Source organism: Rhizobium sp. Root708 (genome assembly GCF_001429725.1).
GTDB lineage: Bacteria > Pseudomonadota > Alphaproteobacteria > Rhizobiales > Rhizobiaceae > Rhizobium.
Genome location: NZ_LMHV01000041.1, coordinates 1 through 115,343, shown reverse-complemented (window position 1 = coordinate 115,343; position 115,343 = coordinate 1). Strand labels below are relative to the sequence as shown.

Genomic DNA, 115,343 nt, shown 5'->3' with positions numbered 1-115,343 from the left:
ATGAGATGTCGTTCAATAAGGGCGGGCTTCGCCGCAGGAGTTGCCGTATTCGGGAAGGCGCCTGGCGCAAGGAGATACGACGAGGAAAAGGCAACTGCCAGAACCAAACACTTTTGAAGCGATTTCATCGTTCGTCCCCCGCGAAGCGCCGTTTCGCGCTTTATCACCCTGTCCATGGACTATGCGGCTGAAGCTCCTCGCTGCGGAAGTACGTTACAGTTAACCCCGTGGCAAAATAGGTAACAAAAGTCCTGCTCTCGGTTCGGTCTAGCTCGCAGACATGACCGAAGGAACGGGCGCCGCCTAAGAAAAAACCCCGCGCTCTGGCGGGGTTGTAAAGGAAGACGATATTGAACATCGGATATCAAACGCGGGAAACGCATTTAGGTTCCGAGTTCTCTAGCGGATCGGCAGCTCTCAGGTCCCATCGCCGAGCACATCGCCTTGGTTCAGTTGGCAAAGGCGGCAATGCCGGTAACGGCGCGGCCGAGGATCAACGCGTGAACGTCATGCGTCCCCTCATAGGTGTTGACCACCTCGAGGTTGACGAGATGGCGGGCGATGCCGAATTCGTCGGAAATGCCGTTGCCGCCGAGCATGTCGCGGGCAAGCCTGGCGATATCGAGGGCCTTGCCGCAGGAATTGCGCTTGACGATCGAGGTCAGCTCGACCGGCGGATGCCCGTCTTCCTTCATGCGGCCGAGCCGGAGGCAGCCCTGCAGGCCGAGCGAGATTTCGGTGATCATGTCCGCAAGCTTCTTCTGGACCAGCTGGTTGGCCGCCAGCGGACGGCCGAACTGCTTGCGGTCGAGCACATATTGGCGGGCCTTGGCATAGCAGTCTTCGGCAGCGCCCAGCGCTCCCCAGGCAATACCGAAGCGGGCCGAGTTGAGGCAGGTAAACGGTCCCTTGAGACCGGTGACATCAGGCAAAAGGTTCTCTTCCGGCACGAAGACCTCGTCCATGACCACCTCACCGGTGATCGAGGCGCGCAGGCCGACCTTGCCATGGATCGCCGGCGCCGACAGGCCCTTCCAACCCTTCTCCAGGATGAAGCCGCGGATAACGCCGTCCTCGGTCTTAGCCCAGACGACGAAGACATCGGCGATCGGGGCATTGGAGATCCAGGTCTTGGCGCCGGAGAGGCTGTAGCCGCCATCGACCTTCCGTGCCCGCGTCACCATCGAACCTGGATCCGAACCGTGGTTCGGTTCGGTCAGGCCGAAGCAGCCGATCCATTCGCCGGTCGCAAGTTTCGGCAGGTATTTCTGCTTCTGCGCCTCGGAGCCGAAGGCATCGATCGGCACCATGACGAGGGAGGACTGTACGCTCATCATCGAGCGGTAGCCGCTGTCGACGCGCTCGACCTCGCGGGCGATCAGGCCATAGGCGACATAGCCGAGACCGGCGCCGCCATATTCCGGGGCAATCGTCGGTCCAAGCAGTCCAAGCTCGCCCATTTCGCGGAAAATCTCAGGATCGGTCTTTTCATGACGGAAGGCTTCGAGGACGCGGGGCACCAGCTTGTCCTGGGCATAGGCGTGGGCGGTTTCCTGCACCATGCGCTCTTCGTCGGTCAACTGCTCCACAAGCCGGAACGGATCGGCCCAGTCGAAGATCTCGCGGGTATGCTGCATGGTCGTTCCTCCTCGTTCACCTGCCGGTGCGAACACTCTTCGGGCATAGACCCGCAGGTTGGAAGGGTCAACTCGCCAGGGGATTTCGGCCCCCGATCTAACGCTTGACCCAGGGTGGGACGAACCTGACATCCTCGCCGGTCACCGCTTCCCGCAGGAAATCGATGACCGCCCGAACCCGCGGCGACTGGCGAAGGTCACGATGACAGGTGATCCAGTAATGTCGCTTGAGATCGACTTCGTCGGGAAGAACCCGCTCAAGTTCCGGGTAGCGGCTCGCGAAGAAATAGGGAAGCACGCACAGCCCAAGGCCATTTCTGGTCGCCGTCAACTGCGCGAAGATACTGGAACTCTGGAACTGCGGCTTGATGCGGGGATGCACGTCGCCGAGGTAATCGAGGCCGGGGGCGAAGATCATCTCCTCGATGTAGCTGATGAAGGGATGCTCCAAAAGATCGTCGCGGCAGGTGATCGGCGCGCTTCGCTGCAGATAGTCCCGCGAGCTGTAGACCTGAAGATGGTAGTCGGTGAGCTTGTCGGAAAAATAGGGTCCGCCCTTCGGCTCGTCGAGAATGACGGAGATGTCGGCCTCCTTGCGCGACAGCGACATGATCTGTTGGATCGTGACCAACTCGAGCGACAGATGGGGATGGCGCGCGACGAACTGCGGCAGCACGCGTGCGAAGAAGAAGTTCGAGAAGCCCTCGGGTGCGCTGAGGCGAACGACACCACGCTGCGTGGTCGCGCCATCGGTCAGATCGGCGCGCAGCCGTTCGGTCTCCTGTTCCATCTTCTCGGCAGTCTCGACGAAGCGCGCACCCATCGCCGTCATCACGTAGCCGCGCGGGTTGCGCTCGAAGAGCTTGACCTTCAGCGCGAACTCCAGCCTGTCGATGCGCCGCGAGACGGTCGCATGGCTGGTGCGCAATTGCCGGGCTGCGGTCGACAACTGGCCGGTGCGGGCAACCGCCAGAAAGAACTGAAGATCGTCCCAGGTAAATTGCGGCGGATTGTTCATCTGTGTCTTCCGCCCGCTCGATATTGGTCTTTCGTCTAATGCGATGCAGCCTGCACGTCGCCGTGGTCCGCCCTAGGTTCCAACGAAAGCGCCCTAACGATCTGCATTCCCTGGGTTGGAGCGGTGCCGAACGATAGTTCTGTTCAAAAACGAACAGATACTGTTTGGAATTAGTTGTAAAGCGGCCTTGCCTGATTGGTGCAATTCCGTGATCGTGAGGCACGGGTTGGCAGCTTTGAGGAGAGCGGCTGGCCAAATTTGAACAGATCCGCATTCTGGCCAATCTCTGGGAGGAGAGACTTATGCGAAAGAATCTCATTGCGTCGCTGGCATTTCTACTTGCAAGCAGTACCGCTGTGCTCGCCGACGGTGCATCCGACGGTAAGGTGAAGATCGGCATCCTGAACGACCAATCCGGTGTTTACGCCGACTTCGGCGGCAAGTCTTCCGTCGAGGCCGCAAAGATGGCCGTGGAGGATTTCGGCGGCAAGGTGCTCGGCGTTCCGGTCGAGATCGTCGATGCCGACCACCAGAACAAGCCCGACATCGCCTCCAACATTGCCCGCCAGTGGTATGATACCGAGCAGGTCGACGCGATCATGGAGTTGACCACCTCGTCGGTGGCGCTCGCGGTTCAGGCCGTGGCGAAGGAAAAGAAGAAGATCGATATCGTCACCGGCGCGGCGACGACCGACCTGACCGGCAAGGCTTGCTCGCCCTACGGTTTCCACTGGGCTTACGACACGCACGCTCTTGCGGTCGGTACCGGCGGCGCGCTCGTCAAGCAGGGCGGTGACAGCTGGTTCTTCCTGACGGCGGACTATGCCTTCGGCTACTCCCTGGAGCAGCAGACGAGTGACTTCGTGAAGGCCAACGGCGGAAAGGTCGTCGGATCCGTTCGTCACCCGCTGTCGACGCAGGACTTCTCGTCCTTCCTGCTGCAGGCGCAGTCGTCAGGGGCAAAGGTTATCGGCCTTGCCAATGCAGGTCTCGATACCGCAAACGCCATCAAGCAGGCGGCTGAATTCGGAATTACGCAAGGTGGCCAGCATCTGGCGGCGCTGCTCTTCACACTGGCCGAGGTTCACGGCCTTGGCCTCGAAGCAGCGCAGGGGTTGACGCTGACCGAAGGCTACTACTGGAACCTCGACGACAAGAGCCGCGAGTTCGGCAAGAAGTTCTTTGCCCGCACGGGCAAGATGCCGAACATGATCCACGCGGGTACCTACTCGGCGGTTCTGCAGTACCTCAAGGCCGTCGACAAAGCCGGTACCGACGATACCGAGGCTGTCGCCAAGCAGTTGCACGAACTGCCTGTCGACGATGTCTTCGGTCGCGGCGGCACTGTTGGTCCGAACGGCCGCATGATCCACGACATGTACCTGCTGCAGGTCAAGAAGCCTGCCGACAGCAAGGAGCCGTGGGATTATTTCAACGTTCTCGCAACCATCCCCGGCAAGGAGGCCTATATCGATCCCGCCAAGAGCGGCTGCACCCTGGCGAACTGAACCGATGGCGGTCTCCGCAACCCAATCGAGCGCAACGCCGCGGGTGGTTCTCTCCGCCCGCGGTCTGCGCCGTGACTTCGGTGGCTTCACTGCTGTCAAGAATGTCGATCTCGACGTGCACGACGCGTGCGTTCACGCCCTCATTGGCCCTAACGGCGCCGGCAAGACGACGGTCTTCAATCTACTGACGAAGTTCCTGCAGCCAACGTCAGGCACGATCACGCTGATGGGAACTGACATCACTAGGACCGCGCCGGACAAGGTGGCGCGCATGGGGCTGGTCCGATCGTTCCAGATTTCGGCGGTGTTTCCGCACCTCAGCGTGCTCGACAATGTGCGCGTTGCTCTGCAGCGGCCCAACAATCTGTCGACGCAGTTCTGGCGTCCGCTGTCGGCGCTGGACGCCCTGAACGATCGCGCGGAACAATTGTTGGCGAAGGTCGGCTTGTCCAAGGAGCGCGACGCGATCGCGGCCGATCTTTCCTACGGCCGCAAGCGCGTGCTCGAAATCGCAACGACGCTTGCCCTTGATCCCCGCGTACTGCTGCTCGACGAGCCAATGGCCGGCATGGGGCAGGAGGACGTCGGCGTCATCTCTGCCTTGATCCGCGAGGTGGCGCGCGACCGCGCCGTTCTCATGGTTGAGCACAATCTGTCGGTTGTCGCCACCATCTGCCAGCATGTGACGGTCCTGCAGCGTGGAGAAATTCTGGCCGAAGGCGATTATGCGACGGTCAGTGCCGATACGCGGGTGCGTCAGGCCTATATGGGCGCGGAGGAGGCGTGATGGCGGCACTTCTGGAGGTCCAGGGGCTGAATGCCTGGTATGGCGAAAGCCATATCCTGCATGGTGTCGACATGCGGGTCGGAGAAGGCGAGACGGTCACCATCCTTGGCCGCAACGGCGTCGGCAAGACGACGACCCTGCGCACCATCACCGGCATTGTCCGCTCCAGAAAGGGCAAGCTGACCTTCGCCGGCGAGGACATGATGCAGGTGCCGCTGCACAAGACCGCGCATCGCGGCATCGGCTTCGTACCGGAGGAAAGAGGCATATTCTCGACGTTGACGGTGTCCGAAAACCTGCTGCTCCCGCCCGTAGTGGCCTCGGGCGGGATGGCCACCGACGAGATATACGAGCTGTTCCCGAACCTCTACGAACGTCGCAACAGTCCGGGCACGAAACTGTCGGGTGGCGAGCAGCAGATGCTGGCGATCGCCCGCATCCTGCGCACCGGTGTTCGCATGCTTCTGCTCGACGAGCCGACCGAGGGACTGGCGCCCGTTATCGTCCAACGCATCGGCGAGGTGCTGAAGCAATTGAAGCAACGCGGCATGACGATCCTGCTCGTCGAACAGAATTTCCGCTTCGCTAGCCGGATCGCCGATCGGTTCTATCTTATGGATCACGGGCAGATGGTGTCGGAATTCCCGGTTGGCGAATTGCCGGAGCGGATGGGTACGCTGCACAAGGTTCTGGGAGTGTGACCTGATGACGATGATCTTCGGCATTCCCCTGCAGGCATTCATGGGTCAGCTGCTGATCGGCCTGATCAACGGCTCCTTCTATGCCCTCTTGAGTCTCGGACTTGCCATCATCTTCGGCCTCTTGCGGGTGATCAACTTCGCGCATGGCGCGCAATACATGCTCGGTGCTTTTGCTGCCTATCTACTGCTTGCCTATGCCGGCATCGGCTATTGGCCGTCGCTGATCCTGGCACCGATCATTGTCGGACTGGCGGGTGCCGTGATCGAACGGCTTTTCCTGCGCCGGCTTTATGACCTCGATCCGCTCTATGGCCTGCTCTTCACCTTCGGTCTGGCGCTCGCCGTCGAAGGCACCTTCCGCTATCTCTACGGTTCTTCAGGCCAACCCTATGCGCCGCCCGCGGCCCTCACCGGTGCCGTGAACGTCGGCTTCATGTTCCTGCCGATCTATCGCGGCTGGGTGGTCGTCGTCTCATTGGTGGTCTGCCTCGGTACCTGGCTTCTGATCGAGAAGACGAAGCTCGGCGCTTATCTCAGGGCCGCCACCGAAAACGCGACGCTCGTCCAGGCTTTCGGCGTCAACGTGCCGGTTCTGCTGACGTTGACCTACGCGCTTGGGGCCGGCCTTGCGGCCTTCGCCGGTGTGCTGGCGGCGCCGATCTATCAGGTATCGCCGCTGATGGGCTCCAGTATGATCATCGTTGTGTTCGCCGTCGTCGTGGTCGGCGGGATGGGCTCGATCATGGGAGCAATCATCACCGGTTATTTCCTTGGCATTGCCGAAGGCCTGACCAAGGTCTTTTATCCGGAGGCGTCCAACATCGTGATCTTTGTCATCATGGCGATTGTTCTCCTCATCAGGCCCGCGGGCCTCTTCGGCCGGGATGCGTGACGATGACTGAGATCAGCGAAACCATCAGGGCCGAGAAGAGCCGGACCGCGCTGTCGGTGCAGGCGGCCTTCCTGATCATCGGCCTGCTGCTCCTGTTGCTGGCGCCATTCTTTTTCTATCCGATCTTCCTGATGAAGCTCCTGTGCTTCGCGCTGTTTGCCTGTGCCTTCAACCTGCTGCTTGGCTATACCGGCCTTCTCTCGTTCGGCCATGCGACGTTCTTCGGCGGCGCCGCCTACTTTACGGCGCATGCCGTGAAGGAATGGGGGCTCTCGCCGGAGCTTGGCATTCTCGTCGGCGTGGCCGGTGCCGCCGTTCTCGGTCTCGTGATGGGTTTTTTCGCGATCCGCCGCCAGGGCATCTATTTCGCGATGATCACATTGGCTCTGTCGCAGATGTTCTTCTTCTTCTGCCTGCAGTCGAAGTTCACGCATGGCGAGGACGGTATCCAGTCCGTGCCACGCGGCCACCTGTTCGGCTTCATCGACCTCAACAGTTCGACCAACATGTATTACTTCGTGCTGGCCGTCTTCGTCGTCGGCATCGTGATTATCTGGCGCTTCATAAACTCGCCGTTCGGAATGATCCTGAAATCGATCCGCGAGAACGAGCAGCGAGCAATATCGCTTGGCTACTCCGTCGCGCGCTACAAGCTCGGCGCCTTCGTGATGTCCGCAGCCCTGGCGGGGCTGGCGGGTGCCGTGAAGTCGCTAGTCTTCCAGTTCGCGACCTTGACCGATGTCGCCTGGCAGATGTCGGGCGAGGTGATCCTCATGACGCTGCTTGGCGGTATCGGCACGCTGATCGGCCCGCTGTTTGGCGCGGGCCTGGTCGTCACGCTGGAAAACTACCTCGCAACGTCGGAATTCCCGGTGACGATCATCACGGGCATCGTGTTCATGGTTTGCGTGCTGATCTTCCGCCGCGGCATCATCGGTGAATTCTACGCGTCGCGCCTCGGACGGAAACTCGGCTTTGTCTACCGTCGTTGATCGGCAGGAGATATAGGCACGACGATCTTTCACCCGGTCGGCACATGCCGGATGGGCGCGGATCGCGACAGTGTGGTCGATCCTCGTCTTAAATAGGAGAATGGCATGGCACGGATCGCATTTATCGGACTTGGCAATATGGGCGGGCCGATGGCCGCCAATCTCGTCAAGGCTGGCCACGAGGTGACCGGGTTCGATCTGGCCGCAACTGTTCTGCAGGCCGCGGAAGGAAATGGCGTGACGCCCGCGAGCCACATCAGCCAAGCCGTCTCGGGGGCGGAGATCGTCGTGACGATGCTACCCCAGGGAAAGCACGTCTTGACCGCTTGGCCTGATATCCTGGCCTCAGTCGCGAGCGGCACCCTGGTAATCGATTGCTCGACCATTGATGTCGACAGCGCGCGAAAAGCTCATGAGCTGGCCAGGACAGCCGGATGTTTGTCTCTCGACGCTCCGGTTTCCGGCGGCACCGGCGGAGCGTCGGCGGGGACGTTGACATTCATGGCCGGCGGTTCCGATGAGGCATTCGAAAAGGCACGACCGGTGCTCGAAGCCATGGGAAAGAAGATCATCCATTGCGGTGAGGCGGGCGCAGGGCAGGCGGCGAAGATCTGCAACAACATGATCCTAGGCATATCGATGATCGGGGTGTGCGAAGCATTCGCGCTCGGTGAAAGGCTTGGTCTGTCGCATCAGGCGCTCTTCGACGTCGCGTCGACATCCTCGGGGCAGTGCTGGTCTGTCAGCACCTATTGCCCGGTGCCGGGGCCGGTACCCGCCTCGCCGGCCAACAATGACTACAAGCCGGGTTTTGCCGCCGCTCTCATGCTGAAGGATCTCCGTCTCTCCCAGGAAGCAGCGCTCTCCACGGGTGCCTCGACGCCGCTCGGGGCGGAGGCGGCGCAGCTCTATGCTCTCTTCGAGAAGCAGGGTAACGGAGGGCGGGATTTTTCGGCCATCATCGAAATGTTGCGTGGCAAGGGCATATAGCGTTCGCGTGACTTGACACGCTGAGCGATATCAGCGACGGCCCGGCAGCCGCAGCGCCGCGGCGGCCGACAAAAGGAATCCGACATGCAGCTTCAACCCACGGCATCAGGCGTCAAAAACGCCGTTCTGGTCGGGGTCGTCCTGATGCTGCTTGGAGACCTTCTCTTCGCGCTGAACGATGCCATGGGCAAATGGTTGGTCACGAATTTTTCGCTCGGGCAGGTGCTGCTTATCCGTTCGCTCGGCTGCTTCATCGTACTCGGGCCGCTGCTGGTGAAGCAGGGGCCGGAAAAGCTGTTTCGGGTCGAGCGAAAGGGCCTGCAGGTCCTGCGCGTCCTGTTCGCCACGCTTGATGTTGTCCTCTTCTACGCTGCCGTTGCCTACCTCCCGCTCGCTGACGTCATGACGTTCTACATGGCTGGACCGATCTATGTCGCCGCGCTGTCGCACTTCTTCCTGAACGAGCGTATCGGCTGGCGCCGCTGGCTCGCTGTCCTCTTCGGCTTCTGCGGTGTGGTCATCGCGCTTCGCCCATCTTCGGCGATGCTGTCGTTACCATCGCTTTTCGGCATTATCGGCAGCCTGTCCTTCTCGATGTCCCTGGTGCTCAACCGGCATCTGCGCAACACCAGCGACACGACGCTGGTAACCTGGCAGATGCTGGCCGCGCTTGTCGTCGGCGTCGTCCTGTCGATCGGATCATGGCAGCAGACCACGCCGCTCGAGCTCGGCAGCATGCTGGCGCTCGGCGTCGTCGCATCCTGCGCGCATCTGCTGATCACGCGCTCACTGAAGCTTGCGCCCGCTTCATTGCTGGCGCCGCTGCAATACACCCTGTTGATATGGGCGATTGCATTCGGGTACGCTTTCTTCGGCGACATTCCTGATATGTACGTGATTGTGGGAGGAACGATCATCGTCGTGGCGGGATTGTTCATCTTCCATCGCAAGAACCTGTTGGGGACTGTCCCGACCGAGGCCGTGCCGGTCGATGGTCACTGAGCAGGCTGCCGGTCTGGTAAATTCTTGAAGTCGAACTCCATTGAAGAAGAGGACAGCGATATGCCAACGCAAAAAGTAGCGCTCGTAACAGCTGGTGGGAGCGGAATGGGAGCAGCGGCGGCACGCCGGCTTGCTGCTGATGGTTTCAAGGTTGCCATTCTGTCGTCGTCGGGCAAGGGCGAGGCATTGGCCGCGGAACTTCAGGGCGTCGGTGTCACCGGTTCGAATCAATCGAATGACGACATGCGGCGCCTCGTCGATCTTGCCATGTCGAACTGGGGGCGGATCGATGTCCTCGTCAACAGCGCCGGCCACGGACCGCGGGCGCAGATCATCGAGATCACCGACGAGGATTGGCACAAGGGGCTCGACGTCTACCTGATGAACGTGATCCGGCCGACGCGGCTGGTCACGCCAATCATGCAGGCGCAGAAGTCGGGCGCGATCGTCAATATTTCCACGGCATGGGCGTTCGAGCCCGCCGCGATGTTTCCGACATCCGCCGTCTTCCGGGCGGGCCTTGCTTCCTACACGAAGATATATGCCGACACCTATGCGGCCGATAATATCCGCATGAACAACGTGCTGCCGGGCTGGATCGACAGCCTGCCGGGCACCGAGGAGCGACGCGATTCGGTTCCGATGAGGCGCTATGGAACGAGCGAGGAGATTGCCGCCACCATCGCTTTCCTTGCATCTGAAGGCGCTGGCTACATTACCGGCCAGAACATCCGCGTCGACGGCGGCTTGGGGCGTTCGGTCTAAAGGACCGCTGGCGCCGCATCGTGCTTTTCCGATAGGGATCGATTGATGTTCTCTATCGGAATTTTATAGCTTATCTATTTCATTTATGGCGGACGCCTGTTTATGTTGCGCCGCGAAAGCGATATCTCGCTTCGCAGCAATTCACAGGAGTCCGCATGTCCCTCATCAATACCGCTATCAAGCCCTTCAAGGCCCAGGCTTACAAGCAGGGCAAGTTCGTCGAAGTGACCGACGTCGACACGAAGGGAAAGTGGGCGGTTTTCTTCTTCTATCCCGCTGACTTCACGTTCGTATGCCCGACCGAGCTCGGTGATGTCGCCGACCACTACGCCGAACTTCAGCGTCTCGATGTCGAGGTTTATTCCGTTTCGACGGATACCCATTTCACGCACAAGGCGTGGCACGACAGCTCCGAGACGATCGGCAAGATCCAGTACACCATGATCGGCGACCCGACCGGCACCGTCACGCGCAACTTCAACGTCATGCGCGAAGCCGAAGGCCTTGCTGACCGTGGCACCTTCGTCGTCGATCCCGATGGCGTGATCCAGGCCATGGAAGTGACGGCAGAAGGCGTGGGACGCAACGCCGCCGATCTGCTGCGCAGGATCAAGGCAGCCCAGTATGTCCGCGCGCATCCGGGCGAAGTATGCCCTGCAAAGTGGGAAGAGGGCGAAAAGACGCTCGCTCCCTCGCTACACCTCGTTGGCAAGATCTGATTGATCGGTGAGCCGCTCCCTCGATTGGGGGCGGCTCACGACCGGCCGTGCCGCTTGCGCGGCAGATGAATCTATTTAGCGGAGTGCGCAATGCTCGACGAAAGCCTGAAATCCCAGCTCAAAAGCTATCTGGAACGTGTTGTCCGCCCGATCGAGATCGTGGCATCGCTGGACGACAGCGCAAAATCTCGCGAGTTGTCGGAGCTGCTGAATGCGCTGGTATCACTCTGCGACAAGATCTCGTTGACGGAATTACAAGGCCAGGAAGAGCGTGCGCCATCGTTTGCGCTGACGAGCCCCGGACATGACATAAACCTGCGTTTTGCAGGCATCCCGATGGGACACGAATTCACGTCGCTCGTTCTGGCGCTGCTTCAGGTTGGCGGCCATCCGCCGCGCATCGAACAGGCGATCGCCAATCAGATCAAGGATCTGGACGCCGACCTGACGTTCGAAACCTATTTCTCGCTGTCTTGCCAGAACTGCCCGGATGTCGTTCAAGCTTTGAACCTGATGGCCGTGTTGAACCCGCGGATCAAGCATGTCGCCATCGACGGAGCGCTCTTCCCGAAAGAGGTCGAGAGCCGCCAGATCATGTCGGTACCCACGGTCTATCTCAATGGTCAGGTCTTCGGGCAGGGCCGCATGGAGATCGAGGAAATCGTTTCCAAGCTGGACACGAATGCCGCCGCACGCGCCGCCGAGCGCCTCAACGATCGCGCACCCTATGACGTTCTCGTGGTCGGCGGTGGCCCTGCCGGCGCGGCTGCTGCAATCTACGCGGCCCGAAAGGGAATCCGGACAGGCGTGGCTGCGGAGCGCTTCGGCGGACAGGTGCTGGATACCATGTCCATCGAGAACTTCATTTCGGTTCGCCATACAGAGGGACCGCACTTCGCCGCGGCCCTGGAAGAACACGTTCGGGACTATGACGTCGACATCATGAACCTGCAGCGCGCGCGCAAGCTGGTTACAGGTAAGGGTCTTGTGTCGGTGGAGCTCGAGAACGGCGCTGCTCTCCGATCGAAGACCGTCATCATCGCGACGGGCGCGCGCTGGCGGCAGATGGGTGTGCCGGGCGAGGACAACTATCGCAACAAGGGCGTTGCTTACTGCCCGCATTGCGACGGCCCGCTTTTCAAGGGCAAGCGCGTTGCAGTCATCGGGGGCGGTAATTCCGGCGTTGAGGCTGCGATCGATCTCGCCAATATCGTTCAGCATGTGACTTTGATCGAATTCGATTCCAAGCTGCGGGCCGACGAGGTGCTGCAGCGCAAGCTTGAAAGCCTGCCCAATGTCGACGTTCTGCTCTCGGCCAAGACAACCGAAGTGCTGGGCGATGGCCAGAAGGTGACCGGTCTCGCCTATGACAACCGCATCGCGGGGCAGCGGCACACGCTCGCTCTCGAAGGCATCTTCGTTCAGATCGGCCTCCTGCCCAATACCGAGTGGCTGAAGGGCACTATCGACCTCTCTCCCCGGGGCGAGATTGTCGTCGATCATCACGGCCAGACATCGGCCCCCGGCGTCTTTGCCGCCGGTGACTGCACGACGGTGCCTTACAAGCAGATCGTGATTGCCTTGGGTGAAGGCGCGAAAGCGTCTCTCGGTGCCTTCGACTATCTGATCCGTCATGCCGATACGGCAGCGGATGCGGTCAAGGCCGCGTAACGTCAGCGATAGCGAATGACACTTCGAGAGCTTGAATATCTGATCGCCCTGGCGGAGCACCGGCACTTTGGCAAGGCGGCGGAAGCTTGCCTTGTTACGCAGCCGACGCTCTCGACGCAGATACGCAAGCTCGAGGAGGCGCTGGGGGCGCCGTTGATCGAACGCACACCCCGTGCGGTGATGCTGACGCCCTTCGGGCAGGATGCGGTCGAACGGGCTCGCCGCATCATGGCCGAGATCGGCGAGATGAAGGCCGCGGCCCTACGCAGCCAGAATCCGGGCTCTGGAACTTTGAGGCTCGGGATTTTCCCGACGCTTGGGCCGTATCTCCTGCCGCATGTCGTTCCGAGATTGCGAGCGGCTTTCCCGTATCTTGAAACTCTGCTGACGGAGGAGAAGAGCGACAGCCTGTTGATGCGGCTGCGTGACGGAACACTGGATGCCGCAATTCTTGCTCTTCCCGTCAATGACGAGCGGCTGAAGTCCGAGCCGCTTTTCGCGGAACGGTTTCTGCTGGCCGTGCCGGCCGGACACCATCTTGCAAACCGTGCCCACCTGTCCCTGGACGAGCTTCGAGGGCTTGACCTGATGCTGCTGGAAGATGGCCACTGCCTGCGCGATCAGGCACTTGATGTCTGCCGGCTGTCAGGCGCAACCGAACGTGCATCCTTCCGCGCCACCAGCCTGGAAACCTTGCGCCAGATGGTCAGCGCCGACGTCGGAATTACCCTGCTGCCCGAACTGGCCACGCTTTATCCGGTTCGCGGGAACATTCGTCTTCTGCATTTCGACGATGTTTCGCCGAGCCGCCAGCTGGCGCTTTTCTGGCGAAGCGGCTCGGCAATGGGAAGCTTCCTTAAGGATATCGCGGCGCTTGTGCGCGAGGTGGCGCAGCACCAGCTCGCGGAAGCGCCCGATGGCCAGACCATGACGCTGCTTCGTGCGGGCGGCGCCGGCTGAAATCTATCGGTTACTTCCACTCCCAAAGGACGGCCGACGAATAGGGGCGTTGCTGCACGAGAAGCGTTGGATCCTCCATGCTGTCCTCGTAAGCGGTGGAATCGGCCTCGCCGTTGAGCCCAATGAACAGCATCTTCATCGACGCTGACCACTCACTTCCTTTTTTCCGATAGGAAAGATGCACCGCACAGCTCGGATACTGCCACTTGCGCGTCAGTCGCTCGGCGAAGGCCTCCTCGTTCAGCCCGTCGGTTCGACCGGTCGCGGCGAAAAATTCGCCAAGGCCGAGGAAGCCGGAGAAAAGCTTGTATGCCGTTTCCTGCTGCATCTGGACGCCCTGACCCGTTGAGGTGTCCCGGCGATAGAAGAGACTGTCGGTTACGCCGCGCTGCTTCTTCAGCGAGTAGCTGATCAGGTTCTGCTTGGCGAGAAGCTCCATCGACAACTCGTAAGTCTGAAACCGCTCCGGTTCGGCATGAAGCGCCTCGATGCGTGATTTCAGATCCATAACATATTCACGATAACGCGCCGCAGCCATGCTCGATGTCCTTTTTGATTGGCGCCTCCTAGCAGAAAAGGATCCGTTTTCCAAAGCCGCCGTCAGGATCCGCACGATCATTCTCCTATTTCGCCTGTGGAAGGTCGTTCACTGCGGAAAATAGGGCGAAGTCGACATCCAGCTACGCGCTACGCGCATAACGCATAGCTGCCTTGCAGGTTCGTGCCTATCATTTGGGCGAAAATCCTGTATTCTCCTTTTCATCGAAGCGCTGCACCTCTTCCCGCAGCCCTTCGTATTCGCAAGCGCTCTACTCCTCCTCCCAAGGGCGCCTGTGGGAACAGCAGCACTCCTCCTCCCAGCTGCTGTTCGATTATTTTTCGAAAGCCTGCCGCACCTCCTCCCGCGGCAGGCTTTTTCGTTTCTGGCGATAGCCTTCAAACGGGTTGAGCGCCCCTTCCGGGCGTAGCCCGGCTCCTCGAATGATGCTTTTCTAAAAATTCGGTGTCTTCGGAAGAGTCGTTGTTGGTCGATCCGGTCGTGCGATTTGGCGCTGCACTTTCGTCGCCGCCTAGATCGAAAGGTGTATTTTTCATCCCAATTGCCGCCTAGCGGCACCATTTACAAGATTCACGATTTTGCCACAATCTCGATGCGCCAGTGGAGGGAACGATGGCAAATCCAGCATATCCAATGAATGCCGAGACTTTGTTGATCGATACGGACGCCGCGCGTGCCGCGGCGAAATCCTATTCGGAGGCCTACCAGCACAACGAGCCCTATCCGCATGTCTGCATCGACAACTTCCTGCCGCCGGATATTCTCGAAAAGGTGCTTAGCGATCTTTCCTCGCTGCCGGCTGCCGAGAGCAGCTTCGCGCGTGCGCAGGAGAACAAGAAGACATCGTACCTGCCGGAGCGGCTTCCGAGCTATACCAGGAACCTGTTTTACGCCCTCAACTCGCGACCGTTCCTGCTTTTCCTCGAAGACCTCACCGGCATCGAAGGGTTGATCCCGGATCCGTTCTTCTTCGGCGCCGGCATCCACGAGGTCGCGAATGGTGGCCATCTCGATATCCACGCGGACTTCAACCTTCATTCGAAAATGAAGCTCGAGCGCCGGATCAACGTGCTGATCTATCTCAACAAGGATTGGCGCGAAGAGTGGGGCGGCTCGTTCGAAGTCTGGGACAAGGAGATGAAGGGGAAGGTGAAGGGTTTCGTGCCGCTCTTCAACCGCATGGTGGCTTTCTCGACGACATCGGAGTCCTTCCACGGCAACCCAACCGTCGTTGCCCAGCCGGATGAGCGCTCAAGATTCTCCATCGCGCTGTACTACTACACGGCGACCTGGGATGACACGCGGAAATCGCATTCGACGCTGTTCAAGCCGCGCCCGAACTCCAAGGACAAGCGGGACTATGCCGAGCAGCGGCGTGAGTTGCTGAAAGAATTCACACCACCGATGCTATTCCGCAAGATCATCGGCCCGTTGAGCCGGCTGGGCTTCTGACGCCGTCTCGCGGGTATTGAGCCGAAACTATGGAATGCCAGCGCGGCCCTCGGCAGTGCTGGCATTGCGTTTTTCTGCCGGGGCGTTGAGCGTGGCCGCGAGACGTCTATGTGAGCGCGCCTGCGTCGTATTCCCAGGCATCCGTCATCTCGGCATCCACCTCGCACAAGACGCCATCCGGATCGTAGATTATCGAGACCTTGCCGCCCAGTTCGGCTGCCAAAAGGCTTTCAATCAGGCGCGAGCCGAAGCCGCGCTTCGAGGGAGGTTCCACCTTCGGACCGCCTGACTCCTGCCAGCGCAGACGAAGCCTCGCTGCGTCGCCGGGTTCTATCCACCACGACAGCACGACGCGGCCGGTCGGGACCGAAAGCGCTCCGTACTTGGCCGCATTCGTCGCCAGTTCGTGAAGCGCGAGCGAGATCGAAACGACGGCGCGCGGAGCGACCTGCAAATGCGGTCCGGATATTTGGAAGCGCTCGGCCGAATAGGGTGACACTGATTGCTCGACGACGGCTGCAAGCGCCGTGCGCTCCCAGCTACCGTGGGTCAACAGATCATGGGCGCGAGACATCGATGCCAGGCGCGCTTCGAATGCATCGACGCCGGTGCGATAGGCTTCGTCCCTTCCGAAAGTCTGGCGGGCGATTGCCATCACAGTCGCAAGCACGTTCTTGACGCGATGATTGAGCTCGCCCACGAGCACGGCCTGAAGCCGATCGGCTTCCTTGCGTGCACTGATATCGTGGGCAATCTTCGAGGCGCCGACGATCCGCCCGTAGACATCATAGATTGGGGATACGCTGAGCAGGACATCAACCTGGCTGCCGCCCCGCCGCCGCCGCTTGGTTTCGTATGCCTCGACCTTCCGCCCGGCGCTGACCTCCCGGATGATCGCAGGCTCTTCGTCGAGACGGTCGTCCGGCACAAGCATCAGGACCGAGCGGCCGATCATCTCATCGGCTCGATAGCCATAGAGTTTCTCGGCGCCGATGTTCCAACTGGTGACGTTCATATTGAGATCGGTACCGAGGATGGCGTCGTCCGAGGACGCGATGATGGCTGCCAGCCGGCGCTCCACTTCCTGGGCGCGCTTTCGCTCGGTGATATCGATGATAACAGCCGTCGCCTGACGTATCTCTCCGCCACTGTCGCGCAGGGCCGACACGGAGTTGGACACCCAAACAAGGCTCCCGTCCTTGCGGACGTAGCGCTTCTCGATTTCGAAGCTCTGTCCGGTTGTCACCATCTGCTCCAGCAGGCGAGCGTTTTCCTCCAAATCCTCCGCCAGCGTGAGATCCTGTATGTGCATCGTCAGCAGTTCGGCCTCGGTGTAACCGACGATCTCGGAGAGGCGGCGATTGGCAAGAAGAATGCGTCCGTCGAGATCCAGTTGGCCGATTCCGGCCGCCGTCTGCGAGAAGATCGCGCGAAGCTGCTCTTCGCTCTCTCGCAAAGCCTTCTCTGAGCGGATTCGCTCGCTGGTTTCGTTGACGATGCAGAAGACGCCGAGTGGTTTTCCTGTGTCATCGCGCACGGGAGAATAGGATATGTCGAAATAGACGGTCTCGGGATATCCATGCCGTTCGATGTAGAAAGGGCGATCCTTGGCCGCGACGGTTTCGCCCTCATCGAGGACGCGCCGCAGCAATGGCTCCAGATCGCTCCACAACTCGCCCCAGTTTTCCCTTGCCGGGCGGCCGAGCGCCTGCGGATGCTTGCCGCCGATCGTCGGCTTGTAGGCGTCATTGTAAAGAGCAGTGAAGTCCTCGCCCCAGAACATCACGATCTGGGCATCGGCCGACAGCATGATGTCGACCGCCACCTTCAGGCAGTCCGGCCAATTCTCTTTCGGGCCTAGGCTGGTGTCAGCCCAGTCGCGGTCGCGGAACGCATCTGCCATCTCGCTCGACCCGTCACTATTCGGCAAAGAGTCCGCCCTCCCGTAATTGTCCTTGGCAATTCAACGGTCTGCAGGCTTTTCGTCAATAGTAATCTTCAAGGAAAACGGCGCACGCTTGTTCGGCCGGCCGAGTTGTCTCCGACATGATGAATCCCGAAACAACCATGGGTCATCCAATAAGAGGCCTGCGCCGTTTCAGCCAACGGCGCAGGCTATCGCGTGAATTGCGCCTAGTGTGGCGCCACGACGGCGCTCGCCAGGCGTTGCAGGTTGAGAAGACCGATCGGTTTGCCACTCTGGTCGATGACGGCGACGTCGACTGCCGGTGTCTTGGCCAAGACGCGGATCGCATCTTCGATGGTCGTTCCGCACGCAACGGTTGTTCCGTTCACCTGGAACCCGGGCGTCATCGGCGCCATGACGGCATCTACCTGGATGACGCGACCGCGGTTCACCTCGCGAACGAAATTCGCGATGTACTCGTCCGCTGGGCGAAGCACGATGTCCTGGCTCGTGCCTTGCTGGATGATCTCGCCGTCTCGGAGGATGGCGATCTGGTCTCCCAACCGAAGCGCCTCATCGAGGTCGTGGGTGATGAAGACGATGGTTTTCTTGATCTCCTTCTGGAGGTCGAGAAGAACCGTCTGCATGTCCATGCGGATCAATGGATCGAGCGCTGAGTAGGCCTCGTCCATCAGAAGCACGGGAGCGTCGTTGGAGAGAGCGCGAGCCAGACCGACGCGCTGCTGCATGCCTCCGGACAACTGGTTCGGATACTTCTTTTCAAAGCCCTTGAGGCCGACGCGTTCGATCCAGTTCATCGCGATGTCGACGCTCTTCGACCTCGGAACGCCCTGGACCTCGAGGCCGTAGACGGTGTTGTCGAGGACGTTGCGATGCGGCAATAGCGCGAACTTCTGGAACACCATGGCGGTCTGGTGACGACGGAAGGTGCGAAGTTCCGTCGGGTTCATCTTGACGACATCCTCACCGCCCATCAGCACCTCGCCGGCGGTCGGGTCGATCAGCCTGTTGATGTGGCGAATCAGCGTCGACTTGCCGGAACCCGAAAGGCCCATGATGACCTGGATGCAGCCGGCGGGCATGTCGATGTTGATGTTCTTGAGGCCAAGGATAAGCCCGGCCTTGGCGTTCAGTTCAGCCTTCGTCATGCCGTTCTTCACAGCCTCGACGTAGGCCTGGGCGTTGGGCCCAAAGATCTTGTAGAGATTGCGAACTCTGATGCCATCGAATGCCGGATTAGCCATGAACGATCTCCCGATGCTTCTGGAGTCGCTGTCCGTATGCCTGGCTGACCCGATCGAAAATGATGGCAATGCCGACGATGGCAAGACCGTTGAAGATACCAAGTGTGAAATACTGGTTGGCGATCGCCTTGAGGACGGGTTGGCCGAGGCCCTGGACGCCGATCATCGAGGCCACGACGACCATCGCCAGCGCCATCATGATCGTCTGGTTTATGCCGGCCATGATCGTCGGCAGTGCCAGCGGTAGCTGCACATTCTTCAGCTTCTGCCAGTTCGAGGAGCCGAACGCATCGGCGGCTTCGAGAACGTCCTTGTCGACCAGTCGGATTCCCAGGTTGGTCAGGCGGATCATCGGCGGGATGGCGTAGATGACGACGGCGATCAAGCCCGGGACCTTGCCGATACCGAGCAGCATGACGACCGGAATCAGGTAGACGAAGCTCGGCATGGTCTGCATCACGTCGAGGAGCGGATTGACGACGCGCTGAAAGCGATCCGAGCGGGACATCAGGATGCCGATCGGGATGCCGATGGCAATCGACAGGAGGGTACAGACGAAGATCATGGAGATCGTCCGCATGGTGTCGTCCCACATGTCGAAATAGCCGATCGCCAGCAGCGTGAAAAGACAGCCCAGAACGACCTTGATGCTCCGGCTCGCAGCCCAGGCGATGGCCATAATGATCAGCGTGATGATCGGCCAGGGCGTCTGCGTCATGAAACGCTCCGAGGCGATCAGAAATTTCTGCAGCGGCGAAAAAAAGGCTTCGATGCCATCGCCGTACGTGCGCGTGAAAGCGCGAAAGCCATCGTCAATGGCCTTCTTGAGATTCCGAAGGGAATCGTCGTCCATGTGCGGGAATTTGTATAGCCATTCCATCCGGTTCCCCTTTATTTTTATAAGAAGCCGAGATCGTGCGATTATATATCTTTTCGGCGATCAGTGCGGCGCGTTTTCACGCGCCGCAACCGCTTCGATCAAAGCGAAGCCTTGATCTTTTCTGCCGCTTGCGGGGAGACCCACTTCGACCATACGTCGGCGCTATCCTTGAGGAAGTGCTTCGCACCTTCCTCGCCGCTTGCCTGGTTTTCCGTCATCCACGCCATCAGCTTGTTGACAGTCTCGTTGCTCCAGGAGCGGTTGTTGAGGTAGCCCATGACGTCGGGGCCGGCTTTCTCGGAAAACGGCTTCGCGACCAGGGTCACGACGTGGTCGACCGGCCAAGCATTCGGTTTCGGATCAGGGCAATCGGCGACGGTGTTGCAGCGCTTCCATTCGGCAGCGTCCGCCGGAACGCCGGCTTCGAGCTTCACCATCTCGTACTTGCCGAGCAATGCGGTCGGAGACCAGTAGTAGCCCACCCATCCCTTCTTGCGTTCATAGGCCTTGGCAACAGAGCCATCGAGGCCAGCGGCCGAACCCGTATCGACGAGCGTGAAGCCTGCCTTCTCAGCATCGAATGCCTTATAGAGCTGCGCCGTCACGACGGTGCCGCCCCAGCCCTGCGGGCCGTTGTAGATCGCGCCCTTGCTGGAATCTTCCGCATCGGGGAACAGTTCCGGATGCTTCAGGACATCACCGATCGACTTGATGTCGGGATGCTCGTCTGCAACGTATTTAGGAATCCACCAACCCTGAACGCCGCCGTCGGGAAGGGCGGTGGCAGCCTGGACGAGTTTGCCCTCATCGACGCCGCGCTTGACCACATCCGGAAGAAGATCAATCCAGGCTTCGGGAGCAATGTCGGGCTGGCCCTTTTCCGCCATGGAGGTGATCGTCGGAACGGTATCGCCGACCGTGATCTCTGCCTGGCAACCATAGCCTTCGTTGAGGATGATCTTGTCGATGTTGGAGAGAACTTCCGCACTCTGCCAGTTCATGCTGGCGATGGTGACGGTGCCGCACTCGGCGGCGTTGGCAACGGAGATGCCTCCCAGTAGACTGAACATGAGGCATGTGGATGCAAGCAACTTATTCATTCTGGTTCCCTTTTTCTTAGCGGCGAGATGTCCGAGAGCCCACATGCCGCGTGCGCGGGCTCCAGTATCTGCATCAGGTTCTCCCACTCATCCTGATTGATTTCTCCCATGCGATCGTCAGCCAATGGCAAACTGCGCCGCGGTTTTTCGTCATTTTCTACTGCCTCGATAGCAGCTGCTACAGAGCCCGGGTATTCAAGTAACGACTTAACCATGCCTATGGGGGACTGTCTCGCTTTTTCCGGCATTTGAGAGCAAACGGCAGCCGCTGACCCGTCCAGGACGTGGACGTCGTCATGCATCCTGCGCATAGGTGGCGTGATTACTTGCGTCTGTTAGACGGTCGGGATTGCGCCTATATGAGCGTCATCGAAGCAAACAAAGCGCCACGGACTGGCAGCTGAGCTTCGAAAGCCCACGGAAAGGGGATTTAACATGAACGTAGCACGCTCTTTCAACAATTGGCGCAAGTACCGTCAGACGGTCTCCGAGCTGGGCCGCATGACCACACGCGAACTTCACGATCTTGGTATCGCCCGCGCTGATATCGCTAGCGTCGCACGGGCAGCTATCGCCCGCTAAGTTCAGCCGAACGGTATCGGCTCTGTTGTCGGCGTCCGCAAAGCGGGCGCCTTTTTTGTTTCGTACGAGCGTCCCGGCAATCGCATAGCGCATGGCTGCCTTGCAAATTTCTGCCTACGAATTGAGCGCCGATCGTGTTTTGTAACAAACATCGAAGCGATGCACCTCCTCCCGTGTCGCTTCGCAGCGCAAGAGACCTACTCCTCCTCCCAAGGTCTTTTGCTGAACAGCAACACTCCTCCTCCCGTTGCTGTTCGACCATTCAAAGAAAGCCTGCCGCACCTCCTCCCGCGGCAGGCTTTTTTGCTTTTAACGTCTGACCTGCATCATCAACCGGTAGGGTAGCGGTATCAGGTTAGTGCGGATCGCGGATGGAGCCTCGGCAGATCAATCGGTTGTGAACATAAGCGGGCCCAACGACAGCGGCCGCGACGTCCACCGCTAGCCCGTCGTCGCCGCGGCAACGCACAAAGCCTTCAAGAACAACGAAATCGCCAAGAATCGAGACGATGATCTGGGTGCTGTCAAAAGCAGCCGCCGCCTCCAGGGCACTGCGTACCGCGGCTTTGGTCGCCGCCGAGCAATGGCCCGCTTCGGCGCTGTTTCTGGATTGTTCGTAACCATCGAAACGCATTACCATCTTCGCCTCCTCGTTGCGTATGGCGTTGCCGGATGGTGCTGTCGGCGCCTTCGGGCTTCGCGACTGTCTGATATACCAATGCGCAGGCAGCGCTTTCGATCCATCCGACCATCGTCATCAGAGAGATCCCGCTCGCGTTTTTCGGCGGACGGCCTGCATCGGGGCCACTTCTTGGCCCAAGAGGCTGATCTTAGACGTGTTGGCAAGGTGCCGAAATTAACTTTGACATGGCGTGTTCGTTCCCATGTGGCCATGAACGAAACAGTGGCGCGGATCGGGGAAGCGGCCCGCCGAAACGGCGAGCCAAGCGAGCGGCCGGTCGCTGCGGCGGGGGTTATCGCCAGCCGAGCGCTGGAGCGACATGCGTCAGGATGGATTCCATGACATGGGCGTTGTAGGCGACGCCGAGCTGATTGGGCACGGTCAGGAGCAGGGTGTCTGCTTCCGCAATCGCCTCGTCCTCGGCAAGCTGACGGATAAGAGCATCGGGCTCCGCCGCGTAACTGCGGCCAAAAATCGCCCGGGTGTTCTCGTCGATGAAGCCGATCGTATCGGCCTCCTTGTTGCCATGGCCGAAGTAGGCGCGGTCTCGATCGCTGACGAGCGCGAAGATGCTGCGGCTGACAGACACGCGCGGCGCTCGCTGATGGCCGGCAGCCTTCCACGCTTCCCGATAGGCGCGGATCTGCTCGGCCTGCTGAACATGGAAGGGAAGTCCGTTCTCATCGTCCTTCAAGGTGGAGCTCTGCAGGTTCATGCCGTGCTCGGCTGCCCACACGGCCGTCGCGTTGGAACTCGAACCCCACCAGATGCGCTCGCGCAGCCCTTCCGAATGCGGCTCCAGACGAAGAGCTCCGGGCGGATTGGGAAACATCGGCCGCGGATTCGGCTGTGCGAATCCTTCGCCTTTCAGGACGTCGAGAAAGACCTCGGTATGGTGCCGCGCCATGTCGGACGCATCCGTTCCCTCGGCGGGCTGGTAGCCGAAGTAGCGCCAGCCGTCGATCACCTGTTCGGGCGAGCCGCGGCTGATGCCGAGCTGAAGCCGTCCACCCGCGATAAGGTCCGCGGAACCGGCGTCCTCGGCCATGTAGACCGGGTTTTCGTAGCGCATGTCGATGACCGCAGTGCCGATCTCGATCCTGCTGGTCTTGGCGCCGACAGCCGCAAGGAGAGGGAAGGGCGAAGCCAACTGGCGCGCAAAATGGTGGACCCGGAAATAGGCGCCATCCGCGCCAAGCTCTTCGGCGGCGACGGCAAGATCGATGGACTGGAGGAGAGCATCAGAAGCGGAGCGTGTCTCGGACTGGGGCGAAGGCGTCCAATGCCCGAAGGAGAGAAAGCCGATCTTTTTCATCAATGATTACCTTGCCAAGAGATGCTCGAACACAGTCCAGCGGGATGGAGCGTGCTACAGATGGCGAGACCCTATAGCGCGGTGAACATCGACGCGAGGAGTTTCTGGCTGCGGCTACCACCTCACGGAAATGACCGGCTTTGCTAGCACTTGCAGCCTCTGATATGCATGTCTCCCGAACAGGGGCACGCAAGACCGGAAAGGGCTGTTGGAAATGTTCCTCAGCGATCGCCAAACCGAAATCGTCGATATGGCCAAGGCAAGCGGACGCGTTTTCGTCGAAGACTTGGCGGCTCATTTTTCGGTCACGCCGCAAACCATCCGAAAGGATCTGAACGACCTCTGCGACGCGCAGGTGCTGACGCGTGTTCACGGCGGGGCGCTGTTTCCGAGCGGTACCGAGAATGTGAAGTACGAGGCACGCCGGCAGATCGCCGCTGACGAGAAGCAGTCGATCGGCCTGGCTGCCGCGGCTCTCATCCCGAACAACGCTTCGCTGTTCATCAACATCGGCACCACGACGGAGGCGGTCGGCGAGGCGCTGATCAATCACCGCGAACTGATGGTCATCACCAACAATATCAACGTCGCCAACCGGCTGCGGCTTCTCCCCTCGATGGAGGTGGTGATCGCGGGCGGCGTGGTTCGTGCGTCCGATGGCGGTATCGTTGGCGAGGCCGCCGTCGATTTCATTCGTCAGTTCAAGGTCGACTATGCCGTGATCGGTGCGTCAGCGATCGACCAGGACGGCGCGCTGCTCGACTATGACTTTCGCGAGGTGAAGGTGGCTCAGGCCATCATCGCCAATGCACGCCATGTCATCCTCGTCGCGGACTCGACCAAATTCGAGCGCACCGCCCCGGTCAGGATCGCGCAACTGTCGCAGGTGAATACCTTCATCACCGATCATTGCGAGATCGATTCCATCCAGGATCTCTGTCGGGAAAACGGTGTGCGGCTGATCGAGACTGACAGGCGCTTGCAATCCATGCAATCGGCCGAATAAGATTTCCCTTCAACGATTTTGCGATCCTTTGCCATGAGCCTTGAAACAGTCCGCGCTTTCTTCAGCGCAAACGCCCCCGATATCGAGATCATCGAAACCTTCGAAAGTTCGTCGACCGTAGCGCTTGCCGCTGAGGCGCACGGGGTTGATCCCTCGCAGATCGCCAAGACCATTTGCCTGAGGGTCGGCGATGAACCGATCCTCGTCGTTGCGGGCGGTCTTGCGCGGCTCGATAACCGGAAGTTCAAGGACGCCTTTGGCGCGAAAGGACGCATGCTCCAGGCCGAGGAAGTCGTCGCGGTGACCAGCCATCCGGTGGGCGGCGTTTGCCCCTTCGGGCTGCCGACGCCTTTACCTGTTTATTGCGATGTGTCGTTGCGCCGTTTCGATGTCGTCGTACCCGCGGCAGGATCCACCAATTCGGCGGTGCGTATCGCGACCGAACGGCTGGCCGAACTCACCAACGCAACCTGGGTGGACGTCTGCCAATAAGCAAAACTCGCTTTCTGCTTCAAACGGCAAAAATCCTACCTATATAGGGCGGGACTGCTGTTTCCACCGGAAGGAGAATTTGAGATGCCTGCTGTTGTTTCGCGTTTTGCCAAGATTGCGGCGATCGCCGTCTTGACGGGCGCTACGGTGTTCGCCTCGATTGGAGAGGCTGACGCGCGACGTGCTGGCGGTTCCGGGTTTGGAAGCCGCGGAACGCGCACATTTCAGGCGCCTCCCGTGACCCGAACGGCACCGTCTCCCGCTGCCCCGATCGAGCGTTCGATGACGCCCGGGCAGCAGACGAACGCACCTTACGGCACGCAACAGCCGGCAACCGCCCAGCGTCCCGGCGGCTTTTTCGGCGGCGGTTTCGGGCGCTCGATGATTGGCGGTCTGGTCGCCGGCGGCCTGCTCGGTATGCTGCTGGGACACGGTTTCGGCGGCGGCTTCGGCTTCCTCGGGATGCTGCTTCAGATCGCACTGATCGCGATCGCGGGTTCCTTCGCGATGCGCTATTTCGCCAATCGACGCCAGCCGTCCTACGGTTCGGCCGCCTCCGCGCCGTCCTATAACACAAAGCCGAGTGCCGGATCGTCGTTCACCATCCCATCCATCGGTTCAGGAGCGGGCTATGGTCAGACCCAGGCGAACTCGGGCCCGAGTGACGAGATCGGAATCAAGCAGAACGATCTTGATCGCTTCGAGGGCCTGTTGACCGAAGTGCAGACAGCTTATGGTTCGGAGGACTATCCGACGCTGCGGCGCCTCACGACGCCGGAAGCGATGTCCTACCTCGCGGAAGAACTGGGAGAGAATGCCACCAACGGCGTTCGCAATCAGGTCACCGACGTCAAGCTTCTGCAGGGCGATATTGCCGAAGCCTGGCGCGAAGACGGGTCCGACTACGCCACGCTTGCGATGCGATATTCATCGGTGGACGCGCTCGTCGAGCGCACAAGCGGTCGCGTCGTCAGCGGCGACAACCGGACGCCGACGGAGACGACCGAGGTATGGACGTTCGTGCGCAAGCCCGGCAATGAATGGAAACTCGCGGCGATCCAGGGAACTGAGCAGCGCGCGGCTTGACCGGCCGGGCGCCTAGCCTTCCTGCGCGGCGGCTGCCGGCACCACCCAGAGCGGGCGCTCTTCCCGCTTGGGTGCAAGTGTAGCCACCGCTTCCTCGCCTGCAACCAAAGGATCCTCGCCTTCGTGGGCGTCGATCTCATAACTGTAGTCGTAAAGCATTTCACAGGCCCGTTCGCTGGCCTTGATCTTGGCTTCGGTCTCGCTGACGGCTGTTGTGATCGCCTTGATCCGCGCTCTCAGCATCGAGCCGAGAATATCGGTCGTCGGCCTCTTGTCGAGACGCTCGAGATGGTGCTCGATACGGGCGGCATGACGTTCGAGTTCGCGCTTGCTGAATCTCGCCTTGCGCATTTCTTCCGACAGATCGGAACGCATCCTGGCCAATGGGTCGAACGAGCCGGGCTCACGCTCGTCCAGAGTGAGTTCGTTGACCAGCTTTTCGATGACGATCAGTGCTTGGAGGTCAACCGGATCTGCCAGCTCGACATCATAGCCTGTGTCGTCGAACACCTTCCGGCGCACCGGATCCAGCAGAAGTTCGTATGCTTTTTGCACCCTGCCAAACGCGGCCGGATCGCCGCCGGAATCGGGGTGCGTCGCCTTGGCGCGCCGCCGATAAGCGGCCTTGATCTGATCATCGCTTGCGTCGCGCCGAACGCCGAGAATCTCGTAGGGATTGGTCACTATCTCTCCGCTTTTGCCGGATATCGCGCCGGCGCCCGTGAGGCGCGCCGTGGTATGATTTCCCTTCTTCTACCATCACTGGGGCAGAGTTTGGACAAAAGAATGCATTGCGGAATGCTGTCTCCACCGAAGTTGATCGAGGTGACGAGTGTTTGGTTGTATCTGTTTGATGATGCAATTTTTAGTGTTGCTTTGTCGCGGCTCTGGTGGTAATTATGATGTATAAATTATCCGATCCTAGGCGTAATTGATGTATGTGTCGGGAAACCGATAGATGTATTAAGTAGTATTTTGGATTATAGCAATTTAGCGAATCGAATGGCGAGATAATCCGTCGATTATCATGTTGTAATTTTGAATGACCCACCATGAATTATCTTATTGTTCTGCAAAGCAGCTGGCTCGGAGGGGGTATTGCTATGCCAACATTGCGCTTGGTGAGGCCGCGTAAGCATATTGTCCTGACGATCGCTGGCGGCACGCTCGTCACAAAGGGCGATTGGAAGGTCTTGGAAGCCGATCCGACCTCAGCCTTGCTGGAGAGCAGCGGACAGTGGGAAAACTGGATACTCGGCAGTCCCGGAAACTCCAACAACATGAGGCTCTACGACAAGAGTGACACCAAGGTCATGCTTCTCAAGGGTTATGTTGAGGGCAACAGCACTGGTGACGGCGAAATCCTGCTCCCAGGGTTCGGGAAGACCTTTGGTGACGAGCCGTTTCAATGGTTCCTCGGTTCCTGACGCGGGTTCGTTCAGGCGAGAGCTTGCTCCGTACTGATTTCTGAAACGGCCTCGCGAGGCGAGGTGTTCCACTCCATCGATGAGGGTATCGATATGGCAGGCGTCATCGCGCGGCTGGCAGGCCACCTATATGCCATCGGCGCAGATGGTCAGCGCAGCCGGATGCAATTCGGGCTGGATGCCAAAAACAAACTGGTGTTCGACAATGTCCTCGGTGCCGACAGCACCTTTCACTACATCGAACTCTTCGACGGCGACGAAACGAAGTTGCGGTTCAGTCTTCGCACGCCCGGCGGTCGATTTCACTATTATGCCGACAAGCAGCAGATCGCCCTCGCGATGCTGAGGTCGTTTCAGACGGCCAGGTTACCCAGTGGTCCCGGCCTTTCGTGTGTGTTGAGATGGACACTGTCGCAGACTGGCATGTTCAATGCGGATGGCTCGCTCAACGTCTTCACAAATTACGCGTCTGCCTATGCAGGGGACGCCTTCCCCGGCGATGACGCCGATATCAGCGGCTATTTTTCGCTGAAGCAGCTTTCCAATCCTTCACCCTCCGACAGGTTCGAACGCGCCGTATTCGCAACAAATGCGCCGGTTGCGATTTCGCCCGATGCCTACCCGTTGCTGGCGCGAATGCTTGGTCGGACCGCGGGCGTCGCCTTCAAGGATGTGAAGCAGATTCCTTTCAAGACGGACGGCAAATACAAGCAACCGCGCGCCATTGGTCTCAGGCCCGTCGGAATACGCCGGAAAGGCCCCGACGGCGACAACGACTTTTTGACATTCGGCGGTCGGGTGCAGGTCGAGCCGACAGGCGCCGGACCTGGTTCGGTGAATATCGTTGTCGACAGCCGCAATGCTTCCCGCGTTGCGGTCGAGATCGCAAAACCGGTCGATTTCCACCTGATACCCGACGTATTCAATCAGCCGGACCTCGACGATCCCAAGAAGGTAGATAGCGCTCTCCATTCCTACGTCGCGATGACATCGCTGTCACCGCACCTGTTTGCCGATCTCTGGAACGAGCGCGTCGCACAACCCTATCTTTCGGCACTCAGAACAGTCGACGATGCTCGTGAAACGTCTTTCGTCCCCTTGCTGCAGAATATCGGCAACTCCAAGGGAGAGAGCGGAGAGTTCGATGCGCTGTTCGACATGGTGCAGCCCGACGCTCGTAGCGATGATGTCGGCGATATCGTCCTGGCTGCCGTTCGCCCCACGCAGGCGGCTGCTGTTTTCATTGCCGATGCGGTCTTTCCAGGCCTGGTCACGCATGATGGTCTGCCCGTTCGCCGCCGGGTAAAGGTCCGCATCGAGCGTGAAGCGATAAAAGACACCTTCTGCTGGTTCGACACTTCGCCTGCATCGTCGAGCATACCGGAAATCAAGGTCGAGATCGTTGCTGAAGCCGATGCGGGCAAGGAACCGTCCTCCTCCCTCCGATTCGGAGCGCTGGATTTGGACGTGCCAGGCCATGCCGAAGCGCAGGCCGGTCCCCTGGAGATGGCTCTTGCGGTGACGTTTGATCCCGCGGACCCGGCGCTGCCGCATTATGCGACCGCTAAGCGCGATCCAAAAGGGAAGGCGGGACGTGCGCGGCTTCCTTATCCCGGCGAAGCAATCCCGAGAATTGTCGCTCGTATCGACCGGTTCGATCTGGCTGACGTCCGCCCGGGCGCGCAGGATGCGCCGCCGGATAGCGGGCGCGCGTTCGACGCGGTGCTCGAGCCGCTCAGGCGCCGTGATGCGGACACCTCGGATCCGGAGTTTTCAAAGGTCGCGCGCGAAAAGCGGATAGCGAACAACTTGTCACGCGATGTGCCGCTGGTGCTGGTCGATCGACAGAAGGCAGCCTCAGAAAAGGAATCGCTACGGACGCCCTTTTTCCTGACCGGAGAGGAAGTGACGGCAACCGGCAGCAATCGTCGCCTGGCGCTTGCGCTGCGTCGAAAGCCACTCAGCAAGGACACTTCGACGGGTGAGGTGAAATCTGGAGATCGGACGATCGTCATCGACGCCGAGCCATTGACCGTAGCAATGGCCAACGTCCCCACATTCGGGCTCGATCTCGCGCAATCCGAAGACAGCGACGGTGAGATCGCGAACTGGGAAACCTCGGAGTTCGGCGGCGGCAAATGGGAGATCGCCGGCGTAACGGCTGGCTTCAACCTGTCCTTCCCGCCCCAGGCGACAGGGGAAGCCTTCGAGAAGGGCGTTCCGTGGCCACCGATCTCGCCCACGGGCGCTGAGATTACCGTCGATTACCGTCTGGGGACGCTTTCGCGCCTGTCGCTGCAGTCCTCGTATTTCAAGCAGCAATATGCGGAGGCGCCGTGGAACCTGCGCCGGGTTCTCGGTTCTGCCGGCGACCGGGCTCCAGGCGCGGGGATGGCGACCGCCAGGTTCGAGTTCCTCTATGGTCTTGCGAGCCGGTTGACATCGTCAGGCCTGCGGCTAGCGGAGATCGGCGCGCGCATCGGGGGGCTGCGCACGCCGCTTCCGGCGCGGCCGAAGGGGATAGTCCGTTCTCCGACCGGTACGAACCGGCAGCCGCTCGTGGAAGCGGAGCTTTATGATCGCCAGCGTGACCTCGCGGCCGGCTTTTCGAAGGTCTACGAAACGCGCCTCGCTCAGTTCGGGATCTATCGTGAAGGAACCGAGGGCCCGTTGTCGGTGGATGACAAGGTCGCCTTCGAACTCCGGGCCAATGCCGAAGTCGATCCCGATCCTTGGGATCCGCAAAGCCAATCCAACAATCTGGGGGGCGGAGCCACGCGCGGCTTCGAGTCGAAGACCATCTTTCAGGAGGTGATGAGAAAGCCGGCGAGCACACGCGGGCAGATCATCGAGCCGAGTTTCACCGCGCTTGGCGGCTCGGGCTTCATGCGCGCCTTCTTTGCGAATGGGAAGACGCGGATCGTCTCCAACACCGTTGTTGGACGAACTGATACCTACACGCTGGAGCGGATCGGTCGCATCGGTGTGTTCTGGAATATCGCAAAGCACGTCATCGTCTACGAGCGGACGGTCTTGCCGCCGGATCAGTTTGCCGAGGAGCAGGACGGGCAGCATCTTGGTCGTCCCGTCGTACGCAAAGTTCAGGAGTATGTGGAGCTTCTGGAGCCGGATCGCGCTTATCCCGAAAAGAGCGGCGGACAGAAGGCACGGGGTTTCGTCGAAGCCTGTCTGTTTCGCACCCGCCGTATCCCAGTGAAAAGCAGCTGGGGCCGCGATATCGAGGCCGGCTGGATTGTGCCCCTCTGGAGGAGCGATGCGGACCGGAATCTCTTTCCCAAGCCGGATATCCGGCTTCGGCTGTCGAGCGCGAATACGGGCGCGTCAGCGGCCGTTCTTTCGCGCCTTAGCGATCCGAGCCAACTCGTCTTCTTTACCTCGGTACGAGAGGAGGATGGCGATCTTCCCGATCAGTGGCTGCCGGTCGCGGATGTGGATTTTGTCAACGCGCCAGCGCCTTCACCGACAGGGCGGCCGGTCATCGACCGGGCAGATCCCGACGGGCGGCAGCCGGATGAGCGTATGCGCGATCCGATGTTCGATCGCGGCACGTTCGACGTCGATAGCGGCAGCGCGCCGACGAATCTGATCGCCGCAAGAGCCTCGGGTGAGCCGATTGGTGCCGTGGTCGAAACCGTCTCGATGATGCGATCGAAGCCGACCGGAGCCGGTGGCGGGCCTGCTCAGGCGATCGCGTTGAGAGCGCATCTACAGACGATGGCCGATGATGCGCGGGTCCTGGAAGCGCGGCTCAACGAGGCCATCTCGACTGCCCGAGGTATCGTCGCCGGCTTGTGGAGCGCGTCGGCGGCGGGCGATCCGGTTGAGGCTGCCATCGCCCGGCTTGACGCGTTGAAAGGCGAGGTCCGCCAGCGGGCCGCTGCCGCACGACAGACGATCGGCGAGGCGGCTTCCGAGGCGAAGGCAGCCTTGGATGCCGCTCGATCGAAATGGACCGACGAGGCCGTGAGCTTTCAAAGCAAGGAGACGAAAGCCATCGAGGAAACGGTAAGCCTCCGGCTGGATGCATTGATCAAGGCGCTGGGCGAACTGCAGGCGGATCCATATCTTTTCGAGGGCACGACGCCGAACAATGCCGAGAATGTCGCCCGACAGATCGAACAGGCGCTTGCTTTGCCACGGTCGCAACTGCTGACCGGGATCAATCGACTTTCGGCCGGCTTCGAGCAACTCGATCGCGGCGTGGCCGAGTTGCTTCGGGGGATGTCGGATGCGGCGCGCACCGTTGCGGATGCGGCCGCCGACGTTGAAGGAACCGTCGCATCGCTGCCGGATGCCGGGCAGGTTCTGTCTGCGTATGATGCATTTCATCGCCGCACGATGGGCATCATCGAAGGCGTTCTGGACAACGCGCGGCGCGGTCTTCCGCCGGTCTTGATGAACGAGAAGATCTTCCCGGTTGGACCGGACCATGTTTCGTTGAGCGTGTTGCTGGGCGCGTTGCGAGCAGCCCTCGACGAGGTCCATTCCACTGCTTTCTCCGAGGTGCAGAAGGCTGAGGCGAACCTGAGCGGTGTGCGCGCCGCGGTCGGGGAGGCGCTCCGTCAAGCTGTCCATGTCATCGAGGCCGCCGGGAGCGCCATGACGGCGCTGAATACTCCCGTGGACGGTTATCGACAGCAAGCCGCCGCGAGTCTCGGGGCATTCACGACCGGCCTCGATGATGTTTGTCGAGACTGGCTGGTGGTGCTTTACGAAATATGCCGGAAGCCGGCGGATGATCTTCGCAGCCATGTCCAGAGCGAGCTTCGGAAGCTGACGGACCAAGCCGTTGCGTTGAAGCCTGCGATCTCGGCAGCAACGAAGAGCACAATGAACGACCTCGGCGGTTTGCTCGATGGCGTCGGCCGGTCGATGGCCGACGAAGAGAAGGCCATCGGCGATGTGATCGACGGGGCTGCTGTCGCTGCGACGACGACGATCACCGGGCTGGAGGTCGGCCTCATTCAGGCGATCGATGCCGGGATCTCCGTGATTCGGCGGGACGGCGGGGCGATCAAGGAGGCGGCGGAGAAACTTGAAGACGGGGCGAAGGCTATCGCCAACGGCTTGCGACAGCAAATCCCGCCATCCGTCGCAGAGAATATCCGCGCGTTGGAGGAAGGATATAAGCGGCTCTCGAATGCGCCTTCCTTCCAGAACCCCAGCGACACGCTGGCGCTTGTGCGGGCCGCAGGGGCTTCCCCGATCCTTCCAAATCTGAGTTTCAATCGGGATCGCATTGCCTATTTCTTCGATGACGCGCGTGATGCGATCCGCACGTCGCCTGTCGTCGCGCTGATGAACCGGCTCGACGACGACCTGAAGGCGTTGGGCATTCGCTTGCCGACTGACGAAATTCTCGACCGTTTCACGCCGAAGGGATTGGAGAACTTCGATTTCAGCCAGATCTTTCCCGATCTCGCGGGCCTCAAGCTGGACGGCTTGTTCAAGAACTTCCACCTGCCGGCGTTCGCCAGTGACAAGATCAAGGTCAGCCACGGTTTCGACAAGGCCAGTCTGAGCGGTTGGGCGAAAGCCGAGGCTAGCACATCGCTTGGGGATCGATCCGAAATATTCGAATTCGGTCCACTCAATTTGTCGATGGTCTCAGGCACGTTCGCGGCACTTGCCGATTTCGCAATCGACCCGCAGGGACTTTCCAAGCGGACCACGAAGGCAGAGATTACGGGCGATTGGGAGCTGGCCTTCAGCGGCCATCCGCTCGTCACGCTTGAAGAGACGCGTATCTTCTTTGAGGACGGCAAAGGCCTCGATGTCGACATCGATCCGCGCCGGGTGCGGCTCGATAATTCGATCAAGTTTCTGTCTGACCTCATCAAGTCATTCAGCGACCCAAACTCGGGATTCTTCCTCGAAATGCTGGAGGAGAACGGAGTTCCGGCCGGTATTTCGGCGCGTATCGAACTGCCGCTACCCCCGCTGTCGTTTGGCGCCTTCTCGGCAACCGGCATGCGCTTCGCCACCTCATTTGAATTGGTGACATCGAAGAAAGACGGGGGCAGGGCGGGTGAATTCGCCCTGGCGACCAGCATGGCGCTTGGGCGCAAGAGCGAACCCTTCGTGTTGCGCGTTTGGGTCTTCCTCGGCGGGGGATGGTTCGAGGCGCGGGCACGGTATTTTCCGACCAGCGGAAAGCTCTCGAGCGCCGTGTCGATCGGTCTCACCGCCGGCGTCGGCATGGATTTCGCCTTCGGACCGTGCAGCGGCTTCGTCTATGCGATGCTCGGCGCCTATGCGGAGTTCGAGACGGACGGATCCGGCGGCAAGAACTTTTCGATTGCCGTCATCTTCCTGGTTCGCGGCGGTGTCGTGATCCTCGGGCGCTTCAATATCGGCCTCTCCATGCTTCTGGAACTGGTGTACCGCGACGATGGCAGCGCGGTGGCTCGGGGCACCCTGGAGGTCAGCTTCAAAATCTGCTGGTGCTGCGAGATCAAGGTTCGCCAAGCGATCACCTACTACCTCTCCGGCGCTCAGAAAAACGCCGCGGCCGCCTCCGGCGACCATCTCGACAACTTCGCGTGAGGGTTCCATGAAAATCGTTCTTCTATGTGATCTCGTCGCAGCGCCGGGCGGCGGCCAGAATATCTTCGGGGTCCGCCTGTCCGGCGCCGGCCTTCGCCTGTCTCCCGGGGACGATCCAGCAAAAATCGACCTTTTCAAGCGCGCGGGTGCTACGCCGCTTCCCTCATCGCCGGACCAAGGGCTCGATGACTACCTCGATATCCTGGGAGAGGATGCCGGCCCGCTTTTCCCGTGGATTGGTGGTGAACTCGGCTTTTCGTCCTTCTGCGCGACCGCCACATCGGTCGGCCTTCCGAGCGGAAACGTCGTCGCCTCGGACGAGCAGGAATTGTTGCTCCCCGCGAGCAACGAGACCGGAAAATCGAATTTCGAGCTCGGCGATCAAAGCTGGCGCTGGCTTCTCTACACAGCCCTGCGCGATCTCGCCGGACCGGATCGCACGAATAGCTTTTCAGATCCGCTTCCCTTCGTGCTCGCGGGGTTGGACGATAGCAACCATCGCAAGCGGCTCGACGAGATTGACGACGGCAAGACGCTGTTTCGATACGAGGCCTTTTTGGCTGGCCTCGCCTCGATGGCGGCCCCGATTCCCCACGGGCGCCTTAATCTGGTCCGGTTCACCCGCCTGCGCAGCCTGCCTAACGTTCAGCCGGGCGAGCGCACTTTGCTGGTTGCCGCTCCTCGCCTGAAGCCGCGCAAAAGCAGCACGGTCTTCGAGCCAGATGTCAGTGATCCCTCGAAGATTGTCTGGGAGACCACGCCGGCTGGTGTCGTCGCGACGATACCCTACGCGACGACCTTCAACGGCTTGCCAATCGAGGCGATCTGCCGTGCCGCGGATCCACGGTCATCCGGGAGCAGCGATACCAGCTTTCTGGATCGCGATACGTTCTGGGTGCGCAGAACCCATACCGGCGACGCGTCGGATCCGAGAAAAGGCGTGGCTTTCGATGATGCCATGGCGAGACTGCGCGCAAAATTGTCGGAGGCATTTAGCCTGGCGGAGTTGCTCGTCGGCGCGATCGAAAGCGACGCGGCCACGCAGGATGCGCCGATCGCCCACGCCATTTCCGGCGGCGACAAGCGAAAAGGTGCCGCGCTTCTGTCGGAGGCCGTCCTGATAGCGCTTCGCGATATCATAGGCCCGGGCTGCATCGCATTGGATCCACCGCATGTGGGGGATACGAAGCTGGTGACCGGGCCGAACGGGTCGCCTGCGCATGCGGCAATCATCGGGCAGGTCAATGAGGAGGTGCCGCATAATGTGCGCCTGAAGGATACGGAGGCACTTGCGACCGCGGTGGCCAATGCGGATCGTATCTTCCGCAACGCTTTTCGTCTGAAGACGCCCGATCAGGCGGCTCAGCTTGGCCGGTGGTTCGATATTCTCGCTTCGGTGTTGGGACCGGCTTTGGGCATGCCGAAGGATGGGGTCGAGTTTGCAAGGGCGCTGGCCGGCGCCACGGTTGACAACGTCAATCAACCGGGGGCGTTTGACCCGGCGTTGCTGCGCAAGGTCGTCGACGGAGCAATCACGGCGGCCAACGCGGCGGCGATCCAGATTGCCCTCTGGCGAGATGCTGTTTCCGCGCAGGAGAGTTTGCGACCGTGGCTCTCTGCCACAGAGAAGGCCTTTGGTTCTCTTTTTGAACAGGGTTTCAACGTTGTCAGGATATTGAAGGCTTCCAACATCGACCTTGCATGGACCGATCCAGAGGGGATTTGGCGAAACGCGGGAGCGCCGGATCAGACCGACGTGGATATTCTCTGCGGAGCCGACAGTGATGGGGACCGCGGAAGCATTAGAGCCTCCGTTATATCGAGCCTTTTCGGGACACTCTGCGAGAGCGACGCCAGCGGAATGGCCGCGCTGGAGGCTCGATACGAGGCAGATCATGGCCGGATCGGCAAGCTTCCAGCCGGCGCGCGGGAGGTGATCGCAACCGGGATCGACGCCATACTCAGAGCGCAGAGGGGTGATTGGTTCCCGCAGCCGGCAGTCGATACCGATGGTGACACGTTGCTATCGGGCAGTCTGGCGGCGGATGCACATCCCGTGATGCTTCAGGTCGATCGTCTTGTCGTGGCGGCGCAAAGCACGACCGACCTGAACGACGATATGGCTGGGTACGGGATGATGATGCGCCGCTCGACCCCCGCCGAGGACTGGCGCTGTCTGACGGCGGGATTTGCGGAGATCAATCCTGACGCCGGCTATGGTGCGGGACCTAAGTCGCTGGAGTTCAAGAACGCTCCGCCGACGGTGCTTTCGGCACTGCCGATCGGCTATGTCGGACGCGCTCCGCAGGCAATCCTTCCTTATGAGAACAGGCCGGTGATTGGTGACTCGGTGGGAGCCATGAAGCCCGACGACCAGCCTTCGGGTGAAGCGCCGCTGCCACGCATCATCCGCCAGGTGCAGCCGCGCGTGCAGGAAAAGCCGCCGGCTGAAACGCTGCTGCCGTTTCTGGCCTACGGCGGGACCTACGAGGTCGCTCCCTTCGGTATCTCCAATCAGGGCGGTCTACCGATCGAGATCCGAAACAACGATTTTCCTGCCCTGCTCGATCCGTCGAAGCTCGGCGAGGAGCATTTTTCGCCGCCGCCTGAAGCGATCCGGCGCTTTACCTATCTGCGACGAACCGGGATTGGATCGCTCCGCGTCGATCCTGTCGCAGCGGGTGGAGGAGCATTTCATCCCTTACTGCCTGGAAAGGATGTGAAGCCGATCGCGGAAGAGATTTCGGTGCCGACGATTGCCGTCGAGCCATGGAACACATCGACTTCGACTGGGAGCCGACCGCTGAAGATGAAGACTGCTCTCCTGCTTTCGAACGACGATGGCGATCCGTTCAACGAGACCGCGGGGAAACTGACGCTCACGATCGGGCCGCCGGTCACGCCTATCGAGGACTTCGACCGCTGGATTGCGCTTGACGAGGCCTTGCTTGGTCAGAATAGCGCCGAGAAGCTCAAGTTGCGGGATTTCCGAAAGGCCGTCCGAACGCGGCATGCCGCGTTGACAGCCGAGCTCCACGAGTTGGAGCAACAACGGCGGCGGGCCGACACCGGTGCCCTCAAGGCCAGGTCTGAAGAGATCAGGAAGGAACTTGTCATTCAGGATCCCGCCGTGGATGCGCTCGCGATTTCAGTGCGGCGCGTGCGACGGGATGGAGCGCTTGTGGCCAATTCTAGCGCATCCTTTGCGCCGGTATTCGTACCGTGGGGCTGGAACTGGGATGCGGATACGACTGCTCAGGATCCCTTTGCCAGCCGACCATCGATCAACCTGACTTGTATCGTCCAGCGGAACGCTGGAACCGCTTTCGACAGTGGCAGCAGAACAGTCGCGGTCGCATCGGGTGATGTCGTTGTGGTGCAGCTCTTCGCGGCGGTCAGGACGGAACGGTTTTCCGGTAAGGTCGATCCAGCCGGTGAGCGCCGCTTCGACAAGGTTGTCCGGGAAGCATCGGTCGGCGATGTTGATGTCGTCGATCCGACCGACGGACGGCACTACCGTTTGTTCAGTCTGCATGAGTTTGCCGTTGAGGCGGCTTCCAGGCATCTGCCGGAGCCAGCTGAGATCGCGCAACGGATTTCCGGGAGCATCGTGAGCGGTGGCGGCTCGCCAGATGAGCGGGAGGGTGACTTCCGACTGGATTTCACACGGTCAACGTCTGCGAAAATGGATGCAATCGGTTCAATTGCCGTCGGGGCGCAGGCCTGGCGCTGGACAGGGCGGCCAGTACCGCCGTTCCCGTTCAAGAAGGAAGCAACCTTCAATGGTTTTCCACCGGCGCCGCCAGCCGACCCGTACGACGGTGACATAAGCAAGCGGGCAGCTCCGCCGTCGCCGAGCGAATACCCTTTTCTCTGGGATGTTGCCGGATTTGCCGAACGGCTGGGCGAAACGTTGGACGATACTCCGACGGCCGTGCCCATTATCGAAACGATCGGATCGTCGACCGCAAAAACACTTCCAATCCGGATCACGCTCAACTCGACAGGTCGCCGCGAGAGCACGCGATATCTGCGCTTTGCCGCCACGGCGCATTCGCGCTACGCAGCCGCCTATCGTGCGGTTGGCGCGCCGGTGCTGCCGGTCAAGGCGCGTTGGGAAAGCGCCAGCGGGTGGTCGACGCCGTGGTACCGAATGCTTCGTCCGGCCCGCAGCACGAGAGAGCTGCTGCCGCCGGCTGTCAGGGCGGTTCTTCCCTTGACGCGCGCTCTGGCGGAAGGTGATGAGGCATCTCCGGTTGCCGGGGTCCTGGCAGTGGTCGACGGGGCTTGGTTCGAGCATTCTGGGCTGGGCGATTGGATGCTCGGCGGTGTCGACATCGCACAGCGGACCAAGTTCCGCGAGAACGGTGCTTCGATCAGCGCGAGTGCGGTCGAGATGGGGCCGGATCCTCTGGTTCGAGCCTATGGTCTGAGTTCAGCATCGCCAGCGGAAAAGAAAACGCCGAGGAGCCATGACGAGTTGCGAAACGTCGCGCCGCTGACCGTCGCGGGGCCGCTCGGCCACAGCTTCGACACCGGAACCGCAACCGGATTGTTTCTCAACAGCTCGTTCGTCATCAGCCCACCGGAGTTTACCCATGAAGATCCGGATGCCTGGTGGATGGCCAAGCTCTCATTCCGCCGGCTCGTGCTTGCCGAGGCAACGGAAGGCTACTGGCAGGACGTGTTATTGACGCCGGCAAAGTGCATATCGCCCCAGATTTCGATCACCCAACACGATGCCGTGCCGGAGAAAAAGACGGCAACGGCGACGTTCACCTGCGCCGGAAACCTTTCTCGCCGGCAGAAAGACGGGACGAAACAGATCAGCAGGGCATTTTCCGTCGCTGCCACATGGGCGGGCGGCAAGTGCAGCCTCACGATCGACGGTGCTGCGAACAAGATGTTCGCGCTTTCAGTCCCGGTATTCGATCTCCGCGTTGTCGCCGTCCGCCGAGTTTCGGAGATCGAGCGCGAGGGCGGAGCAGCATCCTACGCCTGGTTCGACATCTTCCTGTTGGTCAAGCCCTCGGGCGGGCATTGGATGCTTGCCTGGCAAACCAAATGGTTTGAGGCGCTGCAGCCCGACGAGTTGGCGGATGCCGATCCTGCGACGACAGAACTGACTGTCAATCTCACGCGGACGGTGGAGGGAGCCCGCGCCGGGGAAATAAGGGTGAGCCGATCGCTTCAGATATCGGAACCGACGGAAGGGCGCTGGGCGCAGTTCATGCCGAACATGGCAGCGCTTGTGCGGTCGAGCCGAGTCTCGCTTGCAGGCCTCGCGATGCGGGTAGATTCTGACGACACCAAGCATCTGCTGTTGAGCGCAGGCGGTACGCAATGGGGCTGGCTCGGCACGAATGGACTGTTTTCGGAGCGCGTCAGGGGGTGCGAAAACCAGGGGCTTTTCAATTTGCTGCTGGTGACGAAAAGCATCACGAGCGTGTCGGGAGAACCGGACGAGATATTTGTCGGACTGTTTCACTCTCCTGAAGGCTACGACGGCAATAAGAAAGCCGTCGGCTTGCAGCCGTTTGCGCTTCAAGCCGGTCGAGATCTTGCGGGACAGGCGCTTATCGGCAGAATTCTCACCATTCGATCCGGGCGTGCGAACCTGCAGCAGGCCGATATCCAGACGTGGCTCGAAGATCCATGGGGACAGTTCTTCCCGGCCGAAAATGACGAACCCGTCGATCCCACAAAAGTCTTCGGAAGCCAGGCGCAGGCGGACGTTCCGTTGCAGATTATCGAGATCTACGCACCGATAACGATGATCGGGACTACCTGATGAAGCATCGACGCGCAGGTTTAACGACGATCTGAAAAGAGTCTATGCCGCTTTGCCTGCTTAATCGATATAATGGCGCTGCTCGCGTTGACGCTTTTGCTCAAATCGAGTTCTATCCGCCGCCTTCCGGTCTGATGCCGGAACTGGAGGAGATGAGACATGCGCCTTATCGAGACCGTCGCCGAATTGCGCGACTGCCTTGGCAATTTTCGACGCGATGGCAAGACCATCGGCTTCGTGCCGACCATGGGCTTTCTGCACGTCGGGCACATGACGCTGGTTTCACAGGCCAAGGCGCAGAATGACGTGACTGTTGTGTCGATCTTCGTCAATCCGCTGCAGTTCGGCGCAAACGAGGATCTTGCGCGCTATCCGCGCGATCTCGAGCGCGACAGCGCGCTTCTCGATGCGGCAGGCGTCGACGTACTGTTTGCGCCGCCTGTCTCTGAAATGTATCCGCATCCGATGAAGACGGTGGTGGATGTTCCCGAATTGGGCCGGGAGCTGGAAGGGGCAGTACGACCGGGGCACTTTGCCGGTGTCGCGACTGTCGTTACGAAGCTCTTCAACCTCGTGCAGCCGGATGCCGCCTATTTCGGCGAGAAGGACTACCAGCAGGTGGCCCTGATCCGGCGGATGGTCGACGATCTGGCGCAGCCGGTTCGTGTTGTTCCTGTTCCGACCGTTCGCGAGCCCGACGGATTGGCCTGTTCCTCACGCAACGTCTATCTCAGCCCGCAGGAGCGCGCCGCGGCCGTGATCGTTCCCCGGGCTCTGGAGGAAGCGGAGCGGCTTTACCGAGAGGGTTGCGACGATCCGGCGAGCCTCGAAGCAGCGTTGACGCAGTTCATCGGCGGCGAACCGCTAGCGGTCCCTGAAGTCGTTGCTGTCCGCGATCCTGTGACGCTGGCGCCGTTGACCAGTTTGCAGGCCGAACCGGTGCTCGTCGCGCTTTTCGTTCGCATCGGCAATACGCGTCTCCTCGACAACCGCGTCATCGGCGCCACGAACCAGACGAGGGCTGCCTGATGAGTGCGCATGGTAATCAGAAGCGGCTGAACACCAGCTCTATCCGCAAGATGAAGAGCAAGGCACGGGTCGTCTGCCTGACAGCCTACACGACGCCGATCGCCAAGCTGCTCGATCCGCATTGTGACCTGCTGCTGGTGGGCGACTCCGTCGGCATGGTTCTCTACGGAATGGAGACGACCGTCGGCGTTACGCTCGACATGATGGCCGCGCATGGGCGTGCCGTCATGCGCGGCGTTCAGCATGCATGCGTCATTGTCGATCTGCCGTTCGGGAGCTACCAGGAATCAAAGGAACAGGCCTTCCGCAGTGCGGTTAGGCTGATGCAGGAAACCGGCTGCGACGGCGTCAAGCTCGAAGGCGGCGAGGAAATGGCGGAGACCATCGAATTCCTGGTGGCGCGCGGCATCCCCGTCTTTGGACATGTCGGTTTGATGCCGCAACTCGTCAACACATCGGGCGGCTTCCGCTCCCTCGGCCACTCGGACGAAGAGGCCGACAAGATCCGGCGCGATGCCCAGGCGGTCGCACAGGCTGGCGCTTTTGCGATCGTGATCGAAGGCACCGTCGAGCCGCTTGCGCGCGAAATTACCGCATCCGTCAGTGTTCCGACGATCGGCATCGGGGCGTCGCCGGCCTGTGACGGGCAGGTGCTCGTCTCCGATGACATGCTCGGCCTCTTCAACGACTTCAAGCCGAAATTCGTGAAGCGGTTCGCCGAGCTTAGCCCGATGGTGTCGAGCGCGGTGGAAAGCTATGCCGAGGACGTGCGAGCCGGTCGTTTCCCGGCCGCCGAACATACGTTCCAGGTTCGGAAGTAGCGCGCGGTCATTTCGAGCCTTCGGCAAGCCAGGCATCGATCCCGCTGCCGGCCGCACGGCCCATCGCAAAGCACGCCGTCAGGAGATAGCCGCCTGTCGGGGCTTCCCAATCAATCATTTCACCGGCAGCGAACAGGCCGGGCACGGCTCGCAGCATGTAGCGATCATCTATGCTGTTCCAGTCGACGCCACCCGCCGAGGAAATGGCCTCCGCGATCGGACGGGGTCGGGCGAGTGGGATCGGCAGGTCCTTTATGAGCGCGGACAGCGCTTCCGGCGATCCTTCGCCGCCAACCTCGCGGATAAGCGCAACCTTCACGCCGTCGAGGCCAGCACCCTTGCGTAGTCGCGTGGATAGGCTGGCCTTGCTGTCCTGCCGCGCGAGGTCGCGTGCGATCCTCTCCTGAGAGCGTCCGGGCGCGAGATCGAGCCAGAGGTTTGTCGGTCGCCCGGATGCCAACTGGTCACGGAGCGCGGCCGAGTGAGCATAGACGAGGCTCCCTTCGATACCGTGCTTCGTGATGACGAACTCGCCCGGGATTGACCCCGCCGGCGAACGCGCAGCGACCGATTTAATCGGATGGCCTGCGAACCGTTCGGTGAAGTGAGAGCTCCAATCAACGTCAAATCCGCAGTTCGCTGGCTGGAACGTCTGCAGGTCGACGCCTCTCTCGGCAAGCGCCGGTGTCCAGGCACCATCCGACCCCAGCCGGGGCCAACTCGGCCCGCCAAAGGCAAGGAGCGCGGCGTCGCACCGCACCGTCACCACGCCAGCCGGCGTCTCCACGCGAAAACCCTCATCCGCGAAGCCGATCCATCGATGGCGTGTGAGGACCGTCACCCCTTGCGCTTCCAGGCGTTTCAGCCACCGGCGCAGAAGAGGAGACGCTTTCATCTCGACAGGAAAAACACGGCCCGAGGAGCCGGCGAATGTCTCGGTCTCCACTGAGGCCGCCCAACTGCGGACGTCTTCGGGCCTGAACGCATCAAGGGCGTTGCGAAGCCTCTCGCTCGATGGCCCGAAACGGGTTGCGAAACGCTCATATGGTTCGGAATGTGTGATGTTCAGGCCGGATTTGCCCGCCAGCAGGAATTTCCGGGCGACGGTAGGCATCGCCTCATACACCGTTACGGCGTGGCCGAGCTTTGACAAGATTTCGGCGGCCGCCAATCCGGATGGGCCGCCGCCGAATATCGCCACCTGTTTTTGCATTCACGAGCTTCCGATCTGGTTATCGGCCTTTCTCATGACGCGCCCCGCTACTGCACGCAAGCTGATTTCCTCCCGTCGGATGGCGAACGGGGTGGCTTGCAGCAGCCAATCTATCAATCGACCAGGCGCGGCTTGAAGCTTGGCTTCGGAGCCGCTTCTTCCTTCATGGCGTCTTCATGATACCAGCAGCTGTCATAGACACACGGCTCAAGCTCAGCCTCGATCTCAATTGCCGGACGCGCGGACTTTGAGAAGCGCTTCGCCGGAAACGCGTAGATCACTGCTGACTCGTGGTGCACTCCGATGGCCATGTCATGCCTCCTGGTTCAGTCACATTTGATAGAATAGCACGGATGCTTATAAAATGCTCTATTTGATTGAAAAAAAGGCATTGAATGTCGGATTGTTGGGCGTTTTGATTTTGCTCAGGATTGTATCAGAATTCGATGATGTCCTCATATTAATCAAGCGCATAATAAATATGCATTTGCCTATTCGTGATGAGAATTTGATGCGCTGGCTGGTGGAGCCGGCGCGACCGTTTCCTGGCACGAAACCATGTCGTCGGCTTGTTGATAAACGATTGAGTCCGCTCATTGTTCGCCTGCCAGGCGGTTCAAAAATCCGTCACAATCGGATTGCGGTTCCGGCTTGGGGTAGTGCATTTCTCGACCTGTTTTCGGGGTGCGTTTTTGAACTGGCACGCTACGTGCATATTCTTTGGCATCCCTCCACGGGCAAGGCGGCTTCGGCTCCCGCGTCCCTGGGACCTGCTGACACCTTTGTTTTGAGAGACTCGCAAATGACCAAGTATAAGCTCGAGTACATCTGGCTCGATGGATACACCCCGGTACCGAACCTTCGTGGCAAGACGCAGGTCAAGGAATTTGCAGAATTCCCGACGCTCGAGCAGCTGCCGCTCTGGGGCTTTGATGGCTCGTCCACGATGCAGGCTGAAGGCCGCAGCTCCGATTGCGTGCTGAAGCCCGTCGCCATTTATCCGGACCCGGCTCGTACCAACGGCGTACTCGTCATGTGCGAAGTCATGATGCCTGATGGCGTTACGCCGCATGCGTCCAACAGCCGCGCAACCATCCTCGACGATGAAGATGCATGGTTCGGCTTCGAGCAGGAATACTTCTTCTACGAAAACGGTCGTCCGCTCGGCTTCCCGGAGCAAGGCTATCCGGCTCCGCAGGGTCCGTACTACACCGGCGTCGGCTATTCGAACGTTGGCTCGATCGCGCGCGAAATCGTCGAAGAGCACCTGGACCTCTGCCTCGCTGCCGGCATCAACCACGAAGGCATCAATGCCGAAGTGGCCAAGGGCCAGTGGGAATTTCAGGTTTTCGGCAAGGGCTCCAAGAAGGCCGCTGACCAGATCTGGATGGCACGCTATCTGCTGCAGCGCCTGACTGAAAAGTACGGCATCGATATCGAGTATCACTGCAAGCCGCTCGGCGACACCGACTGGAACGGTTCGGGCATGCACTGCAATTTCTCGACCAAGTTCATGCGCGAAGTTGGCGGCAAGGCTTACTTCGAAGCCCTCATGGCGCAGTTCGACAAGAACCTGCAGGCGCACATCGACGTTTACGGTCCTGACAACCACTTGCGCCTGACCGGCAAGCACGAGACTGCTCCGTGGAACAAGTTCTCCTACGGCGTAGCTGACCGCGGTGCTTCGATCCGCGTTCCGCATTCCTTCGTCAAGAACGACTACAAGGGCTATCTGGAAGATCGTCGTCCGAACTCCCAGGGTTGCCCCTACCAGATCGCTTCGCAGGTTCTGAAGACGATCTCGGAAGTTCCGACGGCTGGCTTCGTTTCCGCAGCGGCCTAAGTCGGGTTCACTGGCTCGAATCACGAGGCGCCGGTCTTCTGACCGGCGCCTTCGCTTTTGTGCGTTGCCATCATTGGGCGCATTATTTTTTCCTTATGGAAGATCTGGCGACAGGCTGTGCCAGTTTGGCATCCGGTGGTTGAAAAATTCAACCAAACGGCCACAATCCTTTTGCCTTTGGATCGCGTGCTCCTATAATCGGGACAACTTATCCAATCGCGAGTTGTCTGTTGACGTTGGTTGCCCGGTACAGCCTTCTGCTTCGTTTGCTCGGAAAGCCCTCGCTTTTCGCCAATGGGCGTGAGCTCATGCTTCCCGAGAAGGCATACGCGCTTCTTGCTCTTCTCGTTACGTCGCAGCATCTGTCGATGGACCGGGAAACGCTGCGCGATGTCTTGTGGGATGCGGATGCGGCAAAGCAGCGTGCCGGTAGCTTGCGGCAGCTTCTTGCCCGTATCGAGCGAAGCGTCCCGCCCGAATTCCCGCGGCTCTTGGAAGCAACGAATACTGATGTGACGTTCAACGCCGGCCAGTGGCAGGTCGATGTCCTTGTCCTGCGCGACACACTACCGCCGCTGGAGCCTGAAAGCTGGGACTTGCTCGAAGGCGAGTTTCTCGAGGGGTTTCGCGCTCCGACGATCGAAGCCGACGAACGGCTGGCGTTGGAGCGGCGCCGGGCAGTTGAATGGCGCGACGCGCATCTGACGCGGCTCATCGAAGATGGGGGCGGCCTGGCATCTCGAGATGTCCTCCTGCTTGCCGGGCGTCTGATCGACAACGACCCGTCCAATGAGGTTGCTTGCCGGGCACTGATGCGCGCTCATACGAGCGCCGGTGATACCGCTGCGGCGCGACAAGTCTACCTTCGCTGCCGGAACGAATTGAAGACAGAGTTCGGCGCGGAGCCGGAGCCTGCAACGCAGTCTCTCGCCTACGAACTCGCGATCATCACGCCTCCGGCGCCGGCTTCAAAGGCAAGCATCGTCATGCCGCCGGAGCTGGCGAATGCAGACATCGTCGGCGAGCCACGGGTTCTCATCCTGCCGCCGGAAACCATGCTGTCCGATCCACTGTTGCAGCGCATCGGTCGCGCTCTGCTCGAAGAGGTCACGATCGGGCTCAGCCAGCAGCGTGGCTTCAAGGTCATCGCAGCCCACACCAGTGTCGAAATTCTCAATCGAAGCTTGGCGGACGCCAGCCAGCCGACGCCGCCGGAGTTGCGTTTCGACTATACCGTCTATGTGACGATCCACGGTCGCGAAGACGATATCTACGCAACGTGCCGGCTGACCAAGACGTCGACAGCCGAGGTGTTGTGGGCGATCGATCTTCCGCTCGCCATGCAGAAGGTTACACATTCCTTCGGTCAGCTCTCCCGCCGAATCGTTCTGACCCTCGTGGATACTATCGAGCGGCGGGAACTTTCCGATATGGCGGAGGAGATCAGCCCGTCCGCCTACCGCTTGTACCTTGAAGGCAAACGGCTGGTCTCGAAGACGGATTTGCAGCACCTGCGTCAGGCACGCAAATGGTTCAAGTCGGCGCTCGCGAAGCACGACAGCTTCTCGTCCGCGCATGCCGGCATGGCGCGTGTACTTGGGATGGAATGGTTGGTTCGCGGCATGCGGGAAACCGAGCTTCTCGAGGAGGCCGAACGCTCTGCCTGGCACGCGCGCGATGCGGATCCGAACAGCGGACGCGCGATGCGGGAGCTCGGATTTGTCGCCCTGTATCGCCGGCGGTTTGCCGAGAGCCTCGATTTCTTCGCCGAGGCACAGATGTTGAGCCCGAACGACGCAGATATCCTCGCCGATCACGCGGACGCATTGGTGCATGATGGCCAGAGCGACCGAGCGCTGGAGCTCAGCCTGGCGGCGCTGAAACTCAATCCGCTGCCGCCGGATTACTATTACTGGAACCTCGGCGGCATTTATTTTGTCCAGGAGAACTACGCCAAGGCGATCGAGATTCTGGACCGCGTGAAGTCACGTCCGGCGACCGCGCGCTTGCTTGCGGCAGCGCACGCGAAGAACGGGAACGCGAAGGCGGCCGCGCATTACGCGTCCGTCGTGCTCGAGAATTTCCCGGATTTCCGCACGGACGACGTCTGGCGCTTTGTACCTGACCGCAACCCGGACGATACGCGCCAGCTCATCGACGGGCTCCGTCTGGCCGGTCTGTCCTAAAGTGTGACATCTGCGGGATTTCCGTTGCCGTTTGGCGCGGAAGCCAGTCACGCCGGAATAACGCCTCGCCGTCATCTTCTCCTCGCCCGCAGCAAAGCGCTGCTTCCAGCTGGAGAATCAGAATGAACTCGACAGACATCAAGACCGCGCCCGCCGTTCGCCTCTCGTCCGCTGCCCAGGCTGCTCTGAAGCAGCAGTCCGTTCAGTTCGACACGAACGCCACGGCCAGCATCGTTCACGCGCTGAAGTTCCGTTGAGGTCGATGCGAATGTCTGCCCAAGGTGCTTTGCAGGATCTGATCACGGATCTCGGTCTCTCGGCCGGCGGGGTCAACGCCTATCATGATCGATCACTGACACCTGGGCAGACGTTCGCGGCGATCAAGCCGCATTTTGCCGAGCTTGGCATTACCCGCGTTGGACTGCTGACCGCGCTCGACCTCCTCGATATTCCCGTCGCCTTCGCGACGCGCCCGAACAGCCACACGCTCTCGGTCTTTCAGGGAAAAGGCATCGACGAGGAGGCGGCCATGACCTCCGCGGCCATGGAGGCCGTCGAGACCCGCGTCGCCGAGATGCGGCCCGACAACATGATCATGGCGTCCGTCGAAGGCCTGAGGGCCGAAAAGGCGCCGCTGATTGATCTTGATTCGGTTGCCCGTTGTGTACCCTCCGACATCGGCACAGCTCCCATCGCCTGGTGCGAGGGCTTTGATATTCTTTCCAACCGGCAGGTGTTCGTGCCGTGGTCGCTCGTAGGGCTTGACCACCGCGGGATCAGGCCGAGCGGCTTCGAGCAGTCGAGCGACGGGCTTGCATCTGGCAACCGGCCGGCTGAGGCCGTCCTGCACGGGCTCTGCGAGCTCGTGGAGCGCGATGCCTGGGCGCTGATGCAACTACGCGCCTACGACCAGCTGAGAGGAGCGCGGGTCGATCCCGGTTCCCTCGGCGATCCGGTCGTCGACATCATCGTCGACCGCATCAATCGCGCCGGCATGCAGCTTCTGGTCCTCGACATGACGACCGATATCGATGTTCCGAGCTTTCTCGCCGTGATCATCCCGGGCAATCTCGGCGAACGCGTCGATGCACGCTGGACGCATGTCTGCGGCGGATGCGGTTGCCATCCCGATCCTGTTCGCGCGATCCTGCGGGCAATCACCGAAGCGGCGCAAAGCCGGCTTACGGCTATCGCCGGCAGCCGCGATGATTTCTCTCCGCGTATTTATCAAAGGCTCGACGAGGATGGCCCCATGCAGCAGCTGATCGAGCTGTGCGGCGAGCCGCCAAGAGCTTGGACCGCGCCCCTGGAGCCAACAAAACGCAGTATCCAGCAAACGATCTCCCACATCGCTGAGCGCCTCGCTTCCAAGGGGATCACGCAGTTGGTGGCAGTGCCGATCGACCATCCACGTCTGCCTGTCTCGGTCGTCCGTGTCATCGTGCCGGGCCTGGAAGTTGATGTCAGCGGCGAATTCATCCAGCTCGGCCTTCGCGCGGTACGGGCCATGCAGGGAATGCAGATATGAAAGTGATCTTCGCAGGGCCGAGTTTCGGCGCCGATCTCGAAACGCTTCGGAAATCCTACCCGTCGATCGTGTTTCGCCCGCCGGCCGCCCGTGGCGACATTCTACAGGCGGTGGAAGACGGCGCGCGCGCGATTGGCATCGTCGATGGCTATTTTGGCGAAGTGCCGTCCGTCTGGCACAAGGAGATTCTTTACGCCCTGCAGGCGCATGTCGTCGTGGCCGGTGGCGCGAGCATGGGTGCGCTTCGAGCGGCCGAATGCGCTGCCTTCGGGATGGTGGGCCTTGGGGCTATCTACAACGATTATGCGGACGGTCGTCTGATCGACGACGAGGCCGTCGCGCTGGTTCATGCGCCGGAAGAGCTTGGCTGGCTGCCGCTCTCGATCCCATGGGTGGATTTTCAGCCGACCATCGAGATGCTCTGCCGCGCCGATGGCATCTCCGCGAAAGAATGCAAGATACTGCTCATCGCGGGCAGGGCGCTGCATTTTTCAGAGCGCACATATCCCAAAGCCATCGAGCGCTGCGGCTTCGCCGACGAGAGACGCGCCAAGGAGATCCTTCGTCTCATTCGCGCCAACAAGGTCGAGCGCAAGCGCGCCGATGCGGAAACCGTACTGCGGTACCTTCATCAACAGGCGGAACCGGCTTCACATAGCTGCGATTGGGGCTTTGCGGCAACCTCTCACTGGGAACTGCTTCGCAGCGAAGTTGCGCGCTCCGTCACGCCTGTAACGCTCAAGTAACGCCCGACCTCGATCATCGTCACAGGACTGGAATTCGAGCGAACTCCGGATCATCTGAGAAGGCGGCATTGATGAACATTCAGACCAAGGACGAAGGCACGGGCAGCGAGTATGCAAGAATCTTCCGGCTGCTTTCAGCGGCAAAGGAAGAAGCTGCGAAGCTCAAGCTGCACAATCTGACTCATCTCGCCAACATGGCGCTGCTTCAAGTCGTCATCGATTGGGACGGAATTGATCCCGAACGGGAACTCGACGTCAATCTGGAAAAGCTGATGGGTGCAAAGACCAAGATCGCGATCAAGGACGCACGCGATAACATCGTCGTCCTGGATTGCCACTGACCTGTGAGGCGAGGCCGCGTTATTCCGCGGCTTCGCCTTCAGCCAGTTCCATGCCGGCAATAGCCTGGACGAGTTTGACGATCTTCTTGCGGACCTGCTCGTTCTTTATGGAAAGGAATGCAGCATTGAGCAGCACGCCATCACGAGAGACAACAAACTCCTCGCTCGGGGTTGGATTGTCGTTGGCGGTGCCATGAGCCAAATCTTCGAAGAAAGAACGCACATCAACGTCAAGAGCGCCCGCGATTTCCACCAGCATGCTTGCCGATACGCGGTTCGAACCCTTCTCGTACTTCTGGATCTGCTGGAAGGTCACGCCAACCCGGTCTCCAAGTTCGGTCTGTGAGACCTTGCGCATCAGACGCTTGATGCGAATGGTTTTTCCGACATGGACGTCGACTGAATGCGGTGCGTCTTTCATTGCCCTATCCTTTCCAACGCCGGTTGTGGCGCGACTTTTCTGCGAGTAAACAACCTATCGAAGATATTTGAACGGATCAATTGTGCCGCTCCAATTTTCTTGCTTATGGTGCATGTGGCTGAAAAGCCTGACGTGCACCTGAAACAGGTTGTTTGGTTACAAAAATCTATACGCTCGGACGGCAACCATAGATCTTCATTAGAGAAAAATGTTTTTAGCGTAATGGTTGGTCGGTCGCGCGCCCCTCGGCGCACTCATCGCCAGCCTCAAAGGCATGTTCTGCCAAGGCTTTCATAACGCTAAGGAGCTTTCCGGGCGCTGGTAATGCCTGCTGCGCGTTACTACCAATTGATTGGCGCGGTGGAGGCTCGGTCCTTTCGTCGCCGCCTGCGTTGTGGCAGAGATGGACCGTCAGCCAACACGAGAATCGCCCCGCATTGACCATTGGATTTGCCCACGCAGAATTGATCGCCGTGTTAACGGCCGTGACAGCGGGGGAGCCGCGCGTCATGACGATCCGCTCGGGCCAGGCATTACCGTCGGGCCCGTTCGAGATGGGTCACCGCACGTTGCAAAGCGGCCTGAGGGAATGGGTTCAAGAGCAGACGGCGCATCCGGTCGGCTATCTCGAGCAGCTCTATACCTTCGCGGATCGGGATCGCAACAACGACATTCAGGGCGGCCGGACGATTTCGATCAGTTATCTCGGGCTTGTCCGTGAACAGGCCGGCGCGGGGCGGCCGGGCTGGCATGGCTGGTACGATTATCTTCCCTGGGAAGACCGGCGAAACGGGATCGCGCCCGTCCTCAACGAGCTTATCGATGGTCTGGCTGCCTGGGCCGATAGCGAGCCGGCCCGCCGTGTCGAACGCAAGCGCCGTGCCGCCTTCGCCTTCGGGCTCGACGACATTTCCTGGAACGAGGATCTTGTCCTGCAGCGTTACGAACTGCTCTACGAAGCAAGACTCGTTGCTGAAGCGGGTGGTGACGTGAATTTCGGTCGCGCGATGTTTGCCGATCATCGGCGCATTCTTGCGACCGGTATCGCAAGGCTCCGGGCAAAGATCAAATACCGCCCCGTCGTGTTCGAGCTGATGCCTGACGCCTTCACCTTGCTGCAACTGCAGCGCAGCGTCGAGGCGCTTGCAGGCCTAACGCTGCATAAGCAAAACTTTCGTCGACTGATCGAGCAGCAGGATCTTGTCGAGGAAACCGGCCAGACCGAGGCCGAAACCGGCGGTCGGCCGGCCAAGCTCTTCCGTTACCGCCATGCTGTGCTCGAAGAGCGTGAACTCGCCGGTTCGAAACTGCCTCTCTCCCGCAATTGACATATACTCACATTGAGAATATCTATTTGCGCATGATATGCTCATATCGAGCATAATGGAGGGTGCCGTGAACCAGCCTTTGACGACCGATGACCTTTACAAGCGCGTAAGCCGCGTCGTTCCGAAGGCGGAATGGCTGATGTTCGAGGACGATGTCCGGGCGATCCTTCGACTGAAGCGTGAGCGCAACGCCGTCATTCTTGCGCACAACTATCAGACGCCTGAAATCTTCCACGGTGTCGCGGATATCGTCGGCGACAGCCTGGCGCTCGCGCGCAAGGCAATCGATGTGAAGGCCGATGTGATCGTCCTCGCCGGCGTTCACTTCATGGCCGAGACGGCCAAGCTGCTCAATCCCGAGAAAACCGTCCTGATACCGGATACCGCCGCCGGCTGCTCGCTCGCCGATTCCATCACGCCGGAGGATGTCGCCCTGCTGAGAGCAGCGCATCCCGGCGTTCCCATCATCACCTATGTCAACACTTCGGCGGCCGTCAAAGCGGCTTCCGATATCTGCTGCACATCGGGCAATGCGAAACAGGTGGTTGGGTCGCTCGGCGTTCCGCGTGTTCTGATGATCCCCGACGAGTATCTGGCACGCAACGTGGCGCGCGAGACGGATGTCGAGATTCTCGCCTGGCATGGCCACTGCGAGGTGCACGAGCTGTTTGACGCGGAGGACATCAGGCAACTGCGCGAGAACCATCCGGGGATTACCGTGCTTGCGCATCCGGAATGTCCGCCTGACGTGGTCGCGGCAGCGGATTTCGCGGGCTCCACCGCTGTCATGTCCGAGTATGTTGCGGCCAACCGCCCGGCGAGGGTTGTTCTTCTCACGGAATGCTCGATGAGCGACAATGTCGCCGTGCACCACCCGGACGTCGAGTTTATCCGGCCCTGCAATCTGTGTCCGCACATGAAGCGGATCACGCTCTCCAACATCCGAACGGCGCTCGAGCAAAATCGCCACGAAGTCCTGGTCGATCCCGAGGTGGCGGTTGGAGCGCGCCGAGCCGTCGAAAGGATGCTGGCGATATGAGCGACATCCTGGAGGAATTTCGCGATCACGTCGTCATCGTCGGCGGTGGGCTTGCAGGGATGATGGCGGCGCTTCGGCTTGCTCCGCAGCCGGTCGTCATCGTCAGCCGCGGCAAACTCGCAGGTGGGAGTTCGAGCGCTCTGGCCCAGGGCGGGATTGCCGCCGCACTTGGCGCTGACGATACTCCCTCACTGCATCTTCAGGACACGCTTCGTGCCGGCGACGGCCTTTGTGACGAAGCGGCGGTGCGGTCGATCCTTGCTGACGCACACCAAGCGGTTGCTGCGCTGGAGCGGGCAGGAGTTTCCTTCGATCGGGACGCAACCGGTGAATTTGCCTTTGGCCTGGAAGCGGCGCATCAGCGTCGCCGCATCGTTCATGCCGGGGGAGACGGCACGGGTGCCGCCATTACGCACGCTCTGATATGCGCCGTTGCCGCGCAATCGTCGATCTCGCTGCTCGAAGGGGTCGAGGCGACCGCCGTTCTGACTGCCGACGGCTCGGTTTCGGGGCTCCAGATACTCGGTCCGACAGGCGAAGCCGTCATTCCAAGCTCCCGGATTGTGCTGGCGACGGGTGGGGCGGGTGGGCTCTATGAAGCGACAACCAATCCTCTTGGGAATATCGGCCAAGCGATAGTGCTCGCCGCCCGCGCCGGCGCCATCCTGGCGGATCTGGAATTCGTTCAATTCCATCCAACGGCACTAGCTTGCTCTCGGCGGCCTCTGCCTTTGGTCAGCGAGGCGGTACGAGGGGAAGGCGCGATCTTGATCAACGACCTCGGCGACCGCTTCATGGTCGGCGTCGAAGGTGAGGAGCTTGCCCCCCGCGACGTCGTTTCGCGCGCCATAGCTGCGCAACTCGCACAGGGGCGTCGCGTGTTTCTCGACGCCCGCTCGGCGCTTGGTGCTGGCTTCGCGGCGAGATTTCCGACGATCCATCGACTATGCCATGAAGCGGGGATCGACTCTGCCCACGACCCCATCCCCGTTCGTCCGGCTGCTCACTATCACATGGGCGGAGTGGCGGCGGACATTCGCGGCCGCAGCTCTGTGGAAGGCCTTTGGGTCATAGGCGAGGCGGCCGCAACCGGCTTGCATGGCGCCAACCGGCTTGCCAGCAATTCCCTGCTGGAGGCTGCGGTCATGGGGCTGCGTGCTGCCGACGACATTTCCGGAACGTTATCGCGGAACGTCTCGTTAGGCGGCCTAGCGACTGGCACCTGCGCTGCCGACGCGAGCGCGGTGCGGGCCATCGTCTCTCGCCAGCTCGGCGTGATCCGCGAGCGCTGCGGGCTCCAGAGCGCGATTGCGTCTCTCCTGCCGCTTGCGCGATCAGCCGGCGCGAGCCGCGATCCGGCCTTGACCGCGCTGCTGATCGGGGTGGCGGCCATCTTGCGGGAAGAGTCCCGTGGCGCGCATGCGCGCAGCGATTTTCCGGAGAAACGGGCGAGAGCCGACCGCAGCTTCCTCACGCTGGAAGAAGGTCTTGCCCACGCAGATGGCCTCGTCGACAACTTTGCAAGGAGTGCTTGAGATGACGCTTGCTTCGCCTTCCCGTGTCACCATCGAGCCGATCGTCCGTACGGCCCTGCTGGAGGACCTTGGCCTCGCCGGAGATCTGACGTCCGCGTCCGTCATACCCGATGATCATCAAACCACTCTGTCAATCGTAAGCCGGCAAGCCGGCACGATCGCTGGCCTTGATGCGGCCGAGCTTGCTTTCAGTTTGATCGATCCGTGTATCAAGTTCGAGCGTCACATCAGGGATGGCCACCGCGTGCGGCCGGGCGATGTCATCGCAACGGTGAGCGGGCTTGCACGCGGCGTTCTGACCGCGGAGCGAACGGCATTGAATTTCCTCGGACATCTGTCCGGCATAGCGACGGTGACTGCCTCGCTCGTCGAGGCCATCGATGGCAGCAACGCGTCGATCGCCTGCACGCGCAAGACGACGCCGGGTCTGCGAGCCCTGGAGAAATACGCCGTGCGCGCAGGCGGCGGCGTCAACCATCGCTTCGCGCTCCACGATGCGGTGCTGATCAAGGACAATCATGTCGCCATTGCCGGTGGTATCGTCGAGGCGATCCGTCGCGCGAAGGCGGGTGTTGGTCACATGGTCAAGATCGAGGTTGAGGTCGACACGCTGGACCAGCTGCGGCAGGCCATGGAAGAAGGCGTCGACGCGGTGTTGCTGGACAACATGACATACGCGCAGCTGCATGAGGCCGTTGCGATGATCGACGGACGTGCGATCAGCGAAGCCTCGGGCCGTGTAACCCTTGCGACCGTCGCCGAGATCGCGGCCACCGGCGTCGACCTCATTTCGGTCGGTTGGACGACGCACAGCGCCCCGACGCTCGACATCGGGCTCGACATGATTGCATCGTAAGCTCAGTCTCCGCATGGTCGGAGACGACGGTGCTTAAAGTCCTCGCAGGCGGCGGATGTGGTCGAGCCTGTCGCGTATGCGATGCCTGATGTCGTCGTCCTGCCGCTCCATCGCGTCGAGCATCTCATGCATCGTGCCGCGAAGACCGTGAATCTGATCGACGAGGTCGATGATCAGGTCGACGCCCTCGTCATTAACCCCCATGCGCTGGGTGAGGTCGAGGATCAACTGTGCACGCGCGACGTCGCCTGGCCCATAGTGCCGTCGCCCATCGTCGGCCTGGGGGAGGAGCCAACCCTGATCGAGCCAGATTTCCAGCACCGTGACATCGACCTGCACGATCCGGCGAAATTCGAGATCGTCCATCCTTATTCTCCCATCGCTTTTCGCGGATCCTGAGGATTGGTCTCGGCCCAGCTGCTGATGAATTCGGCGAGCTTCGGGTCGAGCGTTTCAGGCAGCACGATCCTGACGGTGACGTAGGCATCTCCGGCCCCGCCGCCGCGCTTGGGCGCACCCTTGCCCTTCAGGCGCAATACCTTGCCGCTGCTGGAATTCGCCGGCAGCGTGACATTCACCGCGCCTGATGGCGTCGGCACGCGTATCTTGCCCCCGAGGACCGCTTCCGAAAGCGAGACCGGCAGGTCGAAGCGAATGTCGTCGCCGTCCCTGATGTAAAACCGGTGCGGGCGAACCTTGATCTCGACGAGAGCGTCTCCCGGCGGACCGCCGTTCATGCCCGGGTCGCCCTTTCCCTTCAGGCGCAGAGTTTGACCATCGCGCGTCCCTGCCCGGATTTGAAGATCAAGCGCCGGTCCCTCCGGCAAGCGGATCTGCGTCTTTGTCCCGCTGAGGGCGTCGAGGAAATCCACTTCCATGGAGTATTGGCGGTCGTGCCCCTGCGCGCGGAACTGCGGGCCACGCGACCGTCCGGAAAAGAAGCTCGAAAAAATGTCGTCACTGTCGCCGAAGTCGGCAAAGCCGGACCCATTGTGATACGGGTTTTCGGCGCCGGCTGCGGACGCGTATTCCCGGTAATAGTTTCGCGGCGCCTGTTCGGCGCCCGTCATGTCGATCTCGCCGCGATCAAATCGCGCGCGTTTGTCCTCGTCGCCAAGGATCTCATAGGCTGTCGAGACTTCCTTGAACTTCTCTTCGGCTGTCTTGTCGCCCGGGTTCAGGTCGGGGTGGAGTTTCTTGGCAAGCTTTCGAAATGCAGTCTGAATGTCTTTCTGGGTGGCGCCTTTTTTCACGCCGAGAAGCTCGTATGGATCGCGGCTCATTCATGTCTCCGATGTCGCCGACGGAAATCGTCGGCCTTTTAGCGCCTAATATAGGTTCGGCTTTTTGCTGCGGCGAGGGGCGCTGACTGCTGCGTCACTCTTCTGGCCCGGAGACGCTTGAGGTGCCTGTGATCAAGTCCCTTCCGCAAAGCTTCGTTTGATTAACTCAATTTGATTGAGTAGATGAGTTGCGGCGATATTTTCCTGCTTAAGAAATTGAAAAATGCGACCTGAGGGGAAGGCACAGCGCCTCGACCTCTTCTGCCGGCTGCTTGCGGGAAACCTCAATGCCGAGATGCTCGTAGGCGGAGCCGAGAGAGACATAGCGATCAAGGCATCCGCGCTTGCCGCATGGGCATGGGCGGCCGTTCGGCACCACAACGATATGCCCGATCTCACCGGCATTCTGATGGCTCCTCCGATAGAGGTGGCCATCCAGGAACATGCCGGCCCCGATCCCTCTGCCGAGGAAAAGATAGACGAAGCTTTGCAGACCGCGCGCAACACCATGAAGTCTCTCGCCGATTGCGGCTGCGGTGGCATCGTTTTCGACACGCACCGGAACCCTGATCAGCCGCGCAAGCTCTGAAGCGACGGGAAAATCCTGCCACCCCGGCAGGGTCGCCGGGCTGAGTGAGGTAGTGCCCTCGGCGGCGTAGCGCCCAGGCATCGCAATGCCGACGCCCAGCAGACGACTCCGATCGAAGCGGACCTTCGTTTGCAGGGCTTCGACGATATCAGCGAGGATCGGCATCGCCTGCTCCGGGGTTGGCCGATCCACCGGCCTTTCAATTCTGTCTCGAACGCGTCCCGAGAGATCTGTCAGGACGCCAACGGCGTGATCTTTCCCAAGCTCCAGGCCAATCGAGTAGGCTCCATCGGGATTGATCGAATACGGGGTGATCGGTTGGCCACGAGCTATCTTCTGCGCGGCTTCAGGCTTCAGAAGCTTGGAACTCACCAGTTCTTCGACGATGTTCGATACCGTCTGGATGCTGAGTGCCGTCATCCTTGCAAGCGCGGCACGCGACAGAGGCCCATTCGTCCGGATCGCCTCGATCACGACGCGACGGTTATGGGACTTCGCCTGCTCGAGGTGGTGCCTGCGATTGCCTTCATGGTTCCGCCTTGCACGACAGGTTGTGCGCTGCCGACAAGGCAGCGTGATCCTATCGCATAGGCGTTCGGCGCGTGGATATCCAGCCACTTACAAGGGTTTCGGCATTTCCACGCCTAGCCGGGAGGCATGAGGAACCAGCTGATCGAGAATTCCGGCAACAAGCCGGACGCCATCGATCGCAGCTTCGCGCTTGCGCTTCAGGCCGTTCTCGCCGGGCAAGCGCACATGAGACACGCCAGGGCGAGGGGGATTGCTGCGGCAGGTCTCGGCCAGCCATCCTGTCTGCCGCAGAAAGGCATCCCGTCCGCCAAAGGCTTCAGGATCGAAGACCTGCACGGTGACCGCAGCGTTCGTTCCCTTTAGCTCATCAACGCGGCCAAGACCTGCAAGTCCTTGCGTGAAGGCCTCGACATGCAGCGCCATGCCATAACCCTTCTGGCCATGATCAAGCCCGCCGACCGGCATTAGCGTGCCGCCGCGTTCGATGACTCGCGGATCGCGACTGGGCTCGCCGTTCTCGTCCATCAGCCATTCGTGTTCGTATTGTCGGCCTTCGCGAACCAGGCGCTGCGCCATGTTGACGGTCGTGATCGAGGCGCTGATATCGATCAGGATCGGATCGCCGGGCGTCGGGATTCCGTGAGCGACCGGGTTTGGCGTATAAACACCCTTGCGTCCGCCAAACGGCGCCACCTGCGCCCCCGACGGGCTCGAGCTTGCGATGCTGACCATATAGCCACGATCGGTGGCGATGGAGAGATAGGCTGCGAGGCAGCCGATATGGTGGCTGTCGGCGATCGCGATCGTCGCCGTGCCGTAGGTCGCCGCGCGCTCACAGGCAAGCTTCACGGCCTCCGAGGTCAGCCATGCGCCGGGAAGGCGACGCCCGTTCCAGGCGATCGCCGGGCCGCGATCGGACACCACGTCCGGCATGCCTTCGCGTGTCATCACGCCATCGGCAATGCCCTGAAGGTACCAGCCGGCCAATGCCAGCCCGTGCGTCGTGTGCCCCATAAGGTCGGCTTCGACGAGATAATGAGCCACGGCGGCCGCCTTTTCCTCCTCGAGCGCGGCTGCCACGAACAGCGCCTTGGCAAATTCGCGCAGCGTATCCGGCGCAAAGCGGCGGTCTGATGTCGCGCCCATGATCTTCTCCATTCATTGCCGGCGGTCGGCCGGGGTCAGCGTGCCAGAAAGCGCGGGTGAAGCGTTTCGCCGCCGAACACGGCGAGCACGTTCTCGGCGGCCATGACCGAAACCGCGCGCTTCGCGTCGAGCGTGACGCCGGCCACGTGTGGCGTCACCAGGGTGTTCGGCAATTGGAAGAGCCGATTTTCGATGCCGGGAGGCTCGACCGCGAAGCTATCGAGGCCGGCTCCCGCGAGATGGCCTTCTTCGAGAGCGGCGATCAACGCCTTCTCATCGACGACTTCGCCGCGCGCCGTGTTGATGAGGAATGCTCCCTGTTTCATCAAGCCGATACGGCGTGCGTCGATCAGGTTCTGCGTCTCAGGTGTCAACGGACAGTGAAGGCTGACGATGTCGGAATTCGCAAGCAGCGCGTCGAGATCGGTTTCGCGCCTGATGTCGTCGCTGAAAGCACTGTCGGGGGTATGGGTATCGAAGGCAGAGACGACCATGCCGATGGCGCCGGCCATCTTGGCGAGCGTCTGGCCGATGAAGCCGAAACCGACGAGGCCGAGCCGCTGGCCGCGCAGTTCGCGGCCCTTGTACTGGTTCTTGTCCCAGATGCCGTCGCGGATCAATGCGTCCTGGCGCGGCAGATCCTTGACCAAGGCCATGATCAGCGCCAGCGCATGCTCGGCGACGGAGTGGCCGTTGCTGCCTGTTGTCATAGACACCGGAATGCCTAGCGCCGTTGCCGCCTTCACATCGATATCGTTGGTCCCGACACCGTGCTTGGCGATGTGGCGGAGCCGGCCGCCGGCACGCATTTCCTCGGGTCCAAGCAAATCGGTGAGCAAGCGCACGATAACCGCGTCTGGACGATGGAGGTTCATAACCTCGATGACCGCTTGCCTGTCGATATAGGGAGGTGTGGCGACGACATTCACGCCGGCGTCCTCAAGGACGGCGCGGCCTTCTGGCGCCAGCTCTCCGCCCAGAATGACAACAGTTCTTTCCATCGCTCATCTCCTCCAACGAGCAAAGCGGCAGGCGGCGCGCTATCGCGCCGTCGATGAGGTCGAAAGCTTTTCGGTGGTCAGGCCGCCTGGCGGGGAGACCGTGCCATCAGCCGGGCGTAGGCGATGGCGGAGAGCATGTTGACGTGGTTTGCCTTTCCTGTGCCGGCAATATCGAAGGCCGTGCCGTGATCCACGGACACGCGATCGATCGGCAGTCCGAGCGAAACGTTGACCGCTGTATCGAAGGCGATGAGCTTGATCGGGATGTGGCCCTGATCATGATACTGGGCAATCACCAGATCGAACGCGCCATTGTAAGCGCGGGCGAAGACCGTGTCGGCGGAAATCGGGCCGACGACGTCGATGCCTTTTGCCTGCGCCAGTTCGACTGCCGGCGCCAGGAATTCGGTATCCTCGGTGCCAAACAGACCGTTCTCGCCGCAATGGGGGTTGAGCCCTGCAACCGCGATGCGCGCCCTCTTGCCCAGTCGCATGAAGTGATTGTGCCCCGCTTCGATCGTCGCCAGTACGCGCTCGGTCTTCGCGCGCTCAATTGCGCCCTTCAGCGAGATATGGGTGGAGACGTGGATGGTGTTCAGGCGTTCGGAGGCGAGCAGCATGAACGAACTCTTCGAGCCGGTCAGGTGCGCCAGAAGGCCCGTGTGGCCGTCATAGTGATGACCCGCGAGGTTCATCGCTTCCTTGTTGATCGGCGCCGTGACGATGACATCGGCTTCTCCCGACATGGCAAGATCGACGGCGCGGCTGATGTAGCGCACGGAGGCGTCGCCCGCGACAGGGCTGACCTTGCCGATCTCGGGCAGTGGAGCGCCGAGTTCCACCTCGTCGACCGCGATCTTGTCGGCGCCCGCCGAGCTCGCCAAGGCAAAGGAGAGCCCGGTCGCTGCGGCGCGGTTCGCCCGCTCAAGCGCTTCGGTATTGCCGACGATGACGAAATCGCGCCGTTCGTGCTCCGGCATCGCCGCCAGTGCCTTGACGATCACCTCCGGGCCGACGCCCGCCGGATCACCGAGCGTCACGGCGACTTTCGCATTCCTGTCCATCACTCACGGTCCTCTTTAGATGAAACGCAGGCCTCAGAAGGCTGCTTCGTAGATCGAGCGAATATCGGCGCGCGACAGGTCGCGCGGATTATTGTCGAGCAGGCGACGAATGGCAAAGGCATCGTCGGCCATGGCGTCGAGATCGCTTGCTGACACGCCTAGCCCGGAGAGCTTCATCTCGATGCCGAGTTCCGCGCAGAAGGAATAGGCAGCATCGAAGACGGACCCGATCTCCTCGGAGGTTCGGCGGCCGAGCGCATCCATAACGGCACGGGTCTTCTCCGGCGCCGCGGGCGTGTTGAAAGCGAGCACGTGTGGGAAGATCAGGGCATTCGCGGCGCCGTGCGCCACATGCCAGCGCGTACCGAGCGGATAGGCAAGCGCGTGGCCGCCAGCCGTGTTGACCGGACCGAGACAGAAACCGCCATAGAGGGAGGCCAGCGAAAGACCGGCACGGGCCTCCGCGTCCGATCCGTCCTTGACGGCGCGGGCAAGATACTTTCCGACGAGCCGCGTACCCTCGATCGCGTAGAGATCGATCATCGGGTGAGACTTCCGGTTGGTGAAAGCCTCGACGCAATGCGCCATCGCATCGACGCCGGTCGCAGCGGTCGTGCGCGCGGGCACGCTGAAGGTCAGCGCCGGATCGACGACCGCGATATCGGCCAGCATGTGCATGCTTTCGACGGCAAGTTTCGCCATCGTCTTCGGGTCGGTAACGAGAGCCCGGATACCTGCCTCGCTTCCCGTGCCCGAGGTGGTCGGCACCTGCGCTAGGGCAACGCGGCGCGGCCCCTGAACCTTGTTCGGGCCGACGACCTCATGCAGCGTCTGCGATGAGCCGGCGAGCACGGCAGCGAGCTTCGCAAGGTCCATCGCGCTGCCGCCGCCGAAACCGACGACGAGCTGGGCATCGGCGGCATTCGCTGCCGCCAGCACCTTGTCGAGATTGGTGATGTCAGGCTCAGGTGTTACGTCCGCAAAGACCGTCACGTCCCCCTTGAGGGCAAGTGTGTCGACGCGCGTCGCGTTGAAGGCGTCGGAAATCACGAGGATCCGGCCATACGCCTTGTCGCTCGCCCACTTGCCAAGGCGCTCCGCAGTGCCGACGCCGAACTCGATGACATGAGGACGGATGATTGTGATAGGTGAATCCAAGCTAGGCACTGGACCACTCCTCCCTGCAAGTGTCGCGACAATCGCGTCAGTAAGATGTAAAGTTGTTATACAATGCTTTGGCATTTGGCAAGCGGCGACGTTGTTTCGCTCGAAAAAACTGCATGAAATCTGGTCGTTGGATTACAGGAAAGCTTATGAAGTTGCTGAATATAAGCGATAAAATTCATAATGCGCTCCGTTTCGCAGAACGGCGCATTGTCGTTTTTCTGGCTCGCCAAGTTATCGTAACTTGTTAATAGAACGCGCCGATCCGGCGCAAATGCGTCTTTAACGCTGCACCGGATCAATGTCCGTTCACAAGCAACAGACCGGTTTCGCGTCAGCCGATCGTTTCGGGGGGAAGCCTGACGTACTTTATGGCCCGGCGGTAATAGGTGTAGGCGACATGCAGGGTGCCATCGGCGCCCTGGACGACCGACGGATACGAGAACTCGCGATTGACCGAGTCCTTCGAGTTGTTGCTGAGGCAGTATCCGTCGCCGGTATCGAGGTCCCGCCGCTGTGGGAAGGTCTGGCCGCCGTCTGTCGAGAAGGCAAGGCTGAGCGGTGCGCGTGGCACGCCCCAGACAGCTTTGCGACGATCGCTTGCCTGCATAGGCGCTGCTTCCTGTTCTTCGTCACCTTCGATCTCGTCATAGAGAGATTGACGGCGGGCATCCGACATAGATGCATTCGAATGGTTGTAAACCATTGCAATAGCGCCGTTTTTCAGGCCTGCGGCCTGGATCGACGAGTTGTTGTTCGGTAGGTCGATCGGTTTTGGCGTGCTCCAATGCTCGCCTCCGTCGTGTGACACACTGGACAAAACCGACTCGGAGAAGCGGTTCCGGTAGAAGGCCACGAGATCATCGCCGTCGAGGGGCACGATGTTCATGTGAACCGCGCCGATGCTGTCTGGAACCTCCGTCATGATCCAGGTCTTGCCGTGGTCGCGAGAGATCAGGACACCGGCCGTATCGACGTCACCCGTCCAGCGTTCGCCTGGCAGGCCAACGCAGCGAAAGATTGGCAGAAGCCAGGTGCCGGCCTTGTTGACGATGATCGGCTGCCGCACGAAAGTGCCGGGCGTCTCGCAGAGAACCTGCGCTTCGCCAAACGTCAGGCCGCCATCCGACGACGTCCGACATTTGACAACCGAACCATCCTGGTTGCCTGCTGTCTGAGATGTATAAAGCAGACAGACCTTGCCGTCAGGTGCGTTGAAAACCAACGGATTCTGCTCCGACTTCGCCGGATCGTCAGACATCTTCTCTGGCGTCGACCAGCGGGTTGCTCCGGGAGCAAGGCGCGACATGTAAATAGAGATGTCGCCCATTCCCTCCATCGTGCCGCCGAACCAGACGCAGGTCAGCGTTCCATCGGGCAGGAAAGCAAGGTTGGCTGCATGGTTTTGAATGCACGGGGAGGGCAGATAGGCGTCGAAACGGCCTTTCTCAGTCGCGTGGGGGGTGACGTCGCCGGTCATCAATGCCGGCACGGCCTCGGGCGGCAAACCTGTAAAGCTCATGGTTTCGCTCCTTACGGCAGCTTGGCATAGGCTTCGGAAAGCGCGGCATAGTCTGCGTCGTTGATCGGCATCAACGGTGCGCGGGTGCGCCGCCAGGCTGTATTGCCGGTCTTGAGGCCCACCATTGCCTTGATCGTCGGGATCTGCACGTAGGAATTGGAGAGAGTTCGGTACGCGTTGATGCGGGCCTGCGCGGTTTCGACCTCACCGGCGCGCGTCTCGTCATGAACCTTGTCGTAGACGGTTCGCAGGGAGTCCGCGACGAGATTGGATGTTGCCGTGATGCAGCCCGCGCCACCTGCTTTGAGAAGGGGCAGGAGCAGGGGATCGGCGCCGGCCAGCACGGAGAAACCCGGATAGGCAGCGATGATCGCCTGCATGTTATTGAAATCGCCTGCGGATTCCTTGATGCCGACCACGGTGTCCGGGAAAGCTTCGATCAGTCTGCCGATCAACGGAACGGAGAGCGGGACACCTGAAACCTGCGGGATATGGTAGAGGATGACCTGCAATCTGGCGTGAGCGACCTTTTCCAGCACCTGAGAGTAGGCGGCAAAAAGCCCGTCATCCGAAACGCCCTTGTAGTAGAAGGGGGGCAGCATCACGACCTTCGTGACGCCGAGTTCCAGGGCGTGCTTGGTCAATTCCACGGTTTCCGGAATGGCGACCACGCCGGTTCCGGGAAGGAGTTTGTCGGCCGGTACGCCGGCCTTCAGCGCGGCCTCAAGGATTGTCCTGCGCTCGCTGGAGGAGAAGGAGTTTGCCTCGCCCGTGGTGCCGAGAAGCGCTACCCCGTGGCAGCCTTCTTCAAGCAGGCGCTGGCAATGTTCGGTGAACAAGCCGAGATCCGGGCTGCCATCTTCGTTGAGTGGCGTTGCCGCCGCACTGAAAACGCCTGTAATCTTGTGATCGTTCATATCGTCCTCCTCGACGAAGGCCGCATCGACAGCGGCAAAGGCGGGAGCCATGGCCCGCAAGATGTGGGTTTCTTCATCCCCACAGAGCATGTTGTCAATATGACAATACGCGCAGGTTCTCGTTTGATTTTTTAACGCATTGAAAAAATTCAATAAAATATTTTGACGTTTCCGGATCGGGGATCGTGGATTAATTTATGTTGACATATTTACATTATCGAGCGAGTGTCTGCGGCATGTCGTGACGCACTTTCGGGATAGAGTGGAAAGTGGAGACGTCATCGATTTTGCCATGGGAGGACAACATGACTGATCGCAATGAAGGGAAATCTGCGCAGGGAACGCAGATGTCGCGCCGCGAGGCTCTGAAACTCGGCCTTGCCGCCGGCGTTGGCCTGACGGTCTTCGGCCTGAATGCACGCATCGTGCTTGCCGATGACGGCCAGGTCCTGAAGGTCGCCAATCCGGCGTTCAACCAGGATTGGTCGCCGCTGCGCGGCGGCGGCGTTCCGTTCCGCTGGAACTCGATCTGGTGGGCTTCGCCGATGTATTTCGACAGCGAAGGCAAGATCAAGCCTTACGTCTTCACCAGCTGGGAATCGCCTGACAACAAGGTCTGGACCTTCAAGATCGACCCGAAGGCTGTGTTCTCCGACGGCAGCAAGATCACTTCCGCCGACGTCAAGGGCTCCTGGGAAGTCGCTTCCATGCCCAACACCAAGAGCCAGCGCGCCGATCAGGTGCTGAGCAAGGTTCAGGGCTACAAGGAAATCGGCGCCGGTTCCGGCAACGAACTGACAGGCGTCGCCACGCCTGACGAAGGCACCGTCGTCGTCACGCTGACGGAAGTCGACCCGATCTTCTTCATGCGCCTTGCCAACCACATCGCGCCGATCACCAAGGCGGCGCAGTCTCGCGGCAGCGATGGCGAGGAAGTGGCGGACTGGTACAAGCCCGACAGCAGCGCCGTCTATTCCGGCCCGTTCAAGCTCACCAGCATCGATATCGACGCCGGCAAGCTGGTGTTCGAGCCGAACGAGAACTTCTTCGGCCCGAAGCCGAAGCTGGCGCGCATCGAAATTACCTCGATCGAAGACAACGTCACCGCGACGTCGCTCATCAAGTCCGGCGAATTCAATGCCCATACCGAGCTGGTCACGTCGACGATCATCCAGGATCTCGGCCCCGAATTCTCCGCCGGTCCTCTGATCCCGACCAGCCAGCACTTCTGGTTCAACGTCAAGCGCGCGCCGATGGACGATCCGAAGGTTCGCCAGGCGCTGATCATGGCGATCGATCGCGACGGCCTCTTCAAGGCATCCTATCCTGACGGTCCGCACAAGAAGGCTGACCAGATCCTCAATTCCGTGCCCGGTGCCGAAAACTCCGGCTTCGAGCCCTACCCATACGATCCGGCTGCCGCCAAGAAGCTGCTTGCCGAATCGAGCTATGGCGGTCCCGAGCGCCTGCCGAAGATTCTCTTCGTCGGCATTTCCGCCCCGGCCATTCAGGCGGCTGCCCAGTACATTGCCGAGCAGTGGCGCCAGAACCTCGGCATTACCGCCGTCGATATGAAGCCACAGCAGGATAGCTACGCAGGTCCCGATCAGAACGCCGTCCAGATCTTCCGCGACGACGTCGGCACCCGCGTTCCCGATGCCGTGTCCTACCTCTCGGGCTGCATCGCTTCGACCTCGTCGAACGCGCAGAACAAGCTCGGCGGCTACAAGAACGACAAGGTCGATGCCGCACTCACTGAGGCCGCGACCAAGGCGGCCGACGATCCCGATCGCATCAAGCTCGCCCAGGATGCCCAGAAGGCATTCCGCGAGGATTGGGCCTTCATTCCGTGGTACTCTCAAGCGATGTCGCGCTGGGCCACCAAGGAGGTCAAGGGCATGGAGAAGAACCTCGACTGGCAGGTCGTGGCGCCCTGGGACATTTCGATCGGCTGAGCCGGTTAGAAACCTACGAACAGATAGCCCGTCCGCAATTGGATTTTGGGCAACTTAGCAACCGCGCGAAGACCGCAAGGCCTTCGCGCAAGTTTCAAGAAGACATCGCATCCGCGCGTTGCCGCCGACGCATGTCTGCCAACTGGTGGGAGGTGACCTTGTTCCGCTACGTGCTGACCCGGTTTGCCATCTGGATCCCGTCCGTTCTGATCGTGATGCTGGCGGTTTACGCGCTGGCTTTCTACGGCGCCGGCGATCCGATCAAGCTTATCTTTCTGCGTGCACCGGGCGATGTCGCCTATAATCCGCAGCGCATCGAAGCCATCCGTGAAAGTGCCGGCCTGAACAGGCCCTTCATCGAGCAGTTCGGCCTTTACATCTGGAACCTCCTGCATGGACAGTTCGGCAATTCGCTGACGTCGGGTCGCTCGGTCTGGGCCATGGTCTCGGCCGCTGCCCCGGTTTCCTTCAAGCTGGCGCTCTGTTCCATCATTCTCACGACGGTCATTGCCATTCCGCTCGGCATGATCGCCGCGATGAACCAGAACAGCCGCCTCGACTACACCATCCTCGGCTCGGCACTGTTCCTCTGGGCGATCCCGGCCTATGTCGCCGGCCCGCTTCTTATGGTCGGCCTGATCGTGCTGATGCCGATGATCAAGGTGCCTTATGGCTGGGGCGGCGTCTTCGATGTCCGCATCCTGCTGCCGCTGATCGTCCTCTCCTTCCAGCCGATCGCGCTGATCGTGCGACAGACGCGCGCCGCCGTCATCGAGGTGCTGTCGGAGGATTTCGTCCGCACCGCCCGCGCCAAGGGCGTGCCCGAGATCATCGTGGCGTTCCGCCACATCCTGCGCCCTGTGCTGACGCCTGTTGTCACCCAGCTCGGCCTGATCATGATCACCATCGTCAATGGCGCGATCTTCGTCGAGCTCGTTTTCGGTCTGCCCGGCCTCGGACGCCTGACGGTGCAGGCGCTGACCAATTCGGACTATCCCGTCATTCTCGCAATCACGCTGATCGGTTCGTTCCTGGTGATGGCCTCGAACCTCTTGGTCGATGTGCTTTATCCGCTGCTTGATCCGCGCGCCAACGATGCAAGAAGGAGCCGCTGATCATGTCCGCCATCCCTCTCTCTCCCGTCGGCTCTCAGGAAGAGGCACCCGTTAGCTTGTGGCGCGACGCCTGGTATCGTCTGAAGCGCAACAAGCTTGCGGTCTTCGGTCTCGCAGTCGTGCTCATTCTGGCCTTCGCCGCGATCTTCGGCCCTTATCTGACGCCCTATGACTATCTGAGCCAGGACCTGCAGGCCCGCAACGCCGTCCCGTCGCTGACGCATCTCTTCGGCACCGATGATCTCGGCCGCGATGTCTTCAGCCGCGTCGTGTTCGGCACCCGCACGGCTTTCCTGGTGGCAGTCGTCGTCACCGTCATCGCGGTCTTCATCGGAACCTTGCTCGGCGCCATTGCCGGCTTCTTCGGTAACCCGTTCGATCGCGTCATCATGTGGCTGACCGACATGACCATGTCTGTCCCGAACTTGCTTCTCGTCGTCGTCATCAACGCATCGCTGAAGGCGCCGATCGCCAAGTGGATGGAAGCGCAGTATCTGGCGACCCTCAATCCCTTCTACCGCCAGACCGTATGGGTGGACTTCATGCTGGTCTTCGGCTCGATGGCGTTGATCTCCTGGCCGCCCTATGCGCGCCTCGTTCGCGCCCAGGTCCTGTCGATCCGCAGCCGTCCCTATATCACCGCCGCACAGGCCCTCGGTCTGTCGAACTGGATCATCATGAAGCGCTACGTTGTTCCGAACGCACTTGGTCCGCTGATCGTCTCGGTCAGCGCCGGTCTCGGCACGGCTATGGTGCTTGAAAGCGCCTTCAGCTTCCTTGGCGTCGGCGTCAATCCGCCAACGCCCAGCTGGGGCAACATGATCTCCGACGGCCTGCGTGTCTGGCAGCACTATCCGCACCTGCTGGCCGCTCCGGCCGCCGTCCTCGGCCTTGCCTCGGTCGCCTTCAGCTTCCTCGGCGATGGCCTCAACGACGCACTCAATCCGCGGGGCAGCAAGTGATGAACACGACCAAATCCAATGAACGACTGCTCGACGTTCGCGGCCTGACGGTCGAAATCGATGGGCGCAATGGACCTGCCGTTGTCGTCGATGGGATCGACCTCTACGTCAACAAGGGCGAGACGCTCGGTGTCGTCGGTGAATCCGGCTGCGGCAAGAGCTTGACGATGTTGAGCCTGATGCGGTTGCTGCCGAACAAGATCAAGGTCACGAAAGGCACCGCGAGCTTCGACGGCAACGATCTGCAGAAGATGTCGAACAGGGAACTGCGCAAGGTGCGCGGTGGCGATATCGGCTTCGTCTTCCAGGATCCGATGACATCGCTGAACCCCGTCATGCGCATCGGCGACCAGATCTGCGAGCCGCTGATCTATCACCGCGGCATGAAGAAGGCCGAGGCGCGCACGCGCGCCGTCGAACTGCTGCGCCTCGTCGGCATTCCCGGCCCGGAAGAACGGCTGCAAGCCTACCCACACGAACTCTCCGGCGGCATGCGCCAGCGCGTGATGATCGCGATCGGCTTGGCCTGCAATCCGAAGCTCCTGATCGCCGACGAACCGACCACGGCGCTCGACGTCACCATCCAGGCACAGATCGTCGATCTGGTGAAGGATCTGCGTGCCAAGCTTGGCATGTCCGTCGTCTGGATCACGCACGACCTAGCGCTGATCGCCGGTCTCGTCGATCGCGTCGCGGTACTTTATGCCGGAACCGTGGTCGAGGATGCGCCGGTAGACGAACTCTACGCTCGCCCGAGCCATCCCTACACGCGCGGTCTTCTTGCCTCCATTCCCAAGCTCTCCGATGCACCGGCAAGCCGGCTCTCTTCGATTGGCGGCACGCCACCGGAACCCGGTCGCCGACCAAAGGGCTGCCCGTTTGCGCCACGCTGTCCGTTGGCCGAGCCGGTGTGTCACGAGCGCGTGCCAAAGCTCGAGCCGATTGCCGGCGCCGGAAATCATCGGGCCGCCTGTTTTGTTGTCCAGAAAATGCAGGAGGCTGCGTGATGGGTGCACAACCGCTTCTCAAGGTGGAAAACCTGGTCAAGCACTTCCACGTCAGGCTCGGCGCCTTCGGCGAGCGTCAGGCGACGGTTTATGCGCTCGACAACGTCAACCTCGATATCATGGAAGGCGAGACGCTCTCCCTCGTCGGTGAATCCGGCTGCGGCAAGTCGACAACCGGCTTCACAATCCTGAACCTCTACAAAGCGACATCGGGCAAGGTCGTCTACAAGGGCCAGGATCTGGCGACGCTGGATGAAAAGCAGATGCGGCCGTTCCGTCGTGATCTGCAGATCGTTTTCCAGGATCCGTACTCGACGCTCAATCCACGCATGACGATCGGCGAGGCGGTCGGCGAACCGATCCTCTTCCACAAGCTCTGCACCAAGGCCGAGTTGAAGGACCGTGTCGCGGCGTTGCTCACCGACGTCGGCCTGCCGACGCGCTTCGCGCAGCGTTATCCGCACGAGCTTTCCGGCGGCCAGCGGCAGCGCGTGGTCATTGCCCGGGCGCTGGCCTGTCAGCCGAAGTTCATCGTCTGTGACGAGGCGATCTCAGCGCTCGACGTTTCCATTCAGGCGCAGATCATCAACCTGCTGCTCGACCTGCAGGAAAAATACGGATTAACCTATCTCTTCATTGCCCACGACCTCGCCGTCGTGCGCCATATCAGTACGCGCGTGGGCGTCATGTATCTCGGCCGGCTTGCTGAGCTTGCGACCCGCGAGGAACTGTTCGACAATCCGCTGCATCCCTACACCAGGGCGCTGCTGTCGGCCGTTCCCGAAACCGATCCGGAGCTGGAGCGCACGCGCAAGCGCCAAATCCTTCAAGGCGATGTGCCCAGCCCGCTCAATCCGCCTGCGGGCTGCCGCTTCCATACGCGTTGTCCGATCGCGATGGACGTCTGCAGCAAGGTCATCCCGGAATGGAAAGAGGCCAAGCCCGGCCACCTCGTCGCATGCCATGCGGTCGACACGGGAACAAACGCATGACGCTTCAGGTCGCGGTCATCGCTGACGATCTGACCGGTGCGCTCGACACGGGAACACCGTTCGTCGACGCCGGATTGTCCGTGGCTGTCGCGATCGAGGTCGATGCAATTGCCGACGCGCTTGCGAGCGGTTGCGATGTTGTTGTCGTCAACACGGCCTCGAGGGCTCTCCCGGAGGAGGAAGCGGCAAGGAGGGTCAGCGCTGCGGCGAAGGCCTTTCTTGCCGCCTCGCCTCGCATCGTGCTGAAAAAGATAGATTCTCGCCTCAAAGGCAATGTGGCGGCCGAAAGCGTGGCGCTGGCCTCCATTTTCGGCCATGAAGCGATCGTGGTGGCGCCAGCCATTCCGGATCAGGAGCGCTTGACCCGTAACGGTTGCGTGGTCGGTCGCGGCGTTGATGCGCCTTTGCCGATCGCCGATCTCTTTGATGGGCATGATCGGCCGGTTCGTGTGCGTGACGCTGAAACCGATCTCGATCTCGATGGCGTGGTGAGCGAGTTTGACTGGACCAGAAATCTTGCCGTCGGCGCCCGTGGGATAGGTCTTGCGCTTGCACGCAAGATTGGTGGGCCTGATCGGGTGGGAAAAGCGATTGCGGCGTCTTCCCGTACGGTGTTTGCCTTCGGCTCTCGCGATCCCATCACGGCAGCGCAGATGGCGAAGCTTGAGGCTTCAGGCGCCTTGGCCGTCTCGGTCGATGCACCCATGGGCACGCTGCCGTTGGACATCCGGCCCGACCTGCCGGCTCTTCTCCGTTGCACGGGGGAGATGACGGCTGAGGCGACTGATGTTGCCGAGCGGTTCGCGAAAGGCGTAAAATCAGTCGTGGAAGCTGCGCGCCCCGAAATGTTGATGGTTGGCGGTGGCGATACCGCCCTGGCGGTATTTCGCGAATTGGGGATTCGTGTCCTCAGGCCGAAGGGCGAGGTCGAGGCGGGGATACCGTGGTTCGATGTGACGACGGCCGATGGTCTTGGTCTTCGCTGCGCAGTGAAGTCCGGGGGCTTCGGGAATTCTGATAGTTTGCTAAAACTGATTGCGCAGAATCAGGCGGCATAGACAATGCCGGCGGGGAGAATGAAGGTGGACGAAGCAAGCGGTGTATCGGCGAAAGCCCAGTCGGCCCCGGCAGCCAAGCCGGAGCGCGGCAAGGCCGTGAAACTGGTCGATCGGGTATTTGATCAGTTGCAGGAGCGCATCCGCTCTGGAAACTATCCACCGGATTCGCGTCTTCCCGGCGAGCACGAGCTTGCGTCGATGCTCGGTGTATCGCGTCCGATCGTGCGCGATGCGCTGGCGCGTTTGCGTGATCAGGGTATCGTCTATGCCCGCCAGGGAGCAGGTACCTTTGTCAGCGCTCACGGTTCGCCGACGACGCAGCTCTCCTATTCCCCGGTCAAGACCATCGCGGATATCCAGCGCTGCTACGAGTTTCGTCTGACGATCGAGCCGGCAGCCGCCTATTTCGCTGCGAAGCGTCGCGACGAGGCCGCGATCCAGAAGATTGCCGCCGCACTCGCCGATCTTCGCGAGGCGACCAGCCATCAGCTTCACCGCACCGATGCCGACTTCATGTTTCATCGCGCCGTGACGGAGGCTGCCAACAACCATTACTATACGGCCTCGATCGATGCCCTGAAGGCTCACATAGCGGTCGGCATGCATCTGCACGGACTATCGCTGCTCGGTCCGCGCCAGGGCCTCGAAGAGGTCTACGAAGAGCACAACAAGATCTATCGCGCGATCGCCGAGGGACATGCCGACGAGGCGCGCGCCTTGATGAAGGCACACCTTGAGGGCTCGCAGGGGCGCCTTTTCGAGGGCAGGGCTCTCGACCTGTCGTTCTGAGCCAGGTGCGATCGGTCAACTTGTTGAGCTGCTTGCATGTTGCGCGAGTGGCCCGAGCGTCTTCGGCGTCGTTCAGTTTTATCCGATCTGAAACCGGGGCGGGTGGCCAGTTGAAGGCAAAGCTTGCTCCGGGGTCATATCTCCTGCTCTGCCATATCAAGGGCCACTACGAGGCCGGGATGCAGGCTCGCCTGACCGTAACGGTGACGATATGACGACGGTACGGCACTGACCCGCACATCGGCAATCTGGCGCCTTGCGCGGGATCGCGTTTTAATCGGCCGGCCGCAGAGGGCCTTTCGCTTTGCTTCTGCATACCCGACCCGCAGCAAACTTCAGTGGTGACCTCCGTTGCCTGATCTTGCCGGTTGTACTATTTTACCCCCTGTATGGCGTTGACCCCGACGCGGGTTCGGGCGCTGTTGGGAAGGGTGCCTTGAGTTTACTTGGTGAGGATTTTGATTGTGTTGGGCTCTACTTCGGAACACCCGAAGCGCCATGCCTGACCACAATTCCGATAAGGTCCGCATCATTCTCCGTGACGAAAATCAGGAGAGAGCTTGGCGGCCAGGAAGCGGTTGACGTTGAGTTGCCCGCCTCGGATGCCTATTTTCTGATGCTGTATCTGGATGACGCCTGGCATTCCGATATGAGGTCGGATGGTTCGCGCGCGCCCGTGCGTCTCTACGAGAAGGGATCGATCTGTCTGGTTGATCTTCGCAATCCAACCGCCATCACTTTGCACAGCAATCTGCACGCTCTGGCTTTTGTCTTGCCGCGCTCGCTCTTCGACGAAGTCGCTGACATTTCGACATCGACGAAGTTGCATCGGCTGCGCTGCAGGCGAGGGGAGCCGGACTCGGTTCTCGGCAATCTTGCGGTGGCGCTGTTGCCGCTGTTCGAAAATGCGACCATGTCGCCCCCGGCGCTGCTGCAGCACCTGGCGGCGGCCGTCTGCGCTCACCTTCTCCACGACTACAGCGACGAGACACTGAGAAACGGTGTTGCCGACAGTTCTCTCTCCGTGGGGCAGGAAAAGGCTGCCAAGGAGTTCATGCTTGATAATCTCGGCAAGGAGCTTTCCGTGCCGACGATCGCCGCGGCCGTCGGGCTTTCGGTTAATCATTTCTCGCAGGAATTTCGAAGGGCGACCGGCTTTACTCCGCACCAGTGGCTGACGCGGATGCGGATCGATCGCGCCAAGGAACTGCTTCAACAGCGCGCCATGCCTTTGCGAGCGATATCCGACGATTGCGGGTTTAGCGACCAGAGCCATTTTACCAAGGTTTTCTCTCGCCAAACCGGCGTGACGCCCGCGACGTGGCGCTCAGCCTGGCTGAACTGATCCGTCAAGCGTACTATCTTCAAAAATCGGGTGCCTTTTTACCAAGGGGCCGTTATAGTGATGGCTGATTGGGGATCGTTCGGAAGCGCGCGTGTTTAAAGAGACAACAAAGGCTGCCCGGAAGAACGTCGCACAATGCGCGACTCTGAACGTCGCGGCGATGACGATCACGCGGTTCAACGGCGAAGGGAGCGAGCCGTCCTCCTTGCCGGTCGTGAACCGTGCGGAAGTGTTCGATGTCATCATGCATCTCAAGGACGTCAAAAGCCTTCGGTTGCGGCATGGCGAGAGCCTCGTGCACGACGGCGCCTGGGCGCGGGGCGAGTTGATAATCGCCGATCGCAGGGAGCAATGGCGGTTGGAGCATTTGTCGGCTTTCGATTGCCTGCAGTTTTCCATTCAGATGTCGGCGATTCGGGATTTCGCGGCTGGTGTCGGTCGTCCGCAGTTCACCGATCTCGAGTGCAAATTGAGAACGCGGGACGAGGTGATTCTGGGCTTGGCGCAAGCGCTCATCCCGGCGCTGGAACAGCCCAGGCTTTCCAGCCCGCTTTTTCTCGAACAGATCAGCCTCGCCATTCTGACCCATCTCGGCCAGGCCTACGGCGGCGTGCATATTCCGATCCGCAGGAAGGGTGCCCTTGCCCCCTGGCAGGAAAAGCGCGCGACGGAATTCCTCTCGGCACATCTTGGCGCACAACTCTCCGTCACAGAGCTTGCGCAGGCATGCAATCTGTCGAGAAGCTATTTCATCAAGGCGTTCAAGGAGACGTTCGGCAGGACGCCTTATCGATGGCTGACCGAGTATCGCGTTGCTCAGGCAAAGGACCTGTTGATCTCGGGGGCCTCGATCGCAGAGGTCGCCAATATCTGCGGCTTTTCGGATCAGAGCCATCTGACACGCGTTTTTTCCGAGATTGCCGGCGAGCCGCCCGGCAACTGGCGCCGCTATAACCGCATCGACACACGCTCCGGGAACGCGCCTCCATAAAATTCCCGTGCGCTGCGGCGTGTCACGACGATCGAAATGTTAAATCCACGCTCCTAACCGACAAGAGCCGGAACAGCACTTTCCTCATAATCCGCCGCAAGGGGCGGTTCGTTCGGGATCGCACCAAGACCCGGCCCTTCCTATGAGGTGAATATGCAAGACGTTTCATACGGCGCTTCCGAGCGTTCTGCCTCGCGCCGCCTGAAGCTGGTTCCCTTCCTTGGCTTGCTGCTGCTGTGCTCGGCCTATATCCAGGGGCCGATCGTGAAAATTACCGATTTTCCTGCCGCCATCGCCGAAATGAACCATTTCGGCTTGTCGCCCGCGCCCTTGATGGCGGTTGGCGTGATCCTCTTTGAACTGGTTGCCTCGGCGCTCGTCATATCCGGTTTTCTACGCTGGGCCGCGGCAAGCGCCCTGGTAATCTTCACGCTGCTTGCGACGTTCATCGCTCTCCGATTCTGGGAACTGCCTGTCGGGATGGAGCGTGCGATGGCGATGAATGGGTTCTTCGAGCATCTTGGGCTTGCTGGCGCGTTCCTGCTGGTCGCGTGGCACGATCTTCTCAAAAAGCCCGCCCGCTCGTAAGCGTTGATGTGGCAATCGCTGGCGATCCTCGCCACCATCTATCCGGCACCTGCCAGGAGCAATACACCATGAAAAATATCCCGCTGCCGATCGTCCTTAGCTTCAATGGCGGCTATGTCGACACCGCCGGCTTTCTCGCGTTGCAGGGGCTGTTCACAGCGCATGTGACGGGTAACTTCGTGACCCTCGGGGCGACCGTTGCAACAGGCAATGCGGGCGCCCTGCCGAAGCTGCTCGCTTTGCCGTTCTTCTGCCTGATCGTCTTGCTGATCCGTATTGTCGGGGTGTGCCTTCATCGGCGCCAGCTTCCGGTCCTGAGGCCGCTCCTGGCGATCAAGCTGGTATTGCTCATTGCCGCCGGTGCGTTTGCTGTTCACCACGGACCGTTCACCGATCCGAACGGTGTTGCCACGCTCCTGATGGGGCTGATGCTGATTGCCGCGATGGCGACGCAAAATGCCTTGCATCGCGTCCATCTTACCAAGTCGCCACCGTCAACGCTGATGACCGGAACGACGACGCAGATCATGATCGACCTTGGCGAAATGATCGCCGGCGTGCATGGCGAGAACACTGCCGCCGCCCGCGCTCGCGTGCTGCGTATGAGCATCAGCGTCGCAGCCTTCGCGCTCGGTTGCGGTCTTGCCGCCGCGGCCTACATCGTCTCGCCGAGCTGGTGTTTCGTCCTTCCCCCGTTGCTGGCAGCCTTCGCCTTTGTCGCGCAGGTCGCAACGCCGGAAGGTGATTGAGATCAGCTCTGCTTGGAACGCCGCCAGGCGCCGGGGGCCGCGCCCGTCGCCTTCGCGAATGTCCGCGTAAAATGCGAGAGGTCGCCGAGGCCCGCGGTCGCGGCGATCGTCGAAAGCGGCAGCTTGGAGCCCTGCAGCAACGAGCATGCGAGCTCGATTCTCTGGCGGGTCAGCCATCCGTGCGGCGTGAGGCCGGTCGTCTCGCGAAAGGCGCGGATAAAGGCGACGCGGGAAAGGCCGCAGGCTTCGGCGAGCTCGTCGAGCGCAACGACGCCGTTCACGCGGCTTGCGAGCAGCTCCTTCGATCGGTTCTCCTCGAGCGTCGACAATCGTCGGCGCATCCCCGTGTCATGCGCGCACCGTGCCTTGCCGTAGACGTGTATCACATGCACTCCAATTGCAGCGGCCAACTGGTCGACCACAAGCGAGTTGGACGAGTTCTTGCTATCGGCGACCGAGAAGATGGCATTCAGCATGCCCCCCAGCATCGCATCGCGGTGGGCGGTCTCGCCACAGAGCTCCGAAATCGCGGGCAGATCGGCTCCGCCGGCCATTTCCTCGAGCCCGGCACCGGAAATCTCCATGAGCGCGAAACCGAACTGGCCGTCGAGATCGGCCTTGTAGTCGTCAGCGAAGTTGCGGACGTAGATCGAACTTTCCTCGAAGTCGTGGAGACTCGATCGGTTCGAGGAGTGAAAGATTCGCCGCCTGTGTCGTCCCTTGAGCGACAGGCCGATCAGAAAGCCTCGATCGCTGGCTTCCGTCGCCACTTGACCGAAGTACGGGTCCGCTGACCTCTTGCGGTGGAATGAAATATTGCCGCTGACGAATCGCATATCGTCATCAAGTTTCGCCAACTGGCAGCCAAATCCGTCCACCTTGGCCTGTGCGGGGAAGGCAGGGCTGCCTGTCGCGGATACAGTTTTTGTCGATGCTGGGAGCCGATTTTGCATTGCAACAATTGCTCATATGCGCAGGTGATTGTCAAAGTCCTCACCGGATTGTGACCGCTGCCCAATACATGCCCTTCCGATCGGCGAACGAGCGCTTTGCATGGCCGCCGCAAGATATCGCTTGATTTCGGTGCTGCTATCCCGCATGTGCGAAATCGAGCCGAGCCGCTGTCCACAGGGCTCACGTCGTTCGCAACCACTGGCGCTGCTCTCATGAAGCCAAGCAGTCTCAATGTCCTGGTCATCGACGAGAACCGCATTCGTGCGTCGATCATCGAGGAAGGGCTGCGCGAAGCGGGCTACGACAAGGTGACGATCGTCGAGGATATGTTCGGTCTCGCCAGGCGCATTGCCGATATCAACCCTGATGTCATCGTCATCGACCTTGAAAATCCAAACCGTGACATGCTCGAGAGCTTCTTTCAGTTGTCCCGAGCCGTGCGGCGCCCGATCGCCATGTTCGTCGACAAGTCCGACGAAGCCTCGATCGAAGCGGCAGTGGACGCCGGCGTGTCTGCCTATATCGTCGACGGTCTGAAGCAGGAGCGGGTTCGGCCGATCCTCAAGATGGCGATAAGCCGGTTCAACGCGTTTTCGCGACTGACGCGGGAACTGGAAGAGACGCGCGGCGAACTGGAGAACAGAAAGCTCATCGATCGTGCCAAAGGCATGCTGATGCGGACGCGCGGTATCTCTGAGGCGGAAGCCTATGCGCTCCTCAGGCGCACGGCCATGAACCAGAACAGAAAGATTGTTGAGATCGCTCAAAGCCTGATCACTGCGGCGAGCCTGCTCGATCCAGGGGGCGATGCATGACGAAGAGCCACGAGATCACCGCGGGCTTCGTGCCGCTGCTCGACAGCGCGCTTCTGGTTGTGGCGAAGGAAAAGGGTTTTGCCGAAAGCCAGGACATCAACCTGACGCTGGCGCGTGAGCGTTCCTGGGCTTCGATCCGCGACAGGTTGGCGGTCGGCCATTTCGAAGTCGCCCATATCCTGGCGCCGATGCCGATCGCCTGCAATCTCGGCCTTACTGCACCGGCGCAGGAGATGGTCGTGCCGATGGCGCTCGGGCTCGGGGGCAACGCGGTTACTGTTTCGCAGGCTCTCTGGCAAATGATGGCGGCATGTGGCGCCAAAGACGACCTCGACGCGCGGACGAACGGCGCCGCCTTGCGGCAAGTTATTGTCGGCAAAGGTCCAAAGCTTCGCTTCGGCGTCGTCCACCCTTACTCCGGACATAACTATGAGCTGCGATACTGGCTTTCGGCCAGCGGCATCGATCCCGATCATGATATCGAGATACTCGTTCTGCCGCCGCCTGATATGGGCGATGCCCTTCGTGCAGGGCTGATCGATGGTTACTGCGCTGGCGAGCCCTGGAACACGTTCGGTGTCCTTGAACGTGATGCGCATCTGGTGACGGTGAAAGCTTCGATCTGGCGGTCGAGCCCTGAAAAGGTCCTCGGGGTGAACAGAAAATGGAGCGAGAGGCATCCCGAAGCGCTGTCCGCTCTGCTGCGCGCGCTTTATCTTGCGTCTCTATGGTGCGGCGATCGCTCCAACCATGACGAACTGGTCGAAATGCTGTCCCGCTCGACATACATAAATCGCCCGACCGACTGGCTGCGACCGGCGCTCAGCGGTGTACTTCACATCGGCGAGGGGGCAACGGCGGAGATCAAGGACTTCTTTGTTCCGAATGCAAAGGCCGCGACCTTCCCGTGGCGGAGCCACGCTCTCTGGTTCTATACCCAAATGGTTCGGTGGGGACATATCGAGCACACACGGGATCACCAGCAGATTGCTGGCAGCACCTACCGTCCGGATCTCTATCGCGAGGCCCTGAAATCGCTGAATGTCGCGCTGCCATCGGCGAATTCCAAGGTGGAAGGCGCTTTGCGCAGCGAGACGCCCGTTGGTTCCACGGGTGCGCTGACACTTGGACCGGACGGCTTCTTCGACGGCAGTCTTTTCGATCCTGATCAGGTGGATGCTTATATCGCGGGTCAAAAGCGGCGCTAGTGCGCGTGCTCATTTCTTGCGCATTGCACAAATTTTGGATGAAATTCTGCATTTCATCGAGTGGTCGCCGTTCCGCAGCCGCCGCATAATTTTGAAAAACATCATAAAAACAATCACTTAATAAAACTGGCACGGCCCTTGCTTTGTAAATAGCGGGCCACGAGGCCACGAATTCGGCGTCCAACGAAGGGCGCCCCCCAGCAAAGCCGCTGATCAGGTAACCCGCGCACTATCGTGCATGCGTGCCCTGACCAGCGGCTTTTTGTTTTTAACCCCCAGCGATGGATCGGCACGACCTTGTCGGGCCCCGGAGAAGCCATGTCTGTTATCAGGAACACGCAGTCCATGTCCGCCGGCGAACCAGCCAAAGCATTGTGGATGTCCACGATTGCCTTCACCCTCTGTTTCGCCGTCTGGACGATCTTTGCGATCATCGGCATCCGCATCAAACAGGATCTCGGCCTGAACGAGGCCGAGTTCGGATTGCTGATCGGCACGCCCGTTCTGACCGGTTCGCTTGTCCGTATCGTCCTTGGCATCTGGACCGGCCGGTATGGCGGTCGCCTAGTCTACACGCTCACCATGCTGGCCGCTGCCTTGGCGACCTTCCTGCTCTCCTATGCCCAGACCTACACGCAGATGCTGATCGCCGGCCTCGGCGTTGGCCTTGCCGGCGGTTCCTTCGCGGTCGGCGTCGCCTATGTCTCGCCGTTCTTCCCGGCGCAAAAGCAGGGAACGGCGCTTGGCATCTTCGGCGCCGGCAACGTCGGTGCCGCAGTGACCAAGTTTGCGGCGCCCTTCGTGCTCATCGCCTGGGGCTGGCAGGCTGTTGCCCAGATTTGGGCTGTCGGCCTGGCGCTGATGGCGATCGTCTTCTGGTTCACCACGACGGATGATCCGGCCTTCCGCCTTCGTCGCGAGGGCAAGATCGCCTCCAAGAGCCTCGCACAGGAATTCGCGCCGCTGAAGAACATCCAGGTCTGGCGTTTCTCGCTCTACTATTTCTTCGCTTTCGGCGGCTTTGTTGCCCTGTCTCTGTGGCTGCCCCGCTATCTGGTCGGTGTCTACGGTTTCAATCTGGCAACTGCCGGCATGGTCGCTGCCGCTTATTCCATTCCCGGCAGCATCTTCCGCGCCTTCGGTGGCGTTGTCTCCGACAAGAAGGGCGCCCGCAGCGTAATGTATGTGATGTTGGCAGTCGCCGCTGTCGCAACGCTTATCCTGTCGCTTCCGGCGGCCGGCACAAGCTCAGCAGTCGGCATCACGCCTATGGTCTTCATCGTCGTCATCTTCGCCCTCGGCTTCGTCATGAGCCTCGGCAAGGCTGCCGTCTATAAGCACATCCCCGCTTACTACCCTGAAAACGTCGGCGCGGTCGGCGGTATCGTCGGCATGATGGGCGGCCTTGGCGGCTTCATCCTGCCGATCGCCTTCGGCCTGCTCAAGGATATGACCGGTCTCTGGTCGAGCTGTTTCATGCTGCTCTTTGTGATCGTCGTCATCTCGCTGGTTTGGATGCACCTGTCCGTCAAGCGGCTCGACCGCCAGGGCCTCTCCGCACAAGCCGTCGCCGCCACCTGATCTGAGGAACTTGAAACCATGACTGAGAAGCTTGTCATCATCGGCAACGGCATGGCGCCCGGGCGTATGCTCGAGCACCTATTCGAAAAAGCGCCGGACCAATATCAGGTCACGATCTTCAACGCCGAGCCGCGCGTCAACTACGACCGCATCATGCTCTCGCCTGTTCTGTCCGGCGAGAAGGACTACGAAGAGATCATCATCCACGGCGATGGATGGTACATCAAGCACGGCATCACCCTCTACAAGGGCCACAAGATCGTCAAGATCGACCGTGCGGCCAAGACCGTCACCTCGGACCACGGTGTCACGGAAAGCTACGACAAGCTGGTGATCGCCACCGGCTCCGTGCCTTTCATCATCCCCGTGCCCGGCAAGGATTTGCCCGGCGTCATCACCTACCGCGACCTCGATGACGTGCAGGCGATGCTGCTTGCCGCCCAGTCACGCGAGAAGGCGATCGTCATCGGCGGCGGCCTGCTCGGTCTCGAAGCGGCTGCCGGCCTTGCCTCTCGCGGCATGGACGTCACTGTCCTGCATGTCATGCCGACATTGATGGAGCGCCAGCTCGATCCAGCTGCCGGCTACCTGCTTCAAAAGGCCGTGGAAGAACGCGGCATCAAGGTGATCACCAAGGCCAACACCAAGGCTATCATCGGCAACGGCAAGGTCGAGGGCATCGAACTCGACGATGGCCGCATCATTCCGGCAACCCTGATCGTGATGGCGGTCGGCATCCGCCCGAGCGTCGGGCTCGCCAAGGACGCCGGCATTGCCGTCAACCGCGGCATCGTCGTCGATGACGGGATGCAGACCTCTGATGGCAGCATCATGGCGCTCGGCGAGTGCGCCGAAGTCGGCGGCATGGTCTACGGCCTTGTCGCGCCGCTCTACGAGATGGCCCGCGTCGCCGCATCGCATCTGTCGGGCGACCGTTCCGCCGCCTTCGTGCATTCGGACACGCCGACCAAGCTCAAGGTCACAGGCATCGAGCTCTTCTCGCTCGGCGACTTCGCCGATGGCGACGACCGCGAGGAAATCGTGCTGCGCGACGCCTCGGCCGGCGTCTACAAGCGCCTCGTGCTGAAGGACAACAGGATCATCGGCACCGTGCTCTACGGCGAAACCGCCGATGGTGCCTGGTTCAACGATCTGAAGAAGAAACAGACCGACATCAAGGAGATGCGCGAAACGCTGATCTTTGGTCAGGCCTACCAGGGAGGGTCGCCGCTGGACCCTATGGCGGCCGTTGCAGCCTTGCCGGATGACGCGGAAATCTGTGGCTGCAACGGCGTATGCAAGGGCAAGATCACCTCGACGATCACATCCAAGGGTTTGACGTCGCTGGACGACGTGCGTGCTCACACCAAGGCGTCCGCGTCCTGCGGCTCTTGTACCGGCCTCGTTGAAAAGCTGATGACGCTGACGCTCGGCGACAGCTACAATCCCGCCGCCGTCACGCCGATGTGCACCTGCACCGAGCTCGGCCACGACGAGGTGCGCCGGCTGATCAAGGCCAAGGGTCTGAAGACGATCCCCGCCGTGATGCAGGAACTCGAGTGGAAGACGTCGTGCGGTTGCGCCAAGTGTCGGCCGGCTCTCAACTATTACCTCGTCTGCGACTGGCCGGACGAATATGCCGACGACTACCAGTCGCGCTACATCAACGAACGCGTCCATGCGAACATCCAGAAGGACGGCACTTATTCGGTGGTTCCCCGCATGTGGGGCGGCGTGACGAACTCCAACGAATTGCGCGCCATCGCCGATGTCGTCGACAAGTTCGAAATCCCGATGGTGAAGGTAACGGGCGGTCAGCGCATCGACCTGCTCGGCATCGAGAAGGAAGATCTTCCGGCAGTCTGGGCCGATCTCGGCAAGGCCGGTTTCGTCTCTGGACAGGCCTACGCAAAGGGGCTGCGCACCGTGAAGACCTGCGTCGGCTCCGATTGGTGCCGCTTCGGAACGCAGGATTCCACCGGCCTCGGCATCCGCATCGAGAAATTCATGTGGGGCTCCTGGACGCCGGCCAAGCTGAAGCTCGCCGTCTCCGGCTGCCCGCGCAACTGCGCCGAAGCGACCTGCAAGGACATCGGCGTCATCTGCGTGGATTCCGGCTTCGAGATCCATTTCGCGGGTGCTGCCGGTCTCGACATCAAGGGCACGGAGGTTCTCGGCCTCGTCAGGACCGAGGACGAGGCGCTGGAGCACATCGTTGCGCTGACGCAGATGTACCGCGAGCAGGCCCGCTATCTCGAGCGCATCTACAAGTGGGCGAAGCGCGTCGGCCTCGAGGAAATCCGCCGCCAGATTATGGGCGATGCCGACAAGCGCAAGGCCTACTACGACCGTTTCGTCTTCTCCCAGAAGTTTGCCCAGGTCGATCCCTGGTCGGAGCGCGTCTCCGGCAAGGACAAGCATGAGTTCAAGCCGATGGCGACGATCGGCTTTCCCCAGGCAGCGGAGTGAATAGATGGACATGAACTGGATCTCGATCGGCGACATCTCCGACATTCCGCTACGCGGCGCCCGCTGCGTGAAGACCCCCCAGGGCAAGGTCGCCGTCTTTCGCACCGCGGAAAACGAGGTCTTCGCCATCGAGGACCACTGCCCGCATAAGGGCGGTCCGCTCTCGCAGGGTATCGTCCATGCGAAGGCGGTCACCTGCCCGCTGCACAACTGGGTGATCTCGCTCGAAACCGGCAAGGCGCTCGGCGCCGACGAAGGTGAGGTCAGGACCATTGCGGTGCGCAACGAAAACGGTGCTCTCTACATCGCCCTCGAAAGCCTGATGATGGCGGCTGAATGATGGAGAAAGAGGTCAAGACAACCTGTCCCTATTGCGGTGTCGGCTGCGGCGTCATCGCCAAGGTCGCAGAGGACGGCAAGGTTTCCGTCAAGGGCGACCCGGACCACCCCTCGAACTTCGGGCGGCTCTGCTCGAAGGGCTCGGCGCTCGGCGAGACCGTCGATCTCGACGGGCGCATCCTGTATCCGGAAGTTTCCGGGGAGCGGGTCGAATGGGAACAGGCGCTTGACCTCATCGCACAACGCTTTTCGGATGCCATCAACGAGCATGGCCCCGATTCCGTTGCCTTCTACGTCTCCGGTCAGCTACTGACCGAAGACTACTACCTCGCCAACAAGCTGATGAAGGGTTTCATCGGTTCTGCCAATATCGACACGAACTCCCGCCTCTGCATGTCGTCCTCCGTCGCCGGTCACCGCCGCGCCTTCGGATCGGACACTGTGCCGGGCACCTATGAAGACATCGAGCTTGCCGATCTGGTGATCCTCACCGGCTCGAACCTCGCGTGGTGCCATCCCGTGATCTATCAGCGGCTGGCGGCTGCCAAAGCAGCCCGCCCCGGCATGAAGGTTGTCGTCATCGACCCGCGACGCACGATGACATCTGACATCGCCGACCTGCACCTGGCCATCCGTCCGGACAGCGATGTTGCGCTTTTCGTCGGTCTCTTCGAACACCTCATCGCAAGCAACGCCGTCGACCAGAACTACGTTGCCGAGCATACCAACGGCTTTGCCGAGGCCTTCACGGCGGCATCAGGTGTCTCCTTCAACGAGGTGCTAGAACTGACCGGCCTGCCGGCCATGCAGCTTCGCGAATTCTACCGTCTGTTCGCTGCCACCGAGAAGGTGGTCACCTGCTACAGCCAGGGCGTCAATCAATCCTCGTCGGGCACCGACAAGGTCAACGCCATCATCAACTGTCATCTCGCCACCGGTCGGATCGGCCGGCCGGGCATGGGGCCTTTCTCGCTCACCGGCCAGCCGAATGCGATGGGTGGGCGTGAAGTCGGCGGACTTGCGAACATGTTGGCCGCCCACATGGCGATCGAAAATGCTGAGGATCGCGACCGCGTCCAGCGCTTCTGGGCCGCGCCGACCATTGCTGAAAAGCCGGGCCTGAAGGCCGTCGATATGTTCAGGGCGGTCGCCGACGGGCGGATCAAGGCGCTCTGGATCATGGCGACGAACCCGGTGGTTTCGATGCCGGACGCCGACGCCGTCGAGGCCGCTATCAAGGCCTGTCCCTTCGTCGTCGTCTCCGACGTCCTTGAAAACACCGATACGGCACGGCACGCTCACGTCCTGCTGCCTTCTCTCGGCTGGGGCGAAAAGAGCGGCACGGTCACCAATTCGGAACGCCGAATCTCCAGGCAGCGCTCCTTCCTCGATGCTCCAGGAGAAGCCCGGGCCGACTGGTGGCAGTTGGCCGAAGTGGCGCGTCGCATGGGCTTTTCCGAAGCCTTCGACTTCGGCTCCAATGCCGAGATCTTCGATGAGCACGCCGCCCTTTCTGCCTTCGAGAACAATGGCAATCGCGACTTCGATATCGGCGCGTATGTCGGCATCGGCGGTCGATCCTATGACGAACTAGCACCTTTCCAGTGGCCGCAGCCTGTTGGCCACGAAGCCGATGTGAGCCGCTTCTTCGCCAAGGGCGGCTTCTACCATGCCGACGGCAAAGCACGTTTCATCGCGGTCAAGCCGGTCGCCTCCGATCGCACCAATGCCGACTATCCCTTCACGCTGAACACCGGCCGCATCCGCGACCAGTGGCACACGATGACGCGCACTGGCAAAAGTGCGCGGCTCTCCTCGCATATCGCCGAACCTTTCGCCGAACTCCATCCCCGCGACGCGATCGAGATCGGCGTCGGCAATGCCGCCCTCGTCGAGATCGAAAGCCCGCACGGCAAAGCAGTGGTTCGCGCCCTGATCACGGAGCGTCAGGCTCGTGGCAGCATTTTCGTGCCGATGCACTGGAACGATCAGTTCGCCGCGAAGGCCCGCATCGATGCCGTCGTTGCGCCGTTGACCGATCCGATCTCCGGCCAACCCGCTTCAAAGAATGTCGCCGTCGCGGCGCGTCGCTTCAAGGCAGCCCGCTATGGCTTTGCCGTTTCCGCAGCCAAGCCTGACCACCTCGATGCCGCCTATTGGGCGCTGGCAAAGGCTGAAGGCGGCTGGCGTGTGGAACTCGCCTTCGACCAACCGATCGAGGACTGGTGCGCCTGGTGCCGGAGCACCTTCGCTATCCCCGAAAATGTCGAGCCTCTCGGCTATGCCGACCAGCAATCCGGCGACCTGAGGCTCGCCTTCTTCGACGGCAAGCGATTGCGCGCGGCGCTGTTCCTGGCCCGCGAACCTGTGGCGGTTGCCCGCAACTGGGCGATCTCCCAGCTCACCGCCGAACATACCAATCTGCGCAAGCGCTTCGCGCTCGTCGCCGGTCGCCCCGGCGCTGACAAGCCCGATCCCGGCGCCACCGTCTGCTCCTGCTTCGGCGTTGGCGTCAACCAGATCGTCGCCGCCGTGCGCGGCGGCTGCCACAGCGTCGAAGCTGTCGGCAAGGAACTGAATGCCGGAACCAACTGCGGCTCCTGCCGCGCCGAGATCAGGGGGATCATCGATGGATGTCTTGCCGCAGCCGCGGAATGAAGCACCGGCTCGCATGGAGCCACTTGCCAAGCTGCCGGTGTTCTGGGCGCTTGAATCCAAGCGTGTGATCGTCGCCGGCGGGTCCGATGCCGCCGCCTGGAAGGCCGAGCTTCTCGCTGCCTGCGGCGCGGAAGTCCATGTCTATGCCGACGCGCTTTCCGACACCTTCGAGAAGCTGATCCTGCGCGGCGCTGAGCACCCTCAGGGCGGTTTCATCCACCACAGCCAAGCATGGGATGAAACGATCTTCGCCGGCGCGGCCATCGCCATCGCCGACTGTGAGGAAAACGGGGAGGCGAAAGCCTTCTTCGACGCCGCCCGCAGTGCCGGCGTGCCTGTCAACGTCATCGACAAGCCTGCCTTCTGCCAGTTCCAGTTCGGCTCCATCGTCAACCGTTCTCCCGTCGTCGTCTCGATCTCGACGGATGGTGCCGCTCCGATCCTCGCCCAGGCAATCCGCCGGCGGATCGAAACCTTGCTGCCGCAGGCGCTCAAAGGCTGGGCGGGACTGGCGCAGTCGCTGCGAGACCGGATCAACGAACGGCTGGCGCCCGGCCCCTTGCGCCGCGCCTTCTGGGAGACATTCGTCGATCGCGCCTTTTCAAGTTCGGATACGCCGGAGGAGAGCGTCGGCGGGCTGCTTCTCGAGCAAGCCGAAAGGCTTCGGGAAGCGCCCGCCCACTCTTCACGAGGTCGCGTGACGCTGGTCGGCGCCGGACCCGGCGATGCGGAATTGCTGACGTTGAAGGCTGTCCGTGCGTTGCAGGCGGCCGATGTGATCCTCTTCGACGACCTGGTTTCATCCGAGGTGCTGGAGCTCGCACGGCGGGAAGCCAAGCGCATGCTGGTTGGGAAACGTGGCGGCCGCACGAGCTGCCGCCAGGAAGAAATCAACGACATGATGGTGAACCTCGCCAAGGCGGGTAAACACGTCGTGCGCCTGAAGTCCGGCGACCCGATGATCTTCGGTCGTGCCGGCGAGGAGATCGCCCACCTTGATCGAGAGAACATTCCTGTCGATGTCATCCCCGGCATCACCGCCGCAAGCGCCATGGCCTCACGTCTCGGGATCTCGCTGACGCATCGCGATCACGCGCAATCCGTCCGCTTCGTCACCGGCCATTCGCGGCACGGCGGCTTGCCTGCCGACATCGATTGGCGGTCCGTGGCAGACAACCGTGCCACCAACGTCTTCTACATGGCGGGACGCACGGCGCATCTCATCGCAGACAGGCTGATCGAGGCCGGACTTGCTCCCACGACGCCGGCAGTCATCGTCAGCGAAGTCAGCCGATCCAGCGAACGGCGGTGGGCCGGTGAACTCAGCGACCTTGCTACCGGCATAGGTGAGATCGGGTACGATGCGCCGGTGCTGATCGCTGTTGGACATGCACTTGCGGCCGCGCTCGCTGTGGATCGCTCGATCCGATCGGATCTACTCGGTGCTGCCTGACGATCCGCTGCTTCGATGGCCAACCTGAACCTAAGTATGGCCCATCCTGAACCCGCGGCTGATTTCGGCGTCTGCGAAGCGCTTCTATTCTCCTTGGTATCAACCGGCCAGAAAGTTGGTCAGCACCCAGGAGAAGCCAGAATGGATACTCGCCCGGCAATCAGACAGCGCAAAGCTGCGCTCGCAACCCCGACGGATCTTGGCGCGGACGCGACCCGCGACATTGCGGCCGCCCTGACCGCTCTGCTGGCGGACGTGTTTGCACTTTATCTGAAGACGAAGAACTTTCACTGGCATGCTTCCGGCCGGCATTTTCGCGACTATCACCTGCTGCTCGACGAGCAAGGCGCGCAGATTTTTGCGATGACCGACGACATCGCCGAGCGAGCCCGCAAGATCGGCGGAACGACGCTGCGCTCGATCGGCCACATCGCCCGCCAGCAGCGCATCCTCGACAACGACGCCGATTTCGTCACGCCTGACGACATGCTGGCCGAACTGCGGGACGACAACAAGCAACTGGTTTCCATCCTGCGCCAGCTGCACGAATTGACATCGTCCTATGGCGATCACGCCACCACCAGTGTGCTCGAGACCTGGATCGACGAGACCGAAAGACGCCTCTGGTTCCTTTTCGAAACCACACGGCGAGATCTTTGATCGGCCATCGCGCTATCTGCGGTGCCGAAACGATCCCAATGTTCAAGGCACAGGACTAAGCGGCAAGAACGCGGTCGTCACCCTCGACATGATCGCCGCGTTCATGCGTCGGGCGAACGAAATGATCCTGGCGTCACGGATCGAAATCGACGCCAGGGGATTTTTCCCCGCTGCCATGCAAAGGGACCGTACCATGCAATGTAGAGCCATCATCCTCGCCGGCGTACTCGCCTTTTCGGCTGGGCAGGCGTTCGCCGCGGCGCAGATCGGCGTGGCCCCGCAATACGACACGACGCACGTCTATGTCGCGCCCGACAAGGTGGATGCTTTTGCCAGCAGCTTTCTCGCGACCTTCGGCGGCGCCAGCACGAAACAGGTGGTCGCAACCGTGACGCCAACGGCGAGCAGCACGAGCTCGCAGCTGCTCCAAACGCCTGTTGGTACCGTCTCTCTTTTCGGGTTCAAGACGCCGATCCCCGCGCCCTTTGGCGCGGAGCGGACCGGTTATCTGGTCAACGATCTCGATCTGGCCGTTGCGGCGGCGAAGAAAGCGGGAGCGAATGTCCTCGTCTCGCCGTTCCCTGATCCAATCGGACGCGATGCCGTTATTCAATGGCCGGGCGGCGTCAATATGCAGCTCTACTGGCATACCGCGAAGCCGAACTATCCAGCCTTCGAGAGCGTGCCCGAGAACCGGGTTTACGTTTCGCCCGATGCCGTATCGGCCTTCGTAGGAGACTTCATTCGGTTCTCGGGTGGCAAGGTCGTGTCCGATGAGAAAACGGCAGCCGGTGTCGAGGTCGGTCGTCCCGCCGACAACTACCGCCGCGTCAGGATCGAATCCGTTTTCGGCAAGATGACCGTGCTTGTCACCGATGGCCACCTCCCTTTCCCATATGGCCATGAAACAACCGGCTACGAGGTGAAGGACATTTCGACGGCGCTCGACAAGGCGGTTCAGACCGGCGCGGCTGTCCTTGTGCCCACTTATGTTTCCGATGGTCGCCGTGCCGCGATCGTCGAGTTTCCCGGCGGTTACGTCGCCGAGATTCATGCGCGCGCCGAGCCCTGAAAGTTCGTCATCGCGTCAAAGAGAACTTCTCCTCCGCTTCGTCCAAACGGCGAGAACATCCGACAAGAGCGGCCTCTCTCCGCCGACTATGAAGTGGAGGTCCAAATGAAGAGGAACCGGATGTCTCAGAACCCCATCGAAATCATGGTCTCCCGCAGGCAGGCGCTGCTGGCCGGAGCGACGATTTCGGCAGCGATGGCAGTGCCATCGCTCGCTCTTTCCAAAACGTCTTCCGCAAAGAAAGAAGGACTACCGCCAATGACCCAGAATTTCGTTCAGACCAAAGACGGCGTGCAGATCTACTACAAGGATTGGGGTCCGAAGGATGCCCAGCCCATCATGTTCCACCACGGCTGGCCGCTCTCGTCCGACGACTGGGATGCCCAGATGCTGTTTTTCGTTCAGAACGGCTATCGCGTCGTCGCTCATGACCGCCGCGGCCACGGCCGCTCGTCGCAGGTGTCGGATGGTCACGATATGGACAATTATGCAGCCGACGCCGCTGCCGTCGTCGAGCATCTGAACCTCAAGAATGCTGTCCACATCGGCCATTCCACGGGTGGCGGCGAAGTTGCCCGCTACGTTGCGAAATTCGGCCAGCCCCAGGGGCGCGTCGCCAAGGCTGTCCTCGTCAGTGCCGTTCCGCCGCTGATGCTGAAGACCGCATCCAACCCCGGCGGCCTGCCGATCGAGGTTTTCGACGGCTTCCGCAAGGCGCTCGCCGACAATCGCGCGCAGTTCTTCCTCGACGTCCCGACCGGTCCCTTCTACGGCTTCAACCGGCCTGATGCGAAGGTATATCCGGGTGTCATCCAAAACTGGTGGCGCCAGGGCATGATCGGTTCGGCCAAGGCTCACTATGACGGTATCAAGGCGTTCTCCGAAACCGATCAGACGGATGATCTGAAGGCGATCACGGTGCCGACGCTTGTCATGCACGGCGACGACGACCAGATCGTGCCGATCGCCGATTCCGCCGAGCTTTCCATCAAGCTGCTGAAGAACGGCACGCTGAAGATCTACAAGGGTTATCCGCACGGCATGCTGACGACCCATGCCGACGTCATCAATCCGGATCTTCTGGCATTCGTGAAGGCCTGAATGTCCAGTGGTCCGGCGCTTCAGGCGCCGGACCACCTTGCTTCCTCACGATAGACGCTTTCAATCGGAAGCGCAGTCGATACAATCGCGGCAACTGTCAGCTCGCGAGGGAGGAAGCATGAGCCGCGGTATTATTCTGGTCGATCCGTTGCCACGCACATTGGATCTGATCATGGCGCCCGACGTCCGCGAAAGGCTCGAACGGCTGGGAGACGTCGTGATCAGGGAGGATCGCCCGATGCCTGCCGAGCAGGTCGACGAACTCCTGCCCGAGACGGTTCTGATTTTCGGACAGACCGACATGCCGAAGGAGCGCCTTGCCAAGGCAGCAAAGCTCAAGGCGATCATCAACGTCGAGTCCAATTTCCTCCCCAATATCGATTATCAAACCTGCGTCGAACGTGGGATTTGGGTCATCACGCCGGCCGCCGCCTTCGCATCGCCAGTCGCCGAGGCGGCTCTCGGCATGGCGCTCGATCTCGCACGCGGCATCACCAAGGCGGACCGGGAGTTTCGGGCCGGTATCGAAGAATATGGGCTGGCGGGCAACCGGGAGACGTTTCGGTTTTCCGGTGCGAGCGTCGGGATCATCGGCTTCGGTGATCTCGGTCGTCAGCTGCGTGAACTCGTTCGCCCGTTTCGGAACACGGTTCGCGTCTTTGATCCGTGGCTTCCAACGGAGATCATCCGATCGGCCGATTGCATTCCGGCGACGCTCGACGAGCTTCTGTCGGAGAGCCAGGTGGTCTTCGTCTTTGCGAGCGTGACAACGGAGAACGAAGGTTTCCTGGGTGCGCGCGAGTTCCAGCTGATGAAGCCGGGGTCCGCGTTTCTCCTTATGAGCCGCGCCGCGGTCGTCGATTTCCCCGCTATGCTAAAGGCGGCCGAAACGGGGCATATCCGCGTTGCGACCGATGTCTTTCCGGTGGAACCGGTGAGTGCCGACGACCCGGTCCGGGCAATGCCTGATGTCCTCCTGTCGGCGCACCGCACGGGGGGCACGCGCGATGCCTTCTTTGCTCTCGGATCGATGGCGGTTGCCGACGCCGAACTGATCATGCGCGGACTGCCGCCGCAGCTTTGCAGGCGTGCGGATCCGGCGACGGCAAGCCGCCTGAGATCGAAGCCGGTGTCGGTATCCTAGCAAACAGGAGGTCTTGCGCCGCGTGGCATCATCCTATTGCGTCCAACGTGACGAGAAGCGGCAGATGGTCCGACGCTCGCCGCTCGTTGGCGCCGTTCGCGACCTCCACGGCGCGTACCTTGATGCCTTCAGACACAAAGACGTGGTCGATGCGCAAAAACGGCATCCGTGACGGATAGGTTGCACGTTGTCTTTTGCCGAGGACGGATCTTGCGTCGGTGAAACGTCGCGCCAGCATCTTGTATGCCGTTGACGACGGCACGGCATTGAAGTCGCCGCAGACAATAATGGGGCTCGCCGCGAGATCGGCGTTGCCGAGCCAATCCTCTCCAAGGAGTGTCGCGACCTGGGCAATGCGCTCGCCGGCGCGCAGCCCAAGATGGGTGTTGAGGACGATCGTTTTCTTTCCCGAGACCTCTATTTCGGCCAGCAGCGCACCCCGGGTTTCTCCAGCCGATGGCAGAGGGCCAGCCTTCAGAAGGCGCATAGGCAAGGCCGAAAGAATGGCGTCGCCGTACCGCTCCTCCGCGACCGTCAATGCGGGGTGAAAATGGGCGTCCATTCGCAGTTCGCTGGCGATCTGGCGGGCCTGATCGACACCGCCCGTGCGGAGACGACCGACATCCAGTTCCTGAAGCGCCACGATATGCGCACCTGTGTTGGCGATGACCTCCGCGATGCGAGATAGGTCAAGCCTGCGGTCCGTCCCCACGCAGCTATGCACATTGTAGGTCAGAACGCGCAGCTCGTTTTCCATGCATTCCCTCGCAATCTATGAGCTGAGGGAACCCGCAAACGAGCTTCTTCGTTCCAGACCACATCATGTCTGCGAAAACGGGATTGTTCATGTCGGCGAAGAAGTTGCTTTTAAACGCGGTGCTATTGTTGGGTCTGGTTTTGGCTGCATACCTTCTCTACCGCGTTTTCAGCCGATACTCCTTAGCAGAGATCAGGGCTTCGGTGGAAAGATTGTCCGAATCTCGTCTTTCAGCCGGTCTTGCCTTCGCGGCAATGTCCTACCTCTGTCTGACGGTCTTCGACTGGATGGGGCTGCGCTATGCCGGCCGACCGTTGAGCTATCCAAAAGCGGCGCTTGCCTCCTTTACCGGCCTCTCGATCGGCCACAATCTCGGTTTCGCTGCACTGAGCAGCGGCGCCGTGCGCTATCGCTACTATTCGCGCTGGGGACTGAGCGGCGAAGAGGTTGCACGCGTTATCGTCTTCTGTGGTGCAACGGTCGGGATTGGTCTCGCATCGCTCTGCGGAATTGTCTTCGTCTCAAATTCGCAGGCCGCCGCGGCGCTCATCGGGTTGCCAGCGGCGGGCGTGGTCGCGCTTGGTGTTGGTTGCCTGGTAGCGATCGGGTGCTATTTGCTGATGACGCTTATGATCCGCGCGCCGCTTGCGGTGTGGCGGTGGCGCTTCAAGATGCCGTCGTTCCCGCTTGCGGTCGGCCAGATTGTCGTCGGCACGCTCAACTTCATGGCAGTCGCAGCATGCCTGCAGCAGCTCTTGGGCGCCGATGCAGATTTCATGGAGACCGCGACCGCTTTCGTGCTGGCGAATGTCGCGGTGCTGCTTACCCACGTCCCCGGGGGGCTTGGCGTTCTCGAGGCAACCGTGACCGCCTTGATTCCAAGCGCTTCCATTGGCGCGCTGGTTGCCTTCCGCGTGATCTACTTCGTGATCCCGCTTCTGTTCGGGCTGGTGTCATTCGCTCTTAGCGAGATTTTCCTGCGTAGGCGGCAACGCTCCGCCGCCGACCAAACCTCGCATGAGCGACGCGAGGCGCAACCGCAATCGCCTTAGGGGATGATACGGGCGATGCGGGTCGACGATGGTCGTTCCTATCACCGGCGTTGTTTCCCCGTTAGCAAGATCGACCGAGAAGGGGCGTAGCCCACGCAATGAACGGTTGAGGCTGTCAATCGCCTTGATCATCGAACCTGCCGAAGACTGCGCCTGCTGCACCGCCTGCGGCGTGGTGTCGAGATGTTCCGCCATAAGCTGGTAGCGAACAGCTGCAATCGCATCGCGATGGGCCGTACAGGACGCCTCGATTGCCAGATCACACTCGGTATCAAGCCCCTCCGAACGATTGTTCAGGTTGGAAGAGCCTATTCTGATGAACCGGTCGTCAATGATAACAAGCTTGGAATGGACGACAATTTCCTGGGAGCCGCCGTTGCCGTCGGGAGCCACGGCATACATCACACGCAGCCGGTCGTGACGATCCAAGCGTTTCAATCGCCGGATAACGCGGTCGCGATTGCTACCCATAGTGAGCTTCTCGATAAAGCCGTGCGAGCTTTTCGTCACCAGAACGACGATCTCCGGGCCATCGGGTTCGCGCAAGCGCTGCGCGATCGAGCGCGCGACACCGAACGATGCCAGATACTGTGTTTCGATGTAGATACTGTGTCGTGCAGACTGGATGGCTGCGCGCGTCAGGCGGATGCCTTCATGGCGGCCGCGTCGTCCGATCAGGCCCGGCTCCGTAAGCGCGATACCCACCCGAGCGTCGGCTATATGGGGCGCCACCATGGCTGGCCAGACCGGATCGGAGCTTTCGGTCACCGGAACTTGCTGGCCGGTTGCCCTTTTCCAGCGGCGTCTCGCGACGTCATCAACGAAAGTCGCCGCCTCGCCTGAAACGAGCAGTTGAATGTCATGCACCGGATCATAAGGGGTGCCGTCGGGGGATCGTCTGAAGCTATTGCGCGGGGCGTGGTCAGGTTCGTCCCAGCGTCTCGCGGTCAGGTCGATGCCGCCAAGGAATGCCAGCTTGTCATCGATCGCCACGAGCTTTTGGTGATGGCATCCGCGGAGCGGATGGCGAAGATCAAAATGCATGCTGATCTGCGGGTGGTCGGAAAACTGCGGGTGGTTGAAGAGCCTCAGTGACTTGCCGGAGTAAACTGGTCCCATGCCCCAAACCAAGATCCGGACGCGGAGATCAGGGTTGTCCTCTGTCAAGGTCAGCAACAATTCGCCGAGCGTTTCGGAGCTTTCGCGTGGTCTGAGCCTGATATCAGGGTTGAAATCCCATCCGACGATCCAGATCGTCTGTCGGGCGAGCCGCAATGCGTGATCCAGCGCTCTGAAATAGGCCGCGCCGTCTATTAGAAATGATGCCTTGGAAACCGTTCCAGTCTTCCAGCTGTTATAGCCTGGTCGGATGATCGAAGGAGGATCGATTTCGTACTCGATCGCCCCTTCTTGAAACCCGTGGTCATTAGGTGCTTCGTGAATGCGGCGATCGCCGGAAAATTCTTTCATTATCTATCTCGTCTTCCCCCGAGCCATCCATGCGTTCCCCCTAACGCGTGAAGAAGCCTCTCGTTCCCTCCGGTGCCTGAAATAGAAGGGCAAAGCCGATGTCATCGCTTGCGCCGCCGCCTCTTGTTTCCTGAAAAATCCACCACACTTACTGTTCGTCCCCACACCAACAACGGCACGAGAACCATGAGCGAACACGAAGAGAAAATTCGTCAGCGGGCTTATGAAATCTGGGAGCGGGAAGGGCGTCCCCAGGGCGAAGACATGAAACACTGGCTGAAGGCCTTCGAGGAAATCGCAGCGGAAGGCGCGCCGCCCAAGAAGGCCCGGCGGAGCCAGGGCGCAGCGGAAGCCAAGACAGCCAAGCCTGCAACAACCAAGCCGCGTGACGACAAGGATAAGAAGACGGCAAAAGCAGCCATTGCCTCCGATAAATCGACCAAGTCACGCCGAGCTTCGACTTCAAAGCCGATCGTACATTGAGTTTCCCTACAGACCGCGTTCCTCTGAGCGCGGTCTGTAGCTTGGTCCACCTATTCAGGTTGCGAGCCTGGTCTTCAGCCACCGCAACGTCCGGATCTCCTCATCATCCATCCAGGTGGTGAGCCGCTTGCTTCTGGATGGCCGCATGCTGGCGAGGTCCGACAGCCGACCGGCGCGGAAGTCATCGAATACCGCCGGGTGAATGTAAGAGGAGCGGCAGACGGCTCGCGTATTGACGAGCTTGGCTGCGACTGCATCGATTGCTGCATTGATCTGCAAGGCGATCTGCCGTTGGGAGTTTCCAACAACCACGGGAGCGAGAGCCGCTGCCGCCATGCATGTCGCTCCCCATGTTCTGAATTGCTTCGAACTGAAATCTTCACCGGCAGCCTCACGGATGTAGGCGTTGACATCCTGCGACAGGATCTGTCGGTATTCTCCATCGGGTCCAAGATATTTGAACAAATGCTGCCCAGGCAGGTCGTGCAGCCTGCGGATAACGCCGGCGATGCGGCGATCGGCGTGGGCGAGATTCCACTCCTTTCCCGATTTTCCCTTGAAACGGAAGCGGACAGTGGAGCCATCAATTTTTAGGTGTCGGCGTCGCAGGGTGGTCAGGCCAAACGAACCATTGGCTTCGGCGTAGGCCTGATTTCCCACGCGAATGTAGAGTTTGTCGAGCATCCAGACGACCGTTGCCACGGCCTTGTTCATCGAAAGACCTTTTGCCGTCAGGTCGCTATCGACTCGTTCCCGGATCGCCGGCAACCGATCTCCGAACTCGACAAGGCGCTCGAACTTGGCGCGCTCGCGTTCAGCCAGCCAGTCGGGATGATACCGATATTGTTTACGTCCGCGCGCATCGATGCCAGTCGCCTGCAGATGTCCCAGGGGATTGGCGTTGATGCGGACGTCGGTATAGGCGGGAGGGATCGCAAGCGCATTCAGGCGCTCGATTTCGGACCGGTCGCGGATACGCTGTCCGTCAGGGCCGTAGTAGAGAAAGCCCCGCTTTCCAGCCTTTCGGCTAATTCCTTCTTCGATCTGGGGACTGTAGACGACGTCGGCTGTCCCGTTATCGGGCTGCGCTGCTCTAAGCTGGTAACGGTCCGTCGATAGCTGATCCATGACGCGGGAAACTCCACGGCGGAGAGTTGGTTCCGCCGCGTGAGTTTTCCTGTTGCGCCGATGGTTTCAGCGGGTTGTTTCTCGAGGAGATCCACCAAATCGGCACCAGCGGATGGAACATCGCGCCTTCGAGCGAAGTTCTGAGAAGAATGCCGTTTGGGGTTCTTCCACATGTTCAGTTTCGGTCCTCAGTTCACGGATCACGGTGTCCGCTTTCGCTTGTGGGCGCCGCTGCAAAGGAAGGTCGCCATCACGATCGATGATGGGCCTGCAACGACGATGGCCAGTGAAGACGGTGGTTGGTTTACGCTTCTCGCGGAGAGCGCCGGGCACGGCACGCGCTATCGTTTCATATCGGAGGATGGTCAGCAGGTCCCGGACCCGGCCTCACGCTATCAACCCGACGATGTCCATGGCCCGAGTGAAGTCGTCGATGGCAGCCGCCATGTCTTCCAGCACGATGAATGGCGCGGGCGTCCGTGGAATGAAACGGTCATTTACGAACTGCACGTCGGCGCCTTCACTGAAGAAGGCACGCTGGCAGCCGCGACCGAGCGTCTCGATTACCTGAGGGATCTGGGGATCACGGCGATCCAGCTGATGCCGATCAACGATTTCCCCGGTCGGCGCGGTTGGGGGTACGACGGCGTCCTGCCTTATGCGCCCGATAGCAGCTATGGGCGCCCGGAGGATCTCAAGGGTTTCATCGATGCTGCTCACCGCCGGCGAATGTCGGTATTCCTCGACGTCGTCTACAATCACTTTGGTCCTCAAGGAAATTACCTGCCGTCCTATGCGCCGCTATTCAATCGGGACCACAAGACCCCTTGGGGCGCTGCCATCAACTATGATGGCGAACATTCCGGCATGATCCGGCGGTTCTTCGTCGAGAACGCGCTTTACTGGCTGCAGGAATTTCGCGCCGACGGGCTCAGGCTGGATGCTGTGCATGCCATCAGGGACGACAGCGACGAGCATATGCTCGCGACGATCGCGCGGGCGGTCAAGCACGCCACGCCCGGTCGGCACTGCCGTTTGATCGTGGAGAATGAAGATAACAGCTCCGCGCTTCTCGAAAGAGATGGAGAAGGACGCCCAAACCTCTATACCGCCCAGTGGAACGACGACATCCATCATGTATTGCACAGAGCGGCGACAGGCGAGGCGTTCGGCTACTACGCCGATTATTCGTGCGCTCCGAGCGCGGTCGCGCGCGCCATCGCGCAAGGTTTTGTTTTCCAGGGCGAGGAAATGCCCTACAGAGGAGAACCGCGGGGCGAGCCGAGTGCGCATCTGCCGCCGACGGCATTCATTGCCTTCATTCAGAACCATGATCAGGTTGGCAATCGCGCCTTTGGCGACCGCATTCACAAGATTGCTGCGCAACCGGCCTTGGAGGCGATCACCGGTATCTACCTCCTTTCGCCGCAAATCCCGATGATCTTCATGGGCGAGGAGTGGAAGAGCGAGGCCGATTTTCCCTACTTCTGCGACTTCGACGAGCAGCTGAACGCGGCCGTGCGCAAGGGAAGGCGGGAGGAATTGCACCGGCTTCCAGGCTTCGACGAGGAGAATGCCGAAAAGCTTCCCGATCCGACGGCTGCCTCGACCTTCCTCGACGCCAAACTGGATTGGGAAATAGCCAGTCGCGGTATTCACCGCGAGCATCTCGAACTATACCGCCGTCTGATAACATTGCGTCGAGATCATATTATCCCGCGCCTGTCCGCCATCTCATCAGGCGGGAATTTCGCCCGCTCGACCGAGTTCATCGACATCGATTGGGAGCTCGGCGATGGGACGCGGTTGTGCCTTGTTGCCAATCTGTCCGGCGAAACCATCCCGACGAAACCACCGCAATTCGGCACGGTGATCTGGTGCACGCACCAATCCGGCGACATCATGCCGCCTTGGTATGTCTGCTGCGCATTCAGCAGCGAGGCAGACGCCAGCTTGAGTCAATCGGCCGAGATCAGCAAAGCGTAGGGCTGTACCTGGAGCAGCGCGTCCAAATCGATCGTGCGCCCTTCGACAATGCCGGAATCGCTGAGGAAATCACGGCGTCGTCCCGCGACCGCGGGTGGCAGATCGATGCGTGTATCAGCCCAGAAGCCAGGCGCGGTTTTCAGCGTCGTCGGATCGACGTGGCCGGAAAGCAGTCGCGGTGCGACAGTAATGCTGAACTGTGTGCGATCTTGGCGAACGAACGCGACGATTTTGTCGCGTCGGGGGCCACTGACAGCGAGCGGCTGGTAGCTCCCGCGCGAAAACAGCTCACGACGATCCTGACGTAGTGCCAGTATCGTCGCAATCATCATCTGCTTGCGCTGCCACGGGGAACGATCGCCTGTTGACTGTGTCTGGAGATCCGTCTGAAGCTGTTGAAAGTCGACCGGCCGACGGTTGTCGGGATCGACGAGGCTGAGATCGGCCTGCTCGGATCCTTGATAAATATCAGGGACGCCGGGAATTGTCAGTTTGACCAACGTCTGGGAGAGGCTGTTCAGGTGTCCTGCTGTGATCAGAACCGTTATCAGATCCTGAAAATCCGCCCGGAACGTCGCGTTCTCGTCGCTCAGCAGACCGGCGGTGAAATCCAGGACAGCGGTTTCGTACGGTTCGTCTGGTCTACCCCAGTCGGTGTGGGTCTTCGCTTCGCGAATGGCCTTTTCCGCATAGGCTTTGAACCGGTCGCGAAAGCTGTCGTCGATCGTGTCCGGATATTCGGGCCAGGCCCCCGCCAGTGCCTGATAGAGCATCCATTGGGTGTTGGTGTCAGGCAAGGGGCGATCCGCCTTCCCCGAGACAAATTGCCGGTTGATTTTCTGCCAGCGCTGAAACCCGGCGATCCATTCTTCGGCATGCTCCGTCAGTCCGTATAGGCGTGCGCGGGCATCCTCGCCGCGTTTGGTGTCATGTGTGGCGGTGGTCGTGAGGCCATGGGGCTGTTTCCGGGCGCGGTTTTGCATCGCCTCATGGAAGTCGTGAAGTGCGTCGCCGACGATGTCGGGATCGCAGCCCACCTCGTTGAGGGCGAGCAGCCTGTTGTAACGATAGAAGGCGGTGTCCTCCATCGCCTTGGCGATCACTGGTCCTGTCAGCTGTTGCAGGCGACGGCGCAGTTCTGTTGCGACTTCGACGCCGGGGTCGAGGAGGATGCGCCCAATGCTATTGATAACATCAGGTGCATCGGAAACCTCGCTGGCCTTGGCGACTACCGTTTCCAACAGATCGCGGTCATTTCCCTCAAGGCTGCCTGTCGTGCCATAGGTTCGGTAAACCGGAAAAGCGACAAGAATGTCCGTGATGGCACGGTCCAGCGTTTCGCGCGGAATGTCCGGTAATGCAGTGCTCGCCAATTCGCCTAGCCTGGCGCGCTCGCCGGCAAAGTTCTGCCGCACCATCTTGTGTTTGGCCTTGTGCAAGACCGCCGCGAAATCGGCTTGGTCCGGCGCAACTGCCCGATAGGCGACATGAAGCGCGTCCAGACCATCTCTATCGATGAACAGCGGCCCGAGGCTTGCAATCACCTCATAGCCGGTCGTGCCTGCGACCGGCCAATTGGCGGGCAGATGTTCATCACGCGCAACGATCTTCTCGACCAAGATGTAGGTTTCTTCGCCGACAGCCGCGCGCAATTTGGCAAGATAACCTGCCGGATCGGCCAGCCCGTCGATGTGGTCTATTCGAAGTCCCTGCACGCAGCCAGACTTCACGAGGTCGATAATCGGACGATGAGTGCGGTCGAAGACCTCCTGATCCTCGACGCGCATTCCGACGAGGCCTGTGACTTCGAAGAACCGCCGATAACTCAAATCCGTTGCGGCATCCTTCCAGTCGATCAGTTGCCAATGCTGGCTCTGGTGAAGCGCGCTAAGGAAGGAGGCGTCGGCCGAAAGCCTTCCCCGGGGCTGCTCGTCTCCGGCGAGACGTTCTATTCCGGCGATGCTCTGCGGATCGAGCGGATAAAGCTGATCGTAGTAGGCGAGACGAGGTTCGCCCGTCGCCTGGTGGCGTGCAAGCCCGATCAGGCCACTGGCCACCGCTTCCTCGAAGGGCCTGTCGAGCACGGGAAGGGTGATACGCCTCGTCCAGTCGATATCGAAGAAGGAGGCATGAGGACTGGCTTTTCCAAGTTGCAGGACGCTTTCCCACCACGGGCTCTCCAGCGAGGCAGCCATGTGGTTCGGGACGATGTCGAGGATGAGTTGCAAGCCTGATGACTTCAGGGCAGCGACCAGCTGATCAAAGCCTTCCCGGCCTCCTATTGCGGGATCCACGCTGTTGGGATCGATGATGTCATAGCCGTGCGTTGACCCGCTTGTGGCGGCAAAAATAGGCGAGGCATAGAGATGGCTGACGCCAAGTGACTTCAAGTAGGGGACCGAGGCGGCCGCGTCCGAAAAAGTCATCCCATTGCGAAATTGCAGCCTATAGGTCGCGGTCGGAATAGGCATGGAACATCCCTCGGCTGGCTGCGCTTCCGCAGGGGTTATCGGGCGGCGCTAGCGAAACTGCCGCGAGCCGAGTTGGTTCCGAAAGATGCAGGGGTGCAGGAATGGCGCAGGCGCGTGACTGAGCGCTCAGCCGCCAGCCCCCGGAGGCGCATCGTTCTCGAGATATTCGCTGTATTGGACGGTTTGGGTGGTGTTGGTGTCGATGGCGGAGGAGGGGCGGCGCAGCATTCTTACGCCGGGGCCGCCGTCGACTGGGCCTTAATCAAAGACCATCACCCCAGCCGCCTCGATCGCATCGAGCAGGATGCGTCCTTGGCCTAAGGCGGCAACATCTTCCTTTGACGCTTCCAACGCTTCAATCACGGAAGCCGGCACGCCGGATGCATCGGCAAGCTCGTCGCGGTCCCATCGGAGCAAGGCCCTTGCAGCCACAATCTGTTCACCGATCAGCATTTCAGTTTTCCGTCTTGGTGGGGGCAGATGACACGGATGCCATCTGCCGAAATGCGGCCCTATCGCGGGCAGGCTGCCACGTATTGGCGTCCATATTGATCCCGGTAATAGCACTGCCCGGGCTGATCGGCGACGTTGCCAATCACAGCGCCTGCAACACCACCGACGGCTGCGCCAACTGCGGCCCCCCGGACGTTGCCGGTTGCAACGCCGCCAACGACGGCTCCGGTAGCTGCTCCAATGCCGGCGCCCTTCTCTGTGGGGGTGCAGCCGCTGGCGGCAGCTATGCCAGTGACAACAAGCAAGATCGCGATCGGTCTCATTTCATCTTCCTTTCCACTCTCTCTTCAAAGGGTTACTGGATCAAACATAGGCCGATGTCAGCGAAGGCAACCTTTTGCCTTCCGCGGACAGAACCGGCCCTACTTCTCTTTTACGAACACATGAGCCTCGACGGCGGCGGCAATAAATGCGCGGCGGGCCTCAGCTGCCGGTCGTTTTCCCTCGAGAACTTCGATGCAGATTTTGCGCGCTTCGCGCAGCTGTCGGCCGGCGACCACGGGCCAGTTGCTCCGCAACGCCACCATTGCCTCACCGACGCTGCCGATCGTCTTGAAGTCGCCGGTCTGCGGCAGTGCATAGGAAAGCGGCTTTATCCATTTCTTGTCCATGGGAACCTCTTGCCGGCGCATTGCACCGGCGGCTTCGATGGGGGGCGGCAAGTGGCGCTAAACGTCCGAGATCGATGGGAGATGAACCTCGACCTGCTGCCTGTGTTTTTCATCGAGCGACTCGATATGCTGGCGCCAGAAGGCTTGTGCCTCAGGCGTCTCCTCTTCCCACAGCCGAGTGCTCACGATATTGTCGTCGATCTTGGATCGACGCCGGCCGCCAAGCCGAATGTACTCCTCGGCAAGTTCTAACGAAGGTGTTTTGCTCATCTCCTGGCCTCCCTTTCGCATGGAAAACCGAGGGGCGGTGTCATTGTTCCACAATTCGTGGTTTTCTGTTGCGATAGTGTCGGATCGCGCTCGCTTTCAATCTCGTCCTGCGGGCCGCAACAGCACCAGGCTTCGCGCTCGCAGCGTATAGTCCGCGGCGTCATGGATGCCGCCTGGCACGGCGTCGGGATCCGCGGTCGTCAGTTCGATCTTCCAAGGTCCGCCCGCGTGTTGCGGGAGGTGAAACGCGACTTCGCCGTCATGAGGATTGAACAGGAGCAGGGCTTCGCTCCAATGCTCGGCATTTTCCCGCGGCTCTTCGTAGAACAGATGAAGGCCGAGCGTGGTGCTTCCCTCGTCCTGCCAATGCTCTTCCGTCTGTTCGCCACCGGTCGGATTAAGCCAACGGATCACCATTCCGTCGCGCCAGTTTTCGCGCCGAAGGAGTGGTTGAGCCTGGCGAACATCGATCAGTCGACGCGTGAAATCGGAAAGCTTTTTTGCGCTTTCCGGCAGGTCCTGCCAGTGCAACCAGCTCAGTTCGTCATCCTGGCAATAGCCGTTATTGTTGCCCATCTGGCTGCGGCCCAATTCGTCTCCTGCAAGGAGCATCGGCACGCCGTGCGAGAGTAGAAGCGTCGCCAGCAGATTGCGTTTCTGGCGCTCCCTGATTTCGTTGATCGTCTCGTCATCGGTCGGACCTTCGGCGCCATAGTTGAAGCTCCGGTTATGGTCGTGGCCGTCCTTGTTCTCCTCGCCGTTGGCCTCGTTGTGTTTCTCGTCATAGGAAACAAGGTCGTTCAGGGTGAAGCCGTCATGCGCCGTGACGAAGTTCACGCTTGCCCACGGTCTGCGCCCGCGAAGATCGTAGATGTCGCCGGAACCAAGCACCCGCGCGGCAAAGTCGCCGGCCGTGCCGTCCTCGTCCTTCCAGTAGTCACGCATCGTATCGCGGTACTTGTCGTTCCATTCCGCCCAGCCCGGCGGAAAGCCGCCGACCTGATATCCGCCCGGGCCGATGTCCCACGGTTCGCCGATGAGTTTCAGGCGGGAGAGTACCGGATCCTGGCCAACGGCGTCGAAGAAGCCGCCCCGTTGATCGAAGCCTTCGGGCTCCCGGCCGAGGATGGTGCCGAGATCGAAGCGAAAACCGTCGATGTTCATCACCTCTGCCCAGTAGCGCAGGGAATCCGTGATCATCTGCAGGACTCGCGGATGCGAGGTGTTCACGGTATTGCCGGTACCGGTGTCGTTGACATAGTAGCGCGATTGGTCCGCCAGCGTCCGATAGTAGGAGAAGTTGTCGATCCCCTTGAAGGACAGCGTTGGTCCGAGCTCGTTTCCTTCCGCCGTATGATTATAGACAACGTCGAGGATGACTTCGATGCCCGCATCGTGGAAGGCGCGGACCATGTCGCGGAAGCCGGCAAGTCCGTTGGGTCCGTAGTAGCGTGTCGCCGGGGCAAAGAAGCCAATCGTGTTGTATCCCCAGTAGTTCTTGAGCCCCTTGTCGAGCAGATGAGGGTCGTCGGGGAAGTAATGGACCGGAAGCAGCTCGATAGAGCTTACTCCGAGCGCTTTCACATAGTCGACGATCTTGCGATGACCCAATCCCTCGAACGTCCCGCGCAGTTGCTCGGGAATTGCCGGGTGCAATTGCGTCATGCCTTTCACATGCGCTTCGTAGAATATGGTCCGGGGCCACGGCGTTCCCGGCTTCGCCTCCGGCTTGTCGATCAAGCGCGAGGGATCGATAACCCTGCATTTCGGCATGGAGGAAGCGCTGTCGCTTTCGTCGAAGGACAGATCCTTTTCCTCGTGCTCGATGTCATACCCGAACGTCGCCTGCCCCCATTTGACCTCACCGACGATCTCCCGGGCATAGGGGTCGATCAGCAGCTTGTTGGGATTGAAGCGGTGCCCGCGTTCGGGATCGTAAGGTCCATGAACGCGGTAGCCGTAGAGCGCCCCGGGTTTGAGACCGCGCACGTGGCCGTGCCAGATTTCGTTGGTGTACTCCGGCAGGAGGATACGCTCTTCCCGACCGCCGTTCTCATCGAAAAGGCAGAGCTCGACGCGTTCCGCATGCGCGCTGAAGAGGGCGAAGTTGACGCCGTCCTCGGTCGGCGTGGCGCCCAAGGTCGTAAAGTCGCCGGCTTCGATTTCGTATGCTGATTGTCGCGTCATGAAAGCCCCATCCTGCGTTTGGCGCGACAACAACACCCTCCTCGATAATTTGTTCCTCTTCTTGTCCGCACAGCAGGTCCCGTCGTGGGTTTAATCCGTACTAGCTGCAGTTGTTTCTAGCGTCATAAATTATTTAATGCTAATATTGCTTGTGTATCCCGGCGTTTCACTCGGCACCGCATTTCGCGCAGCAACGCAATTTTCTCGACAAAGTAGAGAACCAGTTCTCACACCGCTTGTTCAGACAAAGTCCTTTGGGGGGATCATGCAAAACCGAATTCCATTCGCGGGAAGCACCCGCCAGCGCTTCGCTTTGCTTCGGCTAAGTTTGCTTTATGGCATTGGGGTCGCATGTCTCTTCGCGTTCGGCGCTGCCGCGCAGGCTCCGACGGACGAGCAGCGCAATGCGATCCGGTCCGCCTGCCGCTCTGATTTTATCGCGAAATGTTCCGGGGTTCAGCCGGGCGGTATCGAGGCGTTGACCTGTTTGCAACAGCACGATGCGACCCTGGCGCCGGCATGCAAGAAGGCCGTCTCGGCAATCAGCACCAAGCCGAAATCCTCCTCCGCCCAGCCAACGCAAACGGGCGACACTGCCGCTGCGCCGCCCGCGCCCGCCGCGCCACAAAGCACCTCCGTCCAGCCCACACAGGCACAGCGCAATGCCGTCAAGTCGGCTTGCCAGCGGGACTTTATGGCCCAATGCCCGGGTGTCCAGCCCGGCGGACAACACGCTCTGTCCTGCCTGCAGCAGCAAAGCGCCAAGCTTTCGGCTCCATGCCAGCAGGCAGTCAGCGCCATCTCGACGACAACAGGTTCGATCGCGGCGCCGAGCGCCAATGCCGCAACGGCTCCGGCGACACCGAAAATGGCGATGCCAACGTTTTCGCCGCGAGAAGAGGTCGTTATCCTTCGCGACGCCTGCGGGCCGGACTTTCGTTCACTCTGCCGGATGGTGCCGCTCGGCGGCGGGCGGGGCATCGCGTGCCTGCGCGATAACATCCAGCGCGTCTCGCCCGGATGCCATCGCGTTCTGACTTCTGGCCTATAGCGTCAACTGCCGGCGCGATCGTCGAGCGTAAGACCACCGCGCCTTCCATCAAAATCTATGACGGATCAAGGAAAGGCATCGTCATGTCATCGATACCTCTGCGACTGAGGCGAGTACTGATCTTCACCTCGATTATTTCCAGTCTTGTCATACCGACCTCGGCCTGGGCGGACGATGCCAAGGCCCTGCTGAAGAAGATGTCCGATTTTCTCGCGCAACAGAAGACGATGTCCTTCGACTATCAGTCATCGCTCGAAGCCGTCACGCCGGATTTCGAAAAGCTGCAGTTTGTCAGTTCCGGCAAGGCGACCCTGACGCGGCCCGATAAACTGCGGCTGTCTCGGACCGGTGGATATGCCGACCTGGATGTCAGCTTCGATGGTTCGGCGCTGACGGTTCATGGCAAAAACCTCGACGCCTATGCCAAAATAGATGGAAAGGGCACGCTCGACGAACTGATCGACCGCATGACGAATGCCGGCATCGAAGCGCCGGGCGCCGATCTCCTGTCGTCGGATGTTTACGATCAGTTGATCACCGACGTCACGGAAGCCAAGCACATATCCAGCGCATTCGTGAATGGCATCGAATGTGACTATCTGGCATTCCGCACTCCCGAGGTCGATTGGCAGATATGGATCGAGGCAGGCCCGAAACCGATCCCGCGCCGCTATGTGATCACCAGCAAACATGTGGTGCAGGCGCCCGAGTACACGCTTGAGATCAACGATTTCAAGAGTGGCTCCGACGTCGCCAGCGTATCCTACAACATCGAGATTCCGGCGAGCGCCAAGAAGGTAGATCTCAGCGAAATGGAATCCATCGACGAGTTGCCGGCGCCGACCGGTACGGGAGGGGAGCAATGAACTCAAGAAAGATCATCTTCGCAGTCGGTCTGGCCGGGGTCCTGACGTTTTCGGATGTCGAGATTGAAAGGCAGGGCATCTTTCCGCTGTCGCTCGGCTTCGCGACGCCGGCCGGAGCCGTCATCGGGCGACCGCTGACGCCTCTCTCCTACGCGGGCGTTGCCCGCAGGACGACCCGCCGGGTGGTCAGGCGAACGGCAACGACCATTGCCGTGTTGCCGCCCGGCTGCCTCTACGGCCCCTATTACGGCGGCTATTACTATCGCTGCGGGTCGCTCTATTACGCCAAGAGCGGAGGCGTCTACGTGCAGGTTATCGTGCAGTAGCGGCCTAGGGCTGCGCCTTAGGCATCTCATCATCGATCGGCGCCGTGGATGCTCCGCGGCGCCTTCTGTATTCTTCGATGCGCTGCAGCACGACGTAGAATGACGGCACGAACAATACGGCGAGGCAGGTCGAGGCGATCATTCCGCTGAAGACAGAGATGCCGATCGATTTGCGGGCCGATGCGCCGGCGCCGCTTGCCAGAACCAGCGGCAGGACGCCGAGGATGAAGGCGAAGGACGTCATCAGGATCGGCCGGAATCGAAGCCGCGCGGCTTCGACGGCGGCGTCCAGGATTGCCATGCCCTGTTCACGCTTCTCGCGCGCATATTCCACGATCAGGATGGCGTTTTTCGCCGACAGGGCGATCAGAAGAATAAGCCCGATCTGCGTATAAAGATTGTTCGCGACGCCCGCCGCCATTAGCGCGCCCACCGTGCCGAGAAGCGCCAATGGTACCGCAAGGATCACCGCGAAGGGCAGAATCCAGCTTTCATATTGACCGGCAAGCACGAAATAGACCAGCAGCATGGCGAGCGCGAAGATAAAGTAGATTTGCGTGCCGACGGCCTTTTCCTGGAAGGAAAGGGCAGTCCAGTCAAAGCCGGTGCCTGAGGGCAGCGTCTTGTCGGCAATCTGCTCCATGACATCGAGCGCCTGGCCTGAACTGAAGCCTGCGCCCGGTCCACCGACAATCGTGGCGGTCGGATAGAGATTGTAGAGGCTGATCAGCGAAGGCCCCTGCATTGCCGTGATGGAGACCACCGTGCCAAGGGGCACCATTGTTCCGTCGCCGGCTCTGACTTTCAGATTGCGGATATCGTCAGGACGGACCCGGAAGTCGGATGCGGCTTGTGCATAGACCTGGAAGGTACGCCCGAACTTGTTGAACTGCGTGACATAGGTCGATCCGACATAACCCGAAAGAGCCGAGAAGACCTGACCGACCGTCACACCCAACGTCTCCGCCTTGATCCGATCGACCACGATTTCAAGCTGCGGCACGTTCGATCGAAACGAGGTGCTGAGCCGCTGCAGCGACGATTGAGCATTGCCGCTGTTGACGATAGAGTCGGCGAGCGACTGCAACAGCGGATAATCGGCGATGCCGTTTCGGAGCTCGATCTGCATCGTGAAACCGCTGGCGTTGCCGACGCCCTGGATCGGTGGCGGAACGATGACGAGCGTCTTGGCGTTCAAGACGCCCTGCAGTTGATTATGCAGATGCTCGTAGATCGACAGTAGATTCTGTCCTTTGACTTTCCCGCGCTCGTCCCAATCCTTGAGAACGACATAGGCAACACCTGCGTTCTGAAGGCTGGCATTGTTATCAAGCACCGAAATACCACTGATCGTCAGCACCTGGTCGACGCCCGGTGTCGCCTCGGCGATCTTCCCGACCTGCTGCATCACGGCATCGGTCCGCTCCTTGGAGGAGCCGTCAGGCAATTGCGCTCCGATCAGCACATACCCCTGATCTTCGATCGGCAGAAATGCGGTCGGCAGACGGGTGAGCCCCCAGGCTGCCAGACCCATCAGGAGGCAGGCGATCACGACCATCAGACCGCTGTGGTGCGTCATCCCGGAAATGAGCCGGGTGTAGCCGTGCTCAGCGCGGTCGTAGCCGGCGTTGAAGCCGCGATAGAGAAAGTTGCGTTTCTCAGGCGGAACCGGCGGCCGGAGCCAGAGGGCGCATTGCGTCGGCTTCAGCGTGACCGCGTTGATCGCGCTTATCAGGGCGGTCGCGGCGATCACAAGCGCGAACTGGCGATAAAGTTGCCCCGTCAAACCTGGCAGGAAGGCCGCGGGAATGAACACGGCCATCAATACCAGGGTGATGCCGATCACCGGGCCGAGCAGTTCCTCCATGGCTTTCTCAGCCGCCTGCCTGCCGGACATGCCGGCTTCGATGTGCCGGGCAACACCTTCGACGATGACGATGGCGTCGTCGACGACGATGCCGATCGCAAGCACGATCGCAAACAGGGTCGAAAGATTGACCGTAAACCCGAGCGCTGCCATGGCCGCGAAAGCACCAATGATCGTCACTGGAACCGTGGTCGCGGGGACGAGCATTGCTCGCCAATCCTGCAGAAAGACCAGAATGACGATGAGAACGAGGACGCCGGCCTCGATCAGCGTGACATAGACCTCATCGATCGACGCCTCCACGAACTTCGTCGTGTCGAACGGGATGTGGTACTGCAGCCCTTGGGGAAAGCTCTTTGCCAGTTCCGCCATCTTGATCTTGACAGACTGCGCAACGGCAATCGCGTTTGCTTCCGGCAATTGATATATCCCGATCCCCGCCGCGGGCTGGCCGTTCTGCATGAAGGTCTGGCTATAGGTCTGCGCGCCGAGTTCGACCCGCCCGATGTCGCGAATCCGCGTCACGCGGCCGCCATTTGCCCCGTCGACCTTGACGATGATGTTCTCGTAATCCGCGGCCTCGTTAAGCCTGCCATTGACATTCAGGGTATATTGGAAGGTCTGTCCCTTGGGGACGGGCGGAATGCCGACTTGCCCGGCCGTGACCTCCTGGCTCTGCTGCTGCACGGCGTTGACGATATCCTGCGGCGTCAGGCCTCGCGCCTGCAGGAGATTGGGATCCATCCAGATGCGCATCGCATACTGGCCGGCGCCAAAGACGTTGACGTTGCCGACCCCCGGCAATCGCGCTAGCTCGTTTTGCAGATTGATGACGGCATAATTCGACAGGAACAGACTATCATAACGACCATCATCGGATGTCAGGCTGACGAAGCCGAGGATCGCCGTCGACTTCTTCTGTGTGGTCACCCCTTGCAGCTGCACAGCTTCCGGCAATGACGAGAGAGCAATCGCCACGCGATTCTGCACCAGCACCTGCGCTTGATCGGGATCGGTTCCGATCGCGAAGGTCACCGTGAGCGAGTAGGTCCCGTCACTGGCGCTGGTAGACTGCATGTAGATCATGTCCTGGACGCCGTTGACCTGCTGCTCGATGGGCAGGGCGACGGTATCCACCAGGGTCTTCGCGCTGGCGCCCGGGAACCGGGTCGTCACCTGTACCGTCGGAGGAACGACGTTCGGATATTGGGCGACAGGGAGATTGAACAGAGCAACGGCGCCCACCAGAACGAAAACCAGCGCCAGCACGTTGGCAAGGACGGGTCTCTCGATAAAAAAGCGCGAGATCATGCTATTGTCCTTAGAGGTTCAGATAGCGCGTTCCAGTGAGTTCATTGCGTGGTAACCGTGGGCTTGGCATCGTTGGCGGTGCCTGCAGGCGCGGTGCTCATCTGCGATTTCTCCGGCGCCACCTTCGCGCCCGGAACCGCCTGCTGAATGCCCTCGGTGATAACCCAGTCGGTCGCTTCCAGCCCCGTTTCAATGACGCGAAGCGGACCCTCTTGCTGCCCCGTCTTGACCTGCCTTTGCGCAACGACGTTGTCGTTTCCGACAACGAGGACATAACTTCCCTGCTGGTTCGTTCCGATCGCATCGTCTTTCACGAGCAGCGCCTTGTCATTGTGGCCGACAGGAACGCGGATGCGGACGAAAAGACCGGGAAGCATCATCCGATCCTTGTTCTCGAAAAGAGCGCGGACCTGCAGCGTACCGGTCGATGCGTCGAGCTGCGGGGAAACATAGTCGAGGTGGCCCTTGTGCGGATATCCCTCTTCCGTCTGCAAGCCGAGCTCGGCGGGAATGGTCGGCAGATCGGTCTGCTTGAACGTTCGACCCTGCTTCGCCAGGGCCTGCTTGATCATCAACACCTGCGTCTCGCTGACATTGAAGTAAGCGTATAGCGGATCGGACTGGACGATGCTTGCAAGCTTGGTCGGACCGGAGACGCCGACGAGAGCGCCGATATCCACGAGATGGTTCGTGACTATGCCGTCGAACGGCGCCGTGACCTCGGTGTAGCCGAGATTGATGGTCGCGAGCTCGAGGTTTGCTTGCGCATTCAGGATTGCGGCGTTCGCCTCATCCAGCGTTGCCTTGGCGCTGTCGACGGCGGTCTGCGTCGTGACCTGCTGTTTCATAAGATTGAGCTGCCGCTCATACTCCTGCTGGGCGCCGACCTGGGAAGCCTTCTGCGACGCCAACGAAGCCTTCGCCTGATCGACCTGGGCCTGATAGGTATCGGGTTCTATGCCAAAGAGCTTGGTGCCCTTGGTGACCGGCGTTCCATCCTGATAGCTGATGGTTTCGACATAGCCCTGGACGCGCGCTTCGATGTCGACCGCGTTCAGCGGCGCGGTGTTCCCGGTGAGCTCGAAATAAAGCGTAATCGGCTCTACGACAGGCTGTGCGATCCGAACGGCCTGCGGCGGTGGAGGGACATAGGTATTGTTGTTTCCGTCGCAGCCGAAGAGCCCGGCCGTAAGAAGGAACGCCAGAAAAAGCAGCGGACCTTGATGTAGACTCACATGCATTGCTGCTACCTCGGCGGTTCACGAGCACCAGTCTTCATGCGCGCCCCGGCATTGACCCCCCGGTCCGCGATAGCTCAAGGCATGTGCTACTATGCCGCGCCCTTGCTAGAAATTGCAATAGCTCGCTAGTACGCAATTGAGCTGCCCACCAAGGGAAGCGCTTCGTGGGGTTCATTGCTGGAAAAGCAGGAGCACATAGGCCAGGAACAATACAAGGTGCACGGCACCCTGCAGCAGATGCGTGCGGCCACTGGAAAAGGTGATGATGCTGACCGCGAGGGTCAGCAGCAGCATGACCAGGTTTTCATGCTCGAGCCCGAGTGTCACCGGGTTTCCGATAATGTGGCTGATCGCCAGCATCGCCGGAACGGTCAGGCCGATGGTCGACAGCACCGAGCCGAGAAAGATGTTGATTGCCCGCTGAAGGTGATTGGCGACCGAAGCGCGCACCGCACTGACGGCTTCGGGCGTCGCCACCAGCACAGCCATCACGACGCCGCCGAAGGCCGTTGGCGCGTTTAGCGTCTCGATAACGTAGTCGATCGGGTGGGCGAGCTGTTCCACGAGAAAGACGACGGGTGCCATGTAGGCAAAGAGCAGGATGGTGTGGGGTAGTACTTCACCGCGCGGCCGAGGCTGGATTTCGTGCTGAGCCTCCGCGTCGCCTTCTTCCGCGAAGAAATGGCGGTGGCGTCCCGCCTGAAGCAGCAGGAAGGTGACGTAAAGCCCGACGGATATGATGCCGAGGATCAGCTGGCGCGGAGCCGCCGGATGCTGCCCGTCCGGCCCTGCCAGAAAAGTTGGCATGACAAGGCTCAAGGTCGCCATCGGGACGATCAGGCCTAGATAGGCATTCGCGCCCTGCAGATTATGCTGCTGCTCGGGGCGCCGCCAGGCGCCGAGCAACAGCGAGAGCCCCACCATGCCGTTCAGAATGATCATCACGACGGCAAAGAGTGTGTCGCGCGCGAGCGTCGGGTTGTTCTCACCATGCGTCATGACCGCGGAGATGGCCATGACCTCTATCGACGTGATCGTCAGGGTGAGGATCAGCGTCCCGTAGGGTTCTTTCAGCCGTTCGGCGAGGCGATCGGCGTGGCGGACCACCGAAAGTGCCGACGCCAGAACAACGCCGAAGAGACCAACGAAGATTGCAGCGAACCAGACTGGACTTGAGAGGTGATCGAACAGCGTATCGCCGAACAGAAAAAAGATCACCGCCGTTGCTAAGGACACAGGCAGGAGCCATTCGCGGCGCAGGAGAGCCGCAAACCCCATCTCTCCGGACAGGATGGAGGCGCCGCTCATCCTGAAAGTCGCTCGTTGGTGAATGGCGACAACGCGATCGCCAAAGACATCCTGTTCATGCCCCGTCCCGCAGGCCTCCCGGCGTTCATCGCTTCAGATTGCCTGTAGTCCGGCTGGCTCGCAAGCTATATCGATAGAACGCTCCAGCATCGACGAACGCGTCAACGACCGGCAGCCCAACCTTCAGTCAGAGATCGCGGACAATCGAGAAATTCGCGCAGCTTGAATCGATATTGCCGATGCGGATCAAATGCTCGCAACGGGCAGTCAGAAGCGACAGACGCACGTTCTTTGCATTCTTGGCGCGGAGAAGGAGCTCTTGTCGGGCAAACAGGAGCCCCGTCTGATCCTCGATTTCGAATGCCACATGCTCGCTCAGTCGCTCGTCCGATATGGTGATCGTCGCCAAGCCCTGCTGCATATCTGAGCGCTCCTCAATTTAGCAGAGTGTGTTCGACCTCCGCGCGGCGATCAATAGCGTCGCGCGGTTTGTCCCCAACGATCAGTGGGCGCAATATTTGGCTCGAAATGTGGCAGGGATCGCTACTGCGAGCGATCGACAACCGGTTCCTTCTGCAGCGCGCGAACATGGCGCAACGCTGTGCCGGAGGGGATCGGTGAAGCGGCGGATTTGGGCACGCCGACGCGTTGGGAAAGATAAATGCCCGAGTGGCCGCTGCAGAGATATGCGACGAAACACGCCACAGCGATGTAAAGCGCGTTCGTCGCGCCGAAGAGCTCGATACCCATGAATATGCAGGCAAGCGGAGTGTTGGTGGCGCCCGCGAAGACAGCCACGAACCCAAGGCCCGCGAACAAGTCCACCGGTGCCCCAAGGATGTTCGCGAGAGCGTTGCCCAGCGCTGCTCCGATGAAGAATAGCGGCGTGACCTCGCCACCCTTGAATCCCGCACTCAGCGTCAGGATCGTGAACAGCGCTTTCCAGAGCCAACTGGTGTAATCGGCGTGATCGGGACGAAAAAAGCCGGCAATTGTCGCGTCGCCGGGATTTGCCGACCAGACACCAAGGCCGAGATACTGGGTGCCGACAAAAGCGGTGAGCGCAAGCAATATCATCGCGGCGACCACCGGCCGCATTGGCGGATAGGGCAGGGTGGCCTTCCAGAACGAGGAGAGGCGATGTGATGCCTCGGCAAACATGTGGGCAGCCAGACCAAAGATAGCACCGGCGAGGGCGACCTTGAGCAGCAGCAGCGGTTGAACATGGGCGGACACTCCTCCCATCACGGCACCGGCATAGCTGATCACATACTGCGTGTGAGTGATGCCCCAGGCCTGACAAACCCAGTCGGCGGTGATCGCGGCCACCAGCGCGGGCACGAGCGCCTCATACTGGATGCGGCCGATCGCCAGCACCTCAAGGGCGAAGATCGCTCCGGCGATCGGAGTTCCAAACACGGCGCCGAAACCGGCTGCAATTCCCGTCATCAGCAGTATCCGCACTTCGCCCGCCTTGAGGCGGAAGAGACGTGCGAATGCGCCCGCCAGGCTGCCGCCGATTTGTACGGCTGTACCTTCCCGGCCGGCGGATCCGCCGACCAGATGCGTCAGGACCGTTGCGACAAGGATGAAGGGCGCCATGCGAAGGGGAACGCCACCCCCGGGCTCATGGATCTGGTCGACAATCAGATTGTTTCCCCCGTCGGACGTTCCGCCGAAACGCTGGTATAAATAGACCATCGCAAAGCCCGCCGCCGGCATCAGATAGATTAGCCAGGGAAATGCAAAGCGCAAAGCGGTCGCTTCATCGAGTGACCACAGGAAGAAGGCTACAAGAGATCCGACGACAACAGCCATCGGCACGGTCAAGCCAATCCACCTGCAGAGGCGGAGAAGCGGCGAAAGGATAAACCCAAGCCGGAGCCACGATATTCTGGAAACGAGATGAAATTTGCGCACAGTCCTACTCCTTGACGCCTAGCCAGGCGTTCTCACGAGTAGGAGTCATCAGCTTGCAAGCAAGCGGTTCGGCCACCACGGCCCGGCAGAATCCATTACCGTGCCCGGTTCCTAAGATCATCCGGCCATTCCTGTCAAGCACTCCGCAGGGCCGCCAAAACCTCCTCGGCGGCGCGGAGACCGGTGACATAGGCGCCGTGTGCGGTCGAGAAATCGGTCTTGTGCGTTGCTTCCCCCGCAAAGAACACCCTGTCGTCATAAGACCGCGCCAGCCCTTGCCGAGCTGCTGCGTGCCCCGGCAGCGCGTGGCTGTAGCCACCGCCGATCGATGCCGTGCCAGCCCAGTTCGATGCGACGAGTGGCTTGAGGCAGGAGCGGACGGATGTGCCGAAGAGCGCGGCGAGCTGCTCGACGGCTCTCGCGAACGCTGCCTCGGGCCCCATCGAGGCAGCACTGCGGGCACCGGCGCCGCCAAGGAAGCATTCTATCACCGCCATCCCCAACGGCATGATGTAGTAGCTGCCGGTCTCCGGATCGCTGGGATCGCCAATCACATGGGTCTCTGCCAGGAAGGGGCTCGGCCCGACGATTTCCAGGAACAGCTTCTCATTGTTGCCGAGTGGCAGCAGGGATGCCGCATGGCGCCAGTCATCGAGTACGACAGGCAAGTCGATGGTGCCGCTGGCCAGCACATGCGACGACACGGTCAAGATTGCCGCGTGGGCCGTGAACTTTCCGCCCGATGTAGACAGGCGAACACCGCCACTGGTCAGCTCCAGCCGTTCGGGAGAAACGCCAAGCCGCAGATCGACAGTATCGGGAAGGGCGGACGTGCATCTGCCCGTAGCCACCTCGCACTCGCCAATTGCAGTCGGTGGATGCATCGTCATAGGCAAGATAGTCTTCCGCCGAAATACGCTCCAGTTCATCGCCGGAGATATAACGGCTGAGCGCCTGCAGATAGGAGTTCCATCTATTGTCAGGAACGAGCGCATCGGAGGCACGATCATGGCCAGGACCCAGCCGTCGCAGGCGCTCGTTCCAGCTCCGGAAGGCATCCGATGCTGCCATGTGATCCTGAATGGAAAAACCACGGTCCTCGAACTGCCGACCCCACGCAGAGGGATGCCGGTCGACCGAAAATCCGAGCTCACCGGCCAGAGCAGCCCATGGATTGCGATCCGCCGAATGAAGCCAGCCGCACCCAAGATCGAGAGGGCCGGCGCTGGAATGCACCGTGCAGGCGCGTCCGCCGGACCGCGGCAAGGCCTCTATCATCAGGATTGAAAGGCCGCTGCTGGATAGACGGCGGGCGGCTCCGATACCGGCTGCTCCCGCGCCGATGATGGCGATATCAAAATCGAAGGCGACTGACATATATGGTCTGTTGGATCTGCCCACCATCGTGGTTGCGACCAGCATAGGCAGACTTTCATGCGGGACACAATGATCTCCACGTGTGTGTAATCCGGTGCAGCTGCCGTCCGATTGCTGGCGGAAAATGGTTGTCCGCAAAAAAATTGAAAATGTCGAAAAATGCTTGTTGACTTAGAAAAGGGCTAGGGTCTATAAGCCGGATCACAGAACGAGGGCGGCGGCGCTGCTGGCGACGAAGACTTTCGCTCTGAGATTTCTTAAGATTGGCTGTGATGCTGATTGGTTCCC

General features: G+C 60.7%; 98 protein-coding genes, 4 pseudogenes and 1 riboswitch (1 of these 103 running past the window's edge). Of the genes and pseudogenes, 61 read left to right on the top strand and 41 right to left on the bottom strand.

The window, feature by feature from the left end:
* From ASE04_RS21540 to ASE04_RS21530, 3 genes are all read right to left on the bottom strand, one after another.
* Nucleotides 1-128, bottom strand: partial view of a transglycosylase SLT domain-containing protein gene (locus ASE04_RS21540; protein ID WP_056822670.1) — the beginning only. 1,330 nt of this gene lie to the left of the window's left edge; 128 of the gene's 1,458 nt are visible here — the first part of the coding sequence; it begins with the start codon at nucleotides 126-128; the stop codon falls past the left edge of the window.
* A gap of 321 nt (nucleotides 129-449) precedes the next feature.
* Complete coding sequence (locus ASE04_RS21535) at nucleotides 450-1,637, bottom strand: acyl-CoA dehydrogenase (RefSeq protein ID WP_056821750.1); 1,188 nt, start codon at nucleotides 1,635-1,637, stop codon at nucleotides 450-452.
* A gap of 97 nt (nucleotides 1,638-1,734) precedes the next feature.
* The gene (locus tag ASE04_RS21530) at nucleotides 1,735-2,655 is read right to left on the bottom strand and encodes a LysR family transcriptional regulator (RefSeq protein ID WP_056821748.1); all 921 of its coding nucleotides are present in this window, start codon (nucleotides 2,653-2,655) and stop codon (nucleotides 1,735-1,737) included.
* A 302-nt stretch (nucleotides 2,656-2,957) separates the two neighbouring features.
* On the opposite strand from ASE04_RS21530, the gene ASE04_RS21525 reads away from it, so the two are divergent.
* The 12 genes and pseudogenes from ASE04_RS21525 to ASE04_RS21475 all read left to right on the top strand — a co-directional run bounded on the left by ASE04_RS21525 (nucleotide 2,958) and on the right by ASE04_RS21475 (nucleotide 13,642).
* Nucleotides 2,958-4,163 (top strand): ABC transporter substrate-binding protein, encoded by a 1,206-nt coding sequence (locus tag ASE04_RS21525; RefSeq protein ID WP_056821746.1) that lies wholly within the window; start codon nucleotides 2,958-2,960, stop codon nucleotides 4,161-4,163.
* 4 nt (nucleotides 4,164-4,167) lie between these two features.
* Nucleotides 4,168-4,950, top strand: a complete 783-nt coding sequence (locus tag ASE04_RS21520) for an ABC transporter ATP-binding protein (RefSeq protein WP_056821744.1) — start codon at nucleotides 4,168-4,170, stop codon at nucleotides 4,948-4,950.
* Nucleotides 4,950-5,651, top strand: a complete 702-nt coding sequence (locus ASE04_RS21515) for an ABC transporter ATP-binding protein (protein WP_056821742.1) — start codon at nucleotides 4,950-4,952, stop codon at nucleotides 5,649-5,651. Before ASE04_RS21520 ends, ASE04_RS21515 begins: the two co-directional genes overlap by 1 nt.
* A 4-nt stretch (nucleotides 5,652-5,655) precedes the next feature.
* Entirely contained in the window at nucleotides 5,656-6,543 is an 888-nt protein-coding gene (locus ASE04_RS21510; protein WP_056821740.1) for a branched-chain amino acid ABC transporter permease, read from the top strand.
* Between the two features lie 2 nt (nucleotides 6,544-6,545).
* On the top strand, nucleotides 6,546-7,535 hold the full coding sequence (locus ASE04_RS21505; protein WP_056821739.1) for a branched-chain amino acid ABC transporter permease: 990 nt from the start codon (nucleotides 6,546-6,548) through the stop codon (nucleotides 7,533-7,535).
* A pseudogene (locus ASE04_RS30315) lies at nucleotides 7,536-7,628 on the top strand (GMC oxidoreductase); the annotation flags it as partial. It abuts the gene before it with no gap.
* A 12-nt stretch (nucleotides 7,629-7,640) separates the two neighbouring features.
* Complete coding sequence (gene mmsB, locus ASE04_RS21500) at nucleotides 7,641-8,525, top strand: 3-hydroxyisobutyrate dehydrogenase (protein ID WP_056821737.1); 885 nt, start codon at nucleotides 7,641-7,643, stop codon at nucleotides 8,523-8,525.
* A gap of 84 nt (nucleotides 8,526-8,609) precedes the next feature.
* The gene (locus ASE04_RS21495; RefSeq protein ID WP_056821735.1) at nucleotides 8,610-9,527 is read left to right on the top strand and encodes a DMT family transporter; all 918 of its coding nucleotides are present in this window, start codon (nucleotides 8,610-8,612) and stop codon (nucleotides 9,525-9,527) included.
* 60 nt (nucleotides 9,528-9,587) lie between these two features.
* Entirely contained in the window at nucleotides 9,588-10,292 is a 705-nt protein-coding gene (locus ASE04_RS21490) for an SDR family oxidoreductase (protein ID WP_056822666.1), read from the top strand.
* Nucleotides 10,293-10,447: 155 nt separating this feature from the next.
* Nucleotides 10,448-11,011, top strand: a complete 564-nt coding sequence (gene ahpC, locus ASE04_RS21485) for an alkyl hydroperoxide reductase subunit C (protein WP_056821733.1) — start codon at nucleotides 10,448-10,450, stop codon at nucleotides 11,009-11,011.
* A gap of 90 nt (nucleotides 11,012-11,101) precedes the next feature.
* Nucleotides 11,102-12,682, top strand: a complete 1,581-nt coding sequence (ahpF, locus tag ASE04_RS21480; protein WP_056821728.1) for an alkyl hydroperoxide reductase subunit F — start codon at nucleotides 11,102-11,104, stop codon at nucleotides 12,680-12,682.
* A 15-nt stretch (nucleotides 12,683-12,697) separates the two neighbouring features.
* A complete protein-coding gene (locus ASE04_RS21475) occupies nucleotides 12,698-13,642 on the top strand; it encodes a LysR substrate-binding domain-containing protein (protein WP_056821724.1) in 945 nt (314 codons plus the stop codon).
* A gap of 10 nt (nucleotides 13,643-13,652) precedes the next feature.
* Here the strand turns inward: ASE04_RS21475 and ASE04_RS21470 are convergent, their stop codons facing one another.
* On the bottom strand, nucleotides 13,653-14,180 hold the full coding sequence (locus ASE04_RS21470; protein WP_056821723.1) for a hypothetical protein: 528 nt from the start codon (nucleotides 14,178-14,180) through the stop codon (nucleotides 13,653-13,655).
* Between the two features lie 633 nt (nucleotides 14,181-14,813).
* Between ASE04_RS21470 and ASE04_RS21465 the strand changes: the two genes are divergently transcribed.
* On the top strand, nucleotides 14,814-15,653 hold the full coding sequence (locus ASE04_RS21465; protein WP_056821721.1) for a 2OG-Fe(II) oxygenase: 840 nt from the start codon (nucleotides 14,814-14,816) through the stop codon (nucleotides 15,651-15,653).
* Between the two features lie 106 nt (nucleotides 15,654-15,759).
* Here ASE04_RS21465 and ASE04_RS21460 read toward each other — a convergent pair whose 3' ends face one another.
* The 4 genes from ASE04_RS21460 to ASE04_RS21445 form a co-directional block, all read right to left on the bottom strand.
* Nucleotides 15,760-17,556, bottom strand: a complete 1,797-nt coding sequence (locus ASE04_RS21460) for a PAS domain S-box protein (RefSeq protein ID WP_056821719.1) — start codon at nucleotides 17,554-17,556, stop codon at nucleotides 15,760-15,762.
* Nucleotides 17,557-17,786: 230 nt separating this feature from the next.
* Nucleotides 17,787-18,824: a quaternary amine ABC transporter ATP-binding protein gene (locus ASE04_RS21455; protein WP_056821717.1), complete on the bottom strand. Its 1,038-nt coding sequence runs from the start codon at nucleotides 18,822-18,824 to the stop codon at nucleotides 17,787-17,789.
* The gene (locus ASE04_RS21450) at nucleotides 18,817-19,704 is read right to left on the bottom strand and encodes an ABC transporter permease (protein ID WP_056821715.1); all 888 of its coding nucleotides are present in this window, start codon (nucleotides 19,702-19,704) and stop codon (nucleotides 18,817-18,819) included. Before ASE04_RS21450 ends, ASE04_RS21455 begins: the two co-directional genes overlap by 8 nt.
* Nucleotides 19,705-19,802: 98 nt before the next feature.
* On the bottom strand, nucleotides 19,803-20,804 hold the full coding sequence (locus ASE04_RS21445) for an ABC transporter substrate-binding protein (RefSeq protein ID WP_056821713.1): 1,002 nt from the start codon (nucleotides 20,802-20,804) through the stop codon (nucleotides 19,803-19,805).
* 435 nt (nucleotides 20,805-21,239) lie between these two features.
* On the opposite strand from ASE04_RS21445, the gene ASE04_RS30310 reads away from it, so the two are divergent.
* Entirely contained in the window at nucleotides 21,240-21,386 is a 147-nt protein-coding gene (locus ASE04_RS30310; RefSeq protein WP_082597428.1) for a DUF1127 domain-containing protein, read from the top strand.
* A gap of 355 nt (nucleotides 21,387-21,741) precedes the next feature.
* Here the strand turns inward: ASE04_RS30310 and ASE04_RS21435 are convergent, their stop codons facing one another.
* Both ASE04_RS21435 and ASE04_RS21430 read right to left on the bottom strand, forming a co-directional pair.
* Complete coding sequence (locus tag ASE04_RS21435) at nucleotides 21,742-22,026, bottom strand: BON domain-containing protein (RefSeq protein WP_082597427.1); 285 nt, start codon at nucleotides 22,024-22,026, stop codon at nucleotides 21,742-21,744.
* A gap of 334 nt (nucleotides 22,027-22,360) precedes the next feature.
* Nucleotides 22,361-23,383: an LLM class flavin-dependent oxidoreductase gene (locus ASE04_RS21430; protein ID WP_056821707.1), complete on the bottom strand. Its 1,023-nt coding sequence runs from the start codon at nucleotides 23,381-23,383 to the stop codon at nucleotides 22,361-22,363.
* A 214-nt stretch (nucleotides 23,384-23,597) separates the two neighbouring features.
* On the opposite strand from ASE04_RS21430, the gene ASE04_RS21425 reads away from it, so the two are divergent.
* From ASE04_RS21425 to ASE04_RS21415, 3 genes are all read left to right on the top strand, one after another.
* Entirely contained in the window at nucleotides 23,598-24,389 is a 792-nt protein-coding gene (locus ASE04_RS21425) for a DeoR/GlpR family DNA-binding transcription regulator (RefSeq protein WP_056821704.1), read from the top strand.
* A 33-nt stretch (nucleotides 24,390-24,422) separates the two neighbouring features.
* Entirely contained in the window at nucleotides 24,423-24,881 is a 459-nt protein-coding gene (locus ASE04_RS21420) for a YbaK/EbsC family protein (RefSeq protein WP_056821703.1), read from the top strand.
* Between the two features lie 84 nt (nucleotides 24,882-24,965).
* Nucleotides 24,966-25,967: a Tim44 domain-containing protein gene (locus ASE04_RS21415; RefSeq protein ID WP_056821701.1), complete on the top strand. Its 1,002-nt coding sequence runs from the start codon at nucleotides 24,966-24,968 to the stop codon at nucleotides 25,965-25,967.
* Nucleotides 25,968-25,979: 12 nt separating this feature from the next.
* On the opposite strand, the gene ASE04_RS21410 is transcribed toward ASE04_RS21415, so the two are convergent.
* The gene (locus tag ASE04_RS21410) at nucleotides 25,980-26,651 is read right to left on the bottom strand and encodes a J domain-containing protein (protein WP_056821699.1); all 672 of its coding nucleotides are present in this window, start codon (nucleotides 26,649-26,651) and stop codon (nucleotides 25,980-25,982) included.
* Nucleotides 26,652-27,070: 419 nt separating this feature from the next.
* On the opposite strand from ASE04_RS21410, the gene ASE04_RS21405 reads away from it, so the two are divergent.
* The 5 genes from ASE04_RS21405 to panB all read left to right on the top strand — a co-directional run bounded on the left by ASE04_RS21405 (nucleotide 27,071) and on the right by panB (nucleotide 41,602).
* A complete protein-coding gene (locus ASE04_RS21405; protein ID WP_056821697.1) occupies nucleotides 27,071-27,394 on the top strand; it encodes a hypothetical protein in 324 nt (107 codons plus the stop codon).
* A gap of 93 nt (nucleotides 27,395-27,487) precedes the next feature.
* Complete coding sequence (locus ASE04_RS21400; RefSeq protein ID WP_056821695.1) at nucleotides 27,488-33,961, top strand: hypothetical protein; 6,474 nt, start codon at nucleotides 27,488-27,490, stop codon at nucleotides 33,959-33,961.
* A gap of 7 nt (nucleotides 33,962-33,968) precedes the next feature.
* Complete coding sequence (locus tag ASE04_RS21395) at nucleotides 33,969-39,752, top strand: hypothetical protein (protein WP_056821692.1); 5,784 nt, start codon at nucleotides 33,969-33,971, stop codon at nucleotides 39,750-39,752.
* 159 nt (nucleotides 39,753-39,911) lie between these two features.
* Nucleotides 39,912-40,781 (top strand): pantoate--beta-alanine ligase, encoded by an 870-nt coding sequence (panC, locus tag ASE04_RS21390; RefSeq protein WP_056821689.1) that lies wholly within the window; start codon nucleotides 39,912-39,914, stop codon nucleotides 40,779-40,781.
* Nucleotides 40,781-41,602 carry a 3-methyl-2-oxobutanoate hydroxymethyltransferase gene (gene panB / locus ASE04_RS21385; RefSeq protein WP_056821688.1) on the top strand — a complete coding sequence of 274 codons (822 nt, stop codon included), beginning with the start codon at nucleotides 40,781-40,783 and terminating at the stop codon, nucleotides 41,600-41,602. Before panC ends, panB begins: the two co-directional genes overlap by 1 nt.
* 7 nt (nucleotides 41,603-41,609) lie before the next feature.
* Here panB and ASE04_RS21380 read toward each other — a convergent pair whose 3' ends face one another.
* Together ASE04_RS21380 and ASE04_RS21375 are read right to left on the bottom strand one after the other, a co-directional pair.
* Nucleotides 41,610-42,815 (bottom strand): TIGR03862 family flavoprotein, encoded by a 1,206-nt coding sequence (locus ASE04_RS21380; protein WP_056821686.1) that lies wholly within the window; start codon nucleotides 42,813-42,815, stop codon nucleotides 41,610-41,612.
* Between the two features lie 113 nt (nucleotides 42,816-42,928).
* The gene (locus tag ASE04_RS21375; protein WP_056821684.1) at nucleotides 42,929-43,126 is read right to left on the bottom strand and encodes a DUF2735 domain-containing protein; all 198 of its coding nucleotides are present in this window, start codon (nucleotides 43,124-43,126) and stop codon (nucleotides 42,929-42,931) included.
* Nucleotides 43,127-43,617: 491 nt separating this feature from the next.
* On the opposite strand from ASE04_RS21375, the gene ASE04_RS21370 reads away from it, so the two are divergent.
* The 6 genes from ASE04_RS21370 (at nucleotide 43,618) to ASE04_RS21350 (ending at nucleotide 49,459) form a co-directional block, all read left to right on the top strand.
* Complete coding sequence (locus tag ASE04_RS21370) at nucleotides 43,618-44,658, top strand: glutamine synthetase beta-grasp domain-containing protein (protein ID WP_056821682.1); 1,041 nt, start codon at nucleotides 43,618-43,620, stop codon at nucleotides 44,656-44,658.
* Nucleotides 44,659-44,966: 308 nt separating this feature from the next.
* Complete coding sequence (locus ASE04_RS21365; protein ID WP_082597426.1) at nucleotides 44,967-46,844, top strand: BTAD domain-containing putative transcriptional regulator; 1,878 nt, start codon at nucleotides 44,967-44,969, stop codon at nucleotides 46,842-46,844.
* Between the two features lie 122 nt (nucleotides 46,845-46,966).
* Complete coding sequence (locus tag ASE04_RS31945) at nucleotides 46,967-47,101, top strand: hypothetical protein (RefSeq protein WP_274533891.1); 135 nt, start codon at nucleotides 46,967-46,969, stop codon at nucleotides 47,099-47,101.
* 11 nt (nucleotides 47,102-47,112) lie between these two features.
* The gene (locus tag ASE04_RS21360; protein ID WP_056821680.1) at nucleotides 47,113-48,372 is read left to right on the top strand and encodes a YcaO-like family protein; all 1,260 of its coding nucleotides are present in this window, start codon (nucleotides 47,113-47,115) and stop codon (nucleotides 48,370-48,372) included.
* Nucleotides 48,369-49,118 (top strand): TfuA-like protein, encoded by a 750-nt coding sequence (locus ASE04_RS21355; protein WP_056821675.1) that lies wholly within the window; start codon nucleotides 48,369-48,371, stop codon nucleotides 49,116-49,118. Before ASE04_RS21360 ends, ASE04_RS21355 begins: the two co-directional genes overlap by 4 nt.
* 71 nt (nucleotides 49,119-49,189) lie before the next feature.
* The gene (locus ASE04_RS21350) at nucleotides 49,190-49,459 is read left to right on the top strand and encodes a hypothetical protein (RefSeq protein ID WP_056821672.1); all 270 of its coding nucleotides are present in this window, start codon (nucleotides 49,190-49,192) and stop codon (nucleotides 49,457-49,459) included.
* Nucleotides 49,460-49,478: 19 nt separating this feature from the next.
* On the opposite strand, the gene ASE04_RS21345 is transcribed toward ASE04_RS21350, so the two are convergent.
* Nucleotides 49,479-49,880: a helix-turn-helix domain-containing protein gene (locus tag ASE04_RS21345; RefSeq protein WP_056821670.1), complete on the bottom strand. Its 402-nt coding sequence runs from the start codon at nucleotides 49,878-49,880 to the stop codon at nucleotides 49,479-49,481.
* A 437-nt stretch (nucleotides 49,881-50,317) separates the two neighbouring features.
* Here ASE04_RS21345 and ASE04_RS21340 point away from each other — a divergent pair, with 437 nt between their 5' ends.
* From ASE04_RS21340 to nadC, 4 genes are all read left to right on the top strand, one after another.
* Complete coding sequence (locus tag ASE04_RS21340; protein WP_056821669.1) at nucleotides 50,318-51,208, top strand: NUDIX hydrolase; 891 nt, start codon at nucleotides 50,318-50,320, stop codon at nucleotides 51,206-51,208.
* Between the two features lie 67 nt (nucleotides 51,209-51,275).
* Nucleotides 51,276-52,247 (top strand): quinolinate synthase NadA, encoded by a 972-nt coding sequence (nadA, locus tag ASE04_RS21335; RefSeq protein WP_056822660.1) that lies wholly within the window; start codon nucleotides 51,276-51,278, stop codon nucleotides 52,245-52,247.
* Nucleotides 52,244-53,782: an L-aspartate oxidase gene (locus ASE04_RS21330; RefSeq protein WP_056821667.1), complete on the top strand. Its 1,539-nt coding sequence runs from the start codon at nucleotides 52,244-52,246 to the stop codon at nucleotides 53,780-53,782. The genes nadA and ASE04_RS21330 overlap by 4 nt, the downstream gene beginning before the upstream one ends.
* Before the next feature lies 1 nt (nucleotide 53,783).
* Complete coding sequence (gene nadC / locus ASE04_RS21325) at nucleotides 53,784-54,638, top strand: carboxylating nicotinate-nucleotide diphosphorylase (protein ID WP_056821665.1); 855 nt, start codon at nucleotides 53,784-53,786, stop codon at nucleotides 54,636-54,638.
* Nucleotides 54,639-54,671: 33 nt separating this feature from the next.
* Here nadC and ASE04_RS21320 read toward each other — a convergent pair whose 3' ends face one another.
* The 9 genes and pseudogenes from ASE04_RS21320 to ASE04_RS21280 form a co-directional block, all read right to left on the bottom strand.
* Entirely contained in the window at nucleotides 54,672-55,004 is a 333-nt protein-coding gene (locus tag ASE04_RS21320) for a MerR family transcriptional regulator (protein ID WP_056821663.1), read from the bottom strand.
* A gap of 2 nt (nucleotides 55,005-55,006) precedes the next feature.
* The gene (locus ASE04_RS21315) at nucleotides 55,007-55,921 is read right to left on the bottom strand and encodes a DnaJ C-terminal domain-containing protein (RefSeq protein ID WP_056821662.1); all 915 of its coding nucleotides are present in this window, start codon (nucleotides 55,919-55,921) and stop codon (nucleotides 55,007-55,009) included.
* Between the two features lie 244 nt (nucleotides 55,922-56,165).
* A pseudogene (locus ASE04_RS21310) lies at nucleotides 56,166-57,040 on the bottom strand (ROK family transcriptional regulator); the annotation flags it as partial.
* 88 nt (nucleotides 57,041-57,128) lie between these two features.
* Entirely contained in the window at nucleotides 57,129-58,187 is a 1,059-nt protein-coding gene (locus tag ASE04_RS21305) for an Ldh family oxidoreductase (protein WP_056821656.1), read from the bottom strand.
* Nucleotides 58,188-58,222: 35 nt separating this feature from the next.
* Nucleotides 58,223-59,188: a hydroxyacid dehydrogenase gene (locus ASE04_RS21300; protein ID WP_056821649.1), complete on the bottom strand. Its 966-nt coding sequence runs from the start codon at nucleotides 59,186-59,188 to the stop codon at nucleotides 58,223-58,225.
* 77 nt (nucleotides 59,189-59,265) lie between these two features.
* On the bottom strand, nucleotides 59,266-60,252 hold the full coding sequence (pdxA, locus tag ASE04_RS21295; RefSeq protein ID WP_056821644.1) for a 4-hydroxythreonine-4-phosphate dehydrogenase PdxA: 987 nt from the start codon (nucleotides 60,250-60,252) through the stop codon (nucleotides 59,266-59,268).
* A gap of 33 nt (nucleotides 60,253-60,285) precedes the next feature.
* On the bottom strand, nucleotides 60,286-61,419 hold the full coding sequence (locus ASE04_RS21290) for an iron-containing alcohol dehydrogenase (RefSeq protein ID WP_056821641.1): 1,134 nt from the start codon (nucleotides 61,417-61,419) through the stop codon (nucleotides 60,286-60,288).
* Nucleotides 61,420-61,750: 331 nt separating this feature from the next.
* The gene (locus ASE04_RS21285) at nucleotides 61,751-62,938 is read right to left on the bottom strand and encodes a sialidase family protein (protein ID WP_056821638.1); all 1,188 of its coding nucleotides are present in this window, start codon (nucleotides 62,936-62,938) and stop codon (nucleotides 61,751-61,753) included.
* An 11-nt stretch (nucleotides 62,939-62,949) separates the two neighbouring features.
* The gene (locus ASE04_RS21280) at nucleotides 62,950-63,855 is read right to left on the bottom strand and encodes a dihydrodipicolinate synthase family protein (RefSeq protein ID WP_056822655.1); all 906 of its coding nucleotides are present in this window, start codon (nucleotides 63,853-63,855) and stop codon (nucleotides 62,950-62,952) included.
* Between the two features lie 305 nt (nucleotides 63,856-64,160).
* On the opposite strand from ASE04_RS21280, the gene ASE04_RS21275 reads away from it, so the two are divergent.
* From ASE04_RS21275 to ASE04_RS21225, 12 genes and pseudogenes are all read left to right on the top strand, one after another.
* The gene (locus ASE04_RS21275) at nucleotides 64,161-65,810 is read left to right on the top strand and encodes an ABC transporter substrate-binding protein (RefSeq protein WP_056821636.1); all 1,650 of its coding nucleotides are present in this window, start codon (nucleotides 64,161-64,163) and stop codon (nucleotides 65,808-65,810) included.
* A gap of 158 nt (nucleotides 65,811-65,968) precedes the next feature.
* Nucleotides 65,969-66,925: an ABC transporter permease gene (locus ASE04_RS21270; RefSeq protein ID WP_056821635.1), complete on the top strand. Its 957-nt coding sequence runs from the start codon at nucleotides 65,969-65,971 to the stop codon at nucleotides 66,923-66,925.
* 2 nt (nucleotides 66,926-66,927) lie between these two features.
* Nucleotides 66,928-67,887, top strand: coding sequence for an ABC transporter permease (locus ASE04_RS21265; protein ID WP_056821632.1), 960 nt, complete (start codon nucleotides 66,928-66,930; stop codon nucleotides 67,885-67,887).
* Nucleotides 67,887-68,894 carry an ABC transporter ATP-binding protein gene (locus ASE04_RS21260; RefSeq protein WP_056821630.1) on the top strand — a complete coding sequence of 336 codons (1,008 nt, stop codon included), beginning with the start codon at nucleotides 67,887-67,889 and terminating at the stop codon, nucleotides 68,892-68,894. The genes ASE04_RS21265 and ASE04_RS21260 overlap by 1 nt, the downstream gene beginning before the upstream one ends.
* Nucleotides 68,894-69,886 (top strand): ABC transporter ATP-binding protein, encoded by a 993-nt coding sequence (locus ASE04_RS21255; RefSeq protein ID WP_056821627.1) that lies wholly within the window; start codon nucleotides 68,894-68,896, stop codon nucleotides 69,884-69,886. The genes ASE04_RS21260 and ASE04_RS21255 overlap by 1 nt, the downstream gene beginning before the upstream one ends.
* Complete coding sequence (locus tag ASE04_RS21250) at nucleotides 69,883-70,944, top strand: four-carbon acid sugar kinase family protein (RefSeq protein ID WP_056821626.1); 1,062 nt, start codon at nucleotides 69,883-69,885, stop codon at nucleotides 70,942-70,944. The genes ASE04_RS21255 and ASE04_RS21250 overlap by 4 nt, the downstream gene beginning before the upstream one ends.
* A gap of 18 nt (nucleotides 70,945-70,962) precedes the next feature.
* Nucleotides 70,963-71,733 (top strand): FadR/GntR family transcriptional regulator, encoded by a 771-nt coding sequence (locus ASE04_RS21245; protein WP_056821624.1) that lies wholly within the window; start codon nucleotides 70,963-70,965, stop codon nucleotides 71,731-71,733.
* Nucleotides 71,734-71,811: 78 nt separating this feature from the next.
* Nucleotides 71,812-71,948: pseudogene (locus ASE04_RS30810) on the top strand (sulfocyanin-like copper-binding protein); the annotation flags it as partial.
* Between the two features lie 323 nt (nucleotides 71,949-72,271).
* Nucleotides 72,272-73,078 (top strand): helix-turn-helix domain-containing protein, encoded by an 807-nt coding sequence (locus ASE04_RS21240; RefSeq protein WP_244490468.1) that lies wholly within the window; start codon nucleotides 72,272-72,274, stop codon nucleotides 73,076-73,078.
* 91 nt (nucleotides 73,079-73,169) lie between these two features.
* The gene (locus ASE04_RS21235) at nucleotides 73,170-74,069 is read left to right on the top strand and encodes a helix-turn-helix domain-containing protein (protein WP_056821621.1); all 900 of its coding nucleotides are present in this window, start codon (nucleotides 73,170-73,172) and stop codon (nucleotides 74,067-74,069) included.
* Between the two features lie 153 nt (nucleotides 74,070-74,222).
* A complete protein-coding gene (locus ASE04_RS21230; RefSeq protein WP_082597424.1) occupies nucleotides 74,223-74,657 on the top strand; it encodes a DoxX family protein in 435 nt (144 codons plus the stop codon).
* Between the two features lie 68 nt (nucleotides 74,658-74,725).
* On the top strand, nucleotides 74,726-75,406 hold the full coding sequence (locus ASE04_RS21225; protein WP_056821619.1) for a YoaK family protein: 681 nt from the start codon (nucleotides 74,726-74,728) through the stop codon (nucleotides 75,404-75,406).
* 2 nt (nucleotides 75,407-75,408) lie between these two features.
* Here ASE04_RS21225 and ASE04_RS21220 read toward each other — a convergent pair whose 3' ends face one another.
* On the bottom strand, nucleotides 75,409-76,242 hold the full coding sequence (locus ASE04_RS21220) for a helix-turn-helix domain-containing protein (RefSeq protein ID WP_244490467.1): 834 nt from the start codon (nucleotides 76,240-76,242) through the stop codon (nucleotides 75,409-75,411).
* A 330-nt stretch (nucleotides 76,243-76,572) separates the two neighbouring features.
* Between ASE04_RS21220 and ASE04_RS21215 the strand changes: the two genes are divergently transcribed.
* From ASE04_RS21215 to ASE04_RS21165, 11 genes are all read left to right on the top strand, one after another.
* Nucleotides 76,573-77,175, top strand: a complete 603-nt coding sequence (locus tag ASE04_RS21215) for an ANTAR domain-containing response regulator (protein WP_056822637.1) — start codon at nucleotides 76,573-76,575, stop codon at nucleotides 77,173-77,175.
* Complete coding sequence (locus tag ASE04_RS21210; protein ID WP_056821617.1) at nucleotides 77,172-78,383, top strand: CmpA/NrtA family ABC transporter substrate-binding protein; 1,212 nt, start codon at nucleotides 77,172-77,174, stop codon at nucleotides 78,381-78,383. The genes ASE04_RS21215 and ASE04_RS21210 overlap by 4 nt, the downstream gene beginning before the upstream one ends.
* A gap of 318 nt (nucleotides 78,384-78,701) precedes the next feature.
* Complete coding sequence (locus ASE04_RS21205) at nucleotides 78,702-79,964, top strand: MFS transporter (protein ID WP_056821615.1); 1,263 nt, start codon at nucleotides 78,702-78,704, stop codon at nucleotides 79,962-79,964.
* Between the two features lie 18 nt (nucleotides 79,965-79,982).
* A complete protein-coding gene (gene nirB, locus ASE04_RS21200; RefSeq protein WP_056821614.1) occupies nucleotides 79,983-82,433 on the top strand; it encodes a nitrite reductase large subunit NirB in 2,451 nt (816 codons plus the stop codon).
* Between the two features lie 4 nt (nucleotides 82,434-82,437).
* Nucleotides 82,438-82,773, top strand: a complete 336-nt coding sequence (nirD, locus tag ASE04_RS21195) for a nitrite reductase small subunit NirD (RefSeq protein ID WP_016554895.1) — start codon at nucleotides 82,438-82,440, stop codon at nucleotides 82,771-82,773.
* Nucleotides 82,773-85,430, top strand: coding sequence for a nitrate reductase (locus ASE04_RS21190; protein WP_056821612.1), 2,658 nt, complete (start codon nucleotides 82,773-82,775; stop codon nucleotides 85,428-85,430). Before nirD ends, ASE04_RS21190 begins: the two co-directional genes overlap by 1 nt.
* The gene (gene cysG / locus ASE04_RS21185) at nucleotides 85,402-86,883 is read left to right on the top strand and encodes a siroheme synthase CysG (RefSeq protein WP_056821610.1); all 1,482 of its coding nucleotides are present in this window, start codon (nucleotides 85,402-85,404) and stop codon (nucleotides 86,881-86,883) included. Before ASE04_RS21190 ends, cysG begins: the two co-directional genes overlap by 29 nt.
* Nucleotides 86,884-87,024: 141 nt before the next feature.
* On the top strand, nucleotides 87,025-87,543 hold the full coding sequence (locus tag ASE04_RS21180) for a Dps family protein (protein ID WP_056821608.1): 519 nt from the start codon (nucleotides 87,025-87,027) through the stop codon (nucleotides 87,541-87,543).
* 193 nt (nucleotides 87,544-87,736) lie between these two features.
* Complete coding sequence (locus ASE04_RS21175) at nucleotides 87,737-88,615, top strand: glyoxalase (RefSeq protein WP_156408856.1); 879 nt, start codon at nucleotides 87,737-87,739, stop codon at nucleotides 88,613-88,615.
* A gap of 120 nt (nucleotides 88,616-88,735) precedes the next feature.
* The gene (locus tag ASE04_RS21170) at nucleotides 88,736-89,716 is read left to right on the top strand and encodes an alpha/beta fold hydrolase (protein WP_056821606.1); all 981 of its coding nucleotides are present in this window, start codon (nucleotides 88,736-88,738) and stop codon (nucleotides 89,714-89,716) included.
* A gap of 118 nt (nucleotides 89,717-89,834) precedes the next feature.
* On the top strand, nucleotides 89,835-90,860 hold the full coding sequence (locus tag ASE04_RS21165; RefSeq protein WP_056821604.1) for a hydroxyacid dehydrogenase: 1,026 nt from the start codon (nucleotides 89,835-89,837) through the stop codon (nucleotides 90,858-90,860).
* Between the two features lie 28 nt (nucleotides 90,861-90,888).
* Here the strand turns inward: ASE04_RS21165 and ASE04_RS21160 are convergent, their stop codons facing one another.
* Nucleotides 90,889-91,617, bottom strand: a complete 729-nt coding sequence (locus tag ASE04_RS21160; protein WP_056821603.1) for an endonuclease/exonuclease/phosphatase family protein — start codon at nucleotides 91,615-91,617, stop codon at nucleotides 90,889-90,891.
* A gap of 89 nt (nucleotides 91,618-91,706) precedes the next feature.
* Here ASE04_RS21160 and ASE04_RS21155 point away from each other — a divergent pair, with 89 nt between their 5' ends.
* Complete coding sequence (locus ASE04_RS21155) at nucleotides 91,707-92,669, top strand: lysylphosphatidylglycerol synthase domain-containing protein (protein WP_056822619.1); 963 nt, start codon at nucleotides 91,707-91,709, stop codon at nucleotides 92,667-92,669.
* On the opposite strand, the gene ASE04_RS21150 is transcribed toward ASE04_RS21155, so the two are convergent.
* Nucleotides 92,571-94,139: a phospholipase D-like domain-containing protein gene (locus ASE04_RS21150; protein ID WP_056821601.1), complete on the bottom strand. Its 1,569-nt coding sequence runs from the start codon at nucleotides 94,137-94,139 to the stop codon at nucleotides 92,571-92,573. The two genes, ASE04_RS21155 and ASE04_RS21150, sit on opposite strands and share 99 nt — an antisense overlap.
* A gap of 108 nt (nucleotides 94,140-94,247) precedes the next feature.
* Here ASE04_RS21150 and ASE04_RS30300 point away from each other — a divergent pair, with 108 nt between their 5' ends.
* Entirely contained in the window at nucleotides 94,248-94,622 is a 375-nt protein-coding gene (locus ASE04_RS30300; protein WP_338012496.1) for a DUF2934 domain-containing protein, read from the top strand.
* A 54-nt stretch (nucleotides 94,623-94,676) separates the two neighbouring features.
* Here the strand turns inward: ASE04_RS30300 and ASE04_RS21140 are convergent, their stop codons facing one another.
* Nucleotides 94,677-95,750 carry a DNA topoisomerase IB gene (locus ASE04_RS21140; protein ID WP_056821599.1) on the bottom strand — a complete coding sequence of 358 codons (1,074 nt, stop codon included), beginning with the start codon at nucleotides 95,748-95,750 and terminating at the stop codon, nucleotides 94,677-94,679.
* 171 nt (nucleotides 95,751-95,921) lie between these two features.
* Here ASE04_RS21140 and treZ point away from each other — a divergent pair, with 171 nt between their 5' ends.
* Entirely contained in the window at nucleotides 95,922-97,736 is a 1,815-nt protein-coding gene (gene treZ, locus ASE04_RS21135; protein ID WP_056821596.1) for a malto-oligosyltrehalose trehalohydrolase, read from the top strand.
* On the opposite strand, the gene treY is transcribed toward treZ, so the two are convergent.
* The 6 genes from treY to glgX all read right to left on the bottom strand — a co-directional run bounded on the left by treY (nucleotide 97,709) and on the right by glgX (nucleotide 103,788).
* Nucleotides 97,709-100,207 (bottom strand): malto-oligosyltrehalose synthase, encoded by a 2,499-nt coding sequence (treY, locus tag ASE04_RS21130; RefSeq protein ID WP_056821594.1) that lies wholly within the window; start codon nucleotides 100,205-100,207, stop codon nucleotides 97,709-97,711. The two genes, treZ and treY, sit on opposite strands and share 28 nt — an antisense overlap.
* Nucleotides 100,208-100,465: 258 nt before the next feature.
* On the bottom strand, nucleotides 100,466-100,660 hold the full coding sequence (locus ASE04_RS32075; RefSeq protein ID WP_056821592.1) for a hypothetical protein: 195 nt from the start codon (nucleotides 100,658-100,660) through the stop codon (nucleotides 100,466-100,468).
* A gap of 59 nt (nucleotides 100,661-100,719) precedes the next feature.
* The gene (locus ASE04_RS21120) at nucleotides 100,720-100,983 is read right to left on the bottom strand and encodes a glycine zipper domain-containing protein (protein WP_056821590.1); all 264 of its coding nucleotides are present in this window, start codon (nucleotides 100,981-100,983) and stop codon (nucleotides 100,720-100,722) included.
* A gap of 99 nt (nucleotides 100,984-101,082) precedes the next feature.
* Complete coding sequence (locus tag ASE04_RS21115) at nucleotides 101,083-101,331, bottom strand: DUF982 domain-containing protein (RefSeq protein ID WP_056821588.1); 249 nt, start codon at nucleotides 101,329-101,331, stop codon at nucleotides 101,083-101,085.
* 57 nt (nucleotides 101,332-101,388) lie between these two features.
* The gene (locus tag ASE04_RS30290) at nucleotides 101,389-101,601 is read right to left on the bottom strand and encodes a hypothetical protein (RefSeq protein ID WP_082597420.1); all 213 of its coding nucleotides are present in this window, start codon (nucleotides 101,599-101,601) and stop codon (nucleotides 101,389-101,391) included.
* 96 nt (nucleotides 101,602-101,697) lie between these two features.
* Entirely contained in the window at nucleotides 101,698-103,788 is a 2,091-nt protein-coding gene (gene glgX, locus ASE04_RS21110) for a glycogen debranching protein GlgX (RefSeq protein WP_056822616.1), read from the bottom strand.
* A 265-nt stretch (nucleotides 103,789-104,053) separates the two neighbouring features.
* Here glgX and ASE04_RS21105 point away from each other — a divergent pair, with 265 nt between their 5' ends.
* The 3 genes from ASE04_RS21105 (at nucleotide 104,054) to ASE04_RS21095 (ending at nucleotide 106,031) form a co-directional block, all read left to right on the top strand.
* Nucleotides 104,054-104,839: a hypothetical protein gene (locus ASE04_RS21105; protein WP_244490466.1), complete on the top strand. Its 786-nt coding sequence runs from the start codon at nucleotides 104,054-104,056 to the stop codon at nucleotides 104,837-104,839.
* An 83-nt stretch (nucleotides 104,840-104,922) separates the two neighbouring features.
* Nucleotides 104,923-105,705, top strand: a complete 783-nt coding sequence (locus tag ASE04_RS21100) for a DUF2092 domain-containing protein (RefSeq protein WP_056821582.1) — start codon at nucleotides 104,923-104,925, stop codon at nucleotides 105,703-105,705.
* Nucleotides 105,702-106,031 carry a hypothetical protein gene (locus ASE04_RS21095; RefSeq protein ID WP_056821576.1) on the top strand — a complete coding sequence of 110 codons (330 nt, stop codon included), beginning with the start codon at nucleotides 105,702-105,704 and terminating at the stop codon, nucleotides 106,029-106,031. The genes ASE04_RS21100 and ASE04_RS21095 overlap by 4 nt, the downstream gene beginning before the upstream one ends.
* 4 nt (nucleotides 106,032-106,035) lie before the next feature.
* On the opposite strand, the gene ASE04_RS21090 is transcribed toward ASE04_RS21095, so the two are convergent.
* The 8 genes and pseudogenes from ASE04_RS21090 to ASE04_RS31365 form a co-directional block, all read right to left on the bottom strand.
* Nucleotides 106,036-109,209 carry an efflux RND transporter permease subunit gene (locus tag ASE04_RS21090; RefSeq protein ID WP_056821568.1) on the bottom strand — a complete coding sequence of 1,058 codons (3,174 nt, stop codon included), beginning with the start codon at nucleotides 109,207-109,209 and terminating at the stop codon, nucleotides 106,036-106,038.
* A 41-nt stretch (nucleotides 109,210-109,250) separates the two neighbouring features.
* A complete protein-coding gene (locus ASE04_RS21085) occupies nucleotides 109,251-110,450 on the bottom strand; it encodes an efflux RND transporter periplasmic adaptor subunit (protein WP_056821563.1) in 1,200 nt (399 codons plus the stop codon).
* 171 nt (nucleotides 110,451-110,621) lie between these two features.
* Nucleotides 110,622-111,758, bottom strand: a complete 1,137-nt coding sequence (locus tag ASE04_RS21080; protein WP_056821557.1) for a calcium:proton antiporter — start codon at nucleotides 111,756-111,758, stop codon at nucleotides 110,622-110,624.
* A gap of 187 nt (nucleotides 111,759-111,945) precedes the next feature.
* Entirely contained in the window at nucleotides 111,946-112,179 is a 234-nt protein-coding gene (locus ASE04_RS21075) for a hypothetical protein (protein ID WP_056821550.1), read from the bottom strand.
* A 122-nt stretch (nucleotides 112,180-112,301) separates the two neighbouring features.
* On the bottom strand, nucleotides 112,302-113,582 hold the full coding sequence (locus tag ASE04_RS21070) for a voltage-gated chloride channel family protein (protein ID WP_338012497.1): 1,281 nt from the start codon (nucleotides 113,580-113,582) through the stop codon (nucleotides 112,302-112,304).
* Between the two features lie 128 nt (nucleotides 113,583-113,710).
* Nucleotides 113,711-113,787: riboswitch (Fluoride riboswitch) on the bottom strand.
* A 25-nt stretch (nucleotides 113,788-113,812) separates the two neighbouring features.
* On the bottom strand, nucleotides 113,813-114,529 hold the full coding sequence (locus tag ASE04_RS32280) for a flavin monoamine oxidase family protein (protein WP_443216901.1): 717 nt from the start codon (nucleotides 114,527-114,529) through the stop codon (nucleotides 113,813-113,815).
* Nucleotides 114,423-115,055 (bottom strand): annotated as a pseudogene (locus ASE04_RS32275) (FAD-dependent oxidoreductase); the annotation flags it as partial. The gene ASE04_RS32280 and the pseudogene ASE04_RS32275, both read right to left, overlap by 107 nt.
* A 55-nt stretch (nucleotides 115,056-115,110) precedes the next feature.
* Nucleotides 115,111-115,343 (bottom strand): hypothetical protein (locus ASE04_RS31365; protein WP_210172102.1); only part of this gene is annotated, 233 nt, incomplete at its 5' end.

Bases quoted from the DNA above. Each gene is read 5' to 3' on its own strand.
- ASE04_RS21535 (WP_056821750.1), bottom strand. From the start codon at position 1,637: ATGCAGCATACCCGCGAGATCTTCGACTGGGCCGATCCGTTCCGGCTT.
- ASE04_RS21530 (WP_056821748.1), bottom strand. From the start codon at position 2,655: ATGAACAATCCGCCGCAATTTACCTGGGACGATCTTCAGTTCTTTCTG.
- ASE04_RS21525 (WP_056821746.1), top strand. From the start codon at position 2,958: ATGCGAAAGAATCTCATTGCGTCGCTGGCATTTCTACTTGCAAGCAGT.
- ASE04_RS21520 (WP_056821744.1), top strand. From the start codon at position 4,168: ATGGCGGTCTCCGCAACCCAATCGAGCGCAACGCCGCGGGTGGTTCTC.
- ASE04_RS21515 (WP_056821742.1), top strand. From the start codon at position 4,950: ATGGCGGCACTTCTGGAGGTCCAGGGGCTGAATGCCTGGTATGGCGAA.
- ASE04_RS21510 (WP_056821740.1), top strand. From the start codon at position 5,656: ATGACGATGATCTTCGGCATTCCCCTGCAGGCATTCATGGGTCAGCTG.
- ASE04_RS21505 (WP_056821739.1), top strand. From the start codon at position 6,546: ATGACTGAGATCAGCGAAACCATCAGGGCCGAGAAGAGCCGGACCGCG.
- mmsB (WP_056821737.1), top strand. From the start codon at position 7,641: ATGGCACGGATCGCATTTATCGGACTTGGCAATATGGGCGGGCCGATG.
- ASE04_RS21495 (WP_056821735.1), top strand. From the start codon at position 8,610: ATGCAGCTTCAACCCACGGCATCAGGCGTCAAAAACGCCGTTCTGGTC.
- ASE04_RS21490 (WP_056822666.1), top strand. From the start codon at position 9,588: ATGCCAACGCAAAAAGTAGCGCTCGTAACAGCTGGTGGGAGCGGAATG.
- ahpC (WP_056821733.1), top strand. From the start codon at position 10,448: ATGTCCCTCATCAATACCGCTATCAAGCCCTTCAAGGCCCAGGCTTAC.
- ahpF (WP_056821728.1), top strand. From the start codon at position 11,102: ATGCTCGACGAAAGCCTGAAATCCCAGCTCAAAAGCTATCTGGAACGT.
- ASE04_RS21475 (WP_056821724.1), top strand. From the start codon at position 12,698: ATGACACTTCGAGAGCTTGAATATCTGATCGCCCTGGCGGAGCACCGG.
- ASE04_RS21470 (WP_056821723.1), bottom strand. From the start codon at position 14,180: ATGGCTGCGGCGCGTTATCGTGAATATGTTATGGATCTGAAATCACGC.
- ASE04_RS21465 (WP_056821721.1), top strand. From the start codon at position 14,814: ATGGCAAATCCAGCATATCCAATGAATGCCGAGACTTTGTTGATCGAT.
- ASE04_RS21460 (WP_056821719.1), bottom strand. From the start codon at position 17,556: ATGGCAGATGCGTTCCGCGACCGCGACTGGGCTGACACCAGCCTAGGC.
- ASE04_RS21455 (WP_056821717.1), bottom strand. From the start codon at position 18,824: ATGGCTAATCCGGCATTCGATGGCATCAGAGTTCGCAATCTCTACAAG.
- ASE04_RS21450 (WP_056821715.1), bottom strand. From the start codon at position 19,704: ATGGAATGGCTATACAAATTCCCGCACATGGACGACGATTCCCTTCGG.
- ASE04_RS21445 (WP_056821713.1), bottom strand. From the start codon at position 20,804: ATGAATAAGTTGCTTGCATCCACATGCCTCATGTTCAGTCTACTGGGA.
- ASE04_RS30310 (WP_082597428.1), top strand. From the start codon at position 21,240: ATGAACGTAGCACGCTCTTTCAACAATTGGCGCAAGTACCGTCAGACG.
- ASE04_RS21435 (WP_082597427.1), bottom strand. From the start codon at position 22,026: ATGGTAATGCGTTTCGATGGTTACGAACAATCCAGAAACAGCGCCGAA.
- ASE04_RS21430 (WP_056821707.1), bottom strand. From the start codon at position 23,383: ATGAAAAAGATCGGCTTTCTCTCCTTCGGGCATTGGACGCCTTCGCCC.
- ASE04_RS21425 (WP_056821704.1), top strand. From the start codon at position 23,598: ATGTTCCTCAGCGATCGCCAAACCGAAATCGTCGATATGGCCAAGGCA.
- ASE04_RS21420 (WP_056821703.1), top strand. From the start codon at position 24,423: ATGAGCCTTGAAACAGTCCGCGCTTTCTTCAGCGCAAACGCCCCCGAT.
- ASE04_RS21415 (WP_056821701.1), top strand. From the start codon at position 24,966: ATGCCTGCTGTTGTTTCGCGTTTTGCCAAGATTGCGGCGATCGCCGTC.
- ASE04_RS21405 (WP_056821697.1), top strand. From the start codon at position 27,071: ATGCCAACATTGCGCTTGGTGAGGCCGCGTAAGCATATTGTCCTGACG.
- ASE04_RS21400 (WP_056821695.1), top strand. From the start codon at position 27,488: ATGGCAGGCGTCATCGCGCGGCTGGCAGGCCACCTATATGCCATCGGC.
- ASE04_RS21395 (WP_056821692.1), top strand. From the start codon at position 33,969: ATGAAAATCGTTCTTCTATGTGATCTCGTCGCAGCGCCGGGCGGCGGC.
- panC (WP_056821689.1), top strand. From the start codon at position 39,912: ATGCGCCTTATCGAGACCGTCGCCGAATTGCGCGACTGCCTTGGCAAT.
- panB (WP_056821688.1), top strand. From the start codon at position 40,781: ATGAGTGCGCATGGTAATCAGAAGCGGCTGAACACCAGCTCTATCCGC.
- ASE04_RS21380 (WP_056821686.1), bottom strand. From the start codon at position 42,815: ATGCAAAAACAGGTGGCGATATTCGGCGGCGGCCCATCCGGATTGGCG.
- ASE04_RS21375 (WP_056821684.1), bottom strand. From the start codon at position 43,126: ATGGCCATCGGAGTGCACCACGAGTCAGCAGTGATCTACGCGTTTCCG.
- ASE04_RS21370 (WP_056821682.1), top strand. From the start codon at position 43,618: ATGACCAAGTATAAGCTCGAGTACATCTGGCTCGATGGATACACCCCG.
- ASE04_RS21365 (WP_082597426.1), top strand. From the start codon at position 44,967: ATGCTTCCCGAGAAGGCATACGCGCTTCTTGCTCTTCTCGTTACGTCG.
- ASE04_RS31945 (WP_274533891.1), top strand. From the start codon at position 46,967: ATGAACTCGACAGACATCAAGACCGCGCCCGCCGTTCGCCTCTCGTCC.
- ASE04_RS21360 (WP_056821680.1), top strand. From the start codon at position 47,113: ATGTCTGCCCAAGGTGCTTTGCAGGATCTGATCACGGATCTCGGTCTC.
- ASE04_RS21355 (WP_056821675.1), top strand. From the start codon at position 48,369: ATGAAAGTGATCTTCGCAGGGCCGAGTTTCGGCGCCGATCTCGAAACG.
- ASE04_RS21350 (WP_056821672.1), top strand. From the start codon at position 49,190: ATGAACATTCAGACCAAGGACGAAGGCACGGGCAGCGAGTATGCAAGA.
- ASE04_RS21345 (WP_056821670.1), bottom strand. From the start codon at position 49,880: ATGAAAGACGCACCGCATTCAGTCGACGTCCATGTCGGAAAAACCATT.
- ASE04_RS21330 (WP_056821667.1), top strand. From the start codon at position 52,244: ATGAGCGACATCCTGGAGGAATTTCGCGATCACGTCGTCATCGTCGGC.
- nadC (WP_056821665.1), top strand. From the start codon at position 53,784: ATGACGCTTGCTTCGCCTTCCCGTGTCACCATCGAGCCGATCGTCCGT.
- ASE04_RS21320 (WP_056821663.1), bottom strand. From the start codon at position 55,004: ATGGACGATCTCGAATTTCGCCGGATCGTGCAGGTCGATGTCACGGTG.
- ASE04_RS21315 (WP_056821662.1), bottom strand. From the start codon at position 55,921: ATGAGCCGCGATCCATACGAGCTTCTCGGCGTGAAAAAAGGCGCCACC.
- ASE04_RS21305 (WP_056821656.1), bottom strand. From the start codon at position 58,187: ATGGGCGCGACATCAGACCGCCGCTTTGCGCCGGATACGCTGCGCGAA.
- ASE04_RS21300 (WP_056821649.1), bottom strand. From the start codon at position 59,188: ATGGAAAGAACTGTTGTCATTCTGGGCGGAGAGCTGGCGCCAGAAGGC.
- pdxA (WP_056821644.1), bottom strand. From the start codon at position 60,252: ATGGACAGGAATGCGAAAGTCGCCGTGACGCTCGGTGATCCGGCGGGC.
- ASE04_RS21285 (WP_056821638.1), bottom strand. From the start codon at position 62,938: ATGAGCTTTACAGGTTTGCCGCCCGAGGCCGTGCCGGCATTGATGACC.
- ASE04_RS21280 (WP_056822655.1), bottom strand. From the start codon at position 63,855: ATGAACGATCACAAGATTACAGGCGTTTTCAGTGCGGCGGCAACGCCA.
- ASE04_RS21275 (WP_056821636.1), top strand. From the start codon at position 64,161: ATGACTGATCGCAATGAAGGGAAATCTGCGCAGGGAACGCAGATGTCG.
- ASE04_RS21265 (WP_056821632.1), top strand. From the start codon at position 66,928: ATGTCCGCCATCCCTCTCTCTCCCGTCGGCTCTCAGGAAGAGGCACCC.
- ASE04_RS21260 (WP_056821630.1), top strand. From the start codon at position 67,887: ATGAACACGACCAAATCCAATGAACGACTGCTCGACGTTCGCGGCCTG.
- ASE04_RS21255 (WP_056821627.1), top strand. From the start codon at position 68,894: ATGGGTGCACAACCGCTTCTCAAGGTGGAAAACCTGGTCAAGCACTTC.
- ASE04_RS21250 (WP_056821626.1), top strand. From the start codon at position 69,883: ATGACGCTTCAGGTCGCGGTCATCGCTGACGATCTGACCGGTGCGCTC.
- ASE04_RS21245 (WP_056821624.1), top strand. From the start codon at position 70,963: ATGAAGGTGGACGAAGCAAGCGGTGTATCGGCGAAAGCCCAGTCGGCC.
- ASE04_RS21230 (WP_082597424.1), top strand. From the start codon at position 74,223: ATGCAAGACGTTTCATACGGCGCTTCCGAGCGTTCTGCCTCGCGCCGC.
- ASE04_RS21225 (WP_056821619.1), top strand. From the start codon at position 74,726: ATGAAAAATATCCCGCTGCCGATCGTCCTTAGCTTCAATGGCGGCTAT.
- ASE04_RS21220 (WP_244490467.1), bottom strand. From the start codon at position 76,242: ATGCGATTCGTCAGCGGCAATATTTCATTCCACCGCAAGAGGTCAGCG.
- ASE04_RS21215 (WP_056822637.1), top strand. From the start codon at position 76,573: ATGAAGCCAAGCAGTCTCAATGTCCTGGTCATCGACGAGAACCGCATT.
- ASE04_RS21210 (WP_056821617.1), top strand. From the start codon at position 77,172: ATGACGAAGAGCCACGAGATCACCGCGGGCTTCGTGCCGCTGCTCGAC.
- ASE04_RS21205 (WP_056821615.1), top strand. From the start codon at position 78,702: ATGTCTGTTATCAGGAACACGCAGTCCATGTCCGCCGGCGAACCAGCC.
- nirB (WP_056821614.1), top strand. From the start codon at position 79,983: ATGACTGAGAAGCTTGTCATCATCGGCAACGGCATGGCGCCCGGGCGT.
- nirD (WP_016554895.1), top strand. From the start codon at position 82,438: ATGGACATGAACTGGATCTCGATCGGCGACATCTCCGACATTCCGCTA.
- ASE04_RS21190 (WP_056821612.1), top strand. From the start codon at position 82,773: ATGGAGAAAGAGGTCAAGACAACCTGTCCCTATTGCGGTGTCGGCTGC.
- cysG (WP_056821610.1), top strand. From the start codon at position 85,402: ATGGATGTCTTGCCGCAGCCGCGGAATGAAGCACCGGCTCGCATGGAG.
- ASE04_RS21180 (WP_056821608.1), top strand. From the start codon at position 87,025: ATGGATACTCGCCCGGCAATCAGACAGCGCAAAGCTGCGCTCGCAACC.
- ASE04_RS21175 (WP_156408856.1), top strand. From the start codon at position 87,737: ATGCAATGTAGAGCCATCATCCTCGCCGGCGTACTCGCCTTTTCGGCT.
- ASE04_RS21170 (WP_056821606.1), top strand. From the start codon at position 88,736: ATGTCTCAGAACCCCATCGAAATCATGGTCTCCCGCAGGCAGGCGCTG.
- ASE04_RS21165 (WP_056821604.1), top strand. From the start codon at position 89,835: ATGAGCCGCGGTATTATTCTGGTCGATCCGTTGCCACGCACATTGGAT.
- ASE04_RS21160 (WP_056821603.1), bottom strand. From the start codon at position 91,617: ATGGAAAACGAGCTGCGCGTTCTGACCTACAATGTGCATAGCTGCGTG.
- ASE04_RS21155 (WP_056822619.1), top strand. From the start codon at position 91,707: ATGTCGGCGAAGAAGTTGCTTTTAAACGCGGTGCTATTGTTGGGTCTG.
- ASE04_RS21150 (WP_056821601.1), bottom strand. From the start codon at position 94,139: ATGAAAGAATTTTCCGGCGATCGCCGCATTCACGAAGCACCTAATGAC.
- ASE04_RS21140 (WP_056821599.1), bottom strand. From the start codon at position 95,750: ATGGATCAGCTATCGACGGACCGTTACCAGCTTAGAGCAGCGCAGCCC.
- treZ (WP_056821596.1), top strand. From the start codon at position 95,922: ATGTTCAGTTTCGGTCCTCAGTTCACGGATCACGGTGTCCGCTTTCGC.
- treY (WP_056821594.1), bottom strand. From the start codon at position 100,207: ATGCCTATTCCGACCGCGACCTATAGGCTGCAATTTCGCAATGGGATG.
- ASE04_RS32075 (WP_056821592.1), bottom strand. From the start codon at position 100,660: ATGCTGATCGGTGAACAGATTGTGGCTGCAAGGGCCTTGCTCCGATGG.
- ASE04_RS21120 (WP_056821590.1), bottom strand. From the start codon at position 100,983: ATGAGACCGATCGCGATCTTGCTTGTTGTCACTGGCATAGCTGCCGCC.
- ASE04_RS21115 (WP_056821588.1), bottom strand. From the start codon at position 101,331: ATGGACAAGAAATGGATAAAGCCGCTTTCCTATGCACTGCCGCAGACC.
- ASE04_RS30290 (WP_082597420.1), bottom strand. From the start codon at position 101,601: ATGAGCAAAACACCTTCGTTAGAACTTGCCGAGGAGTACATTCGGCTT.
- glgX (WP_056822616.1), bottom strand. From the start codon at position 103,788: ATGACGCGACAATCAGCATACGAAATCGAAGCCGGCGACTTTACGACC.
- ASE04_RS21105 (WP_244490466.1), top strand. From the start codon at position 104,054: ATGCAAAACCGAATTCCATTCGCGGGAAGCACCCGCCAGCGCTTCGCT.
- ASE04_RS21100 (WP_056821582.1), top strand. From the start codon at position 104,923: ATGTCATCGATACCTCTGCGACTGAGGCGAGTACTGATCTTCACCTCG.
- ASE04_RS21095 (WP_056821576.1), top strand. From the start codon at position 105,702: ATGAACTCAAGAAAGATCATCTTCGCAGTCGGTCTGGCCGGGGTCCTG.
- ASE04_RS21090 (WP_056821568.1), bottom strand. From the start codon at position 109,209: ATGATCTCGCGCTTTTTTATCGAGAGACCCGTCCTTGCCAACGTGCTG.
- ASE04_RS21085 (WP_056821563.1), bottom strand. From the start codon at position 110,450: ATGCATGTGAGTCTACATCAAGGTCCGCTGCTTTTTCTGGCGTTCCTT.
- ASE04_RS21080 (WP_056821557.1), bottom strand. From the start codon at position 111,758: ATGAGCGGCGCCTCCATCCTGTCCGGAGAGATGGGGTTTGCGGCTCTC.
- ASE04_RS21075 (WP_056821550.1), bottom strand. From the start codon at position 112,179: ATGCAGCAGGGCTTGGCGACGATCACCATATCGGACGAGCGACTGAGC.